Genomic DNA, 89,179 nt, shown 5'->3' on the forward strand with positions numbered 1-89,179 from the left:
TTCGTGCGCGTCGAGGACTCGATGCAGGTCCTCACCGACCGGATCAGGGAACTTCATACTTTGGCCCTGCTGGAGCAGGGCCTGGCCGACTCGGTCGACGCACACGAAGAAGGCAACGCCAACGCCGCCATGGAAGCGCTGGCGCGCACGCTGGCCAACATCGCCTCGGCGGTACCCAACGCCCGCGACACCGACCTGACGGAGACGGGCCAGGAGCGCCTTGCGCGGTACCTCACGCTCAAGGACCTGCCCGACGGGCTCCGGGGCATCCCCACCGGCTTCAACACGATCGACAGGGCCACCCAGGGCCTCCAGAAGGAGCAGTTGGTCACCTTCGTCGGCCCACCGAAGGCCGGTAAGTCGACCCTCCTCCTGCTGGCCGCCATGGCCGCCCACCTGCACGGCGAGCGCCCGCTGTTCATCGGCTTCGAGATGAGCAACGAGGAGCAGGAGGAACGCTTCGACGCCATCCGCGCAGGGATTTCCCACGCCCGGCTGCGAAACGGAACGCTCAAGAAAATCGAGTGGGACAAACTCGAAAGAGCCCTCCGGGAACTTGAGGCAATGCCCTCGTTCTTCCTCTCCTCGGACTCCATGAATGCGACGACGCTTACCGGTGTGCAGTCGAAGATCGACGCGATCCGGCCGACGATCGTATTCGTGGACGGCATCTACATGATGCAGGACGAACTCGGCGAGGCTCAGGGATCCAGTCAGGCGCTTACCAACCTCACCCGGGGATTCAAGCGCATGGCGAAGAACCTGGAACTCCCGATCGTCATCTCCACGCAGGTCCTGGAATGGAAGATGAACAAGAAGAAGGGCATCACGTCCGACTCCATCGGCTATTCATCCTCCTTCGCGCAGGACTCCGACGTGATCCTCGGTGTCGAATCCACGGACGACGCGAACATCAACAAGATCAAGGTCGTCCTGGCCCGAAACTGCCCGCCCCTGGAAACCTACTGCCAGTGGGACTGGGAGACCGGCAAGTTCGAGGAACTGAACGAGGACCCCTTCGCCATGGATGAGGAGAACACCGATGGATACGTCGGCTCCTTCTAACCAGATAACCGTGGTCCTCGCGGGAACCTACCAGCAATTCCTGTTCTGGTGCAGAGAGAACAACCGTAACCCCCGAGACCGGTCCCTGATATACGCGAGCGAAATGCACCACCTCCGAGGCCTAATGAACATTCGCTACGTCACCTACGGAACCTGGAATGAACGCCGGGACGCCTGGGAAATGCTCGGCTACCTGAAACACCTGGAGAAGAAGACCAATGCGGCAAGCAAGAGCGAAGGGCTGGGACGCAGTCGGAACGCCGATACCCGGCAACGTGACGGCCTGCCTGGACGAGATCGGACTGGAATACAAGGTCAGCGGCGACGAGATTCACATGCCGTGCCCGATGCACGAGGCGCGGACCGGAAAGAAGGACAAGCACCCCTCCTTTTCCATAAACTACGACGCCGGATACTTCAACTGCTTCTCCTGCCGGTACCAGGGCCCCTTCGTGGTCCTCGTGAAGGACATGCTCGACCTCCCGTACGGGGACGCGGTCGCCTGGGTCCGGCAGCGGGGCGGGATCGAGCGGGTCAAGAAGTTCCTGGCGAAGAAGGCTGACCCCAAGACGGTCGACACGACCAAGCAGATCAACGAGGCCAGCCTCGCCCTGTACGTCACCCCGCCGCTGAGCGCCTGCGCCGAGCGGTACTTCATGCCGGAGGACGCAGAAGCCTGCGGCGTGCTGTGGGACACCGAACGGGAGATGTGGATCATCCCCGTCCGCGACCCCGACACCGGAATGCTGTGGGGCTGGCAGGAGAAGAACGCCCGCTACTTCCGCAACCGGCCGCCGGGCATGGCCAAGTCCAAGACCCTCTTCGGACTTCATACCTACGAGGGCGACACGGCGATCCTGGTCGAGTCCCCTCTGGACGTGGTCCGCCTCCGCGCCTGCGGCTTCCCCGCCGGGCTCGCCTCCTTCGGCGCCGGAGTCTCCGACGCGCAGATGTCTCTGATCCGGGACCACTTCGACTCCGTGATCATCGCGCTCGACAACGACAACGCGGGCGCTGAGACCTGCAAGCGGCTGCGCCAGGAGTGGTCCCGCCGAGGCCTCGCCCTGAAGTTCCTGGACTACGCCGGAACGCCCTACAAGGACCCCGGCGACATGGGGGCCGACGCCCTCAAGAACGCCGTCCGCAACGCCTACCCGTCCGTGATCGCTCGCTTCTAGGAGACCCCCATGAACAACCGGCTTCATACCTCGGCGGAGGCTGCCAATGCTTCCGCCTGATGGCTACGAGCACCTTGGACAGGCCTTCTGGGACCGCGTCCAGCCGGACCCGGACACCGGCTGCCTGATCTTCCAGTCCACCGCGACCCGGCCCACCTACAAGGGCCAGAGCCTGCTGTCCTTCATCACCGGAGGCGGCAGCCAGAAGCACCGCGCCTGCACGCGCCGGATGTGCGCCAACCCGGACCACATCCAGGAGGGGCACTACACCCCCGGCGTCCCCTTCGCCAAACGACCGCGCACCCGCAGGCAGTTCGACCGGCAGTACTCGCAGTGCTGAGCGTCGACCTGCACGCGTACCAGGAGGATGCCGTGACCCGCGCCGTCGAGCGCGGGTCCCTTCTGATCGCCTACGAGATGGGCCTGGGCAAGACGGTCATCGCCCTGGCCGCGATCGAGGAGCTGCTGGGCCTGGGGGAGGTCGAGACCGCCGTCATCGTGGTCCCGGCCTCCCTCAAGTACCAGTGGGCCAAGCAGATAGCCAAGTTGACCGACGTCCCGACCCGCGTCATCAAGGTGCGCGAGGACGGACAGACCCAGGAGATCACCGTGCCGACGGAGGAGTACTGCATCCTCATCGACGGCGACACCAAGAAGCGTGCCGGTCAGTACGTCAAGGTGAAGACGTACCGGCCGGACTACGTGATCATGGGCTACGAGAACGTCGTCAACGACTGGAACTACGTCCGCCGGATCAAGCCGGAGTGCATCGTCCTGGACGAGTGCACCGCGATCAAGACGTTCAAGGCGCAGCGCACCCGGAAGATCAAGCGGCTGACGGCGCCCTACCGGTACGGGATGACCGGCACCCCGGTCGAGAACGGCAAGCCGGAGGAACTGTTCTCGATCATGCAGTGGGTCGACGACGAGGTCCTGGGCCGGTTCGACCTGTACGACAAGACCTACATCGTCCGCAACAAGTTCGGCGGGGTCCAGCACTACAAGAACCTGCCGGTGCTGCACGCCAAACTGGCTGACGCCATGGTGCGCAAGACGCGCCTGGACGAGGACGTCAAGCCGTACCTGCCCGAGGTCCAGGAGAGCACCATCCCGGTGACCCTGGATCCCAAGACGAAGAAGGCCTACAAGCGGATCTCCTCCGACCTGCTGGCCGAGCTGCACGCGCTCGGTCCGAACACCAGTGACTTCGACCTGTTCGCCCACTACCACGGCGGGGACACACCGAACGAGAACAGCCAGCAGGGCAAGATCATGTCCCGCATGCAGGCGCTCGACATGCTGCTGAATCACCCGGACCTCATCGTGATGTCCGGGCAGCGGTATGAGGAGAGCGAGCAGGCGCGGCAGGACGGGGTCCAGAAGAAGACGTGGCCGGGCTCGAAGTACGCCTACGAGGTGTGGCAGGACGGCGTGCTTGATGACGTCACCACGACCCCGAAGTTGGACGCCGTGACCGAGTCCATCCAGGACATCCTGGCCACCCCGAAGAACAAGGTGATCGTCTTCTCGGTCAACCCGGACATGCTCGACCTGATCGCCGACCGGCTGCCCGAGGGTGTAGCGGTCACGTACACGGGCCGGATGAGCGCCGGGGCCAAGGCCTACGCGGCTAACCGGTTCGAGGCGGAAGAGGGTTGCCGGGTGTTCCTCTCCAGCCACGCCGGAGCCTTCGGCACCGACCTGTGGATGGCGAACTACCTGATCAACTACGACCTGGCCTGGTCGTCCGGCAAGCAGGACCAGATCAACAAGAGGCACGACCGCGCGAGCAGCCTGTTCAAGAACATCTACGTGCTGAACGCGATCACGCAGGGCACGACCGAGCCGAGGAAGTACTCCATGCTCGCGCACAAGCGCAGGGTGGGCTCGGCCATCACCGACGGCCGTGGAGCGGACGACAAGGGCCGCATCGAGAACGACCTGGTGACCCTGACGCAGTGCCTGGAAGCGGCGTAACTTCCAGGATCTCATGCAGGACGTCGGGTGGTTCTAAAGCCGTAATCGCATGTCAGTATCAAGGTATGCGAGAAGAACTACTCGACGTCCTGCTCCGTGAGGGGCTGGAGGGCGTCCTGCACCCACCGGAGGAGCGGGAGGACTGGGATCTGACCCCTGTTCGCCTGGCGCCCCGAGGTGCCGTAGCGGACCAGCGGTGACGTCGTAAAGCTGATTCGTGAAATCCATTGACATGGCATATGCCGCTACGTAGAGTCTTCCTCACAAGCCCAGTCGAACAGGGCTCGAACAGAGGAGGACCTGATGGCCACCATCGCGGAAGCTCTCGGCATCACCTGGTCGGCACCCGTCACCGAGGAGCCCACCTACCGGCTCACCTACCACGCCCAGAAGCAGGCCTCCGCTAAGGGCTGGAGCAGTGAAGACGTCCTGCTGGCCGCCAATAAGCCGCTTCATACCTACCCCTCGGGCCGAGTTCCCGGCCAAATGCGGCACGTCCGAGGGGACCTCGTTGCCATCGTCGACCCGGACGCCAACCGCGTGGTCACGGTCTACAAGGACGTCGAGGAGACCGGCCTCCGCCAGGACCAGACGGACTCCGATGCCCTCCGCTACGCGGTGCGCCAACGTTCCGGCTTCCCGAAGGATCGTCGTTAACAAAGAAGCCGTAATCATAATGGACTTCAGGCAAGACGTAATGTAGAGTCGCTACTGCTCAACCGACCTACTACTCCGTAGAAAGAGAGCCACCGCTCTATGGCTACCGTGCAGAGACGAACGACGCGACGCGTCGAGAAGCCCATCCGACTGGACACCGAGACCCCCGTCGAGAAGGTCCGCCAGTTCCTGGTCCTGAAGTTCCAGGAGACCCAGGTCGTCACCCGCAAGAACCACCTGCGCGATGAGATCAGCGCCTACGTGGACTCGAACGGCGACGAGGACGAGAAGGGCTCGAAGTTCTGGAGACTCCCGGAGCCCATCGAAGTCAACGGCCAGAAGTTCACCGAGGTCAAGCGCGAGAAGCGCACCAGCGTCGGCCTGGACGAGGACGCCGTCGAGACCCTGGCCAACAGCAAGGGCATCCGCGACCGCGTCTTCAAGGAGGTCACCACCACGGTTCTGGACCAGGACGAGTTGTACGTCCTCAACCAGGAGGGCGTCATCAGCGACGAGGAACTGGACGCCCTGTTCACCGAGAACGTCAGTTACGCCTTCAAGCCCATCCGTGGCTGATAGGAGCACCCACCACATGACCACGACGTACGCGGACAGTATCGACGAGGCCTTCGCCGAGATCGGGCAGCAGTACTACCCCGGGTCGACCAAGCCGATCGTCCGGCACCAGAACCGCTCGCCGCTTCATACCAAGGCCGCCACGTCGGTGGCCGACTGGGACGCCAAGCCCCGCAAGGGTGTCGTCGCGGGAGTCGAGACGGAGTTCTTCACTGTCGGCGACCTCGCCAAGGCCCTCGGCAGGCAACCCGTCACGATCCGGAAGTGGGAGCGCGAGGGAGTCATCCCCAAGTCGACCTACCAGTCCCCGGGCAAGGACGGGGACCCTCGCGGCCGTCGCCGCCTCTACACCCGCGAGCAGGTCGAGGGCATCGTCCGCATCGCGCACGAGGAAGGCGTCCTCGTCTCCCACCAGAAGCACATCAAGGACACCCAGTTCAGCGCCCGCGTCATCGACCTCTTCAAGAGGCTGGCCGAACAGTGAAGATCACCCGGAGTGCCAAGCACCACGTCAGCATGGGCAACTTCGAGTGGGTCGAGTTCGGCGCCGAGATCACCGTCGACTCCGACGAACTGCCCGGCGCCCAGAGCCTCGACACCCTCGAAAACTTCGCCCAGTCCTACCTGGACAGCGCGCTCACTGCCGACGTCGAAGAGGCCCGGCTGAACACCGCCGAGGACAAGTCGTACATCCATCTCTACCAGCAGGAGAACAACTGATGGCCCGCACCCTCACCCGCCGCCGTACCGCTGCCACGACCGAGGCCTACACCCCCGCCGACGACGAGCAGGACGAGCACGGCTACGCCGAGGAGGAGACCGAGCGCCCGGCCCGTGGCTCCCGCCGCTCGCGCCGCGAGCCGCTTCATACCGAGGAGGCCGACACCTCCCGCCGCTCGCGCCGCTCCCAGGAGGACGACGAGGACGACGAGCCCGCCCCGAAGGTGGGCGGCAAGGGCTGGGGCTCGTACGAGAAGACCAAGTCCCAGACCTCCGGCTTCCCGGAGAACTTCAAGGTGACCAACGAGTCCGTGGTCGTGAAGATCCTCGACGAGGAACCGTTCCTGGTCTTCCTCCAGCACTGGATCGAGCGCAAGGGCAAGCGGTCCTGGACGTGCCTGGAGAGCCGCTGCCCGCTGTGCGACGACGCGGGTGACAAGCCCTCCCAGCAGGTCTGCTTCAACGTCGTCGACTTCACCGACCCCGAGGACCCGCAGGTCAAGATCTGGCAGTTCGGCCCGATGGTCGCGGACATCCTCAAGAACTACTCCAAGGACAAGAAGACCGCCCCGATCAACCGGGACGACCTGTACTTCTCCGTCCGCAAGGAGAGCAAGAACAACAAGACCAACTACTACATCACCCCGGTCAAGGAGCGGGACCTCCTCGACGACTGGGACATCGAGCCCCTCGACGAGCAGGACCTGGAGGAGTTCGACTCCAAGGCCTACGACGAGGACGTCCTGAACGTCAACACGCGGACCGAACTCAAGCAGATCGCCCGCGAGATCCTGAACGACTGATCAGCCCCCTGGGGAGGTTCCGGCGCCGAGCTGGCTGCTGGGACCTCCCCCCTCAGCTTCCCCTGCCCACCACCACGGAAGGGACCGGCATGCCCATACGCAACTCCGTCATCCTGGAGCCTGATCGGCTTCATACCTTGGTCGAGCGCTTCATGGAGCGCCCGGCCTTCTCCTTCGACATCGAGACGTTCGGCCCCAACCGCAACGTCCCGACGCAGAACGTCGCCAACTGGATGAGCCTGGCCACCGACGGCATCGCCGTGGCCATCCCCTTCGGACACCCCAACGGCGACGTCCTGCTGAGCAAGGCCACGAAGAAGAAGAACAAGAGCACCGGGAAGTTCGACCCCATTCCGGCGGTCTACGACGACCCGCCGGAGCAGATGCTCCCGTCCGAGGTCTTCTCCATCCTCAAGCCGCTGTTCTTCGCCGAGGACAAGATCAAGATCGCGCACAACGCGACCTTCGACCTGATCTCCACCGCGAAGTACTGGGGCGAGATCGCGCCCCCGCAGTACTCGGACACCATCGTCCTTCAGTGGCTGCTCGACGAGAATATGAAGCAGAAGGGCCTCAAGGACCTCGTCAAGCGCTACTACAAGGTCGACTACGACACCGAGAACGTCGGCAAGTGCGTCGAGGCCCACCCCTTCTCCAAGGTCGGGCACTACGCGTTCATGGACGCCAAGTACACCTGGCTCCTCTGGAAGAAGTTCCAGAAGCGCATTCACGACCAGGGCCTGGTCAACGTCCGGCGCCTGGAAGAGGACGTCCTGGGTGTCCTGCTGGACATGGGCATCACCGGAGCGCCGGTCGACCAACTGGCCATGCAGGAGCTGGTGCGCGACATGAGCGCCCGGCTGGTCGACATCGAGGCCGACATCTACCGCGCGGCCGGACAGCAGTTCAACCTCAACGCCCCGGCGCAGAAGGCCGGGGTGCTGTATGCGCCGAAGAAGGACGGCGGCCAGGGCCTGCGCCCCACCAAGCCGACCGACGGCGGCAAGAAGAAGCGCGAGTCCGGGCAGGAGCTGGAGTGGAAGGACTACTCCACCGACGCCGACAGCCTGGAGAAGCACGAGAACAACGCGGTCGTCAAGAAGCTGCTGGAGTACGCCGAAGTCTCCAAGCTGCTCGACTACCCACTGTCCTACCTTGGTATCGAGGGCGACCCGAAGAAGCCGTGCCGCATCTTCGACGGCCGTATCCACGCCGACTTCGTCCAGTACGGAACGGTGACCGGCCGGTTCTCCTGCCGGGAACCCAACCTCCAGAACATCCCGCGCCCGGACACGGAACTCGGTAAGCGAATCCGTGGCCTGTTCGTCGCACCGGCCGGATACAAACTGGTCGTCGCGGACTACGGACAGATCGAACTCGTGGTCCTCGCGCACTTCATCGGCCGAGGCGATCTCTACAAGGGATTCCACAACGGCGTCGACCCCCACTCGGCCACCGCTGCCGCGCTAATGGGCGTGGACCCGCAAGAGTTCATGGCGCGGGTAAAGAGCGGCGACCGGACGTGCATCGACTTCAGGCAGGTCGCCAAGGGAATCAACTTCGCCGTGGTCTACGGCGCCGGTCCCGACAAGGTCGCCAGCATGGCGAAGATCTCCGTCAAGGAAGCCAAGCGCTTCATGGAGATGCACCAGAAGTTGTTCCCAGAAATCTACCGGTTCAAGGAGGAAGTCGTCCGGGTCTGCCGGTCGCGCCGCCCTCCGTACATCCGCACGCTCCTCGGCCGCAAGCGCCGCCTTCCGCTCATCCTCTCGCAGAACAACGGCCTGCGAATGGGAGCCGAGCGCCAGGCAGTGAACTCCCTGATCCAGGGATCGGCAGCCGACCTGATCAAGTTGGCGATGATCCGGCTGAACAACTCCCTGCCGGACGAGATCCGGCTGATCCTCTCGGTGCACGACGAACTCGTGGTGCTCGCTCCGGAGGACCGGGCCGAGGAAGCCGCCTGCCTGGTGAAGGAAGCGATGCTCGGCGAAGGAATTCAGAAGTTGCTCCGCGTCCCGCTTTCGTCGGACGTGAAGATCGTGGACCGCTGGTCGGAGGCAAAGTAAATGGGAATATTCAACCGAAAGAGCAAGGAAGAGGACGGCGCGGAAGAGGAAGAGGAGATGCAGGTCGACATCTACACACCGCAGATGCTGGTAAAGCGTCTGCTCTGGGATATCGTCCCGTGCGACCAGACGGAGCGCCTGATCCCGCTCATGAAACTCAGTCCGGACAGTCCCGAAGTGGCCGAGATGGAACACCGGGCGAGCCACGAGCGAGTCGCCCAGTTGATGCCTCTCCGGGAAATGCTGGACCTGCTCGTCCCACTAGTTTCCGGTATTACTGCCTCGGCTATGCTGGTTAACTCCGGCATTTCTTCGGACGAGGAATCGGCGGTTGCCCTTCAGCGGCACCATTCCACCGTCGTCCGGGCCGGAGTGGTGGCGGTACTCGCCAACCTCCTCGACATGGGAATCATCGAGTATTCGGATGGAGTGCAGATCGTTGAGTAACTTCTGGGCGAACAAACTGGGGGCGGCCACCCGACCGGCCGCCCCGGCCCCGGCTCCGGTCCCACAGCAGCAGTCCAACGGGCCTTGGTGGTCTCCCTCGCAGCCGAACTACCCCGCCCCGCAGCAGACGCCGGAGACAGTGCCACTTCATACCGAGGGCCGTGCACCGGCCCGCGCCATGGTGGCCAAGCAGGACACCCACTGCCCGGACTGCGGCGGCGGGGAGTTCTTCAAGCCGATCGGCCACGCCAACGCGATGCCCCAGTGCTACACGTGCGGCTACAACCCGCGCTTCACGCAGAGCACCGCAGGCCTGCCGTCCGGCAGTGGAGGAGACGGCCCCACCACCCCCGCCAAGCAGATCGCCACGGGCGGACTCGGTGGCCGGAGCAACTACCAGCCCGGCACCATCATCCGCGCCGACGGCAGCGTCTGATCAACCCTTTTACGCAGAATGGATTCCTGGTGACCTCCCTGCTCACCCCCTCCGGCGACCTCGCCGACCCCTACCGCTCCTTCATCGCCAAGAGCCGCTACAGCCGGTGGCTGGAGAAGGAGACCCGCCGAGAGACCTGGACCGAGACCGTCGACCGCTACGTCGACTTCATGCTCGGCCAGTTGAAGAACAAGCACGACTACACCCCCGAGCAGGAAGTCGTCGAGGCCGTACGTCAGGCCGTTCTCGACCACGAGGTCATGCCGTCCATGCGCGCGGTGATGACGGCCGGTGCCGCCCTGGACCGCTCGAACATCGCCGGGTTCAACTGCTCGTACCTGCCGCTCCAGGACGCCCGCGCCCTGGACGAACTCCTCTACGTCCTCATGAACGGCACCGGGGTGGGTTACTCGGTCGAGCGTCGCTACACCGACCAACTCCCCGCCGTCCCCGAGGCCATCGAGTACGACGAGGCCCAGTACATCCCCGTCGAGGACTCCAAGGAGGGCTGGGGCCTCGCCTTCCGTGCGCTGCTGACCACCCTGTGGAGCGGTAAGCGGGTGGACTGGGACCTGTCCCAGGTGCGTCCGGCGGGCGCCCGGCTTCATACCTTCGGAGGGCGAGCCTCCGGCCCGGGTCCGCTCGACGAACTCTTCCGGTTCACCGTCGACCTGTTCGAGGGTGCCAAGGGCCGCAAGTTCCGCCCGATCGAGGTCCACGACCTGGCATGCAAGATCGCCAGCGTCGTCGTGGTCGGCGGTGTCCGGCGCTCGGCGATGATCAGCCTCTCCGACTTGGACGACCAGGAGATGGCGCAGGCGAAGGCCGGGGAGTGGTGGGTCGAGCACCCGTACCGCGCCCTGGCCAACAACAGCGCGGTCTACTACGACGGCATGACCCGCGAGGCCTTCGATGCCGAGTGGACGTCGCTGGTCGCCTCCGGTAGCGGTGAGCGCGGCATCTTCCACCGTGGTGCAGCCCAGCGTCAGGCGGCGAAGTTCGCGCGCCGGGAGGAGGACACCGACTACGGGACCAACCCCTGTAGCGAGATCATTCTGCGGCCGTTCTCCTTCTGCAATCTCTCCGAGGTCGTCGTCAGGCCGGACGACACCGTCGAGGACCTGCACCGCAAGGCAGCACTCGCGGCCGTCCTGGGCACCTGGCAGTCCACGCTGACCGACTACCCCTACCTGCGGGAGGAGTGGCGGAAGAACGCGGAGGAGGAGCGCCTGCTCGGCGTCTCCCTGACCGGCGTGTTCGGCAATCCGGTGACCAACGGCAGCAAGGGCCAGGGCCTGACCGCTCTCGCGCTCGCTGACCTCCGGCTTGAGGTCGAGGCAGCCAACAAGGCCGAGGCCGCGCGCATCGGGATCCCGGCCAGCGCCGCGACGACGTGCGTGAAGCCGTCCGGCACCGTCTCCCAGTTGGTCGACTGCGAGTCCGGGCTTCATACCAAGCACGCCCGCTTCTACAAGCGGCGCGTGCGGGTGGACAAGAAGGACCCCATCGCGTTCGTGATGATCGACGCGGGGATCCCCTACGAGGAGGACTCCTACAACTCCGCCGCGTGGGTGTTCACCTTCGTCCAGCGGGCCGGGGACGAGGCCCTGGTGCGTGAGGACGTCTCCGCGATCGAGCACCTGGAAATCTGGCTGACGTACCAGCGCTACTGGTGCGAGCACAAGCCGTCGGTCACGATCTCCGTGCGCGAGGACGAGTGGGACGCGGTCGGCGAGTGGGTCTGGGAGCGCCTGGACGAGATCAGCGGTGTCTCCTTCCTCCCCTTCAGCGACCACACGTACGTGCAGGCGCCGTACGAGGAGATCACGCAGGAGGAGTACGAGACGCTGGCGTCCCAGAAGCACCACGTCGAGTGGTCGGACCTGGCCTTCTACGAGACCTACGACCAGACCAAGGGGTCACAGGAACTCGCCTGCTCGGCGGCCGGTGGCTGCGAAGTCGTGGACCTGGTGAGTGCCTGATGTACGAGTACTCCGCCATCGTCCGTGACGTCCACGACGGGGACACCATCAAGGTCGACCTGGACCAGGGCCTGGACACCTGGAAGCACAGCGTCTCGATGCGGCTGTACGGCTGCAACGCCCGCGAGTTGAAGGATCCGGGCGGCAAGGAGGCCCGGGACAACCTGGCCGCCCTCCTGCCTGTGGGCACCAAGGTCACCATCCACTCGCACAAGGCGGGCCGCGACCTGGAGGCCGACAAGTACGGCGGCCGGTACGACGCCACGATCGCCCTGCCGGACGGCCGGGATCTGGTGGGGCTGCTGATCGAGCAGCAGTGGGCCGCCGGGTGGAACGGCAAGGGCGCCCGGCCTCTGCCCCCATGGCCTCGCGAGATTCCTTAAAAGATCTTCTCTGACTAGTTGGTACTTCAGTGGACCGGTAGTCCCCTGCCGATTATGGTATGGGGGCTACCGGTTCTTCATTACGGCTTTGCTGTTATCGGATCAGGAGTTACACCACATGCCGCTTCATACCGGCGGGGGCCCCGACAAGGAAGCCCTCGCACTCCTCGCAAAGATCAACAAGGAGCACCCCGGAGCCGTCTGTTTCGCCTCCGAGATGCGCATCCCCAAGCGCTTCACCTCCGGATCCCTCAGCCTCGACATCGCCCTCGGCGGCGGCTGGCCGGGCAACCAGTGGGTCGAGGTCATCGGCCGCGAGTCCCACGGCAAGACGGCCATCGTCTACAAGACGCTCTCGGCCAACCAGAAGAAGGACCCGAACTTCACCTGCCTGTGGATCGCGGCCGAGCACTACGACGTCGACCAGGCCGCAGCCCTCGGCGTCGACAACGAGCGCGTCCTCGTCGTCCCCACCCAGGCCATGGAGTTCGCCTACCAGACCATGCTCGACTTTGCGGCCTCCCGCTCGGTCGACATGATCGTCCTCGACTCCTACCCGGCGCTCATCGCCGACGAGGAGAGCGAGAAGGAGATGGACGAGGCCGTCATGGCCCTGGGCGCGCGACTGACCGGCAAGTTCTTCCGCAAGAGCGGGGCGGCCACCAAGCGGTCCATGACGGACCCCGACGACCGCCCGCTGCTGGGCATCGTCATCAACCAGTACCGCGACGCCATCGGCAAGTTCTCCCCCCACGGCACGCCGACCACGACCCCGGGAGGCAACGCCAAGAACTACGCGTTCTACACCCGCGTCGAGGTCCGCCGCGACGAGTGGATCCAGGAGTCCCGGCCGGGCAAAGGCAAGGTCAACGTCGGCCAGGTCGTCAAGGTCAAGACCATCAAGAACAAGTCGGCGGCCCCGCAGCAGACGGCGACCATCGACTTCTACTTCCGCTCCGCCCCGTTCATGAACTTCGCACGCGGTGACTACGACACCGTCAAGGAAATCATGATCATGGGCATCCTCTTCGACGTCATCAAGCGCAAGGGCGCGTACTTCGAGATCGACAACGGGGAGTACGACGACAAGGGCAAGCCGGTCCTGCGCTGGCAGGGCAAGGACCCCATGCTCGCGGTGCTGCGCGAGGACCTGGACCTCCAGGAGGGTCTCTACGAGAAGATCCTCGCCGCCTCCACGAAGGTCGACGAGCGGTCCATCTCCGAGGACGACCTGGACGCAGCCGAGAACGCGGGCACCAAGAAGGTCAGCCGACGGCCCAAGCCCGAGGGTGAGCCGCTTCATACCGAGGCCGCCTGATGGCGGCCCTGCTCTCCGTACTCCTGGCCTTCGCGGCTCTTTACATCCTGGTCCTCGGCGTCCGGCACACCCGGCGTCAGGACCGTTCCCACGCGAAGTTCACCGTTCTCGCAAATCTCCTGGAGAAGACCTATGGCGGACATGTTGAAGAAGTCCCAGAGGCAGGAGAGGCGGGGAGCGGGACTTCTCGGCGGGACGGTGAACGCGGGTAGCGGAAACGGCTGGGTCCGAAAGAACGACGTACGGACCCCGGAGTACTCGGTCGAGTACAAGGTCACCAGCAAGGGCCAATACGCCCTGAAGGAAAAGGAACTCATCACCGCAGAGAAGCAGGCCCTCCTCGACGGCAGGGAAATGCTCTTCGGGCTCCAGATGGTCGGTGGAAGGAACTGGATCACCATGTCCGAGGAGACATTCCTAACGCTTCATACTTTGGCCTTCCCGGAGGCCGACCCCGACGAGGTGCTGTCGTGGTAATGCACCTGCGTATAGCGGCGCCTGACTGGGTCGACGGAGACGCGGCCTGCCTGAATTTCCGGCCGACCGCCTCGCACGACGACTTCTTCGGAGAAGGCACCGGCAGCGAATCCGAGGCCAAGCACATCTGCAACGGCACGTATACCGCCCGGGTTTGCCCTCTCCGGGAACAGTGTCTTTCCTTCGCCCTCATCAACAACGAGCACTACGGCGTCTGGGGCGGACTCACCGCCCTGGAGCGGGCCTACATCAGGAGGTTCGTACCCAAGAACGAATGGAGTTTCGACCGTGCCCCGAGTCGGGAAGACCTCGAAGCCGTCTGGCCGGACCGTGTCCCGCCGGACGAAGCCGACGAAGCCGACGGGGAAGATGGCGAACCTGGCGGAGACGAAGAAGAACTCCTCGCTGCTGCTGGGTGACGTCCACAAGCATTTGCTCGACCAGCACGGCAAGCCCACCGACCGGCGGCAGGACATCATCCACCCGTCGGAGATGGCCAAGAGCGACTGGTGCCCCCGTCAGACCTACTACAGGCTGGCGGGGGCTTCCCCCGAGAAGGGCCGCAACTTCTCCGCGCAACTGGAGGCGGTCTTCGAGGAGGGCCACGGCATCCACGCCAAGTGGCAGAAGTGGCTCCAGCAGATGGACCGACTGTGGGGCAAGTGGCGCTGTGCTGAGTGCGGTTGGACCGAAACTACGACCGGCGGCACCTTGCACTGCCAGCACTGCGACGCCCGCCAGCCCCTGGAGTACCGCGAGGTACCCGTGGAGGCCGAGTCCGAGTTCCTGATCGCCGGGCACGAGGACGGCGCCATCGAGGACCTGAACGCCCTCATAGAGATCAAGTCCGTCGGCATCGGCACCGTCCGCTTCGACCAGCCCGAACTGCTGCGGCAGTTCACCGTGAAGACCGAGGACGGCAAGACCGTCATCGACCTGGACGGCCTGTGGAAGTCGCTGCGGCGCCCGTTCGGCAGCCACATTCGGCAGACCCAGATCTACCTGCGGCTGTGCCAAGAGATGGGCCTGCCCTTCGACAAGGTCATCTTCCTCTACGAGTACAAGGCGACGCAGGCCCACAAGGAGTTCGTCGTCAAGTACAACCCCGAGATCGCCGAGCCGCTGTTCGAGACCGCGCTCGACATCAAGTACGCCCTGAAGAAGGGCAAGCCGCCACCCCGGCCGGAGTTCACCGGCCAGGACAAGAAGGTCTGCAAGGACTGCCCGTTCTTCAACACCTGCTGGGAGACCACCACCGATGACCAGAGCGGTAGCGAGGAAGGGCTGGGAAGCGGTACAGACGCCCAGCCAGAAGGCGACCAGGAGACTGGAGCGGGAGGACCTGTACCTGCCCCCGAAGCCGGAGGGCGACGCGCCCGAACTGCCGGAGGACCCCACCGAACTAAGCGACGGCGCCCTGATGGCCCTGTTCGCCAGAACGACGTCGTGGGTGGAGTACACGGGGGCCCGGCTGGCAGCGGCGGAGGTGGACGAAAAGTCGTCCGTCGACACACTCGAAGCACATAAGGCCCTATCCGCCGTCCGCAACTCCAACCAGAAGACAGTGACGGCCGCCAAGGCGATGGCGTACGAGGACCCGGAGTACGTCGCGGCCCAGGAGGCCAAGACGGCCGCCTACGCCTACCGGAAGATGCTCCAGGCCGTCTACGACAGCGCCGATCGCAAGAACACCCTGCTGTCCCGGGAACTGACCCGCCGGGTCGGCCGTGGCGACCGGGAGAGCCGCGCCGGGCGGATGAACGCATGAGAACCGTCGCCCGCGTCGTCACCCGCATCGAGCAGCCCCGCCCGCCGTGGGAGTGGCGCCCCGCCTTCCGGACCGGCGCCCCGCGCACCTGCCTGTCCTCCCACCGGGATCCGGTCTACATCCGGCGGGGCGAGGGGGTCTTCCGGGTCGGCCAGCGGGACTGGCTGCTGCGGCTGTACCAGCACGTCGGCATCAGCGACTCGGCCGTCCTGCGGGAGGGCCACGTCCTGTACGACCTCGACGACGAGATGCCGTTCATCCGCTCGTCAATCGACTGGCTGGAATACGTTGACAACCATCGCGAGATGGTGTTTCGTATCCGTAAGAAGGAAGCGCTAGCAGCAGGTCGGGAGGTTGAGACCCCCGACGGCCCCCGCTTCGGAATCCCACTCAGCGCATACACGGCCCACGAAAGGGACTGACACCGCATGACCATCCTCAAGGCCAGCGACTACCCGAAGTTCAAGTCGATCCCGCGACTGCACCGCAAGAGCGTCCTGACCGAGAAGATCGACGGCTCGAACGGCCTGGTCGAGATCGTCAAGGCAGAGGAGTTCTACGACCGCGACACCGCCTCCGACCGCTCCGGCGTCCTGGTCCGCCACGACGGCGAGGACTACGTCGTCAGCGCCGGATCCCGCAACCGCTGGCTCACCCCGGACACCGACAACTTCGGCTTCGCCCAGTGGGTCTTCGACCACGCCCAGGACCTCGTACGGCTCGGCGTCGGCCGCCACTACGGCGAGTGGTTCGGCAAGGGCATCCAGTCCGGCTACGGCCTCGACGAGAGGCGCTTCGCCCTCTTCAACGTCAAGCGCTGGTACGACCCGCGAGACCCCGAGATCACGCCCGGGTTCCTGGAGCAGTTCCCCAAGGCGGAACCCGCGCCGGAATCGGTGACCGTCGTCCCGGTCATCTCCGTCATCGACGGCCGGTGGCTGAACGAAGCGGTCGAAGAGGCGCTTCATACTTTGGAGTCCGAGGGCTCCTTCATCGCACCGGGCTTCCAGAACCCCGAGGGTGTCGTCGTCTGGCACGACGCGGCCCAGACCTACTTCAAGGCCACCCTCAAGAACGACGAGCAGCCCAAGTCCAAGGCGGCTGCCAAGTGAGTCTCTCCACCCGCTCCGAGGTCTCCGCGACCCTGGACGAGGACAACCTCGCCGGGTCCGACGCGAAGATCTGCAAGGCGGCCCGCGTGTCCACCCTCGGCTCCGCTGCGGCGGAGTCGGGGGAGGCCCGGGGCCTGATCAACTACCTGATGAAGAACCGGCACGGCTCCCCGTTCGAGCACGGCCAGATGTCCTTCCTGGTGCACGCCCCGATCTTCGTGGCCCGCGAGTTCATGCGCCACAGGGCGGGATGGTCCTACAACGAGACCTCCGGCAGGTACTCGGAGTTGGAGCCCGTCTTCTACGTCCCCCAGCGCTACCGGCCGCTCGTGCAGGAGGGCAAGGCGGGCGAGTACAACTTCGTCCAGGGCACCGACGACCAGTACGGCATCACCCGCTGGGAGCACGAGCAGGCCTACCGCGTCGCCTGGTCCGCGTACCAGCGGATGCTCAAGGCCGGAGTCGCCCGCGAGGTCGCCCGCAACGTCCTGCCGGTCGGCACCTTCACCGCCTTCTACGCCACCTGCAACCCGCGCAGCCTCATGCACTTCCTCGGCCTGCGGACCAAGAGCGACGACGCCGCGTTCAAATCCTTCCCGCAGGAGGAGATCGAGCGGGTCGCCCTGGACATGGAGGTCGCGTTCTCCAACGCCTTCCCCCTCACCTACGAGGCCTTCGTCAGCAACGGAAGAGTCTGCCCATGACCAGACGCAAAGCCCCCGACGACCGACCCACCACCATCGCGGTCCTGACCCTCCTCGCGCTGCTCGCCTCCCTGAGCATCTGGTCCTGGACGTCAGCACCGTGCGGACTGTGGAAGTACGCCAAGGCCGGAGAGACGCCCGCCCGGTGTCTGATGCAGCGATGAGCACTGCCATCGCCCTCGGCATCGTGGTCCTCTACACCGCAGCGCTGCTGTACGCGGCCTGGAGCGCGATCAGCCTGCGCAGCCAACTCGACAGAACCAAGGACGAATTGCTGGGCGAGCGCCTGCGGCGCCGACGGACCGAGAAGCAGGCCCTGGCCCTGGTCGAGAAGGTCACCCCGCTGATCGAGCAGACCGACTGGATCACCGGCCGCTGGAACGGCCAGTACAACACCCTCGTCCGGATGGAGATGGAGCGAAACTTCGCCGTCGTCGAGGCCCGCCGGGCGATGTGGGACATCCCCCTCGTCGCCGACCACATCAAGAACACGTACGGAGCGCAGAAGTGACCACCACCAGTACCATCGACGACCGCCCCGAGATCATCGAGGCCTGGCTGCCCCAGTTCGTCGGACTGCACGGTCACGCCGGGGTCGGCAAGGACACCGTCGCGGAGATCCTCGCCAAGTTCGGCTACACCCGGGTCGCCTTCGCCGACAAGTTGCGCGAGGCCCTGTACACCCTGAACCCGGTCATCCTCACCGACACCGACGGCCGCGTCTGGACGCTGCGGGACATCGTGGACGAGATCGGCTGGGACGACGCCAAGCGGAAGTACGAGGAGATCCGCCGGATGCTCCAGGTCCTCGGCACCGAGGTCGGCCGAGAGATGATCTCCCAGGACGTGTGGGTCAACGCCGCCTTCAAGGACCTCGACGAGGACAAGAAGTACGTGTTCACCGACGTCCGCTTCGTCAACGAACACCAGGCCATCGACTCCCGCCTCGGCCTGCTCATCAGGGTCGACCGGCCCGGCGTCGGCCCGGCCAACGACCACAAGTCGGAGAAGGCCCTGCCGGACCAGTGGTTCGACGCCTCGATCGTCAACGACGGCTCGATCGAGGACCTTCATACCAAGGTCCGCGAGATCCTCTCTCTCGCGTGACCACCGACAAGACGTGCAAGGACTGTGAGCCGGGGAGCAAGCGCCCAGCGCCCAACCCCGGACCACGGTGCGCAACGCACTGGCGGACGGAGAAGAAGCGCCGCAGCAAGGCCGCGCACGAGAAGCGCGTCCAAGCCACCTACGGCCTCGGCGAGGGGGACTACGACACCCTCTACGAAGCCCAGGGAGGCCGGTGCGCGATCTGTCCCCGGGCCACCGGAGCCACCCGGAGGCTGTCGGTCGACCACGACCACAAGTCGCTTCTCGTACGCGGCCTGCTCTGCCGCCCCTGCAACGACATGCTCGGGCACGCCCGTGACGACCCGGAGTTCTTCGCCCGAGCCAAGACCTACCTCGAAAAACCCCCGGCGCAGGAAATAGGCCGATGGCTGGCCGCTAAGTAACAACTCCGCACGCAGCAGGCCCCGGGTGAATCGCCGCCCCGGGGCCTGTTGTCATTAACACAAGATTCCCCCGTCTCCGTATTCTCAAATTGTGCTGAGAATCGGATACATAGGAGTCACAAGTGGGTGTACAGATCGACGACGAGGGGACCAGTAACGAGGTCATCCTGCGCGTCAAGAGTTCATCGTCGGCCGCGAGCGTGGCCAGCGCCCTATCGCACGCCGTTTATGACGGCAAGCGGGTCACCCTTCGAGCCATCGGGGCCGGTGCGGTCAACCAGGCTCTGAAGGCCATCGCCATCGCCAACAGTTTCGTGGCCCCCCGGGGAATCGTGCTCGACTGCCGACCCGGATTCACGACCGTCCACACACCGGACGCCGGAGATATCAGCGCTCTGCTGCTGCGGATCCTCGTTCACTGACGTTCTAATTCCTCGCCATTACGTCTTTACACTGGGGATGATCCAGTGGAGGCGAAATGAATGGTGTTCCGGGCGGCCGTAATGGCTCTTTCTCGACGGGTGCAATAGAGACAAAGTACCCGTCGGTGCAGCCGGTCCACACCCAGCGATTTACGCCGACTTCCGTATTCGACGAGACCCACGTTCGTGGCTCCGACAACGGGCTCGGTACAGGGGACTACGAGCGCAAGCGTGTCGGCGGCGGATTCGCTCCGTCAATGAACGGCGCCTCGTCCCAGACCTACGACAAGCGGCTGTGGATCGACAAGAACCCCTACCGAACCATCGGCGGTTAAGGAGCCCTCAGTGGCGAAGAAGAAGAGCGACAACATCGTGACGACGAACGACCCGTCGCTGCGGCAGACCATGGGCACCGACGCCTCCCGGCTCGGCAACGTGGCCAAGCCCGTCAAGGGCCGGTCCGTTGCGAAGAAGGGCAACGCCAAGGGCGGGTTCCTGGAGTCAGCGACGGCCACCCACCGCCCCGGAGTCCTGGAGCGCCACGGCGCCACCCTGCGGCCGACGGCCGTCCTGTACGCGGCCAACGCGGCCTCGGCCGGGGACGTCCAGCGCAACGTCGTCACCGTCCCGTCGGCCATCGGCAACCGGGACTTCTACCTGCGTCGGCAGTACCGCCAGGGCCTGTGAGCCGGTAGGCAGCCATGTCCAGTAACTGGTCGTACAACACCCCGTATGGCATCGGACAGCCGGGCGCCCCGGTCCGCGCGAACGGAGGAGCCGGAACAGATGCGCTCTCCTTCCGCGACGGCCTGGACGCCCGGCGAGCTGCTATGGGCGCCCGCACGCCCTCGGCGGAGTACCCGGACGGCTACCTCGGCACCATCACCGACCGGCGCCAGGACCGCGTCCTTAAGGGCGTCCAGAAGCGCCTGACCGACCGCAGCTACCAGCGCGGTGTCCACAAGGGGGACAAGGTCGACCGCTCCGACTACATGTGGCCGGACGTCGGCGGGGTCAACCCCCAGGCCGGTCTGCTCTACCAGGCCCGAGGCCTCAAGTGGACCGCGTCCGGCAACGTCACCGAGCGGCTGGCCCACATGGGCAAGAACGCCGCGCTGTCCCCAGCCGAAATGGGCGCCCTCCAGCAGAAGTACGGCATCTCCGAGGTCATGGCCGACATCGACCCGGTGCGCTCCGAGCGCTTGAAGAAGCTGCTCCCCTCCGCGTCCCCCTACAACAGTCCTGACCAGTGGAGATAACCCATGGCAGCCAAGACACCGTCCGAGAAGGCAGCGGACACCCGCGCCTACAACAAGACCGTCAAGGAGGCCACGGGCAAGCGTGAGGCCTTCGAGGCCGCCAACCCCAAGCGGTTCAAGACCATTCAGGACCACCCCGGCGCTGGCCGCACTCCACGGCAGTCGTACAGCCTGATGGGCAACACCGACAAGGCACCCAACCTGCATGGCCAGAGGGAACTTTCGGGACCGGACGGCTCGGACGTCTGGCACGGCCAGCACACCATGGCCCCGGTCAAGGACATGATGCCGGTCAACCGCCGGTGGGAGGACTTCGCCCCGCACGAGCAGTCCCGCGTGCTGCGCTCGGCCGCGAAGTTCGGCGTCACCCCGGAGTCCGCGCACCGCGCGCTGGGCTCCCAGGTCGACCGCGCCTACGCCCACGAGGGCGGGCACCATGACTCGTTCTACAGCCCGGCCGAGGACCGCACCCGCGACGGCTCCCTGAGTCCGCGAGCACGGCTGAAGGTCTCGGCGAAGGACAACGGGGTCCCCTTCGGCGTGCAGGCCGCCGCGAACGCCATCACGTCCCCGCAGAACACCTTCGTGCGGCCGGACAAGGAGACGGGCAAGGCGGCCTACCCCAACGACGAGGCGGCCAGCCACGCGATCCAGTGGGCGAAGTCCGGCAAGACCGGCGCCGAGTACCACTACCACCCGGACTACTACGTCCCGCGCGAGGACAAGGTCGAGAAGACTGTCACGCGCAAGAACGGCACCAAGGCCACCGAGCTGGTGAAGAAGGACGGCGACAACCGCGCCTACCCGGTCAACGGCTACCCGCGTAACCACGCGCTGGCCATCGACGTGACCCACCAGGTCCTCAACGGCAAGCAGTTGTCGAACGCGTGGAAGCCGACGGCCGGAGAGAAGGTCTCCGCCTACCACAACTCGTGGGTCGACCCCCACGGCTCCTCGCAGTTCTGGGTGTCCGACACCCACTCCGGCGGTGGCGCCTTCGCCCCGCACCTGGAGAACAAGAAGGGCGAGGGCGGCCAGCAGGCCTACATGGGCATCAAGGGAATCCACGCCTTCCACGACCACGTCGCACGCAACGTCATGCAGGAGCGCGGCTTGAATTCCCTCACCAACATGCAGTCCGCCCAGTGGTCGGAGGAGAAGCGGCGACGGGGCGACAACCACGACTCCTCGCTTAATACCTACGGCAAGCACCTTCATACCGAGGTCCACCCGGGCCAGCAGAAGTTGTTCTGATGTTGCAAGCGGATTCCGTTTACGACCGTACGCATCCGTGGGCCTCTCTTCCTGAGCGGCTTCTCACGGATGCTCTCGGCGTTGCTGACGTTCCGGGCGACGTAATTGCTCTTCAGAGCGCGCCGCCCCCGGTCGTCCGTCCTTTGTTCCCACCGAAGTACGGATACCGGACCACGGCCCTGGGAATCCAGGACGTGCTCCAAGTCGACAGTCAGTTCCCCGCCCCCTCGACAAACTTCTATACGGGAACTCAGGGCGGATATTCTGGAAGTTCCAGTCCAACCATTGGGGGCTCTTAATGGCCAAGCACGGAAAGGCTCACCGCGCGGACGACAAGCGTCGCTCCGGAATGTCGGACAACGTGCGCTGGAAGGCGCAGCAGGGGTCGACCGGGGCGGCTAAGCCCTTGGTGGGTCTCTTCAACGACAGGCGGGGCAACAACGGCTCCGGGAAGCGAGCGAAGTAAATGGCGTACGCACCGTCGCGTTCGATGAACGCGGAATTGAACGAGGGCGCCACCGACGGCAAGTACAAGAAGATGGTCGTCGACCGTGGCGGCCTCGGCGTGGCCCAGTCCGACACCGTGCGCCACCGCATCGACCTCAGCGACGTCTGGTACGGGCGCCACGAGGACGAGGTCAAGGTCCGCCCCGATGGCAAGGCCGTCCACACCCCCAACTACGTCTCTACCCCTCCGGCTCAGCCGGGTTTCTGAGGAGAATCATGTCCAATCCGCTGAGTGCGTCCGAGGTCGTCGCGGCGCTTCATACCGAGGGCGTGTCGGTCGTCGAGTACCGCGACTGGCGCACCCACAACCGGAACTCCAAGGGCGCCTTCGGCCCGGTCAACGGCATCCTGATCCACCACACCGCCTCGGCCGGTGACACGGCTGCTCACACGGCCTCGTCCGTGGCGCTCTGCTACAACGGCCGCAGCGACTTGCCTGGCCCGTTGTGTCACGCCGTCGGCGCCAAGGACGGCAAGGTGTACCTGGTCGGCCACGGCCGCGCCAACCACGCCGGGTTGGGTGACGGCGACGTCCTGGATGCGGTGCAGGCGGAGAAGTCGCCGCTGCCGGTCGACAACGAGGCCGACACCGACGGCAACCGCTACTTCTACGGCATCGAACTGATCAACCTGGGCAACGGCAAGGACGCGTGGCCCGACGCGCAGACCGAGGCGGCCGTCCGGTGGGCTGCTGCACTGTGCCGCAAGCACGGCTGGGGCGCCGAATCGGTCATCGGGCACAAGGAATGGCAGCCCGGCAAGATCGACCCCACGTTCGACATGGACGGCTTCCGGGACCGCGTGGCCAAGCGTCTCGCGGCCGACAAGCCTGCGGAGACCGCGAAGCCCGCCACTCCCGCGAAGACGGCCGTCAAGAAGCCGGTCGTCGACCTCTCCAACGTCGTCGCGGCGGCCAAGCGAGACCCGAAGTTGGCCCAGGGCAAGACCACGCACGCTGCCGACGTGAAGATCGTCGAGGCGGCACTGGCGGCCGAGGGACTGCTTCCTGCGGCGTACGCCAAGGACGGCGCGTTCGGCACGCTCACCCGCACCGCGTACGCGAAGTGGCAGATCAAGAAGAAGGTCGGCGCTCCGTACGACGGCATCCCGGGCCTCGCTTCGCTGACGCTGCTCGGCAAGAAGTACGGCTTCACCGTCAAGGCCTGATCAGAAGAACCGCATCCCCATTACGGCTTCCAAAGCTGTAATGGGGATGCTATGTTTGGGGCGTTCGTCAACAGCCCCCGTGGAAGGAAGACATGGCCGAGCACATACGGCTCCTGCTCTGTAAGACGTGCAGCACGATGGAAGAACTGCCGGACTACGAGGGCGACCCGAGCCGGGACTTCCTCCTCGAAGCCCTGGCGCAGAAGCACCCCAACCACGTCGCCCACCCGATGCTGCGCGTGGAGAAGAGGCACTGGGACAGCCCCTCCACCCGGGACGCGATCGTCGCCCAGATCCGGGACAAGACCGGCCACACCGGCCTCGACCCGGCGTTCTACGAGGCGAAGAACACCTTCCAGGAAGACGCACACCGCTGCTGGAAGGCCCACAACCGCAACCCCGCCTGCGGCGACTACAAGACCGGCTCCAAGAGACTCACGCCGGACACCGCAGCCGAACGCAAGGCGGCAGGCCTGCCGAAGTACAAGTCCGCCCAGGACCGCTACCTCTGCGAGTTCTGCCCGGTCCACTCCCTCGTCGTGCAGAGCGCGCGCGAGAAGGCCGGACTCTACAAGTAACCCCACCCGAGACACACCTGGAGCACCACATGAGCAACGTCCCGATCCTCGGCCAGACCAGCAGCGACCCGCTTCATACCGACAGCCTCACCGACGAACAGCGTGAGGCCCTGGACCGGATGGCCGACGAGAACCCGCCGTCGGAGGACGAGACAGGCACCCCTGTCACCACCGCGTTCCTCGTCGCGGTCGGCCTGGACGGCGCCGTCATCGCCACCGCCGACCTCACCTACCAGTTCGTCCCCCGCCGGGGCGCCACCCCCGACGACATCTACGGTGCGTCCGCCGTGGTCCAGAAGGACCTCGCGGCCATGGAGACCGCCCAGCGCACCCAGCAGCACATGATGATGGTCGGCCAGGCCATGCAGCGGCAGGCCCAGGAGGCCCAACTCCGCGCTTCCCTGAAACTCTGACGGGAAATAGCAACTAGAAAGCCCCCGGTCTCCATTCCAGGAATCGGGGGCTTTCTCCTTTCCAGCTAGAATCGAAATCATGGCCGGATACGAGTTCTACCTCAATCGAGCAATCACCCAGGGAGACCAGCCCGACATTCACTCGGGCGCCTCCGGGTATTTCAGCACGCCGCAGCGCGGACTCGATCCGCACATCTTCGACGGCCAGCACATCAAGCCCGGCGTACGCGACCACATCCTCGGCGTCCTTCAGGCCTACCTCGACACCCGTTACCAGGGCGTGCGTACCTGGCTGGCCGCATGGATCGCCGGATCCGGAATTTCCTTCCAATGGGCCGGGGACCGAGGAAACGGCGATTTGGACATCCTGTTCGGCGTCGACTTCCCGAAGTTCTACGAGACGAACCCGACCTACCAGGGAATCTCCGAGGCGGAATTCTCCGACCTGCTGAACTCGGACCTCAAGAAGAACCTGTGGCCGCGCACCGCGCTGACGAATTTCCACGGCCAGACGTATGAGGTCACCTATTACCTGAACCCGGGCACCACGTCCGAGTCCATCGCGGCCATCAATCCGTATGCCGCCTACAACCTCACGCACGACCGCTGGGACATCCGCCCGCCCGAGCTGCCCGCCGACCCGCGCAGCCTGTACCCGAAGGGCTGGTGGGACGCCGTCGAGAACGAGCAGGCCCACGCACGCACGCTCGTCGACCGCTACAGCCGCCTGCGCGCGTCGAGCGCGGGCCTCACCACGAACTCCCCGGCGTGGAAGAACGCCCTGGACTCCCAGAAGATCGTCGTCGCCCAGGCCAAGGCCCTCTTCGATGACATCCACCTCGGCCGCCGACAGGCATTCGGCCCCGACGGGTCCGGCTACGGGGACTACTACAACTTCCGCTGGCAGGCGCACAAGGAAGCCGGAACCGTCCAGGCTCTCAACACCCTCGCCACAGCGGACGTCGAGGCCCGCAAGGCACAGGAGACCGACCTCTACGGGGCTCCGCTCGATGACGCCGCCACGGCTCTCGCCAAGGCGGCCCTTTGGAACACCCCTTACCGGAGGTCGTGATGGCCCAACCCCAGCGAGCGCCCGCCCTCGGGCCGCAGTTCGAGCAGACCGCCCTGCCCGTCCCGCTCGACTCACGAACGTCGCCGCAGGCGAAGAAGCAGACCGCGCTGCGCGCCAACTACCACCTGACCCGGGACACCCCGCTGCACCTGAGAGCTGACCCCGGGAAACTTCATATCTCGCATCCCGCTCCCCACCCGGGCGGGATGCACACCAAGGTCACCACCATCGGCAGCCCGCGCGACGAAACGCTGATCCACGACGAGGAGCGCACCAACTACCCCCAGTCCGAGGGGCAGATGGTCATGGGCCCGCCGCACAGCCCGCAGCAGTTCGGCCACCTGGACGGGCACGGCAACGTCGTCGACCCGAAAATCACCGACCGCTGGTACGAGAAGCACGGCCCGCAGATGAGCCACGGCAACGAGGCCTTCTGGAACAAGCACGCCACCTTCCAGCGCATCAGCACCTCCGCCGTACTGCACACCGGGCAGACCGCGTACGAGACCGGCTCCCACTCCTACATCACCGGCCCGCTGGACCCCGACCACCCGCACGTCAAGGTCGTCGTCCAGGGAGGAACGCCGCACGTCGCCGACGCACACCACCGGCTGGCCGAAGCGCGGGGCAGGGGTGACACCCACGTCGGCGCGCAGGTGCTCAACCTCGACCAGTTCAAGGCCGAACCGGTCGACAAGATCAAGAAGAAGACCCCGCACGGCGACGTCATCGAGCACCTGGTCAAGCACCACGGCTACAGCCCCCGCATGGCCGCCCGCGACACCTTCCAGGTGCACGAGACGGAGCACCGCGAGGGCCTGCACGAGCACGAGCACAGGTGATGCGGCCGTGAGCGCAACCGTCGCCATCGTCATCGAAGGGGTGCTCTCCAGGGAAGTCGGCGAGGCCGTCATCCACCAGGGGCAGCGCCTGTACTGGGGCCTGCTGGAGGCCTACCAGGTCGCCCTGATCACCGACCACACCGACGTCGAGCCGGTCAAGCACTGGCTGCGCGTCAACGGCTTCGACAAGCACCCCTACCTCATCCCCGTGCACCTGAAGGACCCCGAGGACCCGGGCGAGCGAAGGATGCGGCAGATCTCCCGGCTGCGCCAGGCCGGATGCAGCGTCGACCTCCTCATCGAGCCCAATCCCCAGATCGCCGCCCACGTCATGGCCAACGGCATCGGGGTCCTGAACTACCTGCACCCGAACTACTCCTCCCCGCGCTTCCGCCCCGACTACCGCGACACCGTCACGCCCTGGTCGGCCCTGGTCGGCGAGGTCGAGAGGCAACGAGCAATACGCGAAGAAGATCAGCGCCCACACATGGAGATCCTGTGACCGTCGACCTGGTGATCACCCTCATCCGCGTCATCAACGCCCTCGTCGGCGCCGCGTTCACGGCCCTGCTCTGGCGGGCCACCTGGCCCGTACGCGGCCAGCTCGGCGCTGCGGAGAAGTGGCTCGCCGCCGCACTGCTCGTCTACAGCGCCAACGTCACCGTCTTCTGCGCCCTGTTCTGGACCTCGCCTGCCTCCGGCCGGTCCTGGATCAACGTCGGCTTCCTGCTCTCGCTGCTGGCCGCGCACCGCTACCTCTACTTCGTCCGAAGGGACACCCGACCATGAGTGCAAGCGTCTTCCACTCGATAGCCACCCAGATCCGCGCCCGTTACCTCAACCCCCTCCAGTTCCCCGGCAGCAACCGGTCCGTCGACCAGCGCCTGAAGGACCTGGAGAACGCCAAGAACGGCCAGCAGCCGTCCAACTCCCGTATCAAGATCCGCACGCGCGGCGAGGGGACCCCGTCGGCCCCGCAGGCCAGCCCGGCCGCCCGCGAGGAGGTCAAGCGCGTCGGCGAGGACCACCGCTCGAACCTCGACGCCTGGCATGCCCAGCACTCCGGCGCCGCGTCCGACCTGCTTCATACCTTCAATGCCCGGATGAACGACGTCCAGGCGCAGACGAAGCCGTCGACTTCCGGGGGGTGGGCCGCGTTCAACGACTCGTTCTCCCGCCCTGCCAGCGCCCCTGTCCAGTCGGCCTCGCACACTCCGCCACCGCCCGCGCCGAAGCCGCAGCGTGTCGTCCAGGCCGGTCTGTTCCCTCCGGTGGCCAAGGTGACGTCGGCCGACCAGTTCGGTCTGGCCGCCGTGAGCGCCCCGAAGTCGTCCGGTCCGGCCCCGGCCCGCAAGGCCCGCGTGATCCAGCCCGGCCTCTTCCCCAAGAGCGCCGTGCAGCCTCCCAAGAACTGACCCCAACCAGACTCGGAGAAACAACCCGTGGAACTCTATTTCGGCGGCAGCGAGATTCCCGGCTGGCGCAAGATGCTGGCCGAGGAAGGCGTCGAGACCGTCTCCTTGTCGTACATGGGACTGCGGCGCCGGACGAAGTTCTCCCGGCCGTGGCTCATCGCCGACCACTACCTGGAAGGCCAGAAGGTCTTCCTGGACTCTGGCGCCTACACCGTCAACAAGGCCGACGAGGACAAGTACTCGATCGCCGAACTCAAGGAGATAGCCGCCCAGTACGAGGCCTTCGTACAGCAGAACATCGACTCGCTTCATATGGTGTCCGAGTTCGACGCTGTCGTTCTCGGACGGGAATGGATCGAGGCTCGGCGCGAGGACTTCTGGGAGGATCTGCCGGACGACAAGTTCCTGCCGATATGGCATTCGGAATGGGGAATCGAAGAACTCGACCGGCTCGCCCAGCGCTATAAGCGTGTCGGCGTACCGCAAACGGATTTGGACGGACGGAATCTTACTCCGGTCCTCAACGAGATCACCCGGAAATACGGGACGCTTCTGCATGGCGTGGCAATGACCAAGCCTGCGGAAATGGCGGCCGTTACCTGGGATTCCGTCGCGTCGACTTCCTGGCTGTCTCCTTCCCAGTACGGCGACACCATCGTGTGGACCGGCAGGGAATTGAAGCGCTACCCGAAGAAATACAAGGAGCAGGCACGAAAGCGGCACCGCACGCTTTTCCAGGAAGCAGGCTTCGACCCGGACAAGATCGAGGCCGGGGACAACGACGAGGTACTGCGGTTCACCATCTGGTCGTGGCAGCAACTCGCCGCCTCCGTCGAGCAGCACCGCCCGCCGGACGCCCAGGCAGTTACTACTTCCGCCGGAGGGCTACTGGCGGCTTTCTCTCAAACCCCTGGTGGGGAAGTTGATACGACGAGCGGAGAAACGCTCAACGGCGTAGCAACTCCCACCCCTCGCAGGGACCGCCCGCGTACCAACCTGCCGGTCATCGGCCTGGTGCAGGAGAAGGAGACGTACGTCGACCCCGAGGACGGCGTCAACAAGGAGCGCGACGTCCCCCTCGTCACGGTCCGCAGCCAGTCCATGCGGGTCTGCTCGTCCTGCTTCCTGGCGCAGAAGTGCCCGGCCTTCGACAAGGACGCCAACTGCGCGTACGACATCCCGGTCGAGGTGAAGACCAAGCCGCAGATGCAGGCGCTCCAGAACTCCCTCATCGAGATGCAGACGCAGCGCGTCTTCTTCATGAAGATGGCCGAGGACATGACCGGCGGATACGCGGATCCGAACCTGTCCGGCGAGATCGACCGGCTCCAGAAACTCGTGAAGGTGAAGACCGAACTGGAGCAGGACTCCTTCTCGGTGAAGGTCGAGGCCAAGGGCAGCGGATCCCAGGCCGGAATGATCAGCCGCCTGTTCGGCCGTGAAGCCGGGGAGCAGATGACCTCCCTGGAGCGTCCCATTCCCGCCGACCGGATGATCGAGCAGGGAAGCGGATTCATCGACGCCGAGATCGTCGATGTACCAACTTTCTACAACCAGGAAGGCTAGTTAGTACTTCTCATGAGCGCGCACGTGAATGCAGTGTCTTTCGCCGATGACGGCGAGGCCGCCCCGCAAGAGGTCCAGTGCAAGCGGTGCCGGGGCAGGGGAGAGGACCGCGACGGAGCGGACTGCGTCCCCTGTGAGGGCTACGGAACGCTGCTGGTATGAGCGGAATTCGCCGGGCAAAGAACTCCATCCTCGCTGTCGGATTTCTCGCGGTTCCCGTAATGGAAATCGCCACGATTGCCGAGCAGAGTTCTTCCGGTCTTCATGCCGGAATTCCTGTCGCAACCGAGGGGGATTCCATTCCTTAATCCGTAGCCACCGTCACCGGATGCGCGCTCGCGCCGACACCCTCTTAAAGCGAGCGGGCATGCGTCGTGGAAATGCACGGGCCCGCAGTCACGCAATACGCACCGGGGCCCGCACGCACCCGCTATGTAAAGGTGCACGCGCCGGTCAAGACGAAATACGTCGGGGCCCCGGGGCTGGCCGTCGCCGCGACGGGAACATCTACGCCTACCGGCTGAACAACCCCACAGTCAACCCCCGTAAGCCGTGAGCCGCACGTGATGCGCCTCACGGCTTACTTGTTCTCAAATACGGCTTGACGATTACGGCTTTCCGAGTAGTGTTTCTCCTGCCAACCCCAACCGCCCCCACACCAGGAGGAGCACATGGCAACCGCCGTGACCCGGTACTTCCTCAACGCCGACGGCGAGTCGTTCGCCCTCGACGCCAACCAGCAGGCCATGAGGAGCTACATCGCCGACTGGGTCATCTGGGGCAGGTCCCTGGCCGTCTACACCTGGACCTGTATCGAGCTGGAAGCCGACGTCACCGTGGTCGCCTTCTACTCCTGCTGGGACCGCGAGGAGGACGGCATCCGGGCCGGTGAGACCATCACGGACATCTTCGTCAGGGTCGTCGACCTGTGCACGTGCTGCGAGCACGACTACGACTACGCCGCCAACGAGTAACCAGCTCCCCACACCAGGAGGACACCATGGCCCGCACCACCCAGATGGAGATCAACGACCTCGCCGTACGCCTGATGGACGGCGGACTCCCCGAGCGCAGCGCCCACATCGAAGCCAAACGCATCGCCGACGTCATCCACCGAAACGGGTACGACCTGGGCTACGCCGACGCCAAGCGCAAGGTCCTCGACGCTCTCACCGGCAAGGAGGCCTGAGCATGGCCACCACCCGCGACATGCAGGTCTCCAAGGTCTACGACGCCGAGCGGCTCGTGTGGGACGTCCTCGAATCCCTCGACAAGACCGACGTGCGCACCTTCGACTTCTACGGCTCCAGCCTACTGATCCCGGCTGAGCGGAAGTTCGGAGACCTCGACGGCGTCCAGCGCTACGTGGACGCTGTCCTGGCCCTCAACTGGGTCAAGGCCGACTACGCCCGCGCCGAGCGACCCATCACCGTCCGGGCCCGCAGGGGCCGCACCCACGCCCACTACGAGCCGTGGGGCGCGGTCATCGCCGTCCCGCCGCACGTGAACGGCATCTCCTGGGCCATGCGTGAGATCGTCATCATCCATGAGGTCGCCCACCACCTGACCCGCAGCGCCCAGACCCACGGCCCCGAGTTCACGCAGACCATGCTCCACCTGGTCACCGAACTGGTCGGGCCGGAGGTGGGCCTCCTGCTCACCGATTCCTACACTCGCCACGGCGTGCGCTTCGCCGCCCCCATCGCAGCCTGAGAGGCCACCACATGCTGACTTTCAAGGTCACCGAGTCGTCCGACCTTCTCGGCGTCGTCGACCAGTTCGGACGCCTCGGATCCATCTGGCGCGTGACCGAGGACGCCGTCGTCGAGAACGGCACCGAGGACGACATCACGGCCGAGGACGTCGGCTGGCACTTCGACATCTCGGCCCCGCGCCTGAGCACCCGGTCCGGCGGCCCGTACGACACCCTCCCGGACGTCATCAAAGCCGTCCAGGACACCTACGACGAGTTCGCCGCCGAGCGTGCCAAGGAGCAGCGCTTCGACTACCGCCAGGGGAAGCGCGTCATCAGCATCCCCAGCGGTGGCCAGCCCTGACAAGTGATCTGAAGAGAGGGCTTGACAAGCAATACTGGCCCACGTAACGTCTGACTCACCCCAAAGCCCCCACACCAGGAGGAGCGCACGATGAGCGACAAGATGCTGGACAAGCTGGCCAAGATCCTCGCGCTGGCCGAGAAGGCGAGCACCGAGGAGGAGGCCAACGCTTACATGCAGAAGGCCCAGGCGCTGGCCACCACCAACGCCATCGACCTGGCCATCGCCCGCCAGCACACCGCCAAGAAGGAGCAGCGCGAGCAGCCGACCCACAAGGTCATCACCATCGGCGAGAAGCGCAAGCACGGCAACGCCCACTTCATGGACCTGTTCCGGAACATCGCGAACAACAACGACGTCAAGGTGAACCTCGCCAACGACAACACCTTCGTCGTCGTCTTCGGCGTGCCCTCCGACATCGAGGTCGTCGAGGTCCTGTACGCCTCCCTGGTCTTCCAGATGGTCGAGGCCGCCAACGCCTGGCTGAAGACCGGCGAGTACAAGGCGGAGAAGGTAGTGCGGAAGGTCAAGAAGCGCGACGCCTGGGGTGGCACCTGGACCGAGGACGCGTACGCCCCGATCACCGCCCAGCAGGCCCGCAAGAACTTCTACAGCGGCTTCGCCGACCGCGTCTTCTTCCGCCTCGCCGACGCCCGCCAGCAGGCCATGGACGCCGCCAAGGCGCGCAAGGTCGAGATCCGGGACGACCAGGGCAACACCGTCGCCTCCTCCGCCGAACTCGTCCTCGTCGGCAAGCGCGAGGAGGTCGACCGGTACTACACCCAGAAGAGCCGCGCCAAGGGCACCTGGAAGGGCGTCAAGGTGGCCATCACCAGCACCGCCGCCCGCTCGGCCGGTGACAACGCCGGACGCACCGCACGCCTGGGCTCCCCCAAGGCCATCGGGGGACAGCGCACCGCCGTCGCCGCGTGATCTCCACGCCACCCCGTGAAGGCCGCCCAGCTCGACACCCGAGCCGGGCGGCCTTTACGCTCCCCAACGAACATCCCCAGACCAGGAGGAGCCCGCCATGCCCATGAACACAGGTGATTACGAGACCCTGTCCGCTGCCTTCGCTGACTCTGATGTGGAAGACGCAGCGCGCCGTGCCCTCGCCTTCGACATTGCTGACGCCCTCACCGGCACATCCAACCGCTTCGACCCCGTCCGCTGGCTGCGTGACTGCAAGGTCGGCGACGTCGAGCCGTCCCAGGTAGCCGAGTGGTCCACCCGCCTGGAACTGCGCGTGCAGGCCATCGCCAAGAAGCGCCGGGCGTACGAGGAGCGGACCGGCGACATCATCGAACGCTACTAGTTTCATGAACTCGATTGACAAGCCGTAAGGTTCCCTCATAGAGTCCTCCTTGTCAGCAAGAACCGCCCCAGACCAGGAGGCAGACGATGGACCTCGCCACCGCCGCACCCGTCGAGATCGACACCGCACTGGCCGCCGCTTACGGCAAGATCGCCGACCTGACCAGCCAGCAGCAGCGCATCACCGTCACGGTGTCCCGTATCGACGAGGCCGAGCCCGGGTCTTACGAGTCCATGCTCCCGGCCTACTCGCCGGAGAACCGCACCAAGCTGGTCGACGAGATCGCAGCGCTCCAAGAGCGCATCCAGAAAATTCTTCAGGCCGAGGTGTACCCCTGCGAGGCGCAGTACAACGATCGTCGCTGGACTCGCTACTACCTCGTCGACAACGTCAACGGGCACGTCCACAAGGACACCAAGTGCTCCACCTGCTTCGTCGACACCCGCTACGCGTGGCTGACTGAGCAGTCCGGACTGACCGCCGAGGAGCTGGTCGGCCTGGCGGGCGAGAAGGCGTGCACCGTCTGCTTCCCGTGGGCGCCGGTCGACGTCCTCAAGCAGAAGACTCGCCTGGAGGCGCCGGAGCGCAAGGCCGCCCGCCTGGAGCGCGAGGCCAAGAGGGCTGAGCGGGAAGCGAAGAGGGCCGCCAAGGCCATCGCCAACCCCGACGGCTCGCCCCTGAAGGTCTTCACGGGGCACTACCCCGAGCGCCAGGTGATGCGCGGAGGTGTGGTCGTCAAGGTCCACCCGGCCCACGACGCCTACGACACCCTCACGACCCTTCATGCGGCTCGTGGCTGGCTTACCGACGCACACGAGAGCTGGCGGGGCGGGGCGAAGCGTACCGAGGACGTCCACAAGGTCGCCGACGCCGTAGCCCACAAGGAAGGCAAGACCCGCGAGCAGGTGATCGAGGAGGCCAAGAAGAGGGCCGCCCGCCGCAAGTAGCAGGAACTGGGAAGCGGTACGGGAGAACCAATAACCTGGTATCTCCCGTACCGGCCCAGGAGGCACCGTGAACGCCCTCAAGCAGGACCCCGAGCACGTCCGTGCCGTCGTCGAACGTCGGCGCAGCGGAGCGGCCGCAAAGTTCGATACGCGCCCGCGCAGACAGCGCACCCGTAAGAATTCCAAGCACGCAGCCATACGAGATCAGGAGTAACCGTCGTGGACCTGAAGAGCGCCGCACAGGGTATCCGTACGTACGCCAAGAGCGCTGCGACCGCCTTCGACGGGCAGGCGCAGAAACTGGCGGACGCGGCCAGGGAGCGCCCCAACACCATCGACGTCACGCAGGACTTCGAAGCGTTCATGACCGCGCGCGCCATGTGGCTGATCTACAGCGAGGCCATCAACGTCAGCATCGACGGCAACAGCCCGCTGGATGACGCCAAGCTCGTTGACCGCATCCAGGACAAGCGCCGGAGCCTGGACGGATGGCTGCGCCAGGCCAAGACCATGCAGTCCGGCCTGTATGCGGTCCACCAGCACCTGACCACCGAGGCCGTCAAGCGGTTCCTGTCCGACACCTATTTCGTGGACGACCTCGACGAGGAGCAGAAGTGAACCACCAGCTCCCCGGCTTCGACTACCCCACTCTTCAACGGGAGTGGAACGACTTCCTGTCGTCCCAGTGCGGCTACGACAACCCCTCGCCCGCCCTCGTCGCCGAGCTGGCCCGCCAGCACTCCGCACGGTTCAACACCGAGCTGGCCGAGGCCGGGCTGAAGTGGGACCCCCTGGACGGCACGTTCGCCCTTGACGGGCCCATACCTCCTGGCGTCGACCTGGCCGAGCACTCGCTTCCGTACGAGGCCCTGAGCGCCGCCTGGAGCGCAGCATTCGACGCGGTGGGCGAGACGCTGAACGAGACGGAAGCACTTCTCCTCATCTGAACGCAAGTACTTTCAGGGGGTCGCTTGACAATGTCGAGCGGCCCCCTTAGCGTTTCCCTCGTACTCATCAGCGCCCCAGACCAGGAGGCACCCATGGAAACCCAGGCCGCACGCACCCCCGAGCGCTGGTGCGTCATCACCGTGACCGGCCACCGGCACCTGGTCGACTACGTCGGATACGCCCCCGTGAGCGTCTGGGAGAACGGGCTGCTGGAGTACGCGAAATACCGGCACCGCCCGGAGGGATCCCCCTGCGGCCCGGCGTGCGAGGCGTACCCGCTCGCCGCGCAGTCCTGAAGCGGCGGGATCCGCCAATGGCCACGAGCCCCTTCCGGTCCTTCCGGCTGGCCGACCGCGAGAGCGCCGCTGACCGGCTGATCGCGCAACGCGAGAAGGAGCTGGAGGCCCTGGAGCGCCGATGGCGCCGGGAGACGAAGACCGCCCGCCAGCGCCAGCTCCTGACCCGCATCCAGGCCACGAAGAACAACATTGTCAGTTGGCGGGACTACATTGCCCAGGGCTGCCCGCGCGTCGCGAATGCCACCACTCTCGTCTGATCAGGAGCACCGGCCGATGGCCACCGATGAAGAGATCGTCCAGGAGCTGGCCGCCCACATGGTCGAGCGCGGCTGGAGCAGGCCCAAGGCCGCCGTGCAGTCCCGAATGTGGTTCGACTTCCTGGCCCCGCGTATCCGCGCCCAGGCCGAGGAGGTAGAGGGGAAGGAAGACTGCCCCAAGTGCCGCAGCACCACGCTCCACGACCTGCTGGGACACGACGCCCTCGGCCACAAGACAGCAAACAGCCTCACCGACAAGGGCGTGCGCACCCCGGAGGGTCTGGTGGGCAAAGGCCTTGAATGGGTCCTGGACTTCACCAGCGTCGGTACGAAGGGCGTCGACCGCATCAAGGAACGACTCAGCAAAGACGACTACCAGCGGTTCGCGGACACCCGCTGGTCCGCATGATTAGGAGCAGCATCGTGGAGAGTTTCAAGGTCCTGTGGACCGACACCAACGGACACCGGCAGGTGTCTGTCGTGAGCTACGACAGGCCCAGCGCCGAGGCTCGCGCCAGCGAGTTGCGGGCCAGCATGAGCGACGTCTCGATCGTTCCCGTGTTCCCGCCGGACTGGAAGCTCGACGCCGAGCAGCCATTGTCCAGGGGGCGCATCGTCCAGCGCAGGCACACTGCGAGCAAGTAGTTTCAAGATACCGCTTGACAAGCGTTCGGGGCGGGCACTAGCTTCATCCCTGTAACCACCAACCGCCCTGACAAGGAGCGAACAATGAGTGAGCCGACGTTCACCGTCAACCTCACCCGTGCGCAGGCCGTCGCCCTGCTCGTCGACAGCAACAATCAGAGGTTCCCTGACCCGGACAGCTCGGACCCCACGGTCACCTTCTTCGAGGACCTGAAGAACTGGTACCTGGCCAACCCCACGGACAAGGCCACCTCGTACTGGGCGCAGATCAAGGACCGCCACGAGGGCGCACTGTGGCGCACGGTGCACACCGCCGACACCGCCCACGACGCGGCCTGGGGCACCCTCACCAACGAGATGCAGCGCCGGGGCCTGCGCTATGGCGAACTGGCCGCGCACATCACCGACATGGAGAACGGTGACGAGCTGTCCGCCGAGGACGGCACCCGGTTCCGCATCCTCGCGCCCGGCCAGGAGATCACCCAGTGACCGATGAAGAACAGCGCATGCTGGACTCCGCGCCCGACGAGAGCATGGTCTGCAAGATCTGCCACCGGGCGCTGGCGTTCATCAAGGCCAAGGACGGGTCGGAATCCTGGGAACACTTCGCCCAGGACGCGATGGTGGGCCACAAGGCGGTTCCCATCAACGCCAAAACCGGAAAACTGCTGGGTCGGTGCGACTTCTGCAACTCGGATCTAGAAACCGAGATCTGGTTCCTTCCAGTGGCGGAATTCCTGGCGGGCATCGACCCGAGGACCGGTCGGATGCAGGCCTACAAAGATGACTGGGCCGCCTGCCCGGAATGCGCCTCGCTCATCGAGCGGAACCAGTGGTCTGCGCTGGCCCGCCGGACTCAGCAGGTCTGGGAGGCCGCCCACGGCATCCCGACGCCTCTCGACAGGGTCACCGGCTGGCGCCACCTGCAACGCCTGGTACGCCGCAACATCAGCGGGTCCCTGTACCGGGTCGAGTAGGCCGCCCCGAACATGACGAAGGCCCCCACCGCATCAAGCTGGCCGGTGGGGGCCTTTCGCATGCCAGGAGAACACACGAAACAGCATTCTGGAAAGTGATTGACAAGCCGTAATTGACCCCGTAACGTCGTGCCCGCAAACAACAGCGCCCCAGACCAGGAGGCAACCAAATGGCCGCCCGCATCGACAACTTCCAGCTCGCCAACGTGCTCGCCAAGATCGAGAAGATCAACGAGCGCGCGGCCAAGAAGGGCCTGTCCGGGCGCATCACGCTGGACGTCGAGGAAGTCGAGGTCAAGGAGAAGAACGACCTCGGCTTTGAGATCACCTCGATCATGTATGACGTCACCTTCGGCGGCGAGGCGCCCAAGAAGGACGGTTGGGAGTTCATCGCCACCCTGGATTGGGACGAGAACGCGGGCCTGATCGTGCGCACCGCGCCGGGCGTGCAGAGCGTCGACCGCGAGGCCCTGCGCGAGGGTTGGTGCGACCACTGCAAGAAGGTCCGCATGCGCCGGGAAACCTTCCTCGTGCGCAACGAGGAGACCCGCGAGGAAATCCAGCTCGGCCGGTCCTGCATCAAGGACTTCCTCGGCTGGACCACCGGCATCGGCTGGGTCAACGCTCCGAGCGACGACGACGAAGAGGCCGGATGGTTCGGCCCCTCCGGTGACCGCGACGTGTCCACGGAAACCGTCCTCGCGTTCGCGTGGGCGTGCATCAAGGCCTTCGGCTACGTCCGCTCCCAGGACTACCACGCCACCCCGACCGTGCAGCTCGTGCGCAACGCCATCAACCCCGGCAAGAGCCAGCGTGACCGGGAGTTCGCCGAGAAGATGCGCCCCCTTGCTGCGGAGGCCAAGGCCAAGGCCGCCGAGATCCGCGCGTTCATCCTCTCCGGCGACTTCGCAGGCACCGGTGAGTACGTCCTGAACCTCAAGTCCATCGCGGGCGCCAAGCACGCTTCCTCGCGTAACTGGGGCATCCTCGCGTCCGCCCCGCAGGCCTGGGCCCGCTTCAATGATCAGACGCTCATCCGTAAGGCACGCGAGGACAAGCCGTCGGAGTGGATCGGCACCGCGCCCGACAAGGCGGCCGGAATCAAGGGCTCGCGCCTCACCTTCACGGGCATCATCGAATCCATCCGGTACATCGACGGCCTGTACGGCTCGACCACCCTCTACCAGGTCCGCGCGGAAGACTCCGGCGTGATCGTGAAGTGGTTCGCGTCCTCGCACGCCCTTGGGGAAGACACCGGCGTTCGCGTCACCCTCCGTGGCACGGTCAAGGAGCACGACGACTACAAGGGCATCAAGGCAACCGTCCTCACCCGCTGCACCCTGGTGGAGACCGACGTCACCGAGCCCGCCCCGTACGTCATCGACGCCCCGGCCAAGAAGCGCGCGCCCCGCAAGAAGGCCGCCGCTGCGCCCGTCGAGGAGACCCCGGCACCCGCGCCCGTCGTCGAGGAGAGCGCCCCGGAAATCGCCGAGGAGACCCCGCAGAACACCGCAGCGGATTCTGCGCCGGAGAGCACGTCGGAACCGGTCCAGAATCCGCTGCGGATGTACGAGGGCGGCGCGGCCGGAATGGCTGAGCGATTCAAGCCCGCCGACCAGTCGGATTCCGACTTCCTCACGCTCATGCGCGAGGAGCTGCATGTCTGGGTCCGTCTCGGTGACGACGTCGAGCGGATGAACATCGCCGACGGCTACGACCTGCTTGGCCAGGCTTACGCCGAGGGCGCCGACTGGCTCGGTGGCCGGGGCTGGGCCGCCGCCGACTGGGGCGGCCTGCTGCTGGCCGTCGGTGCCGACGGCGACGCGCCCACCGTCTGACCCCGGACACGACAAAGGCCCCCACCGCGTACCGCTGGCCGGTGGGGGCCTTCGGCGTCCATGGGAACACGCCCTGCCCTGGCCACCGGTCACGGCTTCATAACGTCTTGTAAATCGTTGTGCCGAAATAGCTTGACAAGCCCTTCCCCCTTCGGAAAGATCAGCCCTCCCAACACACCCGCACGAAGGAGCGCACGACATGAACACGATCCAGGGCTACAAGGTGGCGCAGGTGGGCAAGGGCAAGGCCGCCCACTACAGCACCGGCAACGACGAGACGGTTTGCGGGCGCATGATCACCCGTTACCTCAGCTTGGGCGAGGCGGCCGACATGGCGGGCTTCTGCTCCCGCTGCGACCGCTACGTCGACACCCACGGCGACTACCAGGGTTGGGACGAGGAGAACGACCGCCGTTACCTCTCCATCACCCACCCCCGCCCGGCCCGCCCGAGTGACGGCACGTACTCCCCGGCCGAGGCTGGCGCGCGTGGCTGGCGTGACGCCTCGCCGCTGTGGCTGGACGGCAGGCACGTCACGGCCGGTGTCGAGGGGGACGGAACCCGCCTTTACGTCTTCCTGGGCACGGAAATGATCTTCGAGGGCGACATGCCGGAGGGGATCACGGGTGACGGCGACGTGAACCCCTGGGTTCGTCAGTACGCCATCGGGTACGTGTGGGCCGCTGAGTACCGCACCCTGTGGAGCTACCGCGACCACGCCGGGCGCGTGTGGGGCCCGTACGCCGATGCGGAGTTCCGCCACACCGACGGTTCCGCCGAAAACTACTGCCGGGCCATCGTCGACACCACCGGCGCCGGTGAGGTGATCCGCACCGACCGCCGCCCGGAGGTCTTCGAAACGACCGGCCGCAACTGGACCGACACGCTCACCGTCGTGCACGTGGCAGGCGCCCCCCGGGAGGGCGAGGAAGACGCCCCCGCGCACGGCCTGGACATCGTGACCACGGAGGAACTGCGCGCCCTCCTGGAGCCCGCCACGGCGCCCGTGACTGTCTGGGTGACCACGGAGAGCGGGGAGCGCATCAACTACGCCCACGTGCCCAACGGTGACCCCGCCCGCGTTGCCCAGTTCCTGGACGCCGCCCGCGCGGTGCCCCACTTCCGCGACGTGTCCACCACCTGCTAGGGCCTCAGGTCACGTCTCTATAAAGACTTGCCTAGTGATCCCCGAGAATGGCTTTACAAGCCGTAATCGGGGCTAGGCTCGGCACCGCAACACCGACACACACACCAGCGCCCCACACCAGGAGGCAACCAAATGCGTACCGCCAACATCCCCGCCCTGAACATCGCCCCCATCGCGTCCGTCGTCGAAGGCGCCCGCCGTTTCGCCGCCCGCAACGGCCTGGCCACCCGCGACCACTGGGACTACTCCCGCGTCGTCGTCTCCCCGGAATCGGTCGAGAAGATCGCCGCCGCGTACGAGGCCCTGCCGTTCATGGACAACGGCGCCCCGGCCGCGTGGCGTGCCATGGCCGAGGAGACCGCCCGGCAGTTCGAGTTCATGACCGCGCCGGAGAGCGCGGGCGGCATGGGGATTACGGTCACCATCGAAGACACCGACCCGTACGACGTCACCAAGGGCGGAACCCGCGCGTTCTTCGACGACGTCACCAACGGCCGCATGCGCGTGCTGGGCACCGCGAACACGGGCGGACACTTCATGTTCGGCGACGACGTGAACGACATGTTCCGCGCCGTGCATGACGTCTTCGGCCACTGCGGCACCGGGCGCGGCGTCGACCGCCACGGGGAAGAGGCCGCGTTCCGCAAGCACTCCCTGATGTTCTCCCCGCTCGCCCGTAAGGCGCTCGCCACCGAGACGCGCGGCCAGAACCACGCCATGATCCGCGCGGGCGGAGAGTTCCAGCCGCAGAAAATCGCCGTACTCCCGCACTGGGCCCGCGACTTCCGCACCGTCGCCCCGACCACGCTGGCCGACTACCGCAAGACCCTCAAGCAGGCCGCCGCCTTCCACGCCGCCCAGGGTCTCGACGCGTAGCACCCGCCCCACAACCCCGGGGGGCCGGGGAAGCGCTCCGGCCCCCTCCCATCCGCACCGCCTGAGGGAGCAACGCACGTGAACGCCTACAAGATCAAATCTGACACCTGGGGATGGCTGGACGCCGCCACGATCAACGTTGACGGCCCGTTTCTGCGCATGACGGACGTCACCCGCGACGGCAAGCCGTTCTATGCCGAGTGCATGATCCCCGTCACCGACGCGAAGCTCATCATCCCGCCGTCCGCCTGATCAGCACCCCCCACCACCAGCCACCCCACACCAGGAGGTAACCCAAATGCGCATCACCCGTTCTGTCGCCGCGTCCGTCGCCGCCCACGTCGCCCACGCCACGGACAACGCCATACGCGCCACCGTCGGCACCGGCTACAGCGGCAAGGGGTTCCGCGTCTCCACCATGGCCACGCCGACCGCGCGGCAGTCCGTTTGGCTCTCGGCCGAAGGGGAGGCCCGCGCGGCTATGGCCTACCTCCTCGGCGCGCTGGACGCCTACACCGACGGGGCCGACATGCCCCCGTTCCTCGCCGCCGTCCGCGAGTCCATCGCGTGGCGCCCGGAAGTTGAAAGCGCGCTGCACAAGGGGCGCGAGGACGGCACCCGCGCCCGCGTCACTGCTTAGTGCAACCCCGGGGCCGGGGAAGCACTCCGGCCCCTACACTGCCCGCAACGCCCCACACCAGGAGGACACCACCATGAGCGCGCAGTTCACCGCCGACGAGACCACCCCCACCGGCGACGACTTGGACCACGACCGCGCCCGCGCCGGGCTGCTGGCCGAATGGGAGCACACCGCCAGCGCGTACCCCTACGTCACGTCCGGCATGGTGTGGGAGGTCAAGCGGTATTCCCTCGTGTTCGACGTCGAGTTGCCCGACCTTGAGGACAAGGACGCGGTACGCGCGTTCGTCGAGAGCGCCACCGTCCCGCTGTGCATCACCCCCGGCTGCACCCGTAACGCCGCGTACGACAGTGAGCCCCCGGCGGGCGGCTACTTCTCCACCTGCGACCGCTGCGGCACCCTCCCCGGGGCCGGTCTGCACGCCCACCGACACAGCTACAGCGCCGCCCAGTGCGCCGCCAACGGCCTTGACCCCGAGCACACTTGGACCACGTCCTACCCGCTGCACCCCCTCGTCGAAAACGACGAAATCACCGCGTGGGAGTGCCGCAAGCCCCTGCCGAACGACGGGGGACGCTGCGGCTACGTGATCAGCCGCGCCGACATGAACGCCCACCTTGCGTACCGGCGCGGGGAAGCGTTCCTCTGCAACGTCGCCAACGCTGCCAGCTTCGGCCACGGCATCGGCCCCCAGACCAACGGACATGAGGTGTGGGCCGCGTTTAAGGCCATGCGCGACGCGTGGACGGCCGCGCACCCCTACGACGTCCGCTAGGCCACACCAGCGACACGAAAGCCCCTCACCGCCCAATCCCGGGCCGGTGGGGGGCTTTCTCGTGTTTACCCCATGGACGCCCTACAAGACGCCCACACAGCTACGCAGCGCCCCACACGGCCGCCATGCCGACACGTGCCCTAGGTCGCCGTTTCGCGGGCCGGGGGAGGGCTCCCCACTGCTGCTATCCCCTACAGACAGAGCACCACCACACGCACGACCATGCGACCGGCCAGCACACACCCAAAGCCGTGAAACTCTCCGGCCCCCTGGTTGTCGAGTTGCTACAACGGCCGCCGCCCCTCCATATCTCGGGGCATATTTGCAGGCTTGCAAACACGCGAATTAGCGCAGTGGCCTGATGAATAACACCGAATTGTCATGCATAATATGCGCTGCGCCCAGGGGTTGACAGAACCTCGGGGGTGTGTAGGGGCCTACGGTGTGGTGCAGGTCACGCCCAGAGCAAGGGTGCAGATACCGGAAGGAAGCGCGAGGCTTGATATTGCCCAGCCCATGAGGTTGACGCGCGCCCTGTCAATGATGTAAGGCCAATGAATAAATATTCGACCCCCCAACCCTTAAATGCAAATTCGCAGAAGCAAAGGGTCTGGACAGTCGCGCAGCGCGACGAGTGTGGGAACCGGACAGTGACACAGTGGCGGGGGAATTCGGGGAATTGGGGGGGGCGGGGGAACTAGGCGGGCTGGCTGGCGAGGACCTGGCCGTCGGGAGATACGGCGAACTGCCAGCCGGGGTCCAGGTACCGCTCGGCCTTGTCGACGACTTCCTGCCGGTTGGCTCCGTAACCGATGGCGGTGAACGTCCAGCCGTGGACGGAGTGTTGGTGGGTGACCTCGAATCGCATGACCATGTCGCCTGTGTACCGGACCGCCCGCAGTCGACGGGTCGAGGAGCTGGAAGTTCACTCGAATTGAGTACGCAAGCGAGGGCATGAAATGACTTGACAAGAGGGGTTGGTGTTCATAGGATTAACCCGTAATTGAGAACGGCGAGGGGGGCACAGTGAACGGCGGTATGAACTGGGACCGGGTCCGCGACGAGGACAAGGTGCGGCGGTCCAAGGAGGTGCCGGTACTCGACACGTTCGGCGAGCTGGCGCGGTGCTGGTGTGGTGAACCGTCGAACCACGACTGGCCGGGGCGGGAAGATGGTGCTCCGCACCCGAAGGAAGAGGGAGAGCAGTGATGGCAAGGCTTGATGGCGTGAAGGTCGGCGACACGCTGCTGCTGTTCGTGCGGATGGGCGGCCAGCGCGAGAAGGAGCAGGAGCCCAAGGTCGTCACGGTCGTCAAGGTCGGGCGGGATCTGGTGCACATCCCGAAGTACGAGAGCGATCCCGAGGGTAAGACCGAGACCTACCGCATCGAGAGCGGGTACCGGAACGACAACTACCGGCACACGCAACTGATGACCCGCGAGGCGTGGGCGGACGACAAGAAGCGCGAGGAGTTGTTCGTACGGTTGCTGGCGTACGGGCTCACCGGACACCTGCGCGGGTCGCTGTCGACCGAGGCGCTGGAGGCCGTGGTCAACGTGCTCGACGAGTTCAAGGCCAAGGAGGGGGCGGAGTGATTCTGGACGAGGGCGCGTACAAGACGCTGTCGCTGCTGGAGTTGACTGGCCCGGCGCCCGTGACGGCCACGCACAAGCGGAGCGTGTCGACGCTGACGAGCCTTGTGGATCAGGGCCTGGTGGAGACGTACGGCTCGTCGTACGAGGGGACGATGGAGATCACGGACAAGGGTCGCGAAGAGCTGGCGCGGTACCGGAGCGAGGGGAAGAACTGATGAGTGACTCGACGATCGACTACGCGAAGGTGTTCACGGAGGCGGCCGAGCATGCCACGGCGTTGAAGGCCCGGGAGGAGGCGCTGCGCGCCGGTACCGCCCGCGATTTCGACGGTTTGAAGGCGCTCGCGGCCGAGCTGCTGCCGGAGCAGAAGGTGGCGCTGCTGGAGGCCATGGGCTTCAAGCCGGTCGGTGGCGATCACGACGATGACTGTGTCCGCCGCACGCACGGGAGCGGGTTCCGCTGCATCTGCGTGCCCCCGGCGACGATGTGGTCGCAGCCCCGGGACGTGGAGGCGTACCGCAAGGAGACTTGGGAGGACCGGCGGGCGCTGGCTCAGCAGTGGTCGCGCGAGGGTACGCACGGTCGTGAGAAGGACGAGGACTGATGGATCCCAAGTTCGACGAGCGGCTGGGCAAGCAGCCCGCGTGGGTGCAGGACCACATCCGCAGCCTTAACCAGCAGATCACCGGCCTGGAGTCCCAGGTCGAGGAACTGTCGGATGCGCTGAAGGCTGGGCCGGAGGGCTCGAACGTGTACGCCGAGATCGGGGACGTGCCGCGTCCGCTCGGCAAGGACGTCTTGGTGCAGTTCTGGGCGGGCGGGCACGCCTACTCGGTGACGGTCGAGGACGACGGGCTGGTGGTCGACGCGACGAGGAACCTGGTGATCGAGCCGGTCGAAACGTACAAGGCCGTGCTTCGGATGAAAGGGGAGTCGCGGTGAGCGACGAGAGGCGGCCGACGACGTACGTCGTGCACCTGGCGGAGTACCCGGCGGCGTCGTCCACGGACCTCAACGTCGTCAAGGGGTACGGCCAGCAGGCACTGGAGAAGTCGGTCGGCGGGCTGGAGTACGACTGGGCGCCGGACCCGAACTTCAAGAGCAGGCTGCGGCTGCGGTACCTGAGCGCGGACACCGGGCGGTGGAACTCGTCGAACTACTACATCACCACCGTGCCGGTGCTGGAGCCTGTGACGGCCGACGACGAGGGGACGAAGTGAGTGAGCAGGTGAGGCGCGACGAGCAGGTTGGGCTGACTAAGTCGTTCGCGAGGTATCAGGGCTTGTTCGCAGGTATCAGGGAGGCGGAGGCGCGGGGCGCCGTCTCGTACGTCGTGATGACAGGCAAGTACGCCACGGCGACGTCTGCGGACATCGAGCTGGCCATGCTGTTCGCGGAGCATCAGATCCACGACCAGGACGAGGTCGGCGAGTACGACTGGGTGCCGGATGAGCACGCGGGTGACCAGTTGCTGCACCTCCGGTACAAGAACACGCGGACCGGATTGTGGGAGTCGACCATCAACTCCATCTCGACGGTTCCGGTGCTGTTGGTGGCCGAGGAATCGCACGACCTGTAGGTGCGAGCCGGCAAAATTTCGTTGATTTAGAAACGGCGGGGAGGGTTTGGAAGATGTCCGGCTCGGAGGTCACGTACAAGAAGATCAAGAGCTGGCGGCCGTCGACAATCCGGCCGCCGCTCACCAAGTACGAGGCGTACTACGACGGCACGAAGATCGGCTTCGTCGAGAGCAAGTTCAAGGAGATCGAGACCGGCGACTCGGCGGGCGCCGATGCCCACACCAAGTCCTGGTTGCTCTACCTGGAGGGTGACGTCCCGGACCACTCGTTCCCCACCGAGAACAACCCGGACGAGACGTACAGCCGGGGCGAGGCGGGCCGGATGCTCCTGGACGAGTACCGGCGCAGGCAGAAGTTGGAGGAATGATGGCCTGGGACTGGGACGTCGAGACGACGAACAGCGTCTCGTTGCAGATCGCCGAGTTGCCAGCGGATGAGTGCGACCGGCTGAACGGCGTGCTGATCGACATGGCGCAGCTCGATCACCAGAAGCCGCACTCGGGCGAGGCTGTGCGACGTACGCGAGTGTTGACGCCCGGCTGGCGGTTCTGGTGGCTCGTGATGAACGACCCGGACACGATCATCGTGTGGAAGATCGAGCGTGAGGGCTGACGTGGACAAGATCGTCCTTCGGTACACGACCGAAGAAGCGGGGGCAGGCGGTAAGTCCTACGACTCCCAGCAAACGCTCCGGTCCATTGGGGAGGCGGTGCAGGGCGTCGAAAACCTGCTGCGCAACCCGCGCACCCTCAAGATCGTCCTCGACTCTGGTCCGTCCATGCCGAGGCGCAAGCCGCCGGTCAAGGTGCAGCGCCTTGAATGGGAGCAGGACGAGACGTACCCGAAGGGGGAGCGCTGGGTCGGTCAGGTCAACGGCAAGCAGGTGGCCACCGTCACGCACTTCAGCGCGTCATATGGCGGGAAGGTGAACTACCACGTCGACCTGGGGCCGCTCAGCTCGCCGTATGGGGGTGTGGCCAGTGTTGCGGCCGGTAAGCGTGCCGCACAGGCGGCCCTGACGAAGGCCGTGCGGTCGCTGACCGCTTGAGCGAGGAGGGGGACTGAGATGGACCAGCAGGAGATACACGACAGACTCACGCTCGACCTGGCGCCGCACGGCTGGCCGCCTGCGCCTCGTATTAACGAAGGAAAGCCTGCTGCGCCGGGGTGGAAGGTCTTCCTCTATAACGGCCTGGGCTACGCGGGCCTGTTGTGGTCGGAGCCGGACGACGGTGAGAACGCCGGGGAGGCTGGGTCCAGGCCCCTCGACGACGCCGCGATGCGCATCATGAACCTGACCTCGATTCATGAGGCTCTGATCAAGAGCGGGTACACGGCGGAGCTGGAGATCGGCGTCAACGACACCCCGCAGATCCGCATCACGAGAGTCCCTGCCTGACGCGTACGGCTGTCGTAGGCCCCTGCCTGGGAGACCGGGTGGGGGCCTTCTTATTGCTTGGAAAGTCCTTAACTGAAATGACTTGACGAGGCGTAGCCGCTACGGATAGATTCCTCTTACTGCTTCAGAAGCAGTAGTTGCCAAGGAGGAACTGATGGCTCAGAAGAAGGCGCCGTTCAAGGCCGGGGACCACATCGCGTACATGCCGGACGGCCACAGCCTGGTCCCGGCGCTCGTGGTTTCGGTCGAGCAGTCGGGTTCCGGCGCCTGGCGCGGCGACATCCTCACCGAGGCGCACGGCCTGCTGGCTAACCGCATGCTGCACTCGGACTTCGTGATCAAGAAGTCCGGGCTCCAGGAGGCCAACCGCATCGCGTGGGCCTCGGCCTGGGAGCGCCTGGAGAAGGCGAACGGCTGATGTACGAGAACGCCGTCGACCGGTGGGTGCACGACGAAGGCCCGCTGGAGTCCGGTGAGTTGGGGGCCGGGGTCGGTATCGACCCGAGCCTGTGCGGGGACGGCTTCCCGCGCGAAGAGTGCCCGAACGGCACGAACTGCATCGACAAGATCAACGACTGAAAGTGCGAGGGGTTATGTGTCGGCGAACATGGTCGGTGACACGCACATCCACCTGCTGATCAACGCGGGGCTGTCGCTGCCGACGCGCGGCAGCAAGCTGCGCTGGCAGGTGCGAGAGCTGTCCGTCCAGGAGAAGGAGCGGGCGTACTCGGCAGGCCAGCCCTGGGGGCCGGAGGCGCACGAGATGTACGGCAAGGTCGTGCGCGAGTTGACCCGCGCGAACGCGGGCTACGTCGGCGCGATGCTCCTGGCGGAGAACCGCCGCTCGGTCGACCACCGGTACGCCGAGGAGGAGTGGGAGCAGCCCTACCTGTTCCAGTCGCTCCCTGGCGTCCCGAACCCGGTCGCGGTGCTCAAGGCGCTCGACGGCTTCGAGTACCAGGCCTGCGAGCACCCCGAGTGGGAGACGTCCGAGGCGTTCAACTTCTGCGACAGCCTGCGCCGGACCGCGATCAAGAAACTGCCCGGCTACGAGGACGCCCCCTGGGAGGTCCTGCCCAGCAACCTTCTCTCGACGTACCGCTGGCCGCCCAGGTAGCTCACCAACTCCCGGCGTCCGCCCGCTGATAGGGACGGGCGGGCGCCGGGCCCACCGCAACGAGGAGAACAGGGTGAAGCGACTTCATACCTACGCGGCCGTGGCCGCGATTACCGGGACCTTGGTCCTGACGGGGTGCGACGACCTCGACCACGGAGAGATCACCGGCAAGGAGTACGAGGCCGAAGCGACGTACACGTACTTGCAGCCGATCACCACGGTGCAGTGCTCGGGCTCCGGCACTTCGCAGATGTGCGCGACGAACGTCGTCGGCTACATCCCGATCACCACGACGGATCCGGAGTGCTGGCGGCTGAACCTGCGCGACGGCGACAAGACCGGGCACGTGTGCGTGTCCAAGTCGGCCTGGAAGAAGGCCAAGAAGGGGGAGCAGTGGTGAACCGCCAGAAGGAGCGGGACAAGGCCCGGGAGGAACTGCACTCGGTCGGCTCGCAGGACATGCCCGTGGGCGGCGACGAGGTGCACGAGGCGATCGACGCTTTCGAGTTGGCGGTGCTGCGTCTGGTGCAGGCCAACTCCAGCATCAGCGGGAACGCCAGCGAGTACGTGCTGAGACGGGTCAGGGAGTTGGAACGGCAGTGACTGCGGAGTTGGAGGCCGAGGTCGCCCGCCTGCGTAAGTGGGTCGGCGACCTGCACGACGGCTTGAACCTTCTGTTCAAGGAGGCGCTGCAACTCCGCAACGAGAACCGCCGGTTGAAGAAGCGGATCAAGGAACTGGAGAAGGTGGATGGTGCTTAGCGCGGACGCCCGTTTCGGTCGTCAGCCGAGGTGGGTGCAGAGCGGCGTGCTGTCGCTGGAGGAGAAGGTCCGGCGCCTGGAGCAGGAGTTGGCCACGGCCCGCGCGCTGCTCAATGACGGCCCGGAGGACGCGAACGTCATCGTCGACCCGTACGGCGACAACCGGCAGCCGCTGTTCGACCGCCCAACGGTCTCCTTCCAGTTCAAGCCGGAGGGCGAGCGTTTCGAGCGGTACTTCCTCGTCCGGCTGATGGAGGACAACCGGCTGGAGGTCCACGCCAGCAGCAGCGTCGTGGTCCACCCGTCGTCCGGCAACGCGGTGAGGGTCGAGGTGACCGGCCGCTGAGCCTGAACGACTTCGAACGACGAGTGCTCAATCGGTATGGGGAGCAGTCCCGGTCCCCGAAGAGGAAGGAGAAGAAGGTGAGCAGTCCCCTGCTGGTCGACTACCTGGGGTTCATCGAGAGGTTCCGGGCGGGGCCGCGTGAGCAGCGCATCCGCATCCGGCCCGAGACGCTGGCGCGCTGTGAGCAGTCGGTGGGCACGGCGGCCTACGTCCGCTGGTACCTCGGCCAGCTCGCCGAGCGGCTTCATACCTAGCCGGGTATGTGGTGTCCGGCCGGGTTGCGTCCCGGCCGGACACCTGTCCCACCTACGAGAGGTTGCGTCTCTCCATGGGCGTTCCCAAGGTAATCGATAGCTGGCGTGAGAAGCGCGCGAGCAAGACTGAGAAAGCCCCTGTCTCACCCCCCGCCCGGCCGCTCAACGGCTGGCACGCGACCGGTCTGGTCGCCGGGTTCACCCTGATCCTGGTGGCCCTGGCGTTCGTGGCGCTGGTCGGTATGCGGGTGAGCTGGGTGCCACTCCGAGACACGGCCGACACGGTCGGTCTGCACGAGGTCCGTCAGTTCTACCCGCTGGTCATCGACGGGCTCGACGGCCTGGCGGTGATTGCGTCGCTGGCGCTGGTCGGGTCGCCGGGATACCGGTGGGCGATCGGCACGGTGGTCGGTCTCACCGCCATCTCGCTGTTGCTCAACGTGGCCCACGGTTCTGCGGCCGGGGGCGTCACGGGGGCGTCGGATGCCACGACGTGGGGGCACGTGATCCTCGCGTCGGCCGCGCCGACCATCTGCATCGCGCTCGGTACCCACCTGGCCGCGCTGACCTTCCACCGGCTGACCGGGGTGCTGGCGGCCCGGCGAGTCGCTGAGACGCCGGATCCGTCGACCTTGCTCACCACGAAAGAGGTCGCCGACCGGCTGGGCGTCGAGACGAGCACGATCGGGACGTGGGTGAGCCGGGGAAAGCTGACGCCCGTCGTCAAGGACCCCAAGGTGGGCAACCTGTTCGACCCTGCATCCCTGTGACAACTCGCGGGGCCCGGTAGCCGCCGGGCCCCGCCCCAACCCTGGGAGGACTCGTGAGTATCCGCTCCCTGCTCGAACACGTCGGCATCGACGTAGGAGACGTGATCTTCATCGACGGCGTACCGCTGGACGAGACAACCCCCGAGGGACCCGACGAGGGCCCCGAGTACGACTGCTCCTGAAAGGCAACACCGTGACCAACCTGTCCAAGGAACACAACCCGGCCCAGAGGCCCTCGAACGGACGCCTGCTGCTGCGCTCAACCCTGGAAGTGCTGTTCCGGATCGCCTGCGTGGCCGCCGGGTTCGGGCTGGCGCACTGGTACTTCAACCACTGACCACCCCACCGCGAACGGAGAACACCATGACGAACACGCCGCTTCATACCTCGGAGGCCCCGGCCTCCGCCCCCATCGCCCTCTCCCTGGAGGAGACCAAGGAACTGCTGGCCCGCGCCGTGGAGGAGAAGGGCCGGGACTACGTCTACAAGCAGGTCCAGGTCGACTCCGACGGCTCGACGCTGTGCGCCTACTTCGACCCGGCCACGAAGTGCCCGTCCTGCATGGTCGGCCACGTGCTGGCCTACAAGGGGCTGACCTTCGACCGGCTGGTGAACGAGGACGGCGACCGCAACACGTTCGCGTCCGTGGAGGCGCTGTCGGATCTCGGTGTCATCAGCATCGACAACCCGACGCTCGCCTTGCTCACCGTCGTTCAGACCGAGCAGGACGGCGGGATGACCTGGGGCGACGCGGTCGACGAGGCGCTGGAGACGTACGAGGGCCGCTCGGAGTCGTACGAGACCGAGGGCTACGACGCCCCTGACTGGCACTACGGCCTGTGACGGGGGCGCCGAACATCCTGCTGAGCGGGGTCGTGGGCTCGACCGCCTTCGGCCTTGCTCGGGCCGGGTCGGACATCGACCGGCTGGGCATCTTCGTCCGTCCGACGCCGGAGTTCTTCCGTATTGGGGCCCAGCATCAGGACTCCCTGGTGACGAAGGCTCCGGACGTCACGCTGCACGAGGTCGGCAAGTACGTGAACCTCGCGCTGAAGTGCAATCCGACGATCATGGACCTGCTGTACCTGGAGGAGTACGAGCAGCAGTCCTGGGAGGGTGACTGGCTGGTCGACATCCGTGAGGACTTCCTGTCGCAGCCCTACGTGCGCTCGGCGTACGGCGGCTACGCGATGGGGCAGATCAAGCGAATCAAGCAGGAGCTGGCCAACGAGGCCCGGCAGAAGCGGGTTGCCAAGCATGCCCGGCACTGCTTCCGGCTCCTGCGGCAGGGCCAGCAGTTGCTGGAGTACGGCACGCTCACGGTGAAGGTGCCGGACCCGGAGTTCTACTGGGCGTTCGACGAGATGTCGGCCGACCAGATCGAGAAGGAGTTCTGGAAGGCGTACGACGTCTTCGACGACCGCATCGGGATCCTCCCGCCGCAGCCGCGTACGGACCGGCTCCAGGACTTCATCAACTACGTGCGAAGGATCTGATGAGACGGTTCTACGAGGTTCCGGAGTGGGTGTGGGTCGGCGTGATCTCCATCGAGTGCGCCGTGGCCGTGTACCTGGCGCACGCGATCGAGACGTTGCGCCGCTGACCCTGTGACCTGTGAAGACCCCCGCTGGGACATCTCCCGGCGGGGGTCTTCTGCGTTGCCCCGGAGGCCCCTCGAAGATGTGATCCACGTCATACGCCTTACTTTGAACACGTTCTCGATTACGGCTTGTCATTACGCCTTTCCAGTTATAGGTTTCTCGATGTCGGGGTCACTCAAGTCACCGAAGAACCACCGCACCGAGGAGCACCGCACATGAGCACCGTTGCCCGCCATTACTCCCGTCGCTTCCTGAACAACGAAGGCCACCACGGCCTGGCTGCCGTCCTCGCCGAGGTCAAGGACGGCGACGACCGCGACGAGTACCTGGACTTCGGTGCCACGTTCGAGATCTCCGACTGCAACCGCACCGTGACCCTCGACTTCGGCGTCTACGGCGCCACCGGAACCCCCGACGAGCGCACCGAGCTGCGCGGCGACCTGGAGAACGCGCGGGCCAAGGCGCTGCGCCTCAAGGCCGAGCTGGACGCCTTCGTCGGCGTCCTGGACGAGGCGCTGGACGGCGTCGAGAAGAACCTCGCCAAGCGCGACCGCAAGGCGAAGAAGAAGGCCAAGAAGGCCTCGAAGAAGGGCTGACCATGACCCAGAAGCAGGACGACCGCCCCACCCTGAACCTCGGCCACCTTGTGATCCCCAACGTCAGCGCGAGCCGGGACTGGCTGCGCCGACAGGGTGAGCAGCGCGAGACGGCTACCGAGATCGTCGCGAACGAGACCAGGGAGTGGTTCGGCGACCACCTCCCGGACCACGTCTACGAGCAGTTCGCCCAGCGCGTCGTCACCGCCCTGGACCACCGCGTCTGACCAGCCCAACCACTACGGAGAACACATGACGAACCTCATGAGCATCATGTCTCAGAGCCTGCTCAAGGACATGCTCGACAAGGGCTATGTCCGCAAGCAGAACCACCCCGACGCCCCGCTGTCGATCCTGAACTACACGAACAAGGCCCAGTTCGACAGCGAGTGGAACGACGTCACCAAGAAGACGCGCGGCCTGATCGTCGACTCCGTCACCAACGAGGTCGCCGCCCGGCCCTTCGAGAAGTTCTTCAACTGGTCCCAGATACCTCTCAAGGCGCAGGCCGCTCTGATCAACGAGCCGGTCGAGACGTACGTGAAGTGGGACGGTTCCCTGGGCGTGGGCTACACGCTTCATACCGGGGAGTTCCGGATTGCCACCCGGGGCTCCTTCACCTCTCCGCAGGCGCTGCACGCCACCGAGCACGTCCAGAGCCGGTACCCGGACTTCGAGCCGATCCTGGGCCTGACGTACCTCTTCGAGATCGTCTACCCGGCCAACCGTGTCGTCGTCGACTACCAGGGCCTGGACGAACTGATCCTGCTCGCGGTCGTCGACACTGAGACCGGTAAGACGCTCCCGTCCGGCGCCTACGACTGGCCGGGCCCGATCAACCAGCCGGTCGGCTTCCAGTCGCTGGCCGAGGTCGTGTCCGCGCCGGAGGAGAAGAACCAGGAGGGCTTCGTCGTCCGGTTCCCCTCCAGCGACCTGCGGGTGAAGTTCAAGTTCGAGGAGTACGTGCGCCTGCACCGCATCCTGACCAACGTCTCCACGCTCTCGGTGTGGGAGGCGCTGGCCAACGGGCAGGGCATCGAGCAGTTCATCGACCACGTGCCGGACGAGTTCTACACCTGGGTCCACAAGCAGGTGCACCGGCTGGAGGGCGACTACACCCGCGTCTACGAGGGCGCGGCCGACGACTTCGAGTGGGTCATGCGCCGCGTCCGGCGGCCGGAGTGGGACACCAAGAAGGCCCGCAAGGAGTTCGCTCTGCTGGCCAGCGAGACCGACTACCCGGACGTCCTCTTCGGACTCTACGACGGCAACGACGTCTCGAAGCGGATCTGGAAGAAGGTCCGGCCGGAGTTCGAGAAGCCGTACTACGGCGTCTCCGAGGACGTCGCCTGATGGAGCCCGACTACTACGGCGGGTGGTTCGAGGAAGCGGTGCTGGTGGGCGGACAGAAGATCCTCGCCCACCCCCGCAAGGACTGCATCGGCCGCCACTGCGCCGTCCACAACCCCTCCGAGCACCACATGAGCGAGTGGCGGCAGAACTTCCGGTCCGACCGGGCGCTGACAGAGCGGGTCTGCATGCACGGCGTCGGCCACCCCGACCCGGACGACCTCGCCTACAAGCGGCTGATGCAAGGCGCGGACTACTCGCCCTACGAGGGCCTGCACGGGTGCGACGGGTGCTGTCGATGAGCCTGCCGAAGTGCCAGTGCTGCCGACCGAAGACCACCGCGAAGGAGAAGCGCGTGACGACGCTGACCATGACGAAGGGCCTGCCGGGCTCGGGGAAGTCGACCTGGGCCAAGAAGACCGTGGCCGCTGCCCAGCCCGGCACCATGGTGCGGGTCAACAAGGACGACCTGCGGGGGATGCTGCACGACAACGTCCAGAAGGGCCCCAACGAGCGCCGTACCGTCAAGGCCCGCGACTTCCTGGTGGCCGGGTTCCTCGGGCAGGGCGTCAGCGTGATCGTGGACGACACCAACCTCAACCCGGTCCACGAGCGGCGCCTGCGGGCGCTGGCCGAAACGTACGGGGCGGAGTTCAAGATCGCGGACCACACGGCGGTCCCGCTTCATACCTGCATCCGGCAGGACCTCAAGCGGGACAGATCCGTCGGCGAGCAGGTCATCCGGGGCATGTACGACCAGTACCTGCGGCCTGCGCCGGAGGAGCCCCCGGCCTACGTGGACGGCCTGCCGAACGTGGTCCTGGTCGACCTGGACGGCACCGTGGCGAAGATGGCCGACCGCAGTCCGTTCGAGTGGGACCGCGTCGGTGAGGACGCCCCGCACGACGACGTCATCGACCTGGTGAACACGCTGCACGACGCGGGCGCGGTCATCGTCTTCGTCTCCGGCCGGGACGGCAGCGCCTACGACCAGACCAGGGAGTGGCTGGCTCGCTACGTCGGCGAGTGGACGAGGGAAGCGCTCCTGCTCATGCGTCCGGCCGGGGACATGCGCAAGGACTCGATCGTGAAGGGGGAGATCTACGAGCGCGACATCCAGGGGCAGTACAACGTCTGGCTGGTCCTGGATGACCGCGATCAGGTCGTCCAGATGTGGCGCCAGCGGGGTCTGAGGGTCCTCCAGGTGGCTCCCGGTAACTTCTAGTCTCCCCGAAATCTCCTCATAGTTTTCTCATAGTTCTCTTGACCCCGGTGTACCTTTGTGCGCCGGGGTCTAGCTGTACCCGCCGGTAACCAGCGTTTTTGATCTAGGAATCCGTCCGAATGTCGGGATCCAGCGTGTGACCTGCGCCACTTCAACAAAATGTTGATACTAACGGTAGGTAGAAACTAACTACCGGTAACGTGACTGTTGTATCCAATCGGGCAAAGGGTTCCCCTGTTTAGGGTAAAGAGCCCGCAAACAATGCACTGTCGGCACTTTTGTCAACCCCTAACGGAACTGACAGCTCGGTGCTAATTTCAGGCCCTGGTCAGCCCCTAGATCACCGCCGTCAGGGTCCCTGCGCGCCTGCCCACAGGCCCCTCCTGTATGCCGTGATCCGGGTCACGCCCAGATGCATCGGTTCGACGTGGCCGCCGCGTAAGCCAGCGCAGCAGGCACGTCCGCGAGGAGGGGTTGCTAGGGACATGAACATGATCGATCGTGGCGGTGTCGACGACACGGGGGAGCAGGACGTCAGAGGGCTCCGCCGCGAGTTTGCCGGGGACGTACCCCTCCCTGGTGACGCCCTGGAGTACCCCTCCATCCGGTACCGCGAGGACGTGCCGCACGAGGGGGCGCTCCCGGACCTCTACCGGCAGTCCGATGACGTCGAGCCGACCGACGACGAGATCACCGAAGAACTCCTGCACATGGTGGACACCGGGGAGCTGGCCTTCGGGTGGATCGAGGACCGCCAGGAATTCGGTTTCTGGGAACCGTCACCCGGCCCCGCCCGCGCCAGCTCGGTGACCCCCCGGAGCCCGTCTGCGCAGCTAGCGCGGGCGTCGGCCAGGCCCGACCTCATGAGCCGGTGCTGCCGCACACTGGCGATCGTCGTCGCAGCGGTACTTGCGCCGTTCGCTGTAGGCCTTGCGGCGGCTGCCACCGAGCACCAGAACGACGACGACAGCGTGGACCAGCCCGAAATGACCGGCAACGACGCTCCGATGGGCTCCGTTTCCACCCCGACCGCCACCAGCTCGCCTGGCACCGCCCCGACCCCGACCCGTTCCGCCGTGGTCAAGCTCCCGGGCTCGTCCCCCTCCCTGGGCAAGCATGCCAAGGCATCGTCCGGCCCGGAGACGCACAAGGCGAAGACCTCCGTCGGCAAGCACCGCAAAACGTCCTCGGAGGAACCCAAGAAGGGCGTCAAGACCTTCGTGCCGATCTCGAAGGTCGCCCTCGCGGCCCCCGCGCAGCCTGAAACCTCGAAAGGCCTGGTCGGAGACACTGCGGGCCGCGTGCTGCAACCCGTCGGGAGCCTTCTCGGAAACGCTTCTTAATGCCGTATTGCTAAGCATTCGGCAGGATGCGATTGACAGAAGCAGTATCCGAGAAGCAGTATGGTGGGGTCTTGCCTCACGATGCGAGCGCATACCGGGGGGTTGTCTTGTTAAGGAGTGATCATGGCGGACGTCGTCTCGAAGACGTGCGATAAGAAGGTCCAGCGGGGCCGCAAGAAGGTCGTGTGCGGCCAGGCAGTGCCGGACAACGAGCCCACGGCCATCACCGTGGGAACCACGCGCTACCTGATGGACCTGTGCCAGGAGCACCAGGACGAGCTGCTGTCAGCGGTGGAGCCCTTCACCTCCATCGCCCACGACGCCCAGAAGCGCCTGGGGACCCAGGTGCGCAAGGCCATCAAGGGCAGGGGCGGCAAGGCATTCACCGCAGCCGACGTGCGCGAGTGGCTGAAGGAGCAGGGTCGCGAGGTCTCTGGGACCGGCCGCCTGCCTTCCGACCTCATCCGGGAGTTCGAGGAAGCGCACAGCTAGAGCTGACACCGCCCGCAGAGGGCCGGAGGGAATCATCCCCCGGCCCTCTCTTTGCGTTCCCGGACAGTGTCTACCCCCGCCCGCCTGCGGGGCTTGCTGGGCAGTGGCCTCGGTGATTACAAACACGTAGTCATGATCCTGTAAAAAGGATGCATGAACACGACGAGCGCGCGACGGCCGGACCACGGGAGCCCCCTCCCGTCGGCCAGCATGCCCGCGCTCGTCACCTCGGCCTCGACGGCGTTCTGCCTCGGCCGTGTCCTGTTCCCCGCCCGCTAGGGCTGCCCGTGGTCCGCTACTGCCACGTGAGGCGTAAGTCCCGGCGGGGAACCCCTCCCTCCTGGCGCAAGTAAGTTGCGCATTGGAGTTGACAAGCCGTATCCCTGATACGGTAGTGTCCAGCGAAGCAATTACGGGATGTAGCGCAGCAGGTAGCGCGCCTGATTTGGGATCAGGAGGTCGTCGGTTCGAAACCGGCCATCCCGACTTCGAGGCCCTTTGGCAGAGACAGTTAATGCGCCCGCCTGAAAAGCGGGAGATCTTGGTGCGATTCCAAGGGGGGCCACTTTGTTCAGACGCCGAGCCCTGTTCCTGGACAAATACTGCAATCAACCTCTGAACAGGGGCGGGAGACCGAAACGCATCACTGGGGCGAATCCGCAGATTCATATGTGGTAGGGAAAGGCACTTATCCCGAGCCCGTCACCTAATCTCGCAGGCGTGCGGAGTGCACCATGAACAAGAGAATCGCTGGAATCGCTCTCGCGGGCGCGCTGGCCCTGACCCCGATTGCGTCCCCCACCGCCTCGGCAGCGGCAGCAGCCGCATATGTGACCGTAAAGAGCGGGGACACGCTCGGCGGGATCGCGTCGAAACACCACACGACCTGGCAGAAACTCAAGTCCATCAACCACCTGAGCAACGCGAATCTCATATACCCGGGACAGAAGATATATATGTCCGCAACATCCACCTCCACCACGGCCCCGGCCAGCACGACGGCCGCTTCCTCGACTTCCTCGGGGACGAAGATCGTCAACCAGGCCAAGAAGTACATCGGCACCCGGTATGTCTACGGCGGCACCTCGCCGTCGAGCGGCTTCGACTGCTCCGGCCTGACGTACTACACCTTCAAGAAGCTGGGGAAGACCATTCCCCGGGTCGCGGACGCGCAGTACCGCTCCAGCACCAAGGTCAAGACCCCCAAGAAGGGTGACCTGGTATTCGTCCACGACTCAAGCGGCCACGTCTATCACGTGGCCATCTACGTCAATTCCACGACGTGGCTGGAGTCCGAGCGCCCCGGAAAGGGCGTCAACTACTACAAGCCGTGGTCGAAGTCTGTTTACTACGGGCGCTACACGGTGAAGTAGGCTTCACCTTAAGAAAGGCCGGAGGGAAGATAGGGTCCTTCCGGTCCCAGCCCGAGTAGACGAATGGCACAGTCAGCGGTCTCAAACACCGTGCCGAAAGGCGTGTGGGTTCAAATCCCACCTTGGGTACGGTCCGGAGTCAGGTACCTGTTTGGACGCGGAGTCCAGTAGGGTCGGTGCAAACCCTGATGCAGCATTCCCCGATAGCTCAATCGGCAGAGCAACGGACTGTTAATCCGTGGGTTCCTGGTTCGAATCCAGGTCGGGGAGCTAGGAGTGATTGGCGGTCCTACTCCTACGTCTAAACTCGCCCCGCTCGGGAACACCGGTACCCCGTTAAAATTCCGGCATGGTGTATGTGGCGAAAAGGTAGCCGCGCCGGGCTGTGACCCCGGTGTCCCGAGAGGGGCGTGAGGGTTCGACCCCCTTCGTACACCCGACAGCCCCGGCCGACCGCTCGACGATGTCGCCGGGGCTCAGCCTTGCCCGCTGTAGGTCACCACGAAGGCGATCAGGGCCGCCCAGGGGACTACCCCCACCAGGGACGGGAAGCGGGCGGACAGTAGCCCCAGCAGGGCAGTGATACCCCACGCCACGTACGTCCGGTTCAGGACAGTGCCCTCGTCCGGCTCCTCCTCGGCGGCAGGGGGAGGCACATCGGCGCCCCGGTGGGAGTTCAGGTGCCGCTGCCTGTCGACGGCCGCGTCCACATCGGTCTCGGCGACGCCCCACTCCCTGCATTCGTCGCAGGTCCAGAACACAGCAGCCTCCTTCCTCGGGTACAGCAAACCCCCGGCCTCCGCCTGGACAGTGGCGGCCGGGGGTTCGTGGTCGACGGTTACTTGACCTTGAAGTGCAGGGCGACGCCCGGGTTGGCGGCCGAGGTGCCCAGCGTGGTCGTCAGGGAGACCGTGTCGCCGGGGACGAACGTGGCCAGCGCCGCGACGTCGTTGACGGCCGGGGTGATGACGTTCACGCCGACGTACGGGTTGGTGAGGACCTTGTTCCCCTTGGTCGCGCTGGCCGCGACGGTTGCGAGGGCCCCCGAGACCGCCGAACCGTTCTTGTTGACCTGGAACGTGGTCTGCGTCGAGCCCGCCGTGCCGAGGTTTCCGTAGATGGCCACCAGTTCGGCGGCGACCGGAAGGGGCTGGGCCACGGACAGGTCGCTGCTGGTCAGCACGAAGGTGTTGCCACCGACTCCACTCATGAAAGACTCCTAGTTACTGGTTCTGAACCAGTACTCAGTTTAGTCTGTGCAGATCAGCCGTCCGAATGGCCGTTTAACTGCTGGAGTCGGTTGGGTTCACTTCAGGAGTGAACGTTGTCAAAGAAGCCGTAATGCTGATACCGTACTCGAACGCCGGGCCGAGAGGCCTGGCACCACCAAACCCCCGCGAGAGGAACCACCTTGAGCATGCTGCTGGAGTTCACCGAGGTCGACTGGGTCCGCGAGATCCTGATGGACCCCAACGTCGGTCACCAGGCTGCTGCGAACGACCTCGTCTTCAACGGTGTCGAGACCTCCGAGACCGCCGTCCGGCGCTGGCGCAAGGCCAACGGCTACAAGAAGAACGTCCTGGTCGAGCCGGGACGCAAGCCGCTTCATACCCTGCCCGAGGAGGGCACGGCCGAGGCAGTGGCCGCGAACGAGGAGTCCCGGGAGCGTCTCACCGCCCTGGAGTCCGACAACCGGCGCCTGTTCTCCCAGTACAAGAAGGCCAAGGCGCGCGGTGACGAGTACATCGAGGCCGTCTACAAGGCCGCCCGCGACGCCGCCCAGTACGTCGGCAGCACCCCCGTCGTCCCGCCGGTCGCGGACAAGCGCACCAAGGCCCCCGAGGTCGCCCTGTGGCACCTCACCGACTGGCAGGGCGGCAAGAAGACCGACACCTACGACCGGATCATCATGCGCTCGCGCATCCACCGGTACGTCGAGAAGGCTAACGAGATCACCGACATCCAGCGCGCCGACCACCCGGTCAAGCACGGCGTCCTGCTGTTCACCGGAGACATGGTCGAGGGCGTCTCGATCTTCCCCGGCCAGGTCTGGGAACTCGACGGAACCCTGTATGAGCAGATGTTCGACGTCGCCGACCTGATGCTCTGGACGATCAAGCAGGCGCTTCATACCTACGAGACGGTCGAGGTCGTCGCCGAGTACGGCAATCACGGACGCCTCGGGAAGAAGTCCGATGGCATCAAGGCGAGCGACAACGTGGACCGCATGGTCTACAACATCGTCCGCGAGCGCCTTGCGGGCGAGGAGCGCCTGACGCGGTTCCAGACCGACGGCGGCTGGTACCAGAACTTCTCCATCGGCAACTACAAGGCCATGGCCATCCACGGCGACGAGATCAAGAGTTTCGGCGGCAACATCCCCGCCTACGGCATCCTCCGCAAGGCCAACCAGTGGGCCTCCGGCGTACTGCCCCGGTTCCGGGACCTGTACATCGGCCACTACCACCAGTCCATGCAACTCCAGTTGGCCAACGGCGGCTCCGTCTTCATGACCGGCAGCCCCGAGAGCGACAACATCTACGCCCAGGAGTTCGTCGCGGCCACGGGAGACCCCTCCCAGCGGCTGCACTTCATCAACCCCGAGAAGGGACGCGTCACCAGTGAGTACCGCGTCTGGCTCTGAGCCCTCCACCACCACCCTGGAGAACCCCTTGAGCATCATCACCGAGGCCGCATCCGAGCACGAGGCCTCCTATCGCTACCTCACCGACGACGAGGGCGACGCCTACGTCTCCGTCAAGGACGTCGTCGGCTCCCTGCTGGAGTTCGCCGACAAGTTGCAGGGCCTCGGCGGCATCCAGCAGCAGATCGGCGACGCCTTCACCCAGGTCGCCGTCCAGTTGGCCGAGCCCTTCATGGACATCGAGCGGGAAACCGTCGTCCTCACGCTTCATACCTCGCCCCTCGGGGGCGGCCAGTGAGAACAGCCCGCGACAACGCGGTCTGGAAGGTCCGGGTCCTGCTCAGGGTCTGGGGCCAGTGGAAGCCCAAGACCTACTTCTACTCCCGCGAGTTCCACATCACCAAGTGGCGCGAGACGGCTGAACGCCGCCCCGACTACGTCCAGATCGACTTCATCGGCAAGTACTCCCTGGAGGAAGAAAGTGGCACGCAAGACGACCACCACCACGACGGTCAACTCCCGCAAGGACAGTGACGGCAACTGGGAGGAGTACGACAGGCAGGTCGTCACCGTCGTCGAGCGGGACGACGAGGGATACCCCTACGGCCCGATTCGCTTCAACCCCGGCCACTACGGCCTGAACCCCTTCGTCCAGCGCAGCAAGACCGGCGCCTACGGGGACTGGATGGCCTGGTACGAGGCGCTCGGCGCCCGCCCGGCCGCCAAGGAGCAGGAGGACGGCCAGGATGGCTAAGGGGCCCGTTCCGCCCGTCGGGACCTACGGAGTCACCGCAACCGGCGGCATCGCAGGATGGTGGATCCGGCTGGGCACCTTCAGCCGGTACAACCACGCCTTCGTCGTCGGCCACGGCGGCCTCATCATCGAGGCCACCCCCCACGGCGCCAAGTACGGGCACATCTCGATGTACCCCAAGGCCCGCTACAACCTTCATACCTCGCTCCCGGACGACACCCGGGAGCGGATCTGGAGCAACGCGCAGGCCCTGCTCGGCACGAAGTACGGCTGGCTGGACCTCTTCGCCCTCAGCCTGAAGTTCTTCGGCCTGCGCTGGGAGTGGGTCGAGAACCGGATCCAGCGACAGGACCGGCTCATCTGCTCGCAGTTGGTCGACCTGGCCTACGAGCGGGCCGGAGTCCATCTCTTCGACGACGGCCGCCTCTCGCAGAACGTCACCCCCGGCGACCTCGCCGACATCCTCGCCGACTAGGAGAACCCGTGCCCGTCCCGAACACCCTGCTTCATACCTCCCCCCACCGCCCCATGCGTGCCGTCAGGCAGTGGCATGAGGCGGTGGGGGAAACCCCCTTCATCGAGCGCGACGAGATGGGCCGCGACCAACTCATCGCCTTGCGGGCCGAACTCCTCGGAGAGGAGGCACAGGAAGCCCTGGAGGCCCTGGTCAACTACCGCAAGGCGCAGATCATGGACGACTTCATCGAGGCCTCGCCCACGAGCGCCTTCCTGCCGGGACGGCCCAAGCAGCCCGAGGCGCCGCACTGGTACGCGGCCCTGGCCAAGGAACTCGCGGACATCCTGTACGTCGTCTACGGCACCGCCGACCTCCTGGAGATCCCCCTGGAGGCCGTGTTCGCCGAGGTGCACCGCTCGAACATGAGCAAGGTCGGCCCCAACGGTGAGGTGATCCGGCGCGAGGACGGCAAGATCCTCAAGCCCGACGCCTACCGCGAAGCCGACGTCCACGGCGCCCTCACCGGAGAGTGGCTGTGAGACGCGTACGGCGGGCCGTCAGCCGGTTCTTCGAGGCCCTGATCCACATCGCGCTCCGCGTTCTCGAAGCGCTCGCGTCGCCCTTCACCTGGCTCTAGGCATGAGGAAGCCCCCGACTCCTGGGCTAGCGGAGTCGGGGGCTTCCGGCATTCTGTCAGGCTCGGACGTCGAAATCTCCGGCCTTGACACTCTGGACGAACGTCGACCAGCCAGCCTGGGTGAAGCTGTGCGTACCGACCCCCCGGTCCTTGGTGTCCCGTACCTTGGCGCTGCCTTCTGGGGTCGCGGCGAACTCGACGCAGCTTCCCTCACCGTTGCTGTAGCTGGAGGTGAACCAGTTCAGCTCGCCGCTCGTGTCTTTCATGTTCCGAACCTTTCCGCTGTTTCTTTCAACCAGGCGACGGAGCTATCCGGCCGCGTAGAAGCCGCCACGAGCTGTTGAAAGATCTCCTCGTGGCGACTTACATCTGAGGTTTTGTCCAGATACACGGCGCTCGTCAACTGCTCTGAGTAGACGAGCGATCCAGGGGTGTCATCGAACGACAAGATCGAGAACGAGTACCCCATGCTTGCGTGTGCACCGGCCTCGAAGGGCAGGATCTGGACAGTGACGTTCGGGTTGTTCTCCGCCACTTCAGCAAGGTGACTCAACTGCTCGTGCATCACACTGCGTGACGCCACCACTCGGTGAATCACTGCTTCGTTGAGAACCACCCACACCTTGGGAGGGTTGTCCCGCGTAAGGATTTCCTTGCGCTGGATCCGTGCACTTGCACGGCGGTCGATCTCATCTGCTGTCGGCGCCTGAGACATGGAGCGGATCACCGACTGGGCGTACCGCTCGGTCTGGAGCAGACCGTGGACCAGCTCGGTCTCGTAGATGAGCACCTGAGCCGCATCGGCCTCGAAGCCCAGGTAGGGCTTGAACCACTCCGGCAGGGCATCGCCGTAGGAGTGCCACCAACCGTTCTGGCGGCTCCGGCGGACCAGGTCGACGAACTGCCGAATGTCCTGAGGATCCTGAACTCCGTACTCGTTCAACAGGAGTTTGGCATCCTTGTCGGACAGCGGAGATTTGCCTCCCTCGATCCGGCTGACCTTCGACTCGGACCACGCGAGCGACTTGGCCACCTGCGCCGCCGTGAGTTTCTTGGACTCGCGCAAGTTGCGCAGCTCTTGGCCGAGCCGTCGCCTCAGCACGGTCGGACTGGCTGCCAACGTGACCTCCCAGGTTGCGGGTACTGCTGCACAGTCTGCCACCCCCTCCTAACACACAACAGCCTTCACCCGTGCGTGCACTTGCTGATCCCATGCACTTGCATGACAGCCGGATGCGGAGGATGCTACTAGCGGAGGGTGGTGACGTCGTTACTCGCCCTTGCAACTGCTGTTCGAATTGCGGCCGTTGGGCTAGCGGCCGTACGGATCGACGAAGGAGTGGCAGATGGCCGAAGAGAGGACGAGAGAGCGGAAGCGCCGCCCGGGTCCCCCCAAGACGTGGACCGCCAAGGAGGCTGACGAAGCCGTCCAGGTGCTCAAGGGCGCGCTCGTCGGCGTAGGGATCACGCTCCCCTCGGTCGACCGCGCATACGGCGAGCTGAGCATGCCGCTCGTCGAACTCGGCCGCGCCCGGCCGGACGTCGTCGTGTCGCTGGCGGACTGCCTCACCGAACTGGTCGAGCTGCGCGGCGTCGTGAAGTCGCTCATGGAGGCGTCGGAGTCGGAGAAAGAGGCGGTGACGGCCGATGGATGAGGAAGAGCTCGAAATCGAGCAGGGCGTGATCGTCTTCGACACGGTCAATGAAGTCGTCGCGGAGATCATGGAGGTCGGGGGCCAGAAGGTCGCACTGCGGCGACCGAACGGCGGCGTCGAGTGGTGGAGGGACAAGAACTACCTGCGGGCCCCGACCACGAGCGAGCGCCTGAGTTCGGGAGTGGCGGTGGCCAACGCCCGGAGTAGGGGCGAGCTGTAATGGTTGTCCGTGCGATGTACCGCCACCTCGAACACTCCATCTACCTGGACCCGAACGCCGAACGGGACCTGGAGGACGTGGAGTGCACCGGCTGCGACTGGACGGCCGGAGGGGGAGGCGCCGGTCTGGGCCTGACCTTCCCGCAGATCCAGGACGCGGTGTTGAAGCACACGGGAGCCACGGGTCACAGCGGCTTCCGTCAGGTAACGACGAACTACTGGCGAGTCGTCCGGAGCGGCCAGGATGTCGCCACCCAGTTGTCGGTTCCGGTGGTCCCCACCCCTGGACAGGTCGAGCCGCCGGAACCGACGTAGTGCCCGCGCCGGTCGGTCTCCCGTGAAGCCGACCGGTGCGGATGGAAACCCCGGTCACTGCTCCTCCCCCGAGGCAGTGACTGGGGTTTCGAGCTTCCTGGAGACGGAGGCGTCAAGCACTATTAGAATAGTGCTTGACAATACGTAGCGTGCCGGATAGGTTCCTGCCCGTAGGATTTGCACGTCAGGGAGGGACCGATGGCACAGGACAGAACCCGCAGGGCCGCCGAAGCGCACAAGGCAGCCGAGGCACACGTGGCCGTGCTCACCGAGGCGTCCAGGGAGCTGCGCAGCATCCCGAAGATCGCGCGGCGGATCGACTCGATGATGCGGGGTATCGCGCCGGGCTGGGACATGAACGACCGCAGGCAATTCGACCAGGCGACCCTGGAGCGCACTGGCGACCTCATGGGGGAGATCGCCGCCAGCGAGCTGTGGAAGCGCAACGGCCGGGTCGTCTACGACCTCCACCAGGAGCTGGCCGACGCCCTGTACCGGTCCAAGATGTCCAAGGTCCCCGGCCAGCTCTTCGACCGGCTCCCACACATCAACCCCATGGTCGTCCTCCCCGACCCCTGGCCCGCCGGGAAAGGCCGGGGCGGCCTGGCCGAGGGGTACGTACGGTGCTTCTTCATCACCGGCTTCTCCGGCAAGGGCCTGTGCAACTCCAACGACCCCGACCGGGACGGCCTGGCGCTCCTCTTCTGCTACGACGTGGTCGACGAGGACACCGGAGAGATGGTCGCTGGTGGGTACCGGGACCTCATGCCACTGCCGATGGACAGGAAGAGCTTCACGGCCGACGAAGCCATCCGGTTCGCCGAGGAATGGCAGGGAGGCAGCGCCGACGGAAAAGACCGAAGCGAAGCCGTAAAGACCTTCCGTCCCATCCTCCAGAAGGCCTTCGCCGTCCTCACTTACCTGTGCACCGACAACCGGGACGTCAAAGAGCCCCCGGAGTGGACCAAGGCACAGGGCAGGAAGAAGACCGGCAAGGGCCGCAGGCCCAAGGAGCGCGACCCGTTCTGGGTCCGCGTCGGCTGGTACGTAGGTCCTCAGTTGCACACGGCCCGCCAGCGGGCCGCCGCAGTCGACCGCTCCGGGATCTCCGTCCCGTCCGGCGTCGAGTACGGCCCACAGCACCGCGCCGGGCACTTCAAGACGGTCTGGTTCGGGCCCGGCAAGTCCGGCCAGCGCACTCAGTCCACCACCACCTGGGTCGAGCCCTACTGGACCAAGCTGGAGGACCTGCCGGAAGGCGTGGACGCGCCCACGCAGATCGTCCCCGTAGACCCCCAGCGGGGCGACCCGCTGCGCCGACGCAAGACCATCGGCAAGTAGCGGCGACACCCAAGGCCCCGGCTGCGACACTGGCAGTCGGGGCTTCGTGCTACCCGGATACGTGCATATGACAAAGGCTCAGACGCTCGGTCAGTCAAGACTTACCCGGCGTCATGTGTCTCAGGTCACGTCTAGCAGATTCATAGAATCGCTTGCGAAGCCAATCTGACGACCCATACAGTAATCACATCAGGAAGCAGTAACTCGCCTAGAGGAAAGGTCAGTTGACATGGCCCGTAGGGGCAGCGCCGTCGCCGGGACCAGTAGTAGCACCCGGCTCGGAGCAGACAAGGAGACCGAGGCCCTGGCCAAGAAGGCCCGCAAGGCGGGCTGGACGGTCGAAGTCACCGGGGGCAACCACATCAGGTGGACCCCACCGCCCCTGGAGACCCCCGAGAAGGAGTGGACCGATGAGGAGCGCGAGGGTCAGGCCCCAGTGGTCTCAGGCCTTACGGCCGGAAGCTACGCCCTCCCCAAGCTCAAGAGCCAGCTCCGTCGAAAGGGACTTCATATCTAACAGCATTACGTAATACCGAATACGGCATCCCGGGTACCATTAAAGTCGCAACCTCAACAGCGACGGACGGTACCCGGGATGTTTGTTTTCCTCGCTTCGGGATCAGGAGGGGGTGGACTGTCCGTCGACAACCCCCTGGTCCTCGGGCCCATCGCGGCCTTCATATTCGCAGTCTTCGTTACCGAGATCGTCGTCTCCGGCAAGGCCTACCGACGCGAAGTCGAAGAGAACAAGCGACTGCGCGCACTGACCGAGAAGGTCGTCCCCCTGGCCGAGCAGATGGTCGGAGCCGCCCGAGACCTCGTCCAGGCCACCCAGGACAGCGTCGCCGCACAGGCCACCGTCACCGAAGTTCTGGAAGACGTCCTGGACCTGTTCCAGAGCGACGGAGGCCCCCGGCCCCGCCGGAGGAGGAACCCGTGATGCCACTGCTGCCACAGACCCGCACCCGCGACGACATAGCCCCCCTCGAAGACCTCGTGAACCGCTGCGTCGCCGAGGCCACCGAAGTCGTCGGATCAACCTGCGAGCACATGACCCAGCTCCGCTCCTACAAGCGCCGCCTCACCCGCGTCCGCATGGGATTCGACCAGGCCCGAGAAAGCGCTTAGGAAAACTCCATGTACATATCGAGCTGCGTCATAGCCGACGGCCAGCATGTCTATTCAGGGCCCGACTGCCCACATAATCGAAACGAAGACGAAGAGGGCCCAGTACAAGAACCGGGCTGGACCGTCCAGCAAAACCAGTAACCCCGACCTGCACGAAAGAGGAACACACAGTGGCTGCACCAAAGACCCAGAAGCCAGCCGAGACCGACGAGGTCGAGGTCACCGAGGCCGACGTCACCGAACCCGCCAGTGACTACGTCGCCCCGAACCTCGCATGGACCGTCCAGACCGGCGGCGGCTTCGACGTCCCGGCCTGACCCAAGCAGCCCCGACGCCCCGTCCCAGCCCTGGGGCGGGGCTGCTGCACATAAGGAGACCCAGTGGCCGCACGAAACCCCGGGCGGGGGCGCAGACCCGACAAGCGAGCCAACGCCTACGAGCAGTTGGCCTTCGACTTCGGCGAGATAACCAACCGCCCCGAACCTCCCCCGACGACCCCCAACCCGGGGGCACGCCCAGGATCCCGCCGCATCATGTCCACCGAGACGGCCGCAGCCATCCAGGCCGCCAAGGACGGCGACGACTTCGACCTCCTGCCCTACCAGCCGACCCCCTCGATCAATCCGCCGCGCCCGAGAACTCTTGCCGCTGGCTACGACAAGGATTCTCAGACGCTACGGGTTCGATTCCGAAACGGTCAGGTATACGGCTACTACAACGTCCCGCCGAATGTCTGGAGGAACTTCAAGCGAGTGAAGTCTCCAGGCCGCGCAATCAACCGAACACTGAACAACTTCTCCTACGCGCCGGAACACGACCTCGACAACCCCACGGGCGTGAGCTGATTTACCAATCCCAACCGCCCGGAGAATAGGCTCCATGTCATGCCTGAAACCCATGACGTGGGGCCCTTTTTCGCCCACACCGTAAACCTGAAGCCCGGGGCGCCATTCCTTCATACCGCGCCCACCGACGAGATCGAGCCCCCCTATCGCCAGTCCAATTCCACGGTGATCAAGATATGGCCCGGGAAGGGAATCGTCCTCGGCCGGTGGCGCAATACCTGGCGCTCGGAAAGCGACGCCCTCTACACCGCCGTCCAGGGCTACGGCAACGCCATGTCGACGGACGCCATCCGCGACCGCGCCCACCGGTTCGACGAGGACCTCGATGAACTCGTCATCTGAGAGCACCGAGGAAGAGAAGGCAGCGGCCCGCCGAGTGGTGGCCCAGAAGACCGACGACATGGACGAGGAGTACGACGCGCTATGCGCTCTTGGGCTGATGTGAAGCGCGCCCTGCGGGGCGGCGAAGAGAAGACCGACCCGGTCCGCGCGAAGGTCGCCAAAAGGCTCGACCGACTGCCGACCGTGGACGTACTCAACTGGGCCGACACCGTCGGCAGCGGCGTGGCGCAGGCACTGGACGACTACCGCAAGCAGGCCACCCCGGAGAGCCTGCTGGAGGCCCACCGTGGCACGCAGTCCTTGCTGGGCGTCCTGGACGTACTCTCCCGGCGCGAGGCATGAGAAAGCCCCGCTCGGTGATCGGCCGAACGGGGCCTGTTCCACCCAGCGGGACTCCGCGTCCGGAGCCGCAGGGGCATGTTTGTCACGACGGCTCTCCGTGTCCGGTGAACCCGGCAAGTGGTCTCCCCGCCCTGCGGAACACAGGAGAGCCTAGCGGGATTGCGCAGGTCAGGCGGCCAAAAGCTGTGACTGACTTTCAGTGTCGCAGCCGCACCGTATCCAACATGCCGTTCAGCTCGGTGGAGGACAGCGAGCGGCAGTTCGGCCGGGTGCGGGCCGCCGCGGAGGAAGCCGGCCGCGGGGCCGACGACCTCGTCTACTCCAACGCCCTCGTGGTCTGCGTCGGCAAGGACGACCAGGAGGTCGCCCGCCGCGCCGCCGCGATCGGCCGCGAGGTCGACGAACTGAAGGCCAACGGCCTGGCCGGTTCCCCGGCCGAGGTCGTCGACAAGATCGGCCGCTACGCGGAGATCGGCTCCCGGCGGTTCTACCTCCAGATGCTGGACCTCAGCGACCTGGAGCACCTGGAGCTGATCTCGTCCCAGGTGCAGTCGCAGCTGTCGTAGTACGAACACGAAGGCTCTCGTGACACGACGAGAAGGCTGACGCAGAGCGAACGAGAAGAAGGAAGGGGCGGCGGGGTGGGTCCGCCTACCTCGCGCCTCGCGTCACCTTCTGCCCGGCAGGCGCGGTCGTGGCCGTCCCCGTGGCGTCCGCCGACGGCCGGCCCGGCAGGAACGCCGCCAGGGCCAGGGCGCCCAGGGCAGCGGCGGAGCTGATGGCCATGATGGCGCGGAAGCCGTTCTCGGAGGGGGCGGTGAAGGCGCCGAAGGACGTGGTCATATGGGCGAGGATCACGCCCGAGACCGCGCTGGACACCGACGTGCCGATGGACCGCATCAGGCTGTTGAGGCTGTTCGCCGCGGCCGTCTCCGACGCCGGTACGGCCGCCATGATCAGCGCGGGCATGGCGCCGTACGCCAGGCCGATGCCCGCGCCGATCACGCAGGACACGATGACGATCTGCCAGACCGCGGAGGTCAGGCCGACGCCCATGCCGTAGCCGGCGGCGATCACGACCGCGCCCAGCATCAGCGTGACCTTGGGGCCGGCGCTCGCCGAGACACGCGCCGAGACGGGGGCGGAGGCCATCATCACCAGGCCCGCCGGGCCCAGCGCGATGCCCGCCGCGAGCATGGACTGGCCCAGGCCGTAGCCCGTGAGCGTCGGCAACTGGAGCAGCTGCGGCAGCGCCAGGGACATCGCGAACATCGCGAAGCCGAACACGGCCGACGCGAGGTTGGTCAGCAGCACCTGGCGGCGCACGGTGGTGCGCAGGTCGACCAGCGGAGTGCGGGCCCGCAGCTCCCACCAGCCCCATGCCAGCAGCACCGCGACGGCCACGGCGAACAGCCCCGTCGTCGTGCCGCTGCCCCAGCCCCAGTCGGCTCCCTTGGAGATCGCCAGCAGCAGGCACACCAGCCCGATGGACATGCCGATCCCGCCCACGACGTCGAAACGGCCCCCGGTGCGCACGGCGGACTCCGGTACGAAGGCCAGGACGAGCACGGTGACGAGGGCACCGAGAACGGCCGCCGTCCAGAACAGCACGTGCCAGTCGGCCTTCTCGGCGATGAAGGCGGCCGTGGGCAGCCCGAGCGCGCCGCCCACGCCGAGCGAGGCGCTCATCAGCGCGGTGGCGGAACCGAGCCGCTCGGGCGGGAGTTCGTCGCGCATGATGCTGATGCCGAGCGGGATGACGGCGACCGACATGCCCTGCAGGGTCCGCCCGACGATCATCGGCGTCAGCGAGTCGCTGAGCGCGCCGACCACCGATCCGACGACCAGCATGCCCAGGCTGAGCAGCAGCATCCGCCGTTTGCCGTACATGTCCCCGAGGCGGCCGACGACCGGGTTCGCGACGGCGCCGGCGAGCAGCGTGGCGGTGATCGCCCAGGTGGTGTCCGACGCCGATGCGCCGAGCAGCTTCGGGAGTTCGGGAACGACCGGGATGATCAGCGTCTGCATCAGCGAGACCGTGATCCCGCCGAGGGCGAGCACCGACACCACGGCGCCGGTGCGCCGGGGCGGTGCGGACGTTCCGGCGGGACCGGGCGGGGCGGACGCGGACATGGGCAAACCTCCGTAAGGAGCGAGCGTGGAGCAGGCGCGGCTCGGTCCGTCGCGCACGGCACGGTGTCGCGGCGAGTCTTCCATATTTTTCGTATGGCATACGCAAAATAGGGCCGGACCTCGACCGCGGCGGCTGCGGAAGGCGGTCGGGGAGGTAGCCTGCACGTGTCCGGGCGGAGTCGTCGCGGATGGAAGGGCACAGCACATGACGCCGGTGGCGACGGGGACGGAGACGGGTCGCAGGGGCCGCGGGAGGCCGCCGCGGCTGTCCAGTGAGCGCATCGTCGAGGGCGCGGTGGCGGAGCTGGAGCGCGAACCGTCCGTCTCCCTCACCATCAAGCGCGTCGCCGACTCCGTGGGCGCCGCCCCCATGGCCCTGTACCGCTACTTCCCGGACCGTGACGCCCTCCTCCAGGCGACCGCCGACCACGTCCTGGCCGCCATGGAGCGCGCCCCGATCGGCGACGGACCGTGGCAGGACCGGCTGCGCGCCTGGATGCGTGCCGGACAGGAGCGGCTGCGCCCCTACCCGCAGCTCGTCCCCTACATGACGACCACGCAGCAGCCCGCCTGGATCCCGGGCCTGGCCCGGCTGCGGGAGATCCTGACCCCGGCCGGCCTCGACGACGAGGACCTCCCCCTGGCGGTCGCGCTGATCTGCTCGACGATCATCGGCCACGCCGTGTACGACGGCTACCGCAGACCCGACGCGGAGATGGCGGCCCAGGTGCACGAGGCCACCGGCCCCGCGGCCGACGCCGTACGCCCGATCCTGGCCGGCATGCCCGCCGCGCACGCCCGTCTCCATGAGGTGGTCCTCGACACGACGGTGGCGGCGGTCGAACGTCTCGCGGCGGGGCGCCCGGGTCAGGTCCCCTGATGCTCCCGCGTATCTGTGACACGCCTGTGACCGGAACTGTGGCCTCCACCACGCTCCGGGGGACCGTGCCCTGATGGAGTGACCCGATGCGCAGACCCACTCCCCTCGCCCCGGCCGCCGTCGCCGCCGCCCTCCTGCTCCTCACCGCCTGCGGATCGGAACTCGTCGGCTCGGCGAGCCCGTCGGGCGGCGCGGTGCCGCAGCCCCAGGGATCCGAAGCGGAGCAGGACGGCGTACGGATCACCAGGGTGGACACCCCGTCCCACAGTGCCGGTTCAGCGGGCATCTCCGCGGCCTACGAGGTCACCAACCACGGCACCGAGGCCTTCACCTACACCATCACCTTCAACTTCACGAAGAGCAGCGGCGAGGTGCTGGACAACGTCCGGCACACGGTGAGCGCGGTCGGCCCCGGGCGGACGGTGAAGGGAACCGTCGACGCGAAGGAAGCGGCGATGATGGCGACGTCCGCCGAGGCCGTGAAGATCTACGAGGTCACCCGCGTCCCCGCGGACGAGGCGCCGGCCACGTCGGGACCGTGCCCGGCCTCCGGGATCCGCGTCTGGGCCGACGAAGGCGACGCGGCCATGGGGCTGCGTCTCGTGGGACTGCACCTGGAGAACTGCGGAACCCGCGACTACCCGGTCGACGGCTACCCGCAGGTCACCGTCCTCGACGAGGACCTGAAGCGGATCGACGACATCAAGATCTCCCAGGGCGGCGGCGGCATGTCCACCGTGGACGGCTTCGACGACCCGCCCCGGCCGGTGACCCTGAAGCCCGGCGAGAGCGCGACGGCGAGCCTCGCGTGGCACAACACCACCCAGTTCGGCACACCCGTCAACGCCCCGTATGTCAGGGTCCTGGCGAAGTCCGGCGCCGCGCCGGTCACGGTGACCCCCCACCTCGACCTCGGGACCACGGGCAAGCTGGGAGTGAGCGCGTGGAAGAGGTCCGAACAGTGAGCGGCCGGGTGCGCCAGCCTTATGCCGAGCGCGGGAAAACCGGTGGTCACGGGCCGGTTCGCGTTCCCGGCTGACTAGCCGGTTCGCTTGCTTCTCGGCGGCGGTCAGCGGCTTGTTCCGCGACGCCTGCGCTACCGCGCACCTCGGTCGGCCGTGTCGCGAGGGACGGTCAGCGGGAGGTGAGGGGTGTCTCGGACTCAATGCGGGTGAGTTTTTCGGGGTTGCGGACGTAGTAGAGGCCGGTGACGCGGGCGTTCTCCACGCGGAAGGCCAGCACGCCGTCGATCACGCCGTCCAGGCGCAGGATGAGTCCGGGGTTGCCGTTGACCGTCGTGGGCTCACTGGTGAGGGTGCCGCCGGCCTTGTCGGCGCTGCCGGCCATGTAGCGGAGCACCTTGTCGGTGCCGACGACCGGTCGCAGGGCCGCCAGCTTGAGGCCGCCGCCGTCGCTGACGAAAACAACGTCCGGGGCGAGTACGTCGAGCAGCCCCTGCAGGTCCCCGGTCACGAGCGCGCGCTGGAACGAATTCAATGCTTCCCGGGCTTCTTCGGGGGATGCCGGTGTGCGCGGCCGGCGGGCGTCGACGTGTTGGCGGGCGCGGTAGGCGATCTGGCGTGCGGCGGCGGGGCTCTTGTCGATCGCGGCCGCGATGTCGTCGTAGTCGATGTCGAAGACCTCGCGCAGCACGAAAACGGCGCGTTCGGTCGGTGAGAGGGTTTCGAGGATGAACATGAGTGCCAGCGACAGGTTCTCGGACAGTTCGACGTCCTCGGCCACGTCCGGCGCGGTGAGCAGAGGCTCGGGCAGCCAGGGGCCGACGTAGGCCTCCTTGCGCCGTTTGAGGGTGCGTAGCCGGTTGAGTGCTTGCCGGGTCGTGATCCGTACCAGGTAGGCGCGCTGGTCCCGCACCTGCGTCAGGTCGACCTTGACCCACCGCAGCCAGGCCTCCTGGAGGACGTCCTCGGCGTCCGCCGCCGATCCGAGCATCTCGTAGGCGACGGTGAACAGCAGGTCGCGGTGGGCGACGAAGGCCTCCGTCGCGGGGTCGGTGACGTGGTCGTTCATGTCGTGCGCTTCATTCTCTCGTGGTCGGCCCCATAAGCCGGAGGCAGGCCGTGGAACATGTACCCAGTCTGATGACGGGGTCGTCGGCAGTAGCCACCCCACTGATCAGACCACGCGGGGTGGGCGGGCTGGTGGGAATGGCGCCCCGGCGCCCGGCCACGGCCTACGAGGCCGCGGCGTTGTGTGCTTGTCACTCCGGCTCGGTCCTTCTCGGGCCGGACCGGTCGGTCCGGTCGGTCCGGCCGAAGGGGGGTCTTGGCGGCTAGAGGCCGCGCGTCAGGTGTTGGACGGCGTCGTGCGGTGTTGCGGCTGAGGCGATTCCAGGCGGTCGGTGCTGTCGCCGTGGGACGCGCGGGAACTGGCCTTGCGTGCCCCGGACACCAACTTATTGAGGGTGAATCGGCAGGCGATCTCCTTGACGCCGGCACCGAGCCCCCCGCTGATGCTGAGCGCGTTCACTCTGTCGTTCGGGTAGGAGAACTGGGTGACGCCCGCGTTCCGGCCGAGGCTGAGGCACTGCCCGGCGAAGAACATCCGGACGGGAGCGGGTGTTTTCCCCGCGATCCGGCGCAGGATCGTGGCGGCGGCTGCCGGGCCCAGCTGCACGGCGGCCTGGCAGCTCATCCGGAACGGCAGGTCCGTCATCACCGCCGCGTCCCCAGCGGCGACGATGCGCACGTCGTCCACACTGGTCAGCGTCCCGTCGGTGACCAGGCGGCCTTCGGTGTCGGTGCGCAGCCCGCTGCGAGCGGCCAGGTCCGGGACACGGAATCCCGCGGTCCAGATCGTCACCGCGCTGGGCAGCTCGCGGCCGTCGTCGAGCCGTACGCCGTCGCGTGTCACTTCCGTCACCTGCGCACCGGATCCTTCGAGGACGGTCACACCCAGCTTGGCGAGCCGGCGGGCGACCGGGCGGCGGACTCGGGCATGCAAGGAGGGGCCGAGCACATTGCCGCAGACCAGGGTGATCTTGCGGCCCGCCTCCGCCAGCTCGGCGGCGGTCTCCAGGCCGGTCGGGCCGGCCCCGACCACGGTCACCGGAGCCGACGCGGCCGTCTCGGCCAGCGCCGACCGCAGTCGTTCCGCCCCCTCGAGGTCCGACACCCAATGAGCGAACTCCGCCGCTCCGGGCACGCCGGGGTCGGAGGCGCCGCTGCCCACCGCGTAGACGAGGTAGTCGTATGAGACCGTGCCACCGCCCGCCAGCGACACCCGGCGCTCGGCAGCGTCGATCCGGCTCGCGGTGTCGACCACCAGCCGGACGTTCCCGCCCAGAACCTCACCGAAGCCCACGACCGCGTCATCGGAGCCGGTCACGAGCTGATGCAGGCGGATCCGCTCGACGAAGTCGGGACGCGGATTGACCAGGGTTACCGACACGCCATCGCGCCGAGCCAGGCTGTTGGCCGCCGTCACGCCCCCGTACCCGCCGCCGACCACGACCACCTCGACGTTCCCGTTCATCATGTCTCCCTCGCGTTGTGGACTCGGCATGGAGACACCAGCCGCGCGCCCCGTATAACAGCCCACGGATGAGACGTAGCGCACAACGGACGCGGCGGAAACGCCGCTCCTTCCGCCGCGAGTGGCGTGACGCGGCCCTGACGAGGTCGGGCAGGGGCCGGGGAGTCTCGCGGTAGCGGGCGAGTGGGGCCCAGCCCGCTTGTATTCGGTCTGACACGGCTCGGTGGTGGCCACGCGGGCGACATCCATGGAGCCGAGGGGCACGACGTGGTGCCGGTCCCGTCCCTTCAGCCTGAGCCGGAAGGCGGCGCTGCGGCCGTGACCGGCGTCGGCCACGGTCACCTGCCCGGCAGGGCTCAAGGGCGTACTGGTGGACGTCCTACCGTCAGCGCTGAAGATCTGCTCACCGCGGCCAAGGCGCGTAAGGAGAAGGGGGAGAACATCATTGCCATTGCCAAGGCTCTCGGAGTCTCCCGCGCGACTCTCTACCGGCATCTCGGTCAGGGAGTTGCCAGAGCCCTACAGGACCTCTGTCGACATGGCGGGGTCCCTCTGCTGTCGTCAGGTAATCCAGTACCGGCATGGGCCCAAGGCCACCCATACTCAGACACGTGTTCCTGACGATCTCCACCACCGGCAACGAGCAGCACCCGGCTACTGACCTGGGGTTCCTCCTCCACAAGCATCCCGACCGAGCGTTCTCGGCCAGCGTGTCCTACGGCAAGGCGCACGTCCTCTACCCCGAGGCGGACGCCGAGCGCTGCACGGCGGCGCTGCTGCTGGAGGTCGACGCGGTGGCGCTGGTGCGGCGCGGCAAGGGCAAGGGGCGCGGCGGCGCACCCGACGCGGCGCTCGCGCAGTACGTCAACGACCGCCCCTACGCGGCTTCGTCGCTGCTCGCGGTCGCGCTGAGCGCGGTGTTCTCCAGCGCGATGCGAGGCGTGTGCAACGCCCGCCCGGAGCGCGCCGAGCAGCCCCTGCCGCTGCGCATCGAGGTGCCCGCGCTGCCCGCCCGCGGTGGCCCCGGCCTCGTAGGACGCCTCTTCGAACCGCTCGGCTGGACGGTGACCGCCGAACCGGTGGCGCTGGACACCGAGTTCCCGGAGTGGGGCGACTCGCGGTATGTGCACCTCGTACTCGAATCGGAGACGCTGACCCTCGCCCAGGCCCTGCGCCACCTGTACGTCCTGCTCCCCGTCCTGGACGACGCCAAGCACTACTGGGTCGCCTCCGACGAGGTCGACAAGCTGCTGCGGGCCGGCGAGGGCTGGCTGTCCGACCACCCGGAGCAGAAGCTGATCACCAGCCGTTACCTGTCGCGCCGCTGGTCCCTGACCCGGCAGGCGATGGAGGCGCTGGAGCTGGTGCGGCTCGCGGAGGCCGACGACAGCGCTGTCGAGGAGATCGACAACGCGGTGGAGGCCGAGGCCGAGACGGAGGAGAAGCCGACCCCGCTCGCCGTGCAGCGCCGGGACGCGATCATCGCCGCGTTGAAGGAGTCCGGGGCCGCCCGGGTCCTCGATCTCGGCTGCGGGCAGGGCCAGTTGGTGCAGGCGCTGCTGAAGGACGTGCGGTTCACGGAGATCGTGGGCGTGGACGTCTCGGTGCGGGCGCTGACCATCGCCTCCCGGCGGCTGAAGCTGGACCGGATGGGGGAGCGGCAGGCCTCGCGCGTCCAGCTCTTCCAGGGCTCGCTCGCCTACACCGACAACCGGCTCAAGGGCTACGACGCCGCCGTGCTCAGCGAGGTGATCGAGCACCTCGACCTGCCCCGGCTGCCCGCCCTGGAGTACGCGGTGTTCGGCTCGGCCCGCCCGCGCACGGTCCTCGTGACGACCCCGAACGTCGAGTACAACGTCCGCTGGGAGACCCTCCCGGCCGGACACGTCCGGCACGGCGACCACCGCTTCGAGTGGACACGCGAGGAGTTCCGGACGTGGGCGCGGGCGGTGGCCGAACGGCACGGGTACGGGGTGGAGTTCGTCTCCGTCGGGCCGGACGACCCGGAGGTGGGACCGCCCACACAGATGGCTGTGTTCAGCATGAAGAGCGTGAACGAGAAGGAGGCGAAGGCGGCATGACCGAGATCCGGCAGGGGCGCACCCTGCCCGTCACCGACCTCTCCCTCGTCGTCCTCGTGGGCGCCTCCGGCTCCGGCAAATCCACCTTCGCCCGCCGGAACTTCAAGCCCACCGAGGTCATCTCCTCGGACTTCTGCCGCGGCCTGGTCGCCGACGACGAGAACGACCAGGGCGCCACCCGCGACGCCTTCGACGTCCTGCACTACATCGCCGGCAAACGGCTCGCGGCCGGCCGGCGCACCGTCGTCGACGCCACCAGCGTGCAGCAGGACTCCCGCCGCCAGCTGATCGACCTCGCCAAGAAGTACGACGTGCTGCCCATCGCCATCGTGCTCGACGTGCCGGAGGAGGTGTGCGCCGAACGCAACGCGGCCCGCACCGACCGCGCCGACATGCCGCGTCGGGTGATCCAGCGCCACATCCGTGAACTCCGTCGCTCCGTACGGCACTTGGAGCGCGAGGGCTTCCGCAAGGTGCACGTCCTGCGCGGAGTGGAGGAGGTCGAGAACGCCACCGTCGTCACCGAGAAGCGTTTCAACGACCTCACCCACCTCACCGGCCCCTTCGACATCATCGGCGACATCCACGGCTGTGCGAACGAGCTGGAGTCGCTGCTCGACAAGTTGGGCTACACCAACGGTGTGCACCCGGACGGCCGCACCGCCGTCTTCGTCGGCGACCTCGTCGACCGCGGCCCGGACAGCCCGGGCGTACTGCGCCGCGTCATGTCGATGGCCAAGTCGGGCAACGCCCTGTGCGTGCCGGGCAACCACGAGAACAAGTACGGCCGTCACCTGAAGGGCCGCAAGGTCCAGCACACCCACGGCCTGGCCGAGACCATCGAGCAGATGGAGCATGAGACGGACGAATTCCGTGCCGAGGTACGGGAGTTCATCGACGGACTCGTCAGCCACTACGTCCTCGACGGCGGCCGGCTGGTCGTCTGCCACGCCGGTCTGCCGGAGAAGTACCACGGCCGTACCTCCGGCCGGGTCCGCTCACACGCGCTGTACGGCGACACCACCGGCGAGACCGACGAGTTCGGCCTGCCGGTGCGCTACCCGTGGGCGGAGGACTACCGGGGCCGGGCGGCCGTGGTCTACGGCCACACCCCCGTCCCGGAGGCCACCTGGCTGAACAACACCATCTGCCTGGACACCGGCGCCGTCTTCGGCGGCAAGCTGACCGCGCTGCGCTGGCCGGAGCGGGAGCTGGTCGACGTACCGGCCGAACAGGTCTGGTACGAGCCGGCGAAGCCGCTGCGCAGCGAGGCGCCCGGCGGGCACGACGGACGTCCGCTGGACCTCGCGGACGTGCACGGCCGCCGGGCCGTCGAGACCCGGCACGCCGGCCGGGTGGCGGTCCGCGAGGAGAACGCGGCCGCCGCCCTGGAGGTCATGAGCCGTTTCGCCGTGGACCCGCGCCTGCTGCCGTACCTCCCGCCGACCATGGCGCCGACCGCCACCTCACATGTGGACGGCTACCTGGAGCACCCGGCCGAGGCCTTCGCGCAGTACCGCGAGGACGGCGTCGAGCGGGTCGTGTGCGAGGAGAAGCACATGGGCTCGCGGGCGGTGGCCCTGGTCTGCCGGAACGCGGAGACGGCGCGCAAGCGCTTCGGGGTCGACGGCGCCACGGGGTCCCTGTACACCCGCACCGGCCGCCCGTTCTTCGACGACGAGTCGGTCACGGAGACGATCCTCGACCGGCTGCGTTCGGCGGTCGACGCGGCCGGCCTGTGGGCGGAGCTCGACACGGACTGGCTGCTGCTCGACGCCGAGCTCATGCCGTGGTCGCTGAAGGCGGCCGGGCTGCTGCGCAGCCAGTACGCGGCGGTGGGCGCCGCCTCCGGTGCGGTGTTCCCGGGCGCGCTGGCCGCGCTGGAGGGCGCGGCGGCCCGGGGCGTCGAGGTGACGGACCTGCTGGCGCGCCAGCGTGAACGGGCCTTGGACGCCGCCGCGTTCACGGAGGCGTACCGCCGCTACTGCTGGACGACGGACGGCCTGGACGGCGTACGCCTGGCGCCGTTCCAGATCCTGGCCGTCCAGGGCCGCAGCCTCGCCGCGCTGCCCCACGACGAGCAGCTCGCCCTGCTCGACCGGCTCGTCGAGTACGACGGCACCGGGCTGCTGCAGACGACCCGGCGCCTGTACGTCGACACCGGTGACCCGGAGTCGGTGCGCGCCGGTGTCGACTGGTGGCTGGAGATGACGGGCCGGGGCGGCGAGGGCATGGTCGTCAAGCCGCTCGGCGCGCTGGTGCGCAGCCCGCAGGGCCGCCTGGTGCAGCCCGGCGTCAAGTGCCGCGGTCGCGAGTACCTCCGGATCATCTACGGTCCGGAGTACACGCGCCCGGACAACCTCGCCCGCCTCCGCAAGAGGTTCCTGAACCACAAGCGTTCCCTCGCGATCCGCGAGTACGCGCTCGGCCTCGAAGCCCTGGACCGGCTGGCCGAGGGCGAGCCGCTGTGGCGGGTGCACGAGGCGGTGTTCGGGGTGCTGGCGCTGGAGTCGGAGCCGGTGGATCCGCGGCTGTGAGCGACGGGTCCACGGCGGCGGTGGGTGGCGCGAGTCATGGCCCGCCCGCCGCCGTCCGGGCCCGCAAGGTCCGCGTGGGGCCCGGAGGGCCGTGACTGAACGCGCCCGATGGCGATCGCGTGCTGATCGGCGGGGTCCGTGTCTTCGAGGGTTCCCCAGCTGCCGCCGGTCTTGAGCGATTACTGGTCTCCCTGGGCGGGACCACCCTCGCTCCGCCGTTGCCCGGTCTGCTGACCCGGCGTGACATGGAATCGGCGCTCGGGGCCCGGTTATCGTCAAGAGGACGAGAAGAAGGGGCGTGGAAATCTGTGAGCGGCGGGTCAACGCGCCCCCCGATGGTCAGGATGGAGGCATGGGATTCCATGTCGACTCCGAGACCGGGCGGCTGCGCCGCGTCATCCTGCACCGGCCGGACCTCGAGCTCAAAAGGCTCACCCCCAGCAACAAGGACGCCCTCCTCTTCGACGACGTGCTGTGGGTGCGCCGGGCGCGCGTCGAGCACGACGGGTTCGCGGACGTACTGCGCGACCGCGGGGTCGCCGTCCACCTCTTCGGCGACCTGCTGACCGAGACCCTGGCGATCCCAGGGGCGCGGGCGCTGGTCCTGGACCGCGTCTTCGACGAGAAGGAGTACGGCCCCCTCGCCACCGACCACCTCCGCGCGGCCTTCGAGACCCTGCCCGCCGGCGAGCTGGCCGAGGCTCTCGTCGGCGGGATGACCAAGCGGGAGTTCCTGGAGGCGCACGAGGAGCCGACCTCCGTGCGCTTCCACGCGATGGAGCTCGACGACTTCCTCCTCGGCCCCCTGCCCAACCACCTCTTCACCCGTGACACCTCCGCCTGGATCTACGGCGGTGTCTCCATCAACGCGATGCGCTGGCCGGCCCGGCAGCGCGAGACCGTCCACTTCGAGGCGATCTACCGGCACCACCCGCTGTTCCGCGGTGAGGCGTTCCATGTCTGGTCGGAGGGGCAGGCCGACTACCCCTCCACCATCGAGGGCGGGGACGTCCTCGTCATCGGCAACGGCGCGGTCCTCATCGGCATGAGCGAACGCACCACGCCCCAGGCCGTGGAGATGCTCGCGCACAAGCTGTTCGCCGCCGACTCCGCCCGGACGATCGTGGCCCTCGACATGCCGAAGCGGCGCGCCTTCATGCACCTCGACACCGTCATGACGATGGTCGACGGCGACACCTTCACCCAGTACGCGGGGCTCGGGATGCTCCGCTCGTACACGATCGAACCGGGCGTCGGCGAGAAGGAGCTGAAGGTCACCGACCATCCGCCGGAGCACATGCACCGCGCGATCGCCGCCGCCCTCGGGCTGAGTGAGATCCGCGTCCTGACCGCCACCCAGGACGTGCACGCCGCCGAGCGCGAGCAGTGGGACGACGGCTGCAACGTCCTCGCCGTCGAGCCGGGCGTCGTCGTCGCCTACGAGCGCAACGCCACCACCAACACCCACCTGCGCAAACAGGGCATCGAGGTGATCGAGATCCCGGGCAGCGAGCTGGGCCGGGGGAGGGGCGGACCGCGGTGCATGAGCTGTCCGGTGGAGCGGGACGCCGTATGAGGAAGCGTGATGAGTCAGCGTGGGGCGCATAGAAATTCTGAATTTCGTATAGAATTCCAAAGGTCCCTGTCTCTCGTACCCGTTGGAGCGCCCCCATGGCGACAGTCCCGACCGCCCTCGCCGGCCGCCACTTCCTCAAGGAGCTGGACTTCACCGAGGAGGAGTTCCGCGGCCTGATCGAGCTGTCCGCCGAGCTGAAGGCCGCCAAGAAGGCCGGGACCGAGACGCCGTACCTGCGCGGCAAGAACATCGCGCTGATCTTCGAGAAGACCTCGACGCGCACCCGCTGCTCGTTCGAGGTCGCGGCCGCGGACCAGGGCGCCTCGACGACGTACCTCGACCCGTCCGGCTCGCAGATCGGACACAAGGAGTCCGTACGGGACACCGCACGCGTCCTCGGCCGGATGTTCGACGCGATCGAGTACCGCGGCGACAGCCAGGCCGGCGTCGAGGAACTCGCCGCGTACGCGGGCGTCCCCGTCTACAACGGCCTCACCGACGACTGGCACCCCACCCAGATGCTCGCCGACGTGCTGACCATGACCGAGCACAGCAGCAAGCCCTTGAAGGAGATCGCCTTCGCCTACCTCGGCGACGCCCGCTTCAACATGGGCAACTCCTACCTGGTCACCGGCGCCCTGCTCGGCATGGACGTGCGTATCGTCGCGCCGAAGTCGTACTGGCCCGCCCAGGAGATCGTCGACCGGGCCCGCGAGCTCGCCGAGACCAGCGGTGCCCGCATCACCCTCACCGAGGAGGTCGCCGAGGGCGTCCAGGGCGCCGACTTCGTCGTCACCGACGTCTGGGTCTCCATGGGCGAGCCCAAGGAGGTCTGGGCCGAGCGGATCGAGGCCCTCGCCCCGTACGCCGTTACCATGGACGTCCTGCGCGCCACCGGCAACCCGGACGTGAAGTTCCTGCACTGCCTGCCGGCCTTCCACGACCTCGGCACGAAGGTCGGGCGCGACATCCACGAGACGTACGGCCTGGAGTCCCTCGAGGTGACCGACGAGGTCTTCGAGTCGGCCCACTCCGTCGTCTTCGACGAGGCCGAGAACCGGCTTCACACGATCAAGGCGATCCTGGTCGCGACGCTCGCCTGATCTCGTCCGGTCTCGACCCCGGCCGATCTCACCTATCCTGACCGGCGGCCCGGAACCACCCCTTCCGCGGTCGCCGCGCGACCCCACCTCGTCGCACCCGCACCACCAGAAACGAGCACCACCCCGCATGCCCGCTCCCGCATCAAAGCTCCGGATCAAGTCCCCCGCCCTCCTCGTCGCCGAAGCCGGCGCCGACCGCGCAGGCCACGGCCTCAAGCGCACCATGGGCCTCTTCCAGCTCATCTGTTTCGGCGTCGGCGCGGTCGTCGGCACCGGCATCTTCGTCGGGCTCTCCGACTCGGTCGCCCAGGCCGGCCCGGCCGTCGTGGTCTCCTTCGTCCTCGCCGCGATCACCTGCGTGTTCACCGCGTTCTCGTTCGCCGAGCTGGGCGGCGCGATCCCGGTCTCCGGATCGTCGTACTCCTTCGCCTACGCGGGCCTCGGCGAGACCACCGCCTTCCTGGTCGGCTGGTGTCTGCTGCTCGAGTACGGCGTCTCCGTCTCGGCCGTCGCCGTCGGCTGGAGCCAGTACGTCAACGAACTGCTCGACAGCGTCGTCGGCTGGCGGCTGCCCGCCGCGCTCTCCGCCGGGCCGGGCGACGGCGGTGTCATCAACCTGCCCGCCGTGATCGTCATCGCGATGGCCTGTGTCCTGCTGGTGCGCGGGGTGCGCGAGAGTGCCCGGGCCACCACCGCCATGGCCGTGGTCAAGATCGCCATCCTGGTCGCGTTCTGCGCCATCGGCTACAGCGCCTTCACGGACGGCAACCTCACCCCGTTCGCGCCGGCCGGCCTCGGCGGCATCGGCGCGGGCACCACCGCCGCCTTCTTCTCGTACATCGGCTTCGACGCGATCACCACGGCCGGTGAGGAGGCGAAGAACCCCCGCCGGGACATCCCGGTGGCGATCCTCGTCTGCATGGGTGTGGTCACCCTGCTGTACTGCGCGGTCGCCCTCGCCGCGATCGGCGCCATCGGCGCCGACGAGGTCGGCGGCCGGCCCGCCGCGCTGTCGTACGTCGTCAACGAGGTCACCGGCTCCACGGTCGGCGGCTCCGTCATCGCCTTCGGCGCGGTCGTCGCCATCGCCTCGGTGGTGCTCGCGGTGATGTACGGCCAGAGCCGCATCCTGATGTCGATGTCCCGGGACGGCCTCGTCCCGCGCGTCTTCGAGAAGGTGTCGCCCAGGACCTCCACGCCCGTCGCCGGCACCCTGATCATCGCGATCGTCTTCGCGATCCCGGCCGCCTTCTCCTCGCTCGACGCCGTGGTCAACCTGTCCACCATCGGCACGCTCGCCCTCATGGCCGTCGTCAACATCGCCGTGATCGCGCTGCGCCGCCGCGAGCCGGGCCTCGCCCGCACCTTCCGCGTGCCGTTCTACCCCGTGCTGCCCGTGGTCGGCGTCGGCTTCTGTCTGTACCTGATGTACGAGACGGACTGGACGACCTGGCTCCAGTTCGCGGTGTTCCTCGCGGTGGGGCTGGTCGCATACGTCGGCTACGGCCGCCGGAACTCCAGGCTGGGCATGGCCGAGGCCGATGCCACGGTCACGCCGGACGCCGCTGAGGCGGCACCGCAGCCAGTCTGAACCAGACCGCCTTGCCGGTCTCGGTGAGCCGGTGGCCACAGGACGAGCTGAGGGCGCGGATCAGCAGCAGGCCGCGCCCGTGCTCCTGCCAGGGGTCGGGCATCTCGGGGGCCGGGCGGGTGAGCTCGCCGGGCGGCATCGGGTCCGGGTCGTGCACCTCGACCTGGCAGCCCGTCGGCCGCAGCTCCACCACGAGCTCTATCGGAGTGGACCCCGAGGTGTGCTCCACGGCATTCGCCACCAGCTCTGCGGTGAGCAGCTCCGCCGTGTCGCTGTCCGTGGCGTGCTCCACCTCGGCCAGCGCCGTACGGACCAGGGCACGCGCCACGGGCACGGCCGCGGTGGTGTGCGGCAGTGCGATGCGCCAGGAGGATGAGGCGGAGGGGCGTTCGTGCAAGGCAAGTCCGTTCATGGCGCAGGCTTCCCTGTGATCAACATCAGGCCGTCCTGCTTTCAACCTTAGGAATGGTACGGCGCCCCCCGACAGTGACGTACGACGGGCGTCGTCCGGGACCTTCGGCCCCGACATCGAGCGGCTTACCCAGGCCAACGGTCCGTCTCCCACGACTGCTCCCACTGTTACCGCGTTGTTGACGGCCCGTGCCGTCCTGTGACGGATGTGATGGATGTTACGGATGCGACGAGATCGGTCATGCGGTGACATCGTGCCGCACTATCGCGTGGCCGTGACGACAGTCACATATGGGTGATAGCTTCGTAGGGTAGAGACCGGTCAGGCAGTGTCCGCGCCACCGCCCGAGGAGGCCGCCCTCATGAGTCCCTTCACCGGCTCCGCCGCCCGCACCTCGGACTGGCGGCATCTGCGCGTCGATCACGCCGACGGGGTCGCCACCGTCACCCTGGCCCGCCCCGACAAACTCAACGCGCTCACCTTCGGTGCCTACGCCGACCTGCGCGACCTGCTCGCCGAGCTGTCCCGGGAGCGGTCGGTACGGGCCCTGGTGCTGGCCGGCGAAGGGCGCGGCTTCTGCTCCGGCGGCGACGTCGACGAGATCATCGGCGCCACCCTGGGCATGGACACCGCCCAGCTCCTCGACTTCAACCGGATGACCGGGCAGGTCGTGCGGGCCGTACGGGAGTGCCCGTTCCCGGTGATCGCGGCGGTGCATGGGGTGGCGGCCGGGGCAGGGGCGGTGCTCGCGCTGGCGGCGGACTTCCGGGTCGCCGACCCCTCCGCCCGCTTCGCGTTCCTCTTCACGCGCGTCGGCCTGTCCGGCGGTGACATGGGCGCCGCCTATCTGCTGCCCAGGGTCGTCGGCCTCGGGCACGCGACCCGGCTGCTGATGCTCGGCGAACCGGTGCGGGCACCCGAGGCCGAGCGGATCGGCCTGATCAGCGAACTGACGGAGGAGGGCCGGACGGACGAGACCGCCCTCGCGCTGGCCCGGCGCCTGGCCGACGGCCCGGCCCTCGCGTACGCCCAGACGAAGGCGCTGCTCACGGCCGAGCTGGACATGCCACTGGCGGCGGCGGTGGAACTGGACGCCTCGACCCAGGCCCTCCTCATGAACGGCGAGGACTACGCCGAGTTCCACGCCGCCTTTACCGAGAAGCGGGCGCCGAAGTGGCGCGGGAGGTGACGGAGGTGACGATGAAGGTCGCCGTCGTCGGCGGCGGACCCGGGGGCCTGTACGCGGCCGCGCTGCTCAAACGCCTCGACCCCGCCCGGGAGATCACCGTCTGGGAGCGCAACGCCCCCGACGACACCTTCGGCTTCGGCGTCGTCCTGTCCGACGAGACGCTCGGCGGCATCGAACACGCGGACCCGGTGGTGTACGAGGCGCTGAAGGCCGAGTTCGTGCGCTGGGACCACATCGACATCGTGCACCGGGGCGTGCGCCACCGCTCCGGCGGGCACGGTTTCGCCGCGCTGGGCCGACGCCGGCTCCTGGAGATCCTGCATGAACGGTGCCGGTCGCTCGGCGTGGAGCTGCGCTTTCGCACCGAGGCGCCCTACCCGGCCTGGCTGGCGGAGACGTACGACCTCGTCGTCGCCGCCGACGGAGTGCACAGCACGACCCGCGAGGCCTACGCCGACGTCTTCCGGCCCACGCTGACCGGCCACCGCTGCCGCTATGTCTGGCTCGCCGCGGACTTCGCCTTCGACGCCTTCCGCTTCGAGATCGCCGAGACCGAGCACGGCGTGATGCAGCTGCACGGGTATCCCTATTCCGCCGACGCCTCGACGGTGATCGTCGAGATGCGCGAGGAGGTGTGGCGGGCGGCCGGCTTCGACGAACTCGACGAGGGGGAGTCGATCGACCGCTGCGCCAAGATCTTCTCCGACGCGCTCGGCGGCCGGCCGCTGCGCTCCAACAAGTCGGCGTGGACCACCTTCCGTACGGTGGTCAATGAGCGCTGGTCGCACGGCAACGTCGTCCTCCTCGGCGACGCCGCCCACACCGCCCACTTCTCCATCGGCTCCGGCACGAAACTGGCCGTCGAGGACGCGCTGGCCCTGGCGGCCTGCCTCGAGGAACAGGACTCACTGACGGAGGCCCTCGCGGCCTACGAGGAGGAGCGCAAGCCCGTCGTCGCCTCCACCCAGCGGGCGGCCCGCGCCAGCCTGGAGTGGTTCGAGAACGTCGAGCTGTACCTGGGGCAGCGGCCCCGCCAGTTCGCCTTCAACCTGCTCACCCGCAGCCGCCGCGTCACCCACGACAACCTGCGGCTGCGTGACGCTCGTTCCACCGGGGCCGTGGAGCGCGAGTTCGGCTGCCCGCCCGGTACACCCCCGATGTTCACCCCGTTCCGGTTGCGCGGCCTGACCCTGCCCAACCGGGTCGTCGTGTCACCCATGGACATGTACTCGGCCGTCGACGGCGTCCCCGGCGACTTCCACCTGGTGCACCTGGGCGCCCGGGCGCTGGGCGGAGCCGGGCTCGTGATGACCGAGATGGTGTGCGTGAGCGAGGAGGGGCGGATCACCCCCGGCTGCACGGGCCTCTACACCGGCCGGCAGGCCGAGGCATGGCGGCGGATCACTCAGTTCGTGCACACGCGGGCACCGGGCACCGCGATCGGCGTCCAGCTGGGCCACTCCGGCCGCAAGGGCTCGACCAGGCTGATGTGGGAGGGCATGGACGAGCCGCTGCCGTCCGGCAACTGGCCACTGGTGGCGCCGTCCCCGCTCCCGTACAGGCCGGACAGCCAGACGCCGCGAAGCCTGAGCCGGGCCCAGCTCACCGACATCCGCGAGCAGTTCGCCGCCGCCGCGTGGCGCGCGGCCCGCGCCGGTTTCGACCTTCTCGAACTGCACTGCGCCCACGGCTATCTGCTCTCGGGCTTCCTCTCCCCCCTGACGAACCACCGCACCGACGCCTACGGCGGCTCCCTCGCGAAACGGCTCCGCTTCCCGCTGGAGGTCTTCGACGCCGTACGCGGGATGTGGCCGCAGGAGCGGCCCATGACCGTCCGCATCTCCGCCACCGACTGGGCCGAAGGCGGTACGACGGCCGCCGACGCCGTCGAGATCGCCCGCGCCTTCGCCGCGCACGGCGCCGACGCGGTCGACGTGTCGACGGGCCAGGTGGTGGCCGACGAGCAGCCGGAGTTCGGCCGCTCGTACCAGACCCCGTTCGCGGACCGCATCCGCCACGAGGCGGGCATCCCCGTGATCGCGGTCGGCGCGATCTCGTCCTGGGACGACGTCAACTCCCTGATCCTGGCCGGCCGCACCGACCTGTGCGCCCTGGCCCGCCCCCACCTCTACGACCCCCACTGGACCCTCCACGCGGCAGCCGAACAGGGCTACGAGGGCCCGGGCGCACCCTGGCCGGCGCCGTACCGCGCGGGCAGCAGACCCCCGCGGACGGGACGCACGGACGCGCCCCGTCCGCGGCTCGGCCTGAGAGGTTGAGCCGCCGGGGCAGGGTCAGGAGTCGAGGCCCCGCAGGTCGGCCATGCCCGCCGTGAGGGTCGCGCCGTCCGCCGGGTCGATGAGGATGAACGCGCCGGTGCGACGGGAGGTCGCGTAGTCGTCGAGGGCCAAGGGCTCCGCCGTGCGGAGCGTGATGCGGCCCAGGTCGTTCGCGGTGAGGGTGTCCGCGTCGCCGAGGTGCTTGACGATCGCCTTGACCGTGCGGGTCGTGTGCTTGAGCAGGACCCGGTCGCCGACCCGGAGCGGTCGGTCGGCCAGGTGGCACACGGCCGCGTGCACGTCCTGGGTGAGCGCGGGCGCGTCCGCGCCGGCGGTGATCATGTCGCCGCGCGACACGTCACGCTGGTCGGCCAGCCGCACCCCGATCGACTGCGGTGCGTACGCCGCCTGGACGGCGGTGCCGAGCACGTCGATGGCGGTGATCTCGGAGGTCTCGCCGGAGGGGTGCACGGTCACCCGGTCGCCGACCCGCAGCGAGCCGGACACCAACTGGCCCGCGTAGTGGCGGACCTCACCGTTGCGGATCACGTACTGGACCGGGAAACGGGCGGGCGCGTCGGCCGGGTCGCCGGCCACGGGCACGTTCTCCAGGAACTCCAGCAGCGCCGGGCCCTCGTACCAGTCCATGTGCGCCGAGCGGTCCACGACGTTGTCGCCGACGAGCGCCGAGACCGGGATCGGCGTGAAGGAGGGGAGCCCCAGCTCCGCCGCGTGGCCGGCGAAGTCCTCGACGATGCGGTCGAACTCGGCCTGCCGGTAGCCGACGAGGTCCATCTTGTTGACGGCCAGGACGACGTGCGGCACGCGCAGGAGGGCGGCCACGGCGGCGTGGCGGCGGGTCTGCTCGACGACGCCGTTGCGGGCGTCGATCAGGACGATCGCCAGTTCGGCCGTGGAGGCGCCGGTGACCATGTTGCGGGTGTACTGCACGTGGCCGGGCGTGTCGGCGAGGATGAACCGCCTGCGCGGGGTCGCGAAGTAGCGGTACGCCACGTCGATCGT

Annotated in this window: 133 protein-coding genes, 5 tRNA genes, 1 pseudogene and 1 riboswitch (1 of these 140 only partly in view); of the genes and pseudogenes, 129 read left to right on the top strand and 10 right to left on the bottom strand. The window is 66.9% G+C overall.

Translation table 11 applies throughout. The features are described 5' to 3' along the window. The 63 genes from ABT114_RS32105 to ABT114_RS32415 form a co-directional block, all read left to right on the top strand. Positions 1-1,065: the 3' portion of a DnaB-like helicase C-terminal domain-containing protein gene (locus tag ABT114_RS32105; protein WP_351146411.1), read on the top strand. 201 nt of this gene lie to the left of the window's left edge; 1,065 of the gene's 1,266 nt are visible here — the last part of the coding sequence; its start codon lies beyond the left edge, outside the window; the stop codon is at positions 1,063-1,065. A 218-nt stretch (positions 1,066-1,283) separates the two neighbouring features. Further along, on the top strand, positions 1,284-2,243 hold the full coding sequence (locus tag ABT114_RS32110; RefSeq protein ID WP_351146412.1) for a toprim domain-containing protein: 960 nt from the start codon (positions 1,284-1,286) through the stop codon (positions 2,241-2,243). Positions 2,244-2,289: 46 nt separating this feature from the next. After that, positions 2,290-2,583: a hypothetical protein gene (locus ABT114_RS32115; protein ID WP_351146413.1), complete on the top strand. Its 294-nt coding sequence runs from the start codon at positions 2,290-2,292 to the stop codon at positions 2,581-2,583. Further along, entirely contained in the window at positions 2,577-4,220 is a 1,644-nt protein-coding gene (locus ABT114_RS32120) for a DEAD/DEAH box helicase (protein WP_351146414.1), read from the top strand. The genes ABT114_RS32115 and ABT114_RS32120 overlap by 7 nt, the downstream gene beginning before the upstream one ends. Positions 4,221-4,285: 65 nt before the next feature. Beyond that, complete coding sequence (locus ABT114_RS32125) at positions 4,286-4,420, top strand: hypothetical protein (RefSeq protein WP_351146415.1); 135 nt, start codon at positions 4,286-4,288, stop codon at positions 4,418-4,420. 103 nt (positions 4,421-4,523) lie between these two features. Continuing rightward, a complete protein-coding gene (locus ABT114_RS32130; protein ID WP_351146416.1) occupies positions 4,524-4,877 on the top strand; it encodes a hypothetical protein in 354 nt (117 codons plus the stop codon). A 99-nt stretch (positions 4,878-4,976) separates the two neighbouring features. Beyond that, complete coding sequence (locus ABT114_RS32135; RefSeq protein ID WP_351146417.1) at positions 4,977-5,453, top strand: hypothetical protein; 477 nt, start codon at positions 4,977-4,979, stop codon at positions 5,451-5,453. A 16-nt stretch (positions 5,454-5,469) separates the two neighbouring features. After that, positions 5,470-5,937, top strand: coding sequence for a MerR family transcriptional regulator (locus ABT114_RS32140; protein WP_351146418.1), 468 nt, complete (start codon positions 5,470-5,472; stop codon positions 5,935-5,937). Between the two features lie 32 nt (positions 5,938-5,969). Continuing rightward, positions 5,970-6,173, top strand: coding sequence for a hypothetical protein (locus tag ABT114_RS32145; protein ID WP_351146419.1), 204 nt, complete (start codon positions 5,970-5,972; stop codon positions 6,171-6,173). Next, complete coding sequence (locus ABT114_RS32150) at positions 6,173-6,976, top strand: hypothetical protein (protein WP_351146420.1); 804 nt, start codon at positions 6,173-6,175, stop codon at positions 6,974-6,976. Before ABT114_RS32145 ends, ABT114_RS32150 begins: the two co-directional genes overlap by 1 nt. Positions 6,977-7,065: 89 nt before the next feature. After that, positions 7,066-9,045 (top strand): DNA polymerase, encoded by a 1,980-nt coding sequence (locus ABT114_RS32155; protein WP_351146421.1) that lies wholly within the window; start codon positions 7,066-7,068, stop codon positions 9,043-9,045. After that, entirely contained in the window at positions 9,046-9,492 is a 447-nt protein-coding gene (locus tag ABT114_RS32160; RefSeq protein ID WP_351146422.1) for a hypothetical protein, read from the top strand. Then, complete coding sequence (locus tag ABT114_RS32165) at positions 9,485-9,928, top strand: hypothetical protein (protein WP_351146423.1); 444 nt, start codon at positions 9,485-9,487, stop codon at positions 9,926-9,928. Before ABT114_RS32160 ends, ABT114_RS32165 begins: the two co-directional genes overlap by 8 nt. Positions 9,929-9,957: 29 nt before the next feature. Further along, positions 9,958-11,910 carry a glycyl radical enzyme family protein gene (locus ABT114_RS32170; protein WP_351146424.1) on the top strand — a complete coding sequence of 651 codons (1,953 nt, stop codon included), beginning with the start codon at positions 9,958-9,960 and terminating at the stop codon, positions 11,908-11,910. Beyond that, positions 11,910-12,293: a thermonuclease family protein gene (locus ABT114_RS32175; protein ID WP_351146425.1), complete on the top strand. Its 384-nt coding sequence runs from the start codon at positions 11,910-11,912 to the stop codon at positions 12,291-12,293. Before ABT114_RS32170 ends, ABT114_RS32175 begins: the two co-directional genes overlap by 1 nt. Before the next feature lie 118 nt (positions 12,294-12,411). Next, on the top strand, positions 12,412-13,611 hold the full coding sequence (locus ABT114_RS32180) for a RecA family protein (RefSeq protein WP_351146426.1): 1,200 nt from the start codon (positions 12,412-12,414) through the stop codon (positions 13,609-13,611). Positions 13,612-13,743: 132 nt separating this feature from the next. Beyond that, a complete protein-coding gene (locus ABT114_RS32185; RefSeq protein WP_351146427.1) occupies positions 13,744-14,088 on the top strand; it encodes a hypothetical protein in 345 nt (114 codons plus the stop codon). Next, positions 14,088-14,507: a WhiB family transcriptional regulator gene (locus tag ABT114_RS32190; RefSeq protein ID WP_351146428.1), complete on the top strand. Its 420-nt coding sequence runs from the start codon at positions 14,088-14,090 to the stop codon at positions 14,505-14,507. Before ABT114_RS32185 ends, ABT114_RS32190 begins: the two co-directional genes overlap by 1 nt. Then, the gene (locus ABT114_RS32195; RefSeq protein WP_351146429.1) at positions 14,458-15,615 is read left to right on the top strand and encodes a hypothetical protein; all 1,158 of its coding nucleotides are present in this window, start codon (positions 14,458-14,460) and stop codon (positions 15,613-15,615) included. The genes ABT114_RS32190 and ABT114_RS32195 overlap by 50 nt, the downstream gene beginning before the upstream one ends. A 37-nt stretch (positions 15,616-15,652) precedes the next feature. Beyond that, a complete protein-coding gene (locus tag ABT114_RS32200; protein WP_351146430.1) occupies positions 15,653-15,856 on the top strand; it encodes a hypothetical protein in 204 nt (67 codons plus the stop codon). After that, positions 15,853-16,278: a hypothetical protein gene (locus ABT114_RS32205; RefSeq protein WP_351146431.1), complete on the top strand. Its 426-nt coding sequence runs from the start codon at positions 15,853-15,855 to the stop codon at positions 16,276-16,278. Before ABT114_RS32200 ends, ABT114_RS32205 begins: the two co-directional genes overlap by 4 nt. A gap of 6 nt (positions 16,279-16,284) precedes the next feature. Then, positions 16,285-16,968 carry an RNA ligase family protein gene (locus tag ABT114_RS32210; RefSeq protein ID WP_351146432.1) on the top strand — a complete coding sequence of 228 codons (684 nt, stop codon included), beginning with the start codon at positions 16,285-16,287 and terminating at the stop codon, positions 16,966-16,968. Continuing rightward, positions 16,965-17,672 (top strand): FAD-dependent thymidylate synthase, encoded by a 708-nt coding sequence (gene thyX, locus ABT114_RS32215; protein WP_351146433.1) that lies wholly within the window; start codon positions 16,965-16,967, stop codon positions 17,670-17,672. Before ABT114_RS32210 ends, thyX begins: the two co-directional genes overlap by 4 nt. Then, on the top strand, positions 17,669-17,836 hold the full coding sequence (locus tag ABT114_RS32220) for a hypothetical protein (protein WP_351146434.1): 168 nt from the start codon (positions 17,669-17,671) through the stop codon (positions 17,834-17,836). The genes thyX and ABT114_RS32220 overlap by 4 nt, the downstream gene beginning before the upstream one ends. Beyond that, a complete protein-coding gene (locus ABT114_RS32225) occupies positions 17,833-18,183 on the top strand; it encodes a hypothetical protein (RefSeq protein ID WP_351146435.1) in 351 nt (116 codons plus the stop codon). The genes ABT114_RS32220 and ABT114_RS32225 overlap by 4 nt, the downstream gene beginning before the upstream one ends. After that, complete coding sequence (locus tag ABT114_RS32230; protein WP_351146436.1) at positions 18,180-18,779, top strand: deoxynucleotide monophosphate kinase family protein; 600 nt, start codon at positions 18,180-18,182, stop codon at positions 18,777-18,779. Before ABT114_RS32225 ends, ABT114_RS32230 begins: the two co-directional genes overlap by 4 nt. Further along, on the top strand, positions 18,776-19,183 hold the full coding sequence (locus ABT114_RS32235; RefSeq protein WP_351146437.1) for an endonuclease VII domain-containing protein: 408 nt from the start codon (positions 18,776-18,778) through the stop codon (positions 19,181-19,183). The genes ABT114_RS32230 and ABT114_RS32235 overlap by 4 nt, the downstream gene beginning before the upstream one ends. Before the next feature lie 122 nt (positions 19,184-19,305). Then, positions 19,306-19,605 carry a stage V sporulation protein S gene (locus ABT114_RS32240; protein ID WP_351146438.1) on the top strand — a complete coding sequence of 100 codons (300 nt, stop codon included), beginning with the start codon at positions 19,306-19,308 and terminating at the stop codon, positions 19,603-19,605. Between the two features lie 56 nt (positions 19,606-19,661). Next, positions 19,662-19,940, top strand: coding sequence for a hypothetical protein (locus ABT114_RS32245; protein WP_351146439.1), 279 nt, complete (start codon positions 19,662-19,664; stop codon positions 19,938-19,940). Between the two features lie 10 nt (positions 19,941-19,950). Continuing rightward, positions 19,951-20,292 carry a hypothetical protein gene (locus ABT114_RS32250; protein WP_351146440.1) on the top strand — a complete coding sequence of 114 codons (342 nt, stop codon included), beginning with the start codon at positions 19,951-19,953 and terminating at the stop codon, positions 20,290-20,292. 14 nt (positions 20,293-20,306) lie between these two features. Then, a complete protein-coding gene (locus tag ABT114_RS32255) occupies positions 20,307-20,864 on the top strand; it encodes a hypothetical protein (protein WP_351146441.1) in 558 nt (185 codons plus the stop codon). Between the two features lie 3 nt (positions 20,865-20,867). Continuing rightward, complete coding sequence (locus ABT114_RS32260) at positions 20,868-22,118, top strand: hypothetical protein (protein WP_351146442.1); 1,251 nt, start codon at positions 20,868-20,870, stop codon at positions 22,116-22,118. A 490-nt stretch (positions 22,119-22,608) separates the two neighbouring features. Beyond that, entirely contained in the window at positions 22,609-22,833 is a 225-nt protein-coding gene (locus tag ABT114_RS32265) for a hypothetical protein (protein ID WP_351146443.1), read from the top strand. A gap of 8 nt (positions 22,834-22,841) precedes the next feature. Continuing rightward, on the top strand, positions 22,842-23,792 hold the full coding sequence (locus tag ABT114_RS32270; RefSeq protein ID WP_351146444.1) for an N-acetylmuramoyl-L-alanine amidase: 951 nt from the start codon (positions 22,842-22,844) through the stop codon (positions 23,790-23,792). A gap of 92 nt (positions 23,793-23,884) precedes the next feature. Next, a complete protein-coding gene (locus ABT114_RS32275) occupies positions 23,885-24,370 on the top strand; it encodes a hypothetical protein (protein ID WP_351146445.1) in 486 nt (161 codons plus the stop codon). A 29-nt stretch (positions 24,371-24,399) separates the two neighbouring features. Beyond that, positions 24,400-24,783 (top strand): hypothetical protein, encoded by a 384-nt coding sequence (locus tag ABT114_RS32280; RefSeq protein ID WP_351146446.1) that lies wholly within the window; start codon positions 24,400-24,402, stop codon positions 24,781-24,783. Between the two features lie 79 nt (positions 24,784-24,862). Further along, positions 24,863-25,855: a hypothetical protein gene (locus ABT114_RS32285; RefSeq protein ID WP_351146447.1), complete on the top strand. Its 993-nt coding sequence runs from the start codon at positions 24,863-24,865 to the stop codon at positions 25,853-25,855. Next, positions 25,855-26,697, top strand: coding sequence for a hypothetical protein (locus ABT114_RS32290; RefSeq protein ID WP_351146448.1), 843 nt, complete (start codon positions 25,855-25,857; stop codon positions 26,695-26,697). Before ABT114_RS32285 ends, ABT114_RS32290 begins: the two co-directional genes overlap by 1 nt. A 7-nt stretch (positions 26,698-26,704) precedes the next feature. Continuing rightward, complete coding sequence (locus ABT114_RS32295; RefSeq protein ID WP_351146449.1) at positions 26,705-27,199, top strand: hypothetical protein; 495 nt, start codon at positions 26,705-26,707, stop codon at positions 27,197-27,199. Then, positions 27,196-27,486, top strand: a complete 291-nt coding sequence (locus tag ABT114_RS32300; RefSeq protein ID WP_351146450.1) for a hypothetical protein — start codon at positions 27,196-27,198, stop codon at positions 27,484-27,486. The genes ABT114_RS32295 and ABT114_RS32300 overlap by 4 nt, the downstream gene beginning before the upstream one ends. Continuing rightward, on the top strand, positions 27,483-28,112 hold the full coding sequence (locus ABT114_RS32305) for a hypothetical protein (RefSeq protein WP_351146451.1): 630 nt from the start codon (positions 27,483-27,485) through the stop codon (positions 28,110-28,112). The genes ABT114_RS32300 and ABT114_RS32305 overlap by 4 nt, the downstream gene beginning before the upstream one ends. Before the next feature lie 27 nt (positions 28,113-28,139). Next, positions 28,140-29,678 (top strand): hypothetical protein, encoded by a 1,539-nt coding sequence (locus ABT114_RS32310; protein WP_351146452.1) that lies wholly within the window; start codon positions 28,140-28,142, stop codon positions 29,676-29,678. 671 nt (positions 29,679-30,349) lie between these two features. Further along, positions 30,350-30,652, top strand: a complete 303-nt coding sequence (locus ABT114_RS32315) for a hypothetical protein (RefSeq protein WP_351146453.1) — start codon at positions 30,350-30,352, stop codon at positions 30,650-30,652. A 26-nt stretch (positions 30,653-30,678) separates the two neighbouring features. Next, positions 30,679-30,867, top strand: a complete 189-nt coding sequence (locus ABT114_RS32320) for a hypothetical protein (protein WP_351146454.1) — start codon at positions 30,679-30,681, stop codon at positions 30,865-30,867. Between the two features lie 2 nt (positions 30,868-30,869). After that, positions 30,870-31,391, top strand: coding sequence for a TIGR04338 family metallohydrolase (locus tag ABT114_RS32325; protein WP_351146455.1), 522 nt, complete (start codon positions 30,870-30,872; stop codon positions 31,389-31,391). 11 nt (positions 31,392-31,402) lie between these two features. Then, the gene (locus ABT114_RS32330) at positions 31,403-31,735 is read left to right on the top strand and encodes a hypothetical protein (protein WP_351146456.1); all 333 of its coding nucleotides are present in this window, start codon (positions 31,403-31,405) and stop codon (positions 31,733-31,735) included. 90 nt (positions 31,736-31,825) lie between these two features. Beyond that, positions 31,826-32,668, top strand: a complete 843-nt coding sequence (locus ABT114_RS32335; protein ID WP_351146457.1) for a DUF2786 domain-containing protein — start codon at positions 31,826-31,828, stop codon at positions 32,666-32,668. Between the two features lie 97 nt (positions 32,669-32,765). Beyond that, positions 32,766-33,050 carry a hypothetical protein gene (locus ABT114_RS32340; RefSeq protein WP_351146458.1) on the top strand — a complete coding sequence of 95 codons (285 nt, stop codon included), beginning with the start codon at positions 32,766-32,768 and terminating at the stop codon, positions 33,048-33,050. 86 nt (positions 33,051-33,136) lie between these two features. Further along, entirely contained in the window at positions 33,137-33,997 is an 861-nt protein-coding gene (locus tag ABT114_RS32345; RefSeq protein WP_351146459.1) for a hypothetical protein, read from the top strand. Between the two features lie 219 nt (positions 33,998-34,216). Then, positions 34,217-34,615: a hypothetical protein gene (locus tag ABT114_RS32350; protein ID WP_351146460.1), complete on the top strand. Its 399-nt coding sequence runs from the start codon at positions 34,217-34,219 to the stop codon at positions 34,613-34,615. After that, positions 34,612-34,944 (top strand): hypothetical protein, encoded by a 333-nt coding sequence (locus ABT114_RS32355; protein WP_351146461.1) that lies wholly within the window; start codon positions 34,612-34,614, stop codon positions 34,942-34,944. The genes ABT114_RS32350 and ABT114_RS32355 overlap by 4 nt, the downstream gene beginning before the upstream one ends. A 93-nt stretch (positions 34,945-35,037) precedes the next feature. Next, on the top strand, positions 35,038-35,241 hold the full coding sequence (locus tag ABT114_RS32360; protein ID WP_351146462.1) for a hypothetical protein: 204 nt from the start codon (positions 35,038-35,040) through the stop codon (positions 35,239-35,241). Between the two features lie 17 nt (positions 35,242-35,258). Continuing rightward, positions 35,259-35,501 carry a hypothetical protein gene (locus ABT114_RS32365; RefSeq protein ID WP_351146463.1) on the top strand — a complete coding sequence of 81 codons (243 nt, stop codon included), beginning with the start codon at positions 35,259-35,261 and terminating at the stop codon, positions 35,499-35,501. Between the two features lie 16 nt (positions 35,502-35,517). Next, the gene (locus tag ABT114_RS32370) at positions 35,518-35,910 is read left to right on the top strand and encodes a hypothetical protein (RefSeq protein WP_351146464.1); all 393 of its coding nucleotides are present in this window, start codon (positions 35,518-35,520) and stop codon (positions 35,908-35,910) included. A gap of 14 nt (positions 35,911-35,924) precedes the next feature. Beyond that, entirely contained in the window at positions 35,925-36,146 is a 222-nt protein-coding gene (locus tag ABT114_RS32375) for a DUF8636 domain-containing protein (protein WP_351146465.1), read from the top strand. 84 nt (positions 36,147-36,230) lie between these two features. Next, entirely contained in the window at positions 36,231-36,635 is a 405-nt protein-coding gene (locus ABT114_RS32380) for a hypothetical protein (protein WP_351146466.1), read from the top strand. Next, positions 36,632-37,123 (top strand): hypothetical protein, encoded by a 492-nt coding sequence (locus tag ABT114_RS32385; RefSeq protein WP_351146467.1) that lies wholly within the window; start codon positions 36,632-36,634, stop codon positions 37,121-37,123. The genes ABT114_RS32380 and ABT114_RS32385 overlap by 4 nt, the downstream gene beginning before the upstream one ends. A gap of 170 nt (positions 37,124-37,293) precedes the next feature. Beyond that, positions 37,294-38,961 (top strand): hypothetical protein, encoded by a 1,668-nt coding sequence (locus ABT114_RS32390; RefSeq protein ID WP_351146468.1) that lies wholly within the window; start codon positions 37,294-37,296, stop codon positions 38,959-38,961. Positions 38,962-39,160: 199 nt separating this feature from the next. Continuing rightward, positions 39,161-40,108, top strand: a complete 948-nt coding sequence (locus tag ABT114_RS32395) for a hypothetical protein (protein WP_351146469.1) — start codon at positions 39,161-39,163, stop codon at positions 40,106-40,108. Positions 40,109-40,240: 132 nt separating this feature from the next. Beyond that, positions 40,241-40,984, top strand: coding sequence for a hypothetical protein (locus ABT114_RS32400; protein WP_351146470.1), 744 nt, complete (start codon positions 40,241-40,243; stop codon positions 40,982-40,984). Between the two features lie 78 nt (positions 40,985-41,062). After that, positions 41,063-41,236, top strand: a complete 174-nt coding sequence (locus ABT114_RS32405; protein WP_351146471.1) for a hypothetical protein — start codon at positions 41,063-41,065, stop codon at positions 41,234-41,236. 46 nt (positions 41,237-41,282) lie between these two features. Next, entirely contained in the window at positions 41,283-41,624 is a 342-nt protein-coding gene (locus ABT114_RS32410; RefSeq protein ID WP_351146472.1) for a hypothetical protein, read from the top strand. Between the two features lie 73 nt (positions 41,625-41,697). After that, positions 41,698-42,399: a hypothetical protein gene (locus ABT114_RS32415; protein ID WP_351146473.1), complete on the top strand. Its 702-nt coding sequence runs from the start codon at positions 41,698-41,700 to the stop codon at positions 42,397-42,399. Positions 42,400-43,096: 697 nt separating this feature from the next. Here the strand turns inward: ABT114_RS32415 and ABT114_RS32420 are convergent. Then, the gene (locus tag ABT114_RS32420; RefSeq protein WP_351146474.1) at positions 43,097-43,273 is read right to left on the bottom strand and encodes a hypothetical protein; all 177 of its coding nucleotides are present in this window, start codon (positions 43,271-43,273) and stop codon (positions 43,097-43,099) included. A 164-nt stretch (positions 43,274-43,437) separates the two neighbouring features. On the opposite strand from ABT114_RS32420, the gene ABT114_RS32425 reads away from it, so the two are divergent. The 38 genes from ABT114_RS32425 to ABT114_RS32610 all read left to right on the top strand — a co-directional run bounded on the left by ABT114_RS32425 (position 43,438) and on the right by ABT114_RS32610 (position 58,638). Next, positions 43,438-43,608 (top strand): hypothetical protein, encoded by a 171-nt coding sequence (locus ABT114_RS32425; RefSeq protein ID WP_351146475.1) that lies wholly within the window; start codon positions 43,438-43,440, stop codon positions 43,606-43,608. Next, positions 43,608-43,994, top strand: coding sequence for a beta barrel domain-containing protein (locus ABT114_RS32430; protein WP_351146476.1), 387 nt, complete (start codon positions 43,608-43,610; stop codon positions 43,992-43,994). Before ABT114_RS32425 ends, ABT114_RS32430 begins: the two co-directional genes overlap by 1 nt. Further along, on the top strand, positions 43,991-44,209 hold the full coding sequence (locus ABT114_RS32435) for a hypothetical protein (protein WP_351146477.1): 219 nt from the start codon (positions 43,991-43,993) through the stop codon (positions 44,207-44,209). Before ABT114_RS32430 ends, ABT114_RS32435 begins: the two co-directional genes overlap by 4 nt. Then, complete coding sequence (locus tag ABT114_RS32440) at positions 44,209-44,598, top strand: hypothetical protein (protein WP_351146478.1); 390 nt, start codon at positions 44,209-44,211, stop codon at positions 44,596-44,598. The genes ABT114_RS32435 and ABT114_RS32440 overlap by 1 nt, the downstream gene beginning before the upstream one ends. Continuing rightward, positions 44,598-44,936 (top strand): DUF7239 family protein, encoded by a 339-nt coding sequence (locus ABT114_RS32445; protein WP_351146479.1) that lies wholly within the window; start codon positions 44,598-44,600, stop codon positions 44,934-44,936. The genes ABT114_RS32440 and ABT114_RS32445 overlap by 1 nt, the downstream gene beginning before the upstream one ends. Continuing rightward, complete coding sequence (locus ABT114_RS32450) at positions 44,933-45,214, top strand: hypothetical protein (protein WP_351146480.1); 282 nt, start codon at positions 44,933-44,935, stop codon at positions 45,212-45,214. The genes ABT114_RS32445 and ABT114_RS32450 overlap by 4 nt, the downstream gene beginning before the upstream one ends. A gap of 62 nt (positions 45,215-45,276) precedes the next feature. Beyond that, on the top strand, positions 45,277-45,573 hold the full coding sequence (locus ABT114_RS32455; protein ID WP_351146481.1) for a hypothetical protein: 297 nt from the start codon (positions 45,277-45,279) through the stop codon (positions 45,571-45,573). 53 nt (positions 45,574-45,626) lie between these two features. After that, on the top strand, positions 45,627-45,941 hold the full coding sequence (locus ABT114_RS32460) for a hypothetical protein (RefSeq protein ID WP_351146482.1): 315 nt from the start codon (positions 45,627-45,629) through the stop codon (positions 45,939-45,941). Continuing rightward, entirely contained in the window at positions 45,938-46,186 is a 249-nt protein-coding gene (locus tag ABT114_RS32465) for a hypothetical protein (RefSeq protein WP_351146483.1), read from the top strand. The genes ABT114_RS32460 and ABT114_RS32465 overlap by 4 nt, the downstream gene beginning before the upstream one ends. Beyond that, the gene (locus ABT114_RS32470; RefSeq protein WP_351146484.1) at positions 46,176-46,622 is read left to right on the top strand and encodes a hypothetical protein; all 447 of its coding nucleotides are present in this window, start codon (positions 46,176-46,178) and stop codon (positions 46,620-46,622) included. Before ABT114_RS32465 ends, ABT114_RS32470 begins: the two co-directional genes overlap by 11 nt. 18 nt (positions 46,623-46,640) lie before the next feature. Next, positions 46,641-46,973 (top strand): hypothetical protein, encoded by a 333-nt coding sequence (locus tag ABT114_RS32475; protein WP_351146485.1) that lies wholly within the window; start codon positions 46,641-46,643, stop codon positions 46,971-46,973. Between the two features lie 154 nt (positions 46,974-47,127). Next, positions 47,128-47,391, top strand: coding sequence for a hypothetical protein (locus ABT114_RS32480; protein ID WP_351146486.1), 264 nt, complete (start codon positions 47,128-47,130; stop codon positions 47,389-47,391). Continuing rightward, positions 47,391-47,552, top strand: a complete 162-nt coding sequence (locus tag ABT114_RS32485; RefSeq protein ID WP_351146487.1) for a hypothetical protein — start codon at positions 47,391-47,393, stop codon at positions 47,550-47,552. The genes ABT114_RS32480 and ABT114_RS32485 overlap by 1 nt, the downstream gene beginning before the upstream one ends. Before the next feature lie 16 nt (positions 47,553-47,568). Beyond that, positions 47,569-48,090 carry a hypothetical protein gene (locus ABT114_RS32490; protein ID WP_351146488.1) on the top strand — a complete coding sequence of 174 codons (522 nt, stop codon included), beginning with the start codon at positions 47,569-47,571 and terminating at the stop codon, positions 48,088-48,090. A 73-nt stretch (positions 48,091-48,163) separates the two neighbouring features. Continuing rightward, positions 48,164-48,490 carry a hypothetical protein gene (locus ABT114_RS32495; RefSeq protein WP_351146489.1) on the top strand — a complete coding sequence of 109 codons (327 nt, stop codon included), beginning with the start codon at positions 48,164-48,166 and terminating at the stop codon, positions 48,488-48,490. Beyond that, positions 48,487-48,693 (top strand): hypothetical protein, encoded by a 207-nt coding sequence (locus ABT114_RS32500; RefSeq protein ID WP_351146490.1) that lies wholly within the window; start codon positions 48,487-48,489, stop codon positions 48,691-48,693. Before ABT114_RS32495 ends, ABT114_RS32500 begins: the two co-directional genes overlap by 4 nt. Next, positions 48,690-48,851: a hypothetical protein gene (locus ABT114_RS32505; protein ID WP_351146491.1), complete on the top strand. Its 162-nt coding sequence runs from the start codon at positions 48,690-48,692 to the stop codon at positions 48,849-48,851. Before ABT114_RS32500 ends, ABT114_RS32505 begins: the two co-directional genes overlap by 4 nt. Beyond that, entirely contained in the window at positions 48,841-49,197 is a 357-nt protein-coding gene (locus ABT114_RS32510) for a DUF7239 family protein (protein WP_351146492.1), read from the top strand. Before ABT114_RS32505 ends, ABT114_RS32510 begins: the two co-directional genes overlap by 11 nt. A gap of 77 nt (positions 49,198-49,274) precedes the next feature. Further along, positions 49,275-49,451, top strand: coding sequence for a hypothetical protein (locus ABT114_RS32515; RefSeq protein WP_351146493.1), 177 nt, complete (start codon positions 49,275-49,277; stop codon positions 49,449-49,451). A gap of 74 nt (positions 49,452-49,525) precedes the next feature. Then, positions 49,526-50,221 carry a helix-turn-helix domain-containing protein gene (locus tag ABT114_RS32520; protein WP_351146494.1) on the top strand — a complete coding sequence of 232 codons (696 nt, stop codon included), beginning with the start codon at positions 49,526-49,528 and terminating at the stop codon, positions 50,219-50,221. A gap of 53 nt (positions 50,222-50,274) precedes the next feature. Continuing rightward, a complete protein-coding gene (locus ABT114_RS32525; RefSeq protein WP_351146495.1) occupies positions 50,275-50,403 on the top strand; it encodes a hypothetical protein in 129 nt (42 codons plus the stop codon). A gap of 11 nt (positions 50,404-50,414) precedes the next feature. Next, a complete protein-coding gene (locus ABT114_RS32530) occupies positions 50,415-50,558 on the top strand; it encodes a hypothetical protein (protein ID WP_351146496.1) in 144 nt (47 codons plus the stop codon). Between the two features lie 26 nt (positions 50,559-50,584). Then, positions 50,585-51,064, top strand: a complete 480-nt coding sequence (locus ABT114_RS32535) for a hypothetical protein (RefSeq protein WP_351146497.1) — start codon at positions 50,585-50,587, stop codon at positions 51,062-51,064. Continuing rightward, positions 51,061-51,717, top strand: a complete 657-nt coding sequence (locus tag ABT114_RS32540; protein WP_351146498.1) for a nucleotidyltransferase domain-containing protein — start codon at positions 51,061-51,063, stop codon at positions 51,715-51,717. Before ABT114_RS32535 ends, ABT114_RS32540 begins: the two co-directional genes overlap by 4 nt. 320 nt (positions 51,718-52,037) lie before the next feature. After that, positions 52,038-52,418 carry a hypothetical protein gene (locus ABT114_RS32545; RefSeq protein WP_351146499.1) on the top strand — a complete coding sequence of 127 codons (381 nt, stop codon included), beginning with the start codon at positions 52,038-52,040 and terminating at the stop codon, positions 52,416-52,418. Positions 52,419-52,420: 2 nt separating this feature from the next. After that, entirely contained in the window at positions 52,421-52,645 is a 225-nt protein-coding gene (locus tag ABT114_RS32550) for a hypothetical protein (protein ID WP_351146500.1), read from the top strand. A gap of 37 nt (positions 52,646-52,682) precedes the next feature. Then, positions 52,683-53,771, top strand: coding sequence for an RNA ligase (locus ABT114_RS32555; RefSeq protein WP_351146501.1), 1,089 nt, complete (start codon positions 52,683-52,685; stop codon positions 53,769-53,771). Then, positions 53,771-54,070, top strand: coding sequence for a hypothetical protein (locus ABT114_RS32560; protein WP_351146502.1), 300 nt, complete (start codon positions 53,771-53,773; stop codon positions 54,068-54,070). Before ABT114_RS32555 ends, ABT114_RS32560 begins: the two co-directional genes overlap by 1 nt. Before the next feature lie 53 nt (positions 54,071-54,123). Further along, entirely contained in the window at positions 54,124-54,993 is an 870-nt protein-coding gene (locus ABT114_RS32565) for a phosphatase domain-containing protein (protein WP_351146503.1), read from the top strand. Between the two features lie 485 nt (positions 54,994-55,478). Further along, positions 55,479-56,336 carry a hypothetical protein gene (locus tag ABT114_RS32570; RefSeq protein ID WP_351146504.1) on the top strand — a complete coding sequence of 286 codons (858 nt, stop codon included), beginning with the start codon at positions 55,479-55,481 and terminating at the stop codon, positions 56,334-56,336. A 123-nt stretch (positions 56,337-56,459) separates the two neighbouring features. Beyond that, a complete protein-coding gene (locus ABT114_RS32575) occupies positions 56,460-56,828 on the top strand; it encodes an Lsr2 family DNA-binding protein (protein WP_351146505.1) in 369 nt (122 codons plus the stop codon). 153 nt (positions 56,829-56,981) lie between these two features. Next, positions 56,982-57,107 (top strand): hypothetical protein, encoded by a 126-nt coding sequence (locus ABT114_RS32580; protein WP_351146506.1) that lies wholly within the window; start codon positions 56,982-56,984, stop codon positions 57,105-57,107. A 134-nt stretch (positions 57,108-57,241) separates the two neighbouring features. Next, positions 57,242-57,314: transfer RNA gene (locus ABT114_RS32585), tRNA-Pro, on the top strand. A 6-nt stretch (positions 57,315-57,320) separates the two neighbouring features. Continuing rightward, positions 57,321-57,393 (top strand) — tRNA-Phe (locus ABT114_RS32590). 28 nt (positions 57,394-57,421) lie between these two features. Further along, positions 57,422-57,563, top strand: a riboswitch (cyclic di-AMP (ydaO/yuaA leader). Beyond that, positions 57,563-58,201, top strand: coding sequence for a C40 family peptidase (locus ABT114_RS32595; protein WP_351146507.1), 639 nt, complete (start codon positions 57,563-57,565; stop codon positions 58,199-58,201). (Overlaps the previous riboswitch by 1 nt.) A gap of 49 nt (positions 58,202-58,250) precedes the next feature. Next, positions 58,251-58,330: transfer RNA gene (locus tag ABT114_RS32600), tRNA-Leu, on the top strand. Positions 58,331-58,398: 68 nt separating this feature from the next. Continuing rightward, a tRNA-Asn gene (locus tag ABT114_RS32605) sits at positions 58,399-58,471 on the top strand. Between the two features lie 82 nt (positions 58,472-58,553). Then, a tRNA-His gene (locus ABT114_RS32610) sits at positions 58,554-58,638 on the top strand. Positions 58,639-58,677: 39 nt separating this feature from the next. On the opposite strand, the gene ABT114_RS32615 is transcribed toward ABT114_RS32610, so the two are convergent. Both ABT114_RS32615 and ABT114_RS32620 read right to left on the bottom strand, forming a co-directional pair. Beyond that, positions 58,678-58,962 carry a hypothetical protein gene (locus tag ABT114_RS32615; protein WP_351146508.1) on the bottom strand — a complete coding sequence of 95 codons (285 nt, stop codon included), beginning with the start codon at positions 58,960-58,962 and terminating at the stop codon, positions 58,678-58,680. A 77-nt stretch (positions 58,963-59,039) separates the two neighbouring features. Then, positions 59,040-59,411, bottom strand: a complete 372-nt coding sequence (locus tag ABT114_RS32620) for a hypothetical protein (RefSeq protein ID WP_351146509.1) — start codon at positions 59,409-59,411, stop codon at positions 59,040-59,042. Between the two features lie 201 nt (positions 59,412-59,612). On the opposite strand from ABT114_RS32620, the gene ABT114_RS32625 reads away from it, so the two are divergent. From ABT114_RS32625 to ABT114_RS32650, 6 genes are read left to right on the top strand one after another with little or no spacing between them, the layout of a single operon-like run. Further along, entirely contained in the window at positions 59,613-60,845 is a 1,233-nt protein-coding gene (locus ABT114_RS32625; protein WP_351146510.1) for a metallophosphoesterase family protein, read from the top strand. A 28-nt stretch (positions 60,846-60,873) separates the two neighbouring features. Next, positions 60,874-61,143, top strand: a complete 270-nt coding sequence (locus ABT114_RS32630; RefSeq protein WP_351146511.1) for a hypothetical protein — start codon at positions 60,874-60,876, stop codon at positions 61,141-61,143. Then, entirely contained in the window at positions 61,140-61,379 is a 240-nt protein-coding gene (locus ABT114_RS32635) for a hypothetical protein (RefSeq protein ID WP_351146512.1), read from the top strand. Before ABT114_RS32630 ends, ABT114_RS32635 begins: the two co-directional genes overlap by 4 nt. Then, the gene (locus ABT114_RS32640; RefSeq protein WP_351146513.1) at positions 61,327-61,599 is read left to right on the top strand and encodes a hypothetical protein; all 273 of its coding nucleotides are present in this window, start codon (positions 61,327-61,329) and stop codon (positions 61,597-61,599) included. The genes ABT114_RS32635 and ABT114_RS32640 overlap by 53 nt, the downstream gene beginning before the upstream one ends. Then, positions 61,592-62,074, top strand: coding sequence for a hypothetical protein (locus tag ABT114_RS32645; protein ID WP_351146514.1), 483 nt, complete (start codon positions 61,592-61,594; stop codon positions 62,072-62,074). Before ABT114_RS32640 ends, ABT114_RS32645 begins: the two co-directional genes overlap by 8 nt. 8 nt (positions 62,075-62,082) lie before the next feature. Further along, positions 62,083-62,595 carry a pyrophosphohydrolase domain-containing protein gene (locus ABT114_RS32650; protein ID WP_351146515.1) on the top strand — a complete coding sequence of 171 codons (513 nt, stop codon included), beginning with the start codon at positions 62,083-62,085 and terminating at the stop codon, positions 62,593-62,595. A gap of 154 nt (positions 62,596-62,749) precedes the next feature. Here ABT114_RS32650 and ABT114_RS32655 read toward each other — a convergent pair whose 3' ends face one another. Both ABT114_RS32655 and ABT114_RS32660 read right to left on the bottom strand, forming a co-directional pair. Then, complete coding sequence (locus tag ABT114_RS32655) at positions 62,750-62,959, bottom strand: DUF397 domain-containing protein (RefSeq protein WP_351146516.1); 210 nt, start codon at positions 62,957-62,959, stop codon at positions 62,750-62,752. Continuing rightward, positions 62,956-63,813, bottom strand: a complete 858-nt coding sequence (locus ABT114_RS32660) for a helix-turn-helix domain-containing protein (RefSeq protein WP_351146517.1) — start codon at positions 63,811-63,813, stop codon at positions 62,956-62,958. The genes ABT114_RS32655 and ABT114_RS32660 overlap by 4 nt, the downstream gene beginning before the upstream one ends. A 226-nt stretch (positions 63,814-64,039) precedes the next feature. On the opposite strand from ABT114_RS32660, the gene ABT114_RS32665 reads away from it, so the two are divergent. From ABT114_RS32665 to ABT114_RS32720, 12 genes and pseudogenes are all read left to right on the top strand, one after another. Further along, positions 64,040-64,348, top strand: a complete 309-nt coding sequence (locus ABT114_RS32665) for a hypothetical protein (RefSeq protein ID WP_351146518.1) — start codon at positions 64,040-64,042, stop codon at positions 64,346-64,348. Beyond that, on the top strand, positions 64,341-64,568 hold the full coding sequence (locus ABT114_RS32670) for a hypothetical protein (RefSeq protein ID WP_351146519.1): 228 nt from the start codon (positions 64,341-64,343) through the stop codon (positions 64,566-64,568). The genes ABT114_RS32665 and ABT114_RS32670 overlap by 8 nt, the downstream gene beginning before the upstream one ends. Continuing rightward, positions 64,568-64,882 (top strand): DUF7848 domain-containing protein, encoded by a 315-nt coding sequence (locus ABT114_RS32675; RefSeq protein ID WP_351146520.1) that lies wholly within the window; start codon positions 64,568-64,570, stop codon positions 64,880-64,882. The genes ABT114_RS32670 and ABT114_RS32675 overlap by 1 nt, the downstream gene beginning before the upstream one ends. Before the next feature lie 198 nt (positions 64,883-65,080). Beyond that, positions 65,081-66,223 carry an AcrVA2 family anti-CRISPR protein gene (locus tag ABT114_RS32680; RefSeq protein ID WP_351146521.1) on the top strand — a complete coding sequence of 381 codons (1,143 nt, stop codon included), beginning with the start codon at positions 65,081-65,083 and terminating at the stop codon, positions 66,221-66,223. 229 nt (positions 66,224-66,452) lie between these two features. Beyond that, positions 66,453-66,740, top strand: a complete 288-nt coding sequence (locus ABT114_RS32685; protein WP_351146522.1) for a hypothetical protein — start codon at positions 66,453-66,455, stop codon at positions 66,738-66,740. A gap of 78 nt (positions 66,741-66,818) precedes the next feature. Further along, positions 66,819-67,163, top strand: coding sequence for a hypothetical protein (locus ABT114_RS32690; protein WP_351146523.1), 345 nt, complete (start codon positions 66,819-66,821; stop codon positions 67,161-67,163). After that, positions 67,163-67,351: a hypothetical protein gene (locus tag ABT114_RS32695; RefSeq protein ID WP_351146524.1), complete on the top strand. Its 189-nt coding sequence runs from the start codon at positions 67,163-67,165 to the stop codon at positions 67,349-67,351. The genes ABT114_RS32690 and ABT114_RS32695 overlap by 1 nt, the downstream gene beginning before the upstream one ends. Before the next feature lie 170 nt (positions 67,352-67,521). Further along, on the top strand, positions 67,522-67,668 hold the full coding sequence (locus tag ABT114_RS32700; protein ID WP_351146525.1) for a hypothetical protein: 147 nt from the start codon (positions 67,522-67,524) through the stop codon (positions 67,666-67,668). Between the two features lie 216 nt (positions 67,669-67,884). Next, positions 67,885-68,196 (top strand): KTSC domain-containing protein, encoded by a 312-nt coding sequence (locus tag ABT114_RS32705; RefSeq protein ID WP_351146526.1) that lies wholly within the window; start codon positions 67,885-67,887, stop codon positions 68,194-68,196. Between the two features lie 39 nt (positions 68,197-68,235). Further along, positions 68,236-68,538, top strand: a complete 303-nt coding sequence (locus tag ABT114_RS32710) for a hypothetical protein (protein ID WP_351146527.1) — start codon at positions 68,236-68,238, stop codon at positions 68,536-68,538. A gap of 81 nt (positions 68,539-68,619) precedes the next feature. Beyond that, positions 68,620-68,880 (top strand): hypothetical protein, encoded by a 261-nt coding sequence (locus ABT114_RS32715; protein ID WP_351146528.1) that lies wholly within the window; start codon positions 68,620-68,622, stop codon positions 68,878-68,880. Between the two features lie 221 nt (positions 68,881-69,101). Continuing rightward, positions 69,102-69,446: pseudogene (locus ABT114_RS32720) on the top strand (LLM class F420-dependent oxidoreductase); the annotation flags it as partial. A gap of 85 nt (positions 69,447-69,531) precedes the next feature. Here ABT114_RS32720 and ABT114_RS32725 read toward each other — a convergent pair. Beyond that, a complete protein-coding gene (locus ABT114_RS32725) occupies positions 69,532-71,013 on the bottom strand; it encodes an MFS transporter (protein WP_351146529.1) in 1,482 nt (493 codons plus the stop codon). 205 nt (positions 71,014-71,218) lie between these two features. On the opposite strand from ABT114_RS32725, the gene ABT114_RS32730 reads away from it, so the two are divergent. Together ABT114_RS32730 and ABT114_RS32735 are read left to right on the top strand one after the other, a co-directional pair. Continuing rightward, positions 71,219-71,893, top strand: a complete 675-nt coding sequence (locus ABT114_RS32730; RefSeq protein ID WP_351146530.1) for a TetR/AcrR family transcriptional regulator — start codon at positions 71,219-71,221, stop codon at positions 71,891-71,893. An 86-nt stretch (positions 71,894-71,979) separates the two neighbouring features. Beyond that, on the top strand, positions 71,980-72,858 hold the full coding sequence (locus ABT114_RS32735; RefSeq protein WP_351146531.1) for a DUF4232 domain-containing protein: 879 nt from the start codon (positions 71,980-71,982) through the stop codon (positions 72,856-72,858). Positions 72,859-73,027: 169 nt separating this feature from the next. On the opposite strand, the gene ABT114_RS32740 is transcribed toward ABT114_RS32735, so the two are convergent. After that, positions 73,028-73,924, bottom strand: coding sequence for an RNA polymerase sigma-70 factor (locus ABT114_RS32740; protein WP_351146532.1), 897 nt, complete (start codon positions 73,922-73,924; stop codon positions 73,028-73,030). A gap of 276 nt (positions 73,925-74,200) precedes the next feature. After that, positions 74,201-75,388 (bottom strand): NAD(P)/FAD-dependent oxidoreductase, encoded by a 1,188-nt coding sequence (locus tag ABT114_RS32745; RefSeq protein ID WP_351146547.1) that lies wholly within the window; start codon positions 75,386-75,388, stop codon positions 74,201-74,203. Between the two features lie 318 nt (positions 75,389-75,706). Between ABT114_RS32745 and ABT114_RS32750 the strand changes: the two genes are divergently transcribed. From ABT114_RS32750 to ABT114_RS32775, 6 genes are all read left to right on the top strand, one after another. Continuing rightward, on the top strand, positions 75,707-76,009 hold the full coding sequence (locus ABT114_RS32750) for a helix-turn-helix domain-containing protein (protein WP_351146533.1): 303 nt from the start codon (positions 75,707-75,709) through the stop codon (positions 76,007-76,009). After that, positions 76,000-77,469 carry a 3' terminal RNA ribose 2'-O-methyltransferase Hen1 gene (locus tag ABT114_RS32755; protein WP_351146534.1) on the top strand — a complete coding sequence of 490 codons (1,470 nt, stop codon included), beginning with the start codon at positions 76,000-76,002 and terminating at the stop codon, positions 77,467-77,469. The genes ABT114_RS32750 and ABT114_RS32755 overlap by 10 nt, the downstream gene beginning before the upstream one ends. Further along, on the top strand, positions 77,466-80,006 hold the full coding sequence (locus tag ABT114_RS32760; protein ID WP_351146535.1) for a polynucleotide kinase-phosphatase: 2,541 nt from the start codon (positions 77,466-77,468) through the stop codon (positions 80,004-80,006). The genes ABT114_RS32755 and ABT114_RS32760 overlap by 4 nt, the downstream gene beginning before the upstream one ends. A gap of 352 nt (positions 80,007-80,358) precedes the next feature. After that, positions 80,359-81,582 carry an arginine deiminase gene (locus tag ABT114_RS32765; RefSeq protein ID WP_351146536.1) on the top strand — a complete coding sequence of 408 codons (1,224 nt, stop codon included), beginning with the start codon at positions 80,359-80,361 and terminating at the stop codon, positions 81,580-81,582. Between the two features lie 95 nt (positions 81,583-81,677). Then, positions 81,678-82,685 (top strand): ornithine carbamoyltransferase, encoded by a 1,008-nt coding sequence (gene argF, locus ABT114_RS32770; RefSeq protein ID WP_351146537.1) that lies wholly within the window; start codon positions 81,678-81,680, stop codon positions 82,683-82,685. A gap of 127 nt (positions 82,686-82,812) precedes the next feature. Continuing rightward, positions 82,813-84,276 carry an amino acid permease gene (locus ABT114_RS32775; RefSeq protein ID WP_351146538.1) on the top strand — a complete coding sequence of 488 codons (1,464 nt, stop codon included), beginning with the start codon at positions 82,813-82,815 and terminating at the stop codon, positions 84,274-84,276. On the opposite strand, the gene ABT114_RS32780 is transcribed toward ABT114_RS32775, so the two are convergent. Further along, on the bottom strand, positions 84,236-84,688 hold the full coding sequence (locus tag ABT114_RS32780) for an ATP-binding protein (protein ID WP_351146539.1): 453 nt from the start codon (positions 84,686-84,688) through the stop codon (positions 84,236-84,238). The genes ABT114_RS32775 and ABT114_RS32780 overlap by 41 nt on opposite strands. Before the next feature lie 361 nt (positions 84,689-85,049). Here ABT114_RS32780 and ABT114_RS32785 point away from each other — a divergent pair, with 361 nt between their 5' ends. Continuing rightward, a complete protein-coding gene (locus tag ABT114_RS32785) occupies positions 85,050-85,877 on the top strand; it encodes an enoyl-CoA hydratase family protein (protein ID WP_351146540.1) in 828 nt (275 codons plus the stop codon). 11 nt (positions 85,878-85,888) lie between these two features. Continuing rightward, positions 85,889-88,156 carry a bifunctional salicylyl-CoA 5-hydroxylase/oxidoreductase gene (locus ABT114_RS32790; RefSeq protein ID WP_351146548.1) on the top strand — a complete coding sequence of 756 codons (2,268 nt, stop codon included), beginning with the start codon at positions 85,889-85,891 and terminating at the stop codon, positions 88,154-88,156. Between the two features lie 15 nt (positions 88,157-88,171). Here the strand turns inward: ABT114_RS32790 and ABT114_RS32795 are convergent. Further along, positions 88,172-89,179, bottom strand: a 1,008-nt coding sequence (locus ABT114_RS32795) for a sulfate adenylyltransferase subunit 1 (protein ID WP_351146541.1), incomplete at its 5' end; no start/stop codon positions are given.

It is taken from the genome of Streptomyces sp. NPDC002088 (assembly GCF_040296605.1).
Lineage (GTDB): Bacteria > Actinomycetota > Actinomycetes > Streptomycetales > Streptomycetaceae > Streptomyces.

Bases quoted from the DNA above. Each gene is read 5' to 3' on its own strand.
- ABT114_RS32110 (WP_351146412.1), top strand. From the start codon at position 1,284: ATGCGGCAAGCAAGAGCGAAGGGCTGGGACGCAGTCGGAACGCCGATA.
- ABT114_RS32115 (WP_351146413.1), top strand. From the start codon at position 2,290: ATGCTTCCGCCTGATGGCTACGAGCACCTTGGACAGGCCTTCTGGGAC.
- ABT114_RS32125 (WP_351146415.1), top strand. From the start codon at position 4,286: ATGCGAGAAGAACTACTCGACGTCCTGCTCCGTGAGGGGCTGGAGGGC.
- ABT114_RS32130 (WP_351146416.1), top strand. From the start codon at position 4,524: ATGGCCACCATCGCGGAAGCTCTCGGCATCACCTGGTCGGCACCCGTC.
- ABT114_RS32135 (WP_351146417.1), top strand. From the start codon at position 4,977: ATGGCTACCGTGCAGAGACGAACGACGCGACGCGTCGAGAAGCCCATC.
- ABT114_RS32140 (WP_351146418.1), top strand. From the start codon at position 5,470: ATGACCACGACGTACGCGGACAGTATCGACGAGGCCTTCGCCGAGATC.
- ABT114_RS32145 (WP_351146419.1), top strand. From the start codon at position 5,970: ATGGGCAACTTCGAGTGGGTCGAGTTCGGCGCCGAGATCACCGTCGAC.
- ABT114_RS32150 (WP_351146420.1), top strand. From the start codon at position 6,173: ATGGCCCGCACCCTCACCCGCCGCCGTACCGCTGCCACGACCGAGGCC.
- ABT114_RS32155 (WP_351146421.1), top strand. From the start codon at position 7,066: ATGCCCATACGCAACTCCGTCATCCTGGAGCCTGATCGGCTTCATACC.
- ABT114_RS32160 (WP_351146422.1), top strand. From the start codon at position 9,046: ATGGGAATATTCAACCGAAAGAGCAAGGAAGAGGACGGCGCGGAAGAG.
- ABT114_RS32175 (WP_351146425.1), top strand. From the start codon at position 11,910: ATGTACGAGTACTCCGCCATCGTCCGTGACGTCCACGACGGGGACACC.
- ABT114_RS32180 (WP_351146426.1), top strand. From the start codon at position 12,412: ATGCCGCTTCATACCGGCGGGGGCCCCGACAAGGAAGCCCTCGCACTC.
- ABT114_RS32185 (WP_351146427.1), top strand. From the start codon at position 13,744: ATGGCGGACATGTTGAAGAAGTCCCAGAGGCAGGAGAGGCGGGGAGCG.
- ABT114_RS32190 (WP_351146428.1), top strand. From the start codon at position 14,088: ATGCACCTGCGTATAGCGGCGCCTGACTGGGTCGACGGAGACGCGGCC.
- ABT114_RS32195 (WP_351146429.1), top strand. From the start codon at position 14,458: ATGGCGAACCTGGCGGAGACGAAGAAGAACTCCTCGCTGCTGCTGGGT.
- ABT114_RS32205 (WP_351146431.1), top strand. From the start codon at position 15,853: ATGAGAACCGTCGCCCGCGTCGTCACCCGCATCGAGCAGCCCCGCCCG.
- ABT114_RS32210 (WP_351146432.1), top strand. From the start codon at position 16,285: ATGACCATCCTCAAGGCCAGCGACTACCCGAAGTTCAAGTCGATCCCG.
- ABT114_RS32220 (WP_351146434.1), top strand. From the start codon at position 17,669: ATGACCAGACGCAAAGCCCCCGACGACCGACCCACCACCATCGCGGTC.
- ABT114_RS32225 (WP_351146435.1), top strand. From the start codon at position 17,833: ATGAGCACTGCCATCGCCCTCGGCATCGTGGTCCTCTACACCGCAGCG.
- ABT114_RS32245 (WP_351146439.1), top strand. From the start codon at position 19,662: ATGAATGGTGTTCCGGGCGGCCGTAATGGCTCTTTCTCGACGGGTGCA.
- ABT114_RS32255 (WP_351146441.1), top strand. From the start codon at position 20,307: ATGTCCAGTAACTGGTCGTACAACACCCCGTATGGCATCGGACAGCCG.
- ABT114_RS32260 (WP_351146442.1), top strand. From the start codon at position 20,868: ATGGCAGCCAAGACACCGTCCGAGAAGGCAGCGGACACCCGCGCCTAC.
- ABT114_RS32265 (WP_351146443.1), top strand. From the start codon at position 22,609: ATGAACGCGGAATTGAACGAGGGCGCCACCGACGGCAAGTACAAGAAG.
- ABT114_RS32270 (WP_351146444.1), top strand. From the start codon at position 22,842: ATGTCCAATCCGCTGAGTGCGTCCGAGGTCGTCGCGGCGCTTCATACC.
- ABT114_RS32275 (WP_351146445.1), top strand. From the start codon at position 23,885: ATGGCCGAGCACATACGGCTCCTGCTCTGTAAGACGTGCAGCACGATG.
- ABT114_RS32280 (WP_351146446.1), top strand. From the start codon at position 24,400: ATGAGCAACGTCCCGATCCTCGGCCAGACCAGCAGCGACCCGCTTCAT.
- ABT114_RS32285 (WP_351146447.1), top strand. From the start codon at position 24,863: ATGGCCGGATACGAGTTCTACCTCAATCGAGCAATCACCCAGGGAGAC.
- ABT114_RS32290 (WP_351146448.1), top strand. From the start codon at position 25,855: ATGGCCCAACCCCAGCGAGCGCCCGCCCTCGGGCCGCAGTTCGAGCAG.
- ABT114_RS32305 (WP_351146451.1), top strand. From the start codon at position 27,483: ATGAGTGCAAGCGTCTTCCACTCGATAGCCACCCAGATCCGCGCCCGT.
- ABT114_RS32315 (WP_351146453.1), top strand. From the start codon at position 30,350: ATGGCAACCGCCGTGACCCGGTACTTCCTCAACGCCGACGGCGAGTCG.
- ABT114_RS32320 (WP_351146454.1), top strand. From the start codon at position 30,679: ATGGCCCGCACCACCCAGATGGAGATCAACGACCTCGCCGTACGCCTG.
- ABT114_RS32325 (WP_351146455.1), top strand. From the start codon at position 30,870: ATGGCCACCACCCGCGACATGCAGGTCTCCAAGGTCTACGACGCCGAG.
- ABT114_RS32330 (WP_351146456.1), top strand. From the start codon at position 31,403: ATGCTGACTTTCAAGGTCACCGAGTCGTCCGACCTTCTCGGCGTCGTC.
- ABT114_RS32335 (WP_351146457.1), top strand. From the start codon at position 31,826: ATGAGCGACAAGATGCTGGACAAGCTGGCCAAGATCCTCGCGCTGGCC.
- ABT114_RS32340 (WP_351146458.1), top strand. From the start codon at position 32,766: ATGCCCATGAACACAGGTGATTACGAGACCCTGTCCGCTGCCTTCGCT.
- ABT114_RS32345 (WP_351146459.1), top strand. From the start codon at position 33,137: ATGGACCTCGCCACCGCCGCACCCGTCGAGATCGACACCGCACTGGCC.
- ABT114_RS32360 (WP_351146462.1), top strand. From the start codon at position 35,038: ATGGAAACCCAGGCCGCACGCACCCCCGAGCGCTGGTGCGTCATCACC.
- ABT114_RS32365 (WP_351146463.1), top strand. From the start codon at position 35,259: ATGGCCACGAGCCCCTTCCGGTCCTTCCGGCTGGCCGACCGCGAGAGC.
- ABT114_RS32370 (WP_351146464.1), top strand. From the start codon at position 35,518: ATGGCCACCGATGAAGAGATCGTCCAGGAGCTGGCCGCCCACATGGTC.
- ABT114_RS32380 (WP_351146466.1), top strand. From the start codon at position 36,231: ATGAGTGAGCCGACGTTCACCGTCAACCTCACCCGTGCGCAGGCCGTC.
- ABT114_RS32390 (WP_351146468.1), top strand. From the start codon at position 37,294: ATGGCCGCCCGCATCGACAACTTCCAGCTCGCCAACGTGCTCGCCAAG.
- ABT114_RS32395 (WP_351146469.1), top strand. From the start codon at position 39,161: ATGAACACGATCCAGGGCTACAAGGTGGCGCAGGTGGGCAAGGGCAAG.
- ABT114_RS32400 (WP_351146470.1), top strand. From the start codon at position 40,241: ATGCGTACCGCCAACATCCCCGCCCTGAACATCGCCCCCATCGCGTCC.
- ABT114_RS32410 (WP_351146472.1), top strand. From the start codon at position 41,283: ATGCGCATCACCCGTTCTGTCGCCGCGTCCGTCGCCGCCCACGTCGCC.
- ABT114_RS32415 (WP_351146473.1), top strand. From the start codon at position 41,698: ATGAGCGCGCAGTTCACCGCCGACGAGACCACCCCCACCGGCGACGAC.
- ABT114_RS32420 (WP_351146474.1), bottom strand. From the start codon at position 43,273: ATGGTCATGCGATTCGAGGTCACCCACCAACACTCCGTCCACGGCTGG.
- ABT114_RS32425 (WP_351146475.1), top strand. From the start codon at position 43,438: ATGAACTGGGACCGGGTCCGCGACGAGGACAAGGTGCGGCGGTCCAAG.
- ABT114_RS32430 (WP_351146476.1), top strand. From the start codon at position 43,608: ATGGCAAGGCTTGATGGCGTGAAGGTCGGCGACACGCTGCTGCTGTTC.
- ABT114_RS32440 (WP_351146478.1), top strand. From the start codon at position 44,209: ATGAGTGACTCGACGATCGACTACGCGAAGGTGTTCACGGAGGCGGCC.
- ABT114_RS32445 (WP_351146479.1), top strand. From the start codon at position 44,598: ATGGATCCCAAGTTCGACGAGCGGCTGGGCAAGCAGCCCGCGTGGGTG.
- ABT114_RS32460 (WP_351146482.1), top strand. From the start codon at position 45,627: ATGTCCGGCTCGGAGGTCACGTACAAGAAGATCAAGAGCTGGCGGCCG.
- ABT114_RS32465 (WP_351146483.1), top strand. From the start codon at position 45,938: ATGATGGCCTGGGACTGGGACGTCGAGACGACGAACAGCGTCTCGTTG.
- ABT114_RS32475 (WP_351146485.1), top strand. From the start codon at position 46,641: ATGGACCAGCAGGAGATACACGACAGACTCACGCTCGACCTGGCGCCG.
- ABT114_RS32480 (WP_351146486.1), top strand. From the start codon at position 47,128: ATGGCTCAGAAGAAGGCGCCGTTCAAGGCCGGGGACCACATCGCGTAC.
- ABT114_RS32485 (WP_351146487.1), top strand. From the start codon at position 47,391: ATGTACGAGAACGCCGTCGACCGGTGGGTGCACGACGAAGGCCCGCTG.
- ABT114_RS32510 (WP_351146492.1), top strand. From the start codon at position 48,841: ATGGTGCTTAGCGCGGACGCCCGTTTCGGTCGTCAGCCGAGGTGGGTG.
- ABT114_RS32520 (WP_351146494.1), top strand. From the start codon at position 49,526: ATGGGCGTTCCCAAGGTAATCGATAGCTGGCGTGAGAAGCGCGCGAGC.
- ABT114_RS32535 (WP_351146497.1), top strand. From the start codon at position 50,585: ATGACGAACACGCCGCTTCATACCTCGGAGGCCCCGGCCTCCGCCCCC.
- ABT114_RS32545 (WP_351146499.1), top strand. From the start codon at position 52,038: ATGAGCACCGTTGCCCGCCATTACTCCCGTCGCTTCCTGAACAACGAA.
- ABT114_RS32550 (WP_351146500.1), top strand. From the start codon at position 52,421: ATGACCCAGAAGCAGGACGACCGCCCCACCCTGAACCTCGGCCACCTT.
- ABT114_RS32555 (WP_351146501.1), top strand. From the start codon at position 52,683: ATGAGCATCATGTCTCAGAGCCTGCTCAAGGACATGCTCGACAAGGGC.
- ABT114_RS32560 (WP_351146502.1), top strand. From the start codon at position 53,771: ATGGAGCCCGACTACTACGGCGGGTGGTTCGAGGAAGCGGTGCTGGTG.
- ABT114_RS32570 (WP_351146504.1), top strand. From the start codon at position 55,479: ATGAACATGATCGATCGTGGCGGTGTCGACGACACGGGGGAGCAGGAC.
- ABT114_RS32575 (WP_351146505.1), top strand. From the start codon at position 56,460: ATGGCGGACGTCGTCTCGAAGACGTGCGATAAGAAGGTCCAGCGGGGC.
- ABT114_RS32580 (WP_351146506.1), top strand. From the start codon at position 56,982: ATGAACACGACGAGCGCGCGACGGCCGGACCACGGGAGCCCCCTCCCG.
- ABT114_RS32595 (WP_351146507.1), top strand. From the start codon at position 57,563: ATGAACAAGAGAATCGCTGGAATCGCTCTCGCGGGCGCGCTGGCCCTG.
- ABT114_RS32620 (WP_351146509.1), bottom strand. From the start codon at position 59,411: ATGAGTGGAGTCGGTGGCAACACCTTCGTGCTGACCAGCAGCGACCTG.
- ABT114_RS32645 (WP_351146514.1), top strand. From the start codon at position 61,592: ATGGCTAAGGGGCCCGTTCCGCCCGTCGGGACCTACGGAGTCACCGCA.
- ABT114_RS32655 (WP_351146516.1), bottom strand. From the start codon at position 62,959: ATGAAAGACACGAGCGGCGAGCTGAACTGGTTCACCTCCAGCTACAGC.
- ABT114_RS32665 (WP_351146518.1), top strand. From the start codon at position 64,040: ATGGCCGAAGAGAGGACGAGAGAGCGGAAGCGCCGCCCGGGTCCCCCC.
- ABT114_RS32670 (WP_351146519.1), top strand. From the start codon at position 64,341: ATGGATGAGGAAGAGCTCGAAATCGAGCAGGGCGTGATCGTCTTCGAC.
- ABT114_RS32675 (WP_351146520.1), top strand. From the start codon at position 64,568: ATGGTTGTCCGTGCGATGTACCGCCACCTCGAACACTCCATCTACCTG.
- ABT114_RS32680 (WP_351146521.1), top strand. From the start codon at position 65,081: ATGGCACAGGACAGAACCCGCAGGGCCGCCGAAGCGCACAAGGCAGCC.
- ABT114_RS32685 (WP_351146522.1), top strand. From the start codon at position 66,453: ATGGCCCGTAGGGGCAGCGCCGTCGCCGGGACCAGTAGTAGCACCCGG.
- ABT114_RS32690 (WP_351146523.1), top strand. From the start codon at position 66,819: ATGTTTGTTTTCCTCGCTTCGGGATCAGGAGGGGGTGGACTGTCCGTC.
- ABT114_RS32695 (WP_351146524.1), top strand. From the start codon at position 67,163: ATGCCACTGCTGCCACAGACCCGCACCCGCGACGACATAGCCCCCCTC.
- ABT114_RS32705 (WP_351146526.1), top strand. From the start codon at position 67,885: ATGTCCACCGAGACGGCCGCAGCCATCCAGGCCGCCAAGGACGGCGAC.
- ABT114_RS32710 (WP_351146527.1), top strand. From the start codon at position 68,236: ATGCCTGAAACCCATGACGTGGGGCCCTTTTTCGCCCACACCGTAAAC.
- ABT114_RS32715 (WP_351146528.1), top strand. From the start codon at position 68,620: ATGCGCTCTTGGGCTGATGTGAAGCGCGCCCTGCGGGGCGGCGAAGAG.
- ABT114_RS32725 (WP_351146529.1), bottom strand. From the start codon at position 71,013: ATGTCCGCGTCCGCCCCGCCCGGTCCCGCCGGAACGTCCGCACCGCCC.
- ABT114_RS32730 (WP_351146530.1), top strand. From the start codon at position 71,219: ATGACGCCGGTGGCGACGGGGACGGAGACGGGTCGCAGGGGCCGCGGG.
- ABT114_RS32735 (WP_351146531.1), top strand. From the start codon at position 71,980: ATGCGCAGACCCACTCCCCTCGCCCCGGCCGCCGTCGCCGCCGCCCTC.
- ABT114_RS32740 (WP_351146532.1), bottom strand. From the start codon at position 73,924: ATGAACGACCACGTCACCGACCCCGCGACGGAGGCCTTCGTCGCCCAC.
- ABT114_RS32745 (WP_351146547.1), bottom strand. From the start codon at position 75,388: ATGAACGGGAACGTCGAGGTGGTCGTGGTCGGCGGCGGGTACGGGGGC.
- ABT114_RS32760 (WP_351146535.1), top strand. From the start codon at position 77,466: ATGACCGAGATCCGGCAGGGGCGCACCCTGCCCGTCACCGACCTCTCC.
- ABT114_RS32765 (WP_351146536.1), top strand. From the start codon at position 80,359: ATGGGATTCCATGTCGACTCCGAGACCGGGCGGCTGCGCCGCGTCATC.
- argF (WP_351146537.1), top strand. From the start codon at position 81,678: ATGGCGACAGTCCCGACCGCCCTCGCCGGCCGCCACTTCCTCAAGGAG.
- ABT114_RS32775 (WP_351146538.1), top strand. From the start codon at position 82,813: ATGCCCGCTCCCGCATCAAAGCTCCGGATCAAGTCCCCCGCCCTCCTC.
- ABT114_RS32780 (WP_351146539.1), bottom strand. From the start codon at position 84,688: ATGAACGGACTTGCCTTGCACGAACGCCCCTCCGCCTCATCCTCCTGG.
- ABT114_RS32785 (WP_351146540.1), top strand. From the start codon at position 85,050: ATGAGTCCCTTCACCGGCTCCGCCGCCCGCACCTCGGACTGGCGGCAT.
- ABT114_RS32790 (WP_351146548.1), top strand. From the start codon at position 85,889: ATGAAGGTCGCCGTCGTCGGCGGCGGACCCGGGGGCCTGTACGCGGCC.